The sequence below is a fragment of the Streptomyces sp. NPDC058051 genome, from assembly GCF_042885475.1.
Taxonomy (GTDB): Bacteria; Actinomycetota; Actinomycetes; order Streptomycetales; family Streptomycetaceae; genus Streptomyces.
Genome location: NZ_JBHVRW010000005.1, coordinates 1 through 115,343, shown reverse-complemented (window position 1 = coordinate 115,343; position 115,343 = coordinate 1). Strand labels below are relative to the sequence as shown.

At 70.9% G+C, this 115,343-nt stretch carries 97 protein-coding genes, 4 tRNA genes and 4 pseudogenes (1 of these 105 running past the window's edge); 54 read left to right on the top strand and 51 right to left on the bottom strand.

Annotation, left to right across the window (positions count from 1 at the left end; all coding sequences use genetic code 11):
- A protein-coding gene (locus ACFVUT_RS10600) for a PucR family transcriptional regulator (protein WP_389645109.1) crosses the window boundary here: on the top strand, positions 1–963 show its 3' portion. The gene continues 525 nt to the left of window position 1, outside the view; the window shows 963 of its 1,488 coding nt (coding positions 526–1,488); its start codon lies off the left edge, out of view; its stop codon occupies positions 961–963.
- A gap of 77 nt (positions 964–1,040) precedes the next feature.
- Here ACFVUT_RS10600 and ACFVUT_RS10595 read toward each other — a convergent pair whose 3' ends face one another.
- The 4 genes from ACFVUT_RS10595 to ACFVUT_RS10580 form a co-directional block, all read right to left on the bottom strand.
- On the bottom strand, positions 1,041–2,282 hold the full coding sequence (locus tag ACFVUT_RS10595) for a lanthionine synthetase LanC family protein (protein ID WP_389645106.1): 1,242 nt from the start codon (positions 2,280–2,282) through the stop codon (positions 1,041–1,043).
- An 89-nt stretch (positions 2,283–2,371) separates the two neighbouring features.
- Positions 2,372–2,521: a hypothetical protein gene (locus ACFVUT_RS10590; protein WP_389645104.1), complete on the bottom strand. Its 150-nt coding sequence runs from the start codon at positions 2,519–2,521 to the stop codon at positions 2,372–2,374.
- Positions 2,494–5,430, bottom strand: coding sequence for a lantibiotic dehydratase (locus ACFVUT_RS10585; protein ID WP_389645101.1), 2,937 nt, complete (start codon positions 5,428–5,430; stop codon positions 2,494–2,496). Before ACFVUT_RS10585 ends, ACFVUT_RS10590 begins: the two co-directional genes overlap by 28 nt.
- A 1-nt stretch (position 5,431) precedes the next feature.
- On the bottom strand, positions 5,432–6,265 hold the full coding sequence (locus ACFVUT_RS10580) for a thiopeptide-type bacteriocin biosynthesis protein (protein WP_389645098.1): 834 nt from the start codon (positions 6,263–6,265) through the stop codon (positions 5,432–5,434).
- A gap of 693 nt (positions 6,266–6,958) precedes the next feature.
- Between ACFVUT_RS10580 and ACFVUT_RS10575 the strand changes: the two genes are divergently transcribed.
- The 6 genes from ACFVUT_RS10575 to ACFVUT_RS10550 all read left to right on the top strand — a co-directional run bounded on the left by ACFVUT_RS10575 (position 6,959) and on the right by ACFVUT_RS10550 (position 14,186).
- Positions 6,959–7,408 (top strand): peptidase inhibitor family I36 protein, encoded by a 450-nt coding sequence (locus ACFVUT_RS10575; RefSeq protein WP_389645095.1) that lies wholly within the window; start codon positions 6,959–6,961, stop codon positions 7,406–7,408.
- Positions 7,409–7,780: 372 nt separating this feature from the next.
- The gene (locus ACFVUT_RS10570; RefSeq protein WP_389645093.1) at positions 7,781–8,206 is read left to right on the top strand and encodes a DUF6507 family protein; all 426 of its coding nucleotides are present in this window, start codon (positions 7,781–7,783) and stop codon (positions 8,204–8,206) included.
- Entirely contained in the window at positions 8,203–11,031 is a 2,829-nt protein-coding gene (locus tag ACFVUT_RS10565) for a hypothetical protein (RefSeq protein WP_389645090.1), read from the top strand. Before ACFVUT_RS10570 ends, ACFVUT_RS10565 begins: the two co-directional genes overlap by 4 nt.
- A gap of 11 nt (positions 11,032–11,042) precedes the next feature.
- A complete protein-coding gene (locus ACFVUT_RS10560) occupies positions 11,043–11,900 on the top strand; it encodes an immunity 49 family protein (protein WP_389645087.1) in 858 nt (285 codons plus the stop codon).
- Between the two features lie 233 nt (positions 11,901–12,133).
- Entirely contained in the window at positions 12,134–13,291 is a 1,158-nt protein-coding gene (locus ACFVUT_RS10555) for an acyl-CoA dehydrogenase family protein (RefSeq protein WP_389645084.1), read from the top strand.
- Between the two features lie 19 nt (positions 13,292–13,310).
- The gene (locus tag ACFVUT_RS10550; protein ID WP_389645081.1) at positions 13,311–14,186 is read left to right on the top strand and encodes an acyl-CoA thioesterase; all 876 of its coding nucleotides are present in this window, start codon (positions 13,311–13,313) and stop codon (positions 14,184–14,186) included.
- A 125-nt stretch (positions 14,187–14,311) separates the two neighbouring features.
- Here ACFVUT_RS10550 and ACFVUT_RS10545 read toward each other — a convergent pair whose 3' ends face one another.
- From ACFVUT_RS10545 to ACFVUT_RS10530, 4 genes are all read right to left on the bottom strand, one after another.
- Positions 14,312–15,970 (bottom strand): NACHT domain-containing protein, encoded by a 1,659-nt coding sequence (locus tag ACFVUT_RS10545; RefSeq protein ID WP_389645078.1) that lies wholly within the window; start codon positions 15,968–15,970, stop codon positions 14,312–14,314.
- 118 nt (positions 15,971–16,088) lie between these two features.
- On the bottom strand, positions 16,089–16,868 hold the full coding sequence (locus tag ACFVUT_RS10540) for a phosphatase (protein ID WP_389645075.1): 780 nt from the start codon (positions 16,866–16,868) through the stop codon (positions 16,089–16,091).
- A 194-nt stretch (positions 16,869–17,062) separates the two neighbouring features.
- Positions 17,063–18,751: a DUF6056 family protein gene (locus tag ACFVUT_RS10535; protein ID WP_389645072.1), complete on the bottom strand. Its 1,689-nt coding sequence runs from the start codon at positions 18,749–18,751 to the stop codon at positions 17,063–17,065.
- Positions 18,752–18,813: 62 nt separating this feature from the next.
- A complete protein-coding gene (locus ACFVUT_RS10530) occupies positions 18,814–20,283 on the bottom strand; it encodes a glycosyltransferase (RefSeq protein WP_389645070.1) in 1,470 nt (489 codons plus the stop codon).
- A 329-nt stretch (positions 20,284–20,612) separates the two neighbouring features.
- Between ACFVUT_RS10530 and ACFVUT_RS10525 the strand changes: the two genes are divergently transcribed.
- Positions 20,613–20,795, top strand: a complete 183-nt coding sequence (locus ACFVUT_RS10525) for a hypothetical protein (RefSeq protein WP_389670943.1) — start codon at positions 20,613–20,615, stop codon at positions 20,793–20,795.
- Between the two features lie 169 nt (positions 20,796–20,964).
- Here the strand turns inward: ACFVUT_RS10525 and ACFVUT_RS10520 are convergent, their stop codons facing one another.
- The gene (locus ACFVUT_RS10520; RefSeq protein ID WP_389645064.1) at positions 20,965–21,582 is read right to left on the bottom strand and encodes a TetR/AcrR family transcriptional regulator; all 618 of its coding nucleotides are present in this window, start codon (positions 21,580–21,582) and stop codon (positions 20,965–20,967) included.
- A gap of 97 nt (positions 21,583–21,679) precedes the next feature.
- Between ACFVUT_RS10520 and ACFVUT_RS10515 the strand changes: the two genes are divergently transcribed.
- From ACFVUT_RS10515 to ACFVUT_RS10445, 15 genes are all read left to right on the top strand, one after another.
- A complete protein-coding gene (locus tag ACFVUT_RS10515) occupies positions 21,680–23,287 on the top strand; it encodes a carboxyl transferase domain-containing protein (RefSeq protein ID WP_389645061.1) in 1,608 nt (535 codons plus the stop codon).
- Between the two features lie 7 nt (positions 23,288–23,294).
- Entirely contained in the window at positions 23,295–25,385 is a 2,091-nt protein-coding gene (locus tag ACFVUT_RS10510) for an acetyl/propionyl/methylcrotonyl-CoA carboxylase subunit alpha (RefSeq protein WP_389645059.1), read from the top strand.
- Entirely contained in the window at positions 25,382–26,341 is a 960-nt protein-coding gene (locus ACFVUT_RS10505) for a hydroxymethylglutaryl-CoA lyase (protein ID WP_389645056.1), read from the top strand. Before ACFVUT_RS10510 ends, ACFVUT_RS10505 begins: the two co-directional genes overlap by 4 nt.
- A gap of 8 nt (positions 26,342–26,349) precedes the next feature.
- Positions 26,350–27,516 carry an acyl-CoA dehydrogenase family protein gene (locus ACFVUT_RS10500; protein WP_389645053.1) on the top strand — a complete coding sequence of 389 codons (1,167 nt, stop codon included), beginning with the start codon at positions 26,350–26,352 and terminating at the stop codon, positions 27,514–27,516.
- Positions 27,517–27,862: 346 nt separating this feature from the next.
- Complete coding sequence (locus ACFVUT_RS10495; protein WP_389645049.1) at positions 27,863–28,309, top strand: SRPBCC domain-containing protein; 447 nt, start codon at positions 27,863–27,865, stop codon at positions 28,307–28,309.
- Positions 28,306–28,674 (top strand): ArsR/SmtB family transcription factor, encoded by a 369-nt coding sequence (locus ACFVUT_RS10490; RefSeq protein ID WP_389645046.1) that lies wholly within the window; start codon positions 28,306–28,308, stop codon positions 28,672–28,674. The genes ACFVUT_RS10495 and ACFVUT_RS10490 overlap by 4 nt, the downstream gene beginning before the upstream one ends.
- Positions 28,675–28,686: 12 nt before the next feature.
- Positions 28,687–29,169, top strand: a complete 483-nt coding sequence (locus tag ACFVUT_RS10485; protein WP_389645043.1) for a hypothetical protein — start codon at positions 28,687–28,689, stop codon at positions 29,167–29,169.
- Positions 29,170–29,413: 244 nt separating this feature from the next.
- A complete protein-coding gene (locus ACFVUT_RS10480) occupies positions 29,414–29,683 on the top strand; it encodes a hypothetical protein (RefSeq protein ID WP_389645040.1) in 270 nt (89 codons plus the stop codon).
- Between the two features lie 60 nt (positions 29,684–29,743).
- Positions 29,744–30,385: a GNAT family N-acetyltransferase gene (locus tag ACFVUT_RS10475; RefSeq protein ID WP_389645038.1), complete on the top strand. Its 642-nt coding sequence runs from the start codon at positions 29,744–29,746 to the stop codon at positions 30,383–30,385.
- Complete coding sequence (locus tag ACFVUT_RS10470) at positions 30,382–30,741, top strand: hypothetical protein (RefSeq protein ID WP_389645036.1); 360 nt, start codon at positions 30,382–30,384, stop codon at positions 30,739–30,741. Before ACFVUT_RS10475 ends, ACFVUT_RS10470 begins: the two co-directional genes overlap by 4 nt.
- Before the next feature lie 110 nt (positions 30,742–30,851).
- Positions 30,852–31,706, top strand: a complete 855-nt coding sequence (locus ACFVUT_RS10465; RefSeq protein WP_389645034.1) for a siderophore-interacting protein — start codon at positions 30,852–30,854, stop codon at positions 31,704–31,706.
- 402 nt (positions 31,707–32,108) lie between these two features.
- A complete protein-coding gene (locus ACFVUT_RS10460) occupies positions 32,109–33,557 on the top strand; it encodes a pyridoxal phosphate-dependent decarboxylase family protein (RefSeq protein ID WP_389645031.1) in 1,449 nt (482 codons plus the stop codon).
- On the top strand, positions 33,541–34,818 hold the full coding sequence (locus ACFVUT_RS10455; RefSeq protein ID WP_389645029.1) for a lysine N(6)-hydroxylase/L-ornithine N(5)-oxygenase family protein: 1,278 nt from the start codon (positions 33,541–33,543) through the stop codon (positions 34,816–34,818). The genes ACFVUT_RS10460 and ACFVUT_RS10455 overlap by 17 nt, the downstream gene beginning before the upstream one ends.
- Positions 34,815–35,468 (top strand): GNAT family N-acetyltransferase, encoded by a 654-nt coding sequence (locus ACFVUT_RS10450; protein WP_389645026.1) that lies wholly within the window; start codon positions 34,815–34,817, stop codon positions 35,466–35,468. The genes ACFVUT_RS10455 and ACFVUT_RS10450 overlap by 4 nt, the downstream gene beginning before the upstream one ends.
- The gene (locus ACFVUT_RS10445) at positions 35,465–37,240 is read left to right on the top strand and encodes an IucA/IucC family protein (protein ID WP_389645023.1); all 1,776 of its coding nucleotides are present in this window, start codon (positions 35,465–35,467) and stop codon (positions 37,238–37,240) included. Before ACFVUT_RS10450 ends, ACFVUT_RS10445 begins: the two co-directional genes overlap by 4 nt.
- 254 nt (positions 37,241–37,494) lie before the next feature.
- On the opposite strand, the gene ACFVUT_RS10440 is transcribed toward ACFVUT_RS10445, so the two are convergent.
- Positions 37,495–39,129, bottom strand: a complete 1,635-nt coding sequence (locus ACFVUT_RS10440; protein ID WP_389645020.1) for a beta-N-acetylhexosaminidase — start codon at positions 39,127–39,129, stop codon at positions 37,495–37,497.
- A 382-nt stretch (positions 39,130–39,511) separates the two neighbouring features.
- On the opposite strand from ACFVUT_RS10440, the gene ACFVUT_RS10435 reads away from it, so the two are divergent.
- Together ACFVUT_RS10435 and glmS are read left to right on the top strand one after the other, a co-directional pair.
- Positions 39,512–39,787: a hypothetical protein gene (locus tag ACFVUT_RS10435; protein WP_389645017.1), complete on the top strand. Its 276-nt coding sequence runs from the start codon at positions 39,512–39,514 to the stop codon at positions 39,785–39,787.
- A gap of 43 nt (positions 39,788–39,830) precedes the next feature.
- Entirely contained in the window at positions 39,831–41,660 is a 1,830-nt protein-coding gene (gene glmS / locus ACFVUT_RS10430) for a glutamine--fructose-6-phosphate transaminase (isomerizing) (RefSeq protein ID WP_389645014.1), read from the top strand.
- Between the two features lie 157 nt (positions 41,661–41,817).
- Here the strand turns inward: glmS and ACFVUT_RS10425 are convergent, their stop codons facing one another.
- Positions 41,818–42,138 carry a hypothetical protein gene (locus ACFVUT_RS10425; protein WP_389645012.1) on the bottom strand — a complete coding sequence of 107 codons (321 nt, stop codon included), beginning with the start codon at positions 42,136–42,138 and terminating at the stop codon, positions 41,818–41,820.
- 341 nt (positions 42,139–42,479) lie between these two features.
- On the bottom strand, positions 42,480–43,001 hold the full coding sequence (locus ACFVUT_RS10420) for a universal stress protein (RefSeq protein ID WP_072489220.1): 522 nt from the start codon (positions 42,999–43,001) through the stop codon (positions 42,480–42,482).
- Between the two features lie 937 nt (positions 43,002–43,938).
- On the opposite strand from ACFVUT_RS10420, the pseudogene ACFVUT_RS10415 reads away from it, so the two are divergent.
- The 6 genes and pseudogenes from ACFVUT_RS10415 to ACFVUT_RS10390 all read left to right on the top strand — a co-directional run bounded on the left by ACFVUT_RS10415 (position 43,939) and on the right by ACFVUT_RS10390 (position 48,933).
- Positions 43,939–45,191: pseudogene (locus tag ACFVUT_RS10415) on the top strand (helix-turn-helix domain-containing protein).
- A 10-nt stretch (positions 45,192–45,201) separates the two neighbouring features.
- The gene (orn, locus tag ACFVUT_RS10410; RefSeq protein ID WP_389645009.1) at positions 45,202–45,804 is read left to right on the top strand and encodes an oligoribonuclease; all 603 of its coding nucleotides are present in this window, start codon (positions 45,202–45,204) and stop codon (positions 45,802–45,804) included.
- A 126-nt stretch (positions 45,805–45,930) separates the two neighbouring features.
- Positions 45,931–46,003, top strand: a tRNA-His gene (locus ACFVUT_RS10405).
- Positions 46,004–46,435: 432 nt separating this feature from the next.
- Positions 46,436–47,074 carry an HAD family hydrolase gene (locus tag ACFVUT_RS10400; RefSeq protein ID WP_389645749.1) on the top strand — a complete coding sequence of 213 codons (639 nt, stop codon included), beginning with the start codon at positions 46,436–46,438 and terminating at the stop codon, positions 47,072–47,074.
- Positions 47,075–47,127: 53 nt separating this feature from the next.
- The gene (locus ACFVUT_RS10395) at positions 47,128–48,312 is read left to right on the top strand and encodes a helix-turn-helix domain-containing protein (protein WP_389645007.1); all 1,185 of its coding nucleotides are present in this window, start codon (positions 47,128–47,130) and stop codon (positions 48,310–48,312) included.
- A gap of 471 nt (positions 48,313–48,783) precedes the next feature.
- The gene (locus ACFVUT_RS10390; protein WP_389645004.1) at positions 48,784–48,933 is read left to right on the top strand and encodes a hypothetical protein; all 150 of its coding nucleotides are present in this window, start codon (positions 48,784–48,786) and stop codon (positions 48,931–48,933) included.
- A 582-nt stretch (positions 48,934–49,515) separates the two neighbouring features.
- On the opposite strand, the gene ACFVUT_RS10385 is transcribed toward ACFVUT_RS10390, so the two are convergent.
- From ACFVUT_RS10385 to ACFVUT_RS10350, 8 genes are all read right to left on the bottom strand, one after another.
- Positions 49,516–50,547 carry a LacI family DNA-binding transcriptional regulator gene (locus tag ACFVUT_RS10385; RefSeq protein ID WP_389645001.1) on the bottom strand — a complete coding sequence of 344 codons (1,032 nt, stop codon included), beginning with the start codon at positions 50,545–50,547 and terminating at the stop codon, positions 49,516–49,518.
- Positions 50,548–50,771: 224 nt separating this feature from the next.
- A complete protein-coding gene (locus tag ACFVUT_RS10380; protein ID WP_389644999.1) occupies positions 50,772–52,235 on the bottom strand; it encodes a GH1 family beta-glucosidase in 1,464 nt (487 codons plus the stop codon).
- 122 nt (positions 52,236–52,357) lie between these two features.
- Positions 52,358–53,272, bottom strand: a complete 915-nt coding sequence (locus ACFVUT_RS10375) for a carbohydrate ABC transporter permease (protein ID WP_389644996.1) — start codon at positions 53,270–53,272, stop codon at positions 52,358–52,360.
- A gap of 15 nt (positions 53,273–53,287) precedes the next feature.
- Positions 53,288–54,286, bottom strand: a complete 999-nt coding sequence (locus tag ACFVUT_RS10370; protein WP_389644993.1) for a carbohydrate ABC transporter permease — start codon at positions 54,284–54,286, stop codon at positions 53,288–53,290.
- 222 nt (positions 54,287–54,508) lie between these two features.
- On the bottom strand, positions 54,509–55,837 hold the full coding sequence (locus ACFVUT_RS10365) for an extracellular solute-binding protein (RefSeq protein ID WP_389644990.1): 1,329 nt from the start codon (positions 55,835–55,837) through the stop codon (positions 54,509–54,511).
- A gap of 982 nt (positions 55,838–56,819) precedes the next feature.
- Positions 56,820–58,304, bottom strand: a complete 1,485-nt coding sequence (locus ACFVUT_RS10360) for a cellulose binding domain-containing protein (protein ID WP_389644988.1) — start codon at positions 58,302–58,304, stop codon at positions 56,820–56,822.
- A gap of 146 nt (positions 58,305–58,450) precedes the next feature.
- Positions 58,451–60,019: a sensor histidine kinase gene (locus tag ACFVUT_RS10355; RefSeq protein WP_389644985.1), complete on the bottom strand. Its 1,569-nt coding sequence runs from the start codon at positions 60,017–60,019 to the stop codon at positions 58,451–58,453.
- Entirely contained in the window at positions 60,016–60,735 is a 720-nt protein-coding gene (locus ACFVUT_RS10350; protein ID WP_389644982.1) for a response regulator transcription factor, read from the bottom strand. Before ACFVUT_RS10350 ends, ACFVUT_RS10355 begins: the two co-directional genes overlap by 4 nt.
- 89 nt (positions 60,736–60,824) lie before the next feature.
- Here ACFVUT_RS10350 and ACFVUT_RS10345 point away from each other — a divergent pair, with 89 nt between their 5' ends.
- On the top strand, positions 60,825–61,379 hold the full coding sequence (locus ACFVUT_RS10345; RefSeq protein ID WP_389644979.1) for a hypothetical protein: 555 nt from the start codon (positions 60,825–60,827) through the stop codon (positions 61,377–61,379).
- A gap of 106 nt (positions 61,380–61,485) precedes the next feature.
- Here the strand turns inward: ACFVUT_RS10345 and ACFVUT_RS10340 are convergent, their stop codons facing one another.
- Positions 61,486–62,400 carry a spermidine synthase gene (locus tag ACFVUT_RS10340; protein ID WP_389645746.1) on the bottom strand — a complete coding sequence of 305 codons (915 nt, stop codon included), beginning with the start codon at positions 62,398–62,400 and terminating at the stop codon, positions 61,486–61,488.
- Positions 62,401–62,531: 131 nt separating this feature from the next.
- On the bottom strand, positions 62,532–62,972 hold the full coding sequence (locus ACFVUT_RS10335; RefSeq protein WP_389644977.1) for a hypothetical protein: 441 nt from the start codon (positions 62,970–62,972) through the stop codon (positions 62,532–62,534).
- 239 nt (positions 62,973–63,211) lie between these two features.
- Here ACFVUT_RS10335 and ACFVUT_RS10330 point away from each other — a divergent pair, with 239 nt between their 5' ends.
- Positions 63,212–64,564: a tetratricopeptide repeat protein gene (locus tag ACFVUT_RS10330; RefSeq protein ID WP_389644974.1), complete on the top strand. Its 1,353-nt coding sequence runs from the start codon at positions 63,212–63,214 to the stop codon at positions 64,562–64,564.
- Between the two features lie 93 nt (positions 64,565–64,657).
- Here ACFVUT_RS10330 and ACFVUT_RS10325 read toward each other — a convergent pair whose 3' ends face one another.
- On the bottom strand, positions 64,658–65,254 hold the full coding sequence (locus tag ACFVUT_RS10325) for a histidine phosphatase family protein (RefSeq protein ID WP_389644972.1): 597 nt from the start codon (positions 65,252–65,254) through the stop codon (positions 64,658–64,660).
- Between the two features lie 255 nt (positions 65,255–65,509).
- On the opposite strand from ACFVUT_RS10325, the gene ACFVUT_RS10320 reads away from it, so the two are divergent.
- Genes ACFVUT_RS10320 through ACFVUT_RS10305 form a run of 4 tightly spaced genes read left to right on the top strand, consistent with a single transcriptional unit; the run spans position 65,510 to position 70,509 of the window.
- Entirely contained in the window at positions 65,510–66,502 is a 993-nt protein-coding gene (locus ACFVUT_RS10320; RefSeq protein WP_389644969.1) for a phosphatase PAP2 family protein, read from the top strand.
- A complete protein-coding gene (locus tag ACFVUT_RS10315; protein ID WP_389644966.1) occupies positions 66,387–67,574 on the top strand; it encodes a hypothetical protein in 1,188 nt (395 codons plus the stop codon). The genes ACFVUT_RS10320 and ACFVUT_RS10315 overlap by 116 nt, the downstream gene beginning before the upstream one ends.
- A complete protein-coding gene (locus ACFVUT_RS10310; RefSeq protein WP_389644963.1) occupies positions 67,565–69,178 on the top strand; it encodes a hypothetical protein in 1,614 nt (537 codons plus the stop codon). Before ACFVUT_RS10315 ends, ACFVUT_RS10310 begins: the two co-directional genes overlap by 10 nt.
- Complete coding sequence (locus tag ACFVUT_RS10305; RefSeq protein ID WP_389644960.1) at positions 69,175–70,509, top strand: AAA domain-containing protein; 1,335 nt, start codon at positions 69,175–69,177, stop codon at positions 70,507–70,509. Before ACFVUT_RS10310 ends, ACFVUT_RS10305 begins: the two co-directional genes overlap by 4 nt.
- 106 nt (positions 70,510–70,615) lie before the next feature.
- Here ACFVUT_RS10305 and ACFVUT_RS10300 read toward each other — a convergent pair whose 3' ends face one another.
- The gene (locus ACFVUT_RS10300) at positions 70,616–71,821 is read right to left on the bottom strand and encodes an MFS transporter (protein WP_389644957.1); all 1,206 of its coding nucleotides are present in this window, start codon (positions 71,819–71,821) and stop codon (positions 70,616–70,618) included.
- 343 nt (positions 71,822–72,164) lie between these two features.
- Here ACFVUT_RS10300 and ACFVUT_RS10295 point away from each other — a divergent pair, with 343 nt between their 5' ends.
- From ACFVUT_RS10295 to ACFVUT_RS10285, 3 genes are all read left to right on the top strand, one after another.
- Positions 72,165–72,506: a hypothetical protein gene (locus ACFVUT_RS10295; RefSeq protein ID WP_389644954.1), complete on the top strand. Its 342-nt coding sequence runs from the start codon at positions 72,165–72,167 to the stop codon at positions 72,504–72,506.
- Between the two features lie 208 nt (positions 72,507–72,714).
- Positions 72,715–73,401 carry a hypothetical protein gene (locus ACFVUT_RS10290; protein ID WP_389644951.1) on the top strand — a complete coding sequence of 229 codons (687 nt, stop codon included), beginning with the start codon at positions 72,715–72,717 and terminating at the stop codon, positions 73,399–73,401.
- A gap of 11 nt (positions 73,402–73,412) precedes the next feature.
- A tRNA-Lys gene (locus ACFVUT_RS10285) sits at positions 73,413–73,486 on the top strand.
- Between the two features lie 124 nt (positions 73,487–73,610).
- Here the strand turns inward: ACFVUT_RS10285 and ACFVUT_RS10280 are convergent.
- A complete protein-coding gene (locus tag ACFVUT_RS10280; RefSeq protein ID WP_389644948.1) occupies positions 73,611–74,825 on the bottom strand; it encodes a M6 family metalloprotease domain-containing protein in 1,215 nt (404 codons plus the stop codon).
- Between the two features lie 410 nt (positions 74,826–75,235).
- On the opposite strand from ACFVUT_RS10280, the gene ACFVUT_RS10275 reads away from it, so the two are divergent.
- Positions 75,236–77,107, top strand: coding sequence for a putative bifunctional diguanylate cyclase/phosphodiesterase (locus ACFVUT_RS10275; protein ID WP_389644945.1), 1,872 nt, complete (start codon positions 75,236–75,238; stop codon positions 77,105–77,107).
- Between the two features lie 165 nt (positions 77,108–77,272).
- Here ACFVUT_RS10275 and ACFVUT_RS10270 read toward each other — a convergent pair whose 3' ends face one another.
- Positions 77,273–78,391, bottom strand: a complete 1,119-nt coding sequence (locus tag ACFVUT_RS10270; RefSeq protein WP_389644942.1) for an LLM class flavin-dependent oxidoreductase — start codon at positions 78,389–78,391, stop codon at positions 77,273–77,275.
- Positions 78,392–78,577: 186 nt separating this feature from the next.
- Positions 78,578–79,375: a decarboxylase gene (locus ACFVUT_RS10265; RefSeq protein ID WP_389644939.1), complete on the bottom strand. Its 798-nt coding sequence runs from the start codon at positions 79,373–79,375 to the stop codon at positions 78,578–78,580.
- 319 nt (positions 79,376–79,694) lie between these two features.
- Here ACFVUT_RS10265 and ACFVUT_RS10260 point away from each other — a divergent pair, with 319 nt between their 5' ends.
- The 7 genes from ACFVUT_RS10260 (at position 79,695) to ACFVUT_RS10230 (ending at position 85,187) form a co-directional block, all read left to right on the top strand.
- Positions 79,695–80,654 (top strand): D-2-hydroxyacid dehydrogenase, encoded by a 960-nt coding sequence (locus tag ACFVUT_RS10260; protein ID WP_389644936.1) that lies wholly within the window; start codon positions 79,695–79,697, stop codon positions 80,652–80,654.
- Positions 80,655–80,910: 256 nt separating this feature from the next.
- Positions 80,911–81,813, top strand: a complete 903-nt coding sequence (gene ehuB, locus ACFVUT_RS10255) for an ectoine/hydroxyectoine ABC transporter substrate-binding protein EhuB (protein WP_389644933.1) — start codon at positions 80,911–80,913, stop codon at positions 81,811–81,813.
- Between the two features lie 19 nt (positions 81,814–81,832).
- On the top strand, positions 81,833–82,573 hold the full coding sequence (gene ehuC, locus ACFVUT_RS10250; RefSeq protein ID WP_389644931.1) for an ectoine/hydroxyectoine ABC transporter permease subunit EhuC: 741 nt from the start codon (positions 81,833–81,835) through the stop codon (positions 82,571–82,573).
- Positions 82,570–83,211, top strand: a complete 642-nt coding sequence (gene ehuD, locus ACFVUT_RS10245) for an ectoine/hydroxyectoine ABC transporter permease subunit EhuD (protein ID WP_389644928.1) — start codon at positions 82,570–82,572, stop codon at positions 83,209–83,211. Before ehuC ends, ehuD begins: the two co-directional genes overlap by 4 nt.
- The gene (gene ehuA, locus ACFVUT_RS10240; RefSeq protein WP_389644926.1) at positions 83,201–84,052 is read left to right on the top strand and encodes an ectoine/hydroxyectoine ABC transporter ATP-binding protein EhuA; all 852 of its coding nucleotides are present in this window, start codon (positions 83,201–83,203) and stop codon (positions 84,050–84,052) included. Before ehuD ends, ehuA begins: the two co-directional genes overlap by 11 nt.
- Before the next feature lie 164 nt (positions 84,053–84,216).
- Positions 84,217–84,975 carry an IclR family transcriptional regulator gene (locus ACFVUT_RS10235; RefSeq protein WP_389644923.1) on the top strand — a complete coding sequence of 253 codons (759 nt, stop codon included), beginning with the start codon at positions 84,217–84,219 and terminating at the stop codon, positions 84,973–84,975.
- Between the two features lie 138 nt (positions 84,976–85,113).
- Positions 85,114–85,187 (top strand) — tRNA-Lys (locus ACFVUT_RS10230).
- A 122-nt stretch (positions 85,188–85,309) separates the two neighbouring features.
- Here ACFVUT_RS10230 and ACFVUT_RS10225 read toward each other — a convergent pair.
- The 4 genes from ACFVUT_RS10225 to ACFVUT_RS10210 form a co-directional block, all read right to left on the bottom strand.
- Positions 85,310–86,974: an AMP-binding protein gene (locus ACFVUT_RS10225; RefSeq protein WP_389644920.1), complete on the bottom strand. Its 1,665-nt coding sequence runs from the start codon at positions 86,972–86,974 to the stop codon at positions 85,310–85,312.
- A gap of 26 nt (positions 86,975–87,000) precedes the next feature.
- The gene (locus ACFVUT_RS10220) at positions 87,001–87,591 is read right to left on the bottom strand and encodes a lytic polysaccharide monooxygenase (protein ID WP_389644918.1); all 591 of its coding nucleotides are present in this window, start codon (positions 87,589–87,591) and stop codon (positions 87,001–87,003) included.
- 169 nt (positions 87,592–87,760) lie between these two features.
- Complete coding sequence (locus ACFVUT_RS10215) at positions 87,761–89,458, bottom strand: SPFH domain-containing protein (protein WP_389645743.1); 1,698 nt, start codon at positions 89,456–89,458, stop codon at positions 87,761–87,763.
- A 46-nt stretch (positions 89,459–89,504) separates the two neighbouring features.
- Positions 89,505–90,956 carry a peptidoglycan-binding protein gene (locus ACFVUT_RS10210; RefSeq protein ID WP_389644915.1) on the bottom strand — a complete coding sequence of 484 codons (1,452 nt, stop codon included), beginning with the start codon at positions 90,954–90,956 and terminating at the stop codon, positions 89,505–89,507.
- Positions 90,957–91,140: 184 nt separating this feature from the next.
- On the opposite strand from ACFVUT_RS10210, the gene ACFVUT_RS10205 reads away from it, so the two are divergent.
- Both ACFVUT_RS10205 and ACFVUT_RS10200 read left to right on the top strand, forming a co-directional pair.
- Positions 91,141–91,214, top strand: a tRNA-Lys gene (locus ACFVUT_RS10205).
- A gap of 517 nt (positions 91,215–91,731) precedes the next feature.
- Positions 91,732–92,280: pseudogene (locus ACFVUT_RS10200) on the top strand (hypothetical protein); the annotation flags it as partial.
- A 47-nt stretch (positions 92,281–92,327) separates the two neighbouring features.
- Here ACFVUT_RS10200 and ACFVUT_RS10195 read toward each other — a convergent pair.
- From ACFVUT_RS10195 to ACFVUT_RS10185, 3 genes and pseudogenes are all read right to left on the bottom strand, one after another.
- A pseudogene (locus ACFVUT_RS10195) lies at positions 92,328–92,472 on the bottom strand (endoglucanase); the annotation flags it as partial.
- A gap of 290 nt (positions 92,473–92,762) precedes the next feature.
- Entirely contained in the window at positions 92,763–93,446 is a 684-nt protein-coding gene (locus ACFVUT_RS10190; protein WP_389644913.1) for a class F sortase, read from the bottom strand.
- A 1-nt stretch (position 93,447) separates the two neighbouring features.
- Positions 93,448–94,044 (bottom strand): hypothetical protein, encoded by a 597-nt coding sequence (locus ACFVUT_RS10185; RefSeq protein WP_389644911.1) that lies wholly within the window; start codon positions 94,042–94,044, stop codon positions 93,448–93,450.
- 346 nt (positions 94,045–94,390) lie between these two features.
- Here ACFVUT_RS10185 and ACFVUT_RS10180 point away from each other — a divergent pair, with 346 nt between their 5' ends.
- Entirely contained in the window at positions 94,391–95,170 is a 780-nt protein-coding gene (locus ACFVUT_RS10180; RefSeq protein ID WP_389644908.1) for an HAD-IIA family hydrolase, read from the top strand.
- A gap of 64 nt (positions 95,171–95,234) precedes the next feature.
- On the opposite strand, the gene ACFVUT_RS10175 is transcribed toward ACFVUT_RS10180, so the two are convergent.
- From ACFVUT_RS10175 to ACFVUT_RS10135, 9 genes are all read right to left on the bottom strand, one after another.
- Positions 95,235–96,296 (bottom strand): 2-aminoethylphosphonate ABC transporter substrate-binding protein, encoded by a 1,062-nt coding sequence (locus ACFVUT_RS10175; RefSeq protein WP_389644906.1) that lies wholly within the window; start codon positions 96,294–96,296, stop codon positions 95,235–95,237.
- A gap of 215 nt (positions 96,297–96,511) precedes the next feature.
- Positions 96,512–97,309, bottom strand: a complete 798-nt coding sequence (locus tag ACFVUT_RS10170; RefSeq protein ID WP_389644902.1) for an ABC transporter permease — start codon at positions 97,307–97,309, stop codon at positions 96,512–96,514.
- Positions 97,296–98,249 carry a 2-aminoethylphosphonate ABC transporter permease subunit gene (locus ACFVUT_RS10165; RefSeq protein ID WP_389644899.1) on the bottom strand — a complete coding sequence of 318 codons (954 nt, stop codon included), beginning with the start codon at positions 98,247–98,249 and terminating at the stop codon, positions 97,296–97,298. Before ACFVUT_RS10165 ends, ACFVUT_RS10170 begins: the two co-directional genes overlap by 14 nt.
- Positions 98,242–99,372 carry an ABC transporter ATP-binding protein gene (locus tag ACFVUT_RS10160; protein ID WP_389644896.1) on the bottom strand — a complete coding sequence of 377 codons (1,131 nt, stop codon included), beginning with the start codon at positions 99,370–99,372 and terminating at the stop codon, positions 98,242–98,244. The genes ACFVUT_RS10165 and ACFVUT_RS10160 overlap by 8 nt, the downstream gene beginning before the upstream one ends.
- 26 nt (positions 99,373–99,398) lie before the next feature.
- Positions 99,399–100,106 (bottom strand): phosphonatase-like hydrolase, encoded by a 708-nt coding sequence (locus ACFVUT_RS10155; RefSeq protein ID WP_389644893.1) that lies wholly within the window; start codon positions 100,104–100,106, stop codon positions 99,399–99,401.
- A complete protein-coding gene (locus ACFVUT_RS10150; RefSeq protein ID WP_389644891.1) occupies positions 100,103–101,227 on the bottom strand; it encodes a TIGR03364 family FAD-dependent oxidoreductase in 1,125 nt (374 codons plus the stop codon). Before ACFVUT_RS10150 ends, ACFVUT_RS10155 begins: the two co-directional genes overlap by 4 nt.
- Positions 101,228–101,528: 301 nt before the next feature.
- On the bottom strand, positions 101,529–102,299 hold the full coding sequence (locus ACFVUT_RS10145) for a GntR family transcriptional regulator (RefSeq protein WP_389644889.1): 771 nt from the start codon (positions 102,297–102,299) through the stop codon (positions 101,529–101,531).
- 58 nt (positions 102,300–102,357) lie between these two features.
- Complete coding sequence (locus tag ACFVUT_RS10140; RefSeq protein ID WP_389644887.1) at positions 102,358–103,539, bottom strand: hypothetical protein; 1,182 nt, start codon at positions 103,537–103,539, stop codon at positions 102,358–102,360.
- Between the two features lie 530 nt (positions 103,540–104,069).
- The gene (locus ACFVUT_RS10135; protein ID WP_389644885.1) at positions 104,070–105,218 is read right to left on the bottom strand and encodes an ROK family protein; all 1,149 of its coding nucleotides are present in this window, start codon (positions 105,216–105,218) and stop codon (positions 104,070–104,072) included.
- 56 nt (positions 105,219–105,274) lie between these two features.
- On the opposite strand from ACFVUT_RS10135, the gene ACFVUT_RS10130 reads away from it, so the two are divergent.
- Entirely contained in the window at positions 105,275–106,441 is a 1,167-nt protein-coding gene (locus ACFVUT_RS10130) for a Gfo/Idh/MocA family oxidoreductase (protein ID WP_389644883.1), read from the top strand.
- Positions 106,438–106,917, top strand: a complete 480-nt coding sequence (locus ACFVUT_RS10125; RefSeq protein ID WP_389644882.1) for a heme-degrading domain-containing protein — start codon at positions 106,438–106,440, stop codon at positions 106,915–106,917. Before ACFVUT_RS10130 ends, ACFVUT_RS10125 begins: the two co-directional genes overlap by 4 nt.
- Before the next feature lie 186 nt (positions 106,918–107,103).
- Here the strand turns inward: ACFVUT_RS10125 and ACFVUT_RS10120 are convergent, their stop codons facing one another.
- From ACFVUT_RS10120 to ACFVUT_RS10095, 6 genes are all read right to left on the bottom strand, one after another.
- Entirely contained in the window at positions 107,104–107,964 is an 861-nt protein-coding gene (locus tag ACFVUT_RS10120) for a fumarylacetoacetate hydrolase family protein (RefSeq protein ID WP_389644881.1), read from the bottom strand.
- A 135-nt stretch (positions 107,965–108,099) separates the two neighbouring features.
- Entirely contained in the window at positions 108,100–108,870 is a 771-nt protein-coding gene (locus tag ACFVUT_RS10115) for a YidC/Oxa1 family membrane protein insertase (protein WP_389644879.1), read from the bottom strand.
- Between the two features lie 123 nt (positions 108,871–108,993).
- Positions 108,994–109,326: a DUF6412 domain-containing protein gene (locus tag ACFVUT_RS10110; RefSeq protein WP_389644878.1), complete on the bottom strand. Its 333-nt coding sequence runs from the start codon at positions 109,324–109,326 to the stop codon at positions 108,994–108,996.
- 128 nt (positions 109,327–109,454) lie between these two features.
- Entirely contained in the window at positions 109,455–111,068 is a 1,614-nt protein-coding gene (locus ACFVUT_RS10105) for a sodium:solute symporter (RefSeq protein ID WP_389645740.1), read from the bottom strand.
- Positions 111,065–111,223 carry a DUF3311 domain-containing protein gene (locus ACFVUT_RS10100; protein WP_326770038.1) on the bottom strand — a complete coding sequence of 53 codons (159 nt, stop codon included), beginning with the start codon at positions 111,221–111,223 and terminating at the stop codon, positions 111,065–111,067. The genes ACFVUT_RS10105 and ACFVUT_RS10100 overlap by 4 nt, the downstream gene beginning before the upstream one ends.
- Positions 111,224–111,277: 54 nt before the next feature.
- Positions 111,278–112,078 carry a class E sortase gene (locus ACFVUT_RS10095; protein ID WP_389644876.1) on the bottom strand — a complete coding sequence of 267 codons (801 nt, stop codon included), beginning with the start codon at positions 112,076–112,078 and terminating at the stop codon, positions 111,278–111,280.
- 195 nt (positions 112,079–112,273) lie between these two features.
- On the opposite strand from ACFVUT_RS10095, the gene ACFVUT_RS10090 reads away from it, so the two are divergent.
- On the top strand, positions 112,274–113,275 hold the full coding sequence (locus ACFVUT_RS10090; protein WP_389644873.1) for an SEC-C metal-binding domain-containing protein: 1,002 nt from the start codon (positions 112,274–112,276) through the stop codon (positions 113,273–113,275).
- A 138-nt stretch (positions 113,276–113,413) separates the two neighbouring features.
- Here ACFVUT_RS10090 and ACFVUT_RS10085 read toward each other — a convergent pair whose 3' ends face one another.
- Together ACFVUT_RS10085 and ACFVUT_RS10080 are read right to left on the bottom strand one after the other, a co-directional pair.
- Complete coding sequence (locus tag ACFVUT_RS10085; protein ID WP_389644870.1) at positions 113,414–113,935, bottom strand: hypothetical protein; 522 nt, start codon at positions 113,933–113,935, stop codon at positions 113,414–113,416.
- Positions 113,936–113,943: 8 nt separating this feature from the next.
- Positions 113,944–115,343: pseudogene (locus ACFVUT_RS10080) on the bottom strand (hypothetical protein); the annotation flags it as partial.

Below are 115,343 nucleotides of genomic sequence, written 5' to 3'. Positions count from 1 at the left end.
CACCAGCTGGCGGTGCAGCTGGAGGGCCGGGCGGTGCTGCTCTCCGCGGACGGCGACGAGCTGCACGCGGCGGGCCGCCGCCCGGCCCCGGATGTCGGTGCGGCGCTGGCCCGGCTCACCCGGGTGATCTCCGAGGCGACGCGCCCCGCCCCCGCGTCCGCCACCGACACGCTGCGGGACGCCCACCTGTCCGCGTACGCGCTGGGCGGCGGCCAGGGTCTGGTCCTGGCGCTGGCGACGGGCCGGCGTGAGGCGGGCGACCACACCATCGCCGGGGTCGCGGTCGTCCTGCTCTCCCTGCTGGCCACCCCGCACCAGGGCGCGGACGCGGCGGGCCGGTCGGCCGCCCTCGTGCGGCTGCTGCTGGGGGCCGACCCGCAGGACGTGGCCCCGCTGCTCGGTGGCGCCGAGCGGTGGACGGTGGTGCACGCGCGCCGCAGCGGCGACGGCCCCCTCGACCCGCTGAACGCCGGCGCGCTGGGCGCCGCCCTGGGCTCGGCACTGGTCGACGCGGGCCGGGGCGACATCGTCAGGGTGCTGATCCCCGGGGGTGACCGGATCACCCCGCAGCCCGGCTGGACACTCGGCGCCTCCGCACCCGCCCCGCTCGCGGCCCTGGACCTCGCCGACGGCCAGGCGGCCCGCGCCCTGGGCCGGGCCGTGGCCACCCGCACCCCGCTCGCCCACCACCACACCGGCACCAGCGGCCTGGCCGCTCTGGTCCCGCCCGACCAGGCCGAGGCGCACGCCCGCGCCCTCCTCGCCCCGCTCACCGAGCCCCTGGCCGAGACGCTGCGCTGCTGGCTGAGCCTGCACGGCAGTTGGGACCGCACGGCCACCGCCCTCCAGGTCCACCGCAACACGGTCCGCCAGCGCATCGCCCGCTGCGCGGCCCTGCTGGACGCGGACCTGGACGACATGGACGTACGGACGGAGCTGTGGTTCGCACTACGGCAGCGATGAGGCGGTGCTGCGGCACGACGGGGCGGTGCTACGGCAGCGATGAGGCAGTGCTGCGGCGCGGCTGGACGCTTCCGCCGCTACCGCAGGCCGAGGCACGGCAGCCAGTCGCGCGAGCCGTCGTGGGCGGCGGTGAGGAGAGCACTCAGTGCGCCCGGGGCTCCGTTGAGCAGGGAGTACCGGGCGTTCTGAGCGTTCTGCGATTTCCGGGGGTGCTCGGGCTTCTGCGGGTTCAGCGGTTCGTCGGGAGCGAGCGCCGCCGGCAGCTCCCGGTTCAGGTGGGCGGCCAGACGGGCACGGAGCACCGCGGCGGCCGGCAGGCGCGCCCAGCGGTGGAACGCGTCCGCCACGAGCAGGACGCCCGCGGCACCGTGGCACAGTGCGAGCCGGTCCGTGAGCGGGTCGCCGAAGAGGTGGAAGTCCTCGTCGTACCGCTCCGCGAGCGTGGTGAACGCGCTCGCCGCCCAGTCGGCCGTCGCCCGGTCCCCCAGCGCGTCGGACGCGTCCCACACCGCCCAGGTGACGCCCGGAGTGCCGTAGCACCAAGCCTGGCGGGCCCGGTCCCCGATGGGTGGCGGGCCGTCGAGGCCGGCGCCGTCCCAGCTCCGGATGGAGCGGGCGTCGACGAAGGACTGCCGTACCAGCCAGTGGGTGGCGTTGCGCAGGGCGTCCAGTAGGTGCGGGCGCGGGCCCAGGCGGCGGACCGCGGCGGTCAGCCCGGCCACGACCCCGGCCGCACCATGACCCATCCCGGTGTTCACCCGGCCCTGCAGCCAGTTCAGCCGGGGATGGCCCGCGTACTGGCCGGCCCGCAGCCGACGCAGGTCGCCACTGTCGCAGAGAGTCGCCAAGTGACCGGCGAAAGGGATGAGTTGACGGCGCCATGACTGCCGGGCCCCGGTGCAGAGCGCGAGCAGGGTGCCGGACGGGCCGCTGATGAGGTCGTAGTCGGACAGGGCGACGTCCGCCGTCCGCCAGGAACGCTCCGACGCCTTCTCCAGCAGGTGGTCGCGCAGCCGGTTGGCGGCACGGTGCAGGGGTGGGTGGATGCGGGCGCCCAGTCGCAGGCCGACGAGGGTGCCCGCCAGTCCGCCGTCGTACAGACCGGGATGGGAGGGTCCGTGGCCCACGGTCCCGGCCCAGGCCGCGACCGCGCGGCCGGCGCTCGCCACGGCCACCGGTTCGTACGTCCGGGCCACCACGGAGGCCAGGACCGGAATGCCGGGGTCGGACGTCGGATTCCGGACCTCCGGGAACGCGTCGAGCAACCGGACGGCGATGTCGAGGGCCGCACGGTGCGGGATCTGGCTGCGTGGGGGCATCGGGCCTCCCGGTCGGGGAGCCACCCGGAACCGGTCCGGGTGGCTCCGTTCAACTCATCGGTGAGCGAGTGGTGTCCGGGCAGGTTCCGTCAGCAGATGGCGACGGAACCACAGGCGACCGAGTCGCACACGAGGATCGTGCAGACCTGGCTGTAGCTGTCCTGCACCTCGGGCAGTTCGGTACCGGTGACGCGCTCGTCCAGCTCGTCGATCAGGGTGTCGAGGTCGGTGAGTTCCATGATGGGCATGGTGATTCCTCCTGTTTTCTTGGTGTTTCCTGTTGGGTGGCCGCCCCGGCGACCGCCGCACGGTGTGCGGACGGGCCGGGGACGTCTTGGATGAGCGCGGCGGCGGCATCCGCCGCCAGCTCCTCGGCGGTCCGGTCGAACGGGACTCTGAGCATCACCTCGGCGGCCACGGGCTCGCCCCGGTGCAGCGCGTCGCACAGCGTCGGCCCCTGCGCCCCGGCGACCGGGCCGGGCAGCATCTCCTCGAAGATCAGCTCGTCGCCGGGCAGCGCGGCGCAGCAGCGCTCGATGACGTTCAGCGCGGTCAGCGCGTCGAGATCGACCGGTACGGGCTTCGCCTCGAAGGCGGGCCGCACAAAGGCGAACCGCGGCAGGCCGGCGGCCCGTCCGAGCGACGCCAGTACCCGTACCCGGTCGAGGTCCCCGTCGTCCGGCCGCCACAGGCGGGCGCGCGGCACCCGCCAGGTGGCCGGGGAGACCACCAGTTCGGCGCCGACCGTCACCCTCGGCGTCCAGGTGATGCCGGGGCCGGCGGGGAAGGCCGCGGCGAGACCGTCCAGGCGGAGCATCGTCCTCGCCCAGGGGTGCCCGGCGGAGAGGAGCAGTCTCACCAGCCGGTCGTACGGCGGCATCGGGCTGCGGGTCGCGTGGTGGACGGGCACCACCCGCACGCCGTCCGCCTCGGCGACGATCCGGTCACCCGACCGCCGCAGGGTGATGCGGTCCAGCGGCAGGTAGCGGGGGGCGGGCCCGCCGGGGCCGAAGTACGCGGCGGCGTTGGGGTCTCCGGTCCACCAGCGGGTCGTGACGGGCCGCCGGACAGCGTTGGCGGCGCGCTCCGTCACCGGCGGCACCAGCAGCTCGACGAACCGCACGCCGGCCCGCCGTTCCACGGCGGCCAGGAAGTCGCGGTAGACCTCGACGGTGCCGTAGCCGCCGTACAGGGCCTGGAGTCCTTCGGCGAACCGGGCGTCGAGGATTCCGGCGGGCGAGGCCGTCTCCAGCACCGCGACGGGCCCCGGTCCGGGCAGCGGGCGCAGCAGGCAGTCCAACGGCCAGGGCGGCACGGTGTCCGGGGCCGGCGGCGCCCCGAGTGCGTCCAGGAGGTCGTCGTCCACATCCACCACGTCCGCGCCGACCGCCCCGGCCGCCCCGGCCTTCCGCGTCCGGTCGCGGCAGGAGGCGAGATGGGCGAGGAGCCGCGCGTATCCGGAGTCCGGGCTGTGGGCCGGGTGCCATCCCGGGTAGCGGCGCAGCTCCGGGACCGGAGGCGGTGTCCGGTCCGACGAGAGCAGGGCGGTCAGGATCTCGCCGAGCGGACGCGGACGCCCGTCGAGCCGCTCGGTGCCGGGGGCGTGCGGGGGCGCGTCGGAGACCGCGTCCCGGTCGGCCCGGCGCAGCGCGGCCAGCCGGTGGGCGGTGCGCAGCGCGCGCTGGACGCGGGCGGCGGCGCGGTCGGGCACGCGGGTGTCCAGGCGACGACAGGAGTCGAGGAACCAGCCGCCGGGTTCGCGGTCGCCGGGTTCGGTCTCCGGGCCCGGCAGCGTTCCCGACCTGAGCGACTGGGCGGCCGGCGTCCAGGCACTGTGCCGGCGGCGCGGCGCCACGCAGGGCTGGAGCACGCCCAGGCCGGTCAGGTGGGTGAGGAAGCCGCGCAGTACGGCGGGGTCGGCGGCCGGCAGCGCGCGCTCCAACTCGGCGAGGGTGCGCGGCCCTTCGGCGAACAGGGTGAGCAGCAGGTCCAGTGGCGCGGTGCGCCGGACCGCGACCTGTCGCAGCCGCCCGGGGTCGCCCGGATCGATCGCGAAACAGCGCAGCACCCCGCCCGATCCTCCTTCGCCGCCGCCTCCGTCGGTGAGGTGCAGCGGGGCGGGAGCGAGCAGGGTCGCCGGGTCGGCGGCCCCGAGGTCCGGCGTACCGGCACCGGCCCGGACCGTGTGCACGTTCTCCACGACGGTGGCGGCCAGCGCGTCCAGCGCGGCACCGGGAGCGAGAAGCCTTTCGCCCTCCGCACACGCCGTGCCGTCGCCGGGAGCGAGAAGCCCTTCGCCTCCCGCACACGCCGCGCCCTCGGCGGGAGCGAGAAGCCCTTCGCGCACGGCACCGAGGGCGAGACGCCCTTCGCCTCCGGCGCACGCCGGGTCGTCGGCGGGCGTGCCCGAGGGGCCGGGGCCCGGTTCCTGGGGGCCGACGGGCACGGGGGCGACCTGGCCCACCCAGCCGCGTGGCGTGGTCTTCGCCGCCGCCCGGCCCATGGCCCGCCACAGGTACGCGGAGCGCTTGCGCAACCGTTTCCCGCTCCAGGACTCGCCGTCGGCCAGACGTGCTGTCACTTCCTCGGCCAGGCCGGGCATCGCGGTGTCCAGGAATGCCCGCAGGACAGGGCTCGTGGACACCAGCGTCCAGGCCAGCGCACCCACCCGCTCGCGCTCGTCACCGAGCGCCCGGTCCAGCTCCGCCCGCGTCACGAGGTGTGACGCGCTCGCGCGGCACAGCTCCCCGGCCTCCCGCACGAGTTCCCGGGGCGCGGCGGACAGCCCCTCCAGGAGCGCGCAGTCCGCCGGACGGGGCGCCGCACCCGTGTGCAGTCGCCGTCGCAGAGCCAGCACGGCTCGGCGTTCGGCGTCCGTCAGCCGCGCGTCCGCGACGATGTCACTCAGCGGACCGGCCAGGCGCCGGGCGTGCACGGACTGCCGGTCGAGGGCGTCCGCGTGCTCGACGATCCGGCCGAACAGCCCCGAGCCGCCGGCGGCCGTCCACATCGAGCAGGGGACTCCGGAAGCACGTACCAGGGCGGTGCCGCCCAGGCGCAGGCCGTCGGCATTGGCATTGACATCGGCAGCGGCATCGGCAGGGCTGCCGTGGACGCGGGTGTCGATACTGTTCCGGGTCGCGGCCATGTCAGTCCACCGCCCCGTCGTCGGCCAGGGCTTCGGTGATCAGGCTCTGCCGGGCGTACGAGAGCCGCCCCCGGTTCCAGTGGAAGATCACGGCGTGGGCGGCTGCCCGACGCGGGCCGCGCACCGCCTCACCTGCCTCGAAGTAGCCAGTGCGCCAGCGGTCCGCCGCGCTGCGCACCGCCTCCCCGTGCAGTTCCTGCGTCCTGCGCCAGCTCTCGGGCATGCCGTCGAGCAGCCGCGCGCGGGGCCGTTCCCAGTAGCCGCGGATGCCCTGGGCGGCCTGGAGGAACGCGGCACCCGTGAGACCGCCGGACAGGACGCGTCCGGTGTCCGTGCGCACCGCGTCCCAGACGCCCCGGTGCTCCCACCCGACGATCTGCAGTCCCTCGAACATCTCGCGCAGCAGAGCGAGGGAGAGCCGCCAGCCGGCCGGCGCCTCCCCGTCGCCGACGCCCTTCAGGGTGTGGTGGTCGAGCCAGGCCAGCGAGTCGGCCGTGAACACGTCGTGCACCCACGGCATGGAGGCGGGGCCACCGAAGAGATAGGACTCCGGCTCGTACACCGCGCACACCGGCGGCCCGGCCAGTCCGTCGAACTTCGCTGCCCGGTCCATGAGTTCGGCCCGCAGGGAAGCGGTGCGGTGGGCCGTGGGCGCCTGGAAGCGCACCCGCAGGCCGGGTGGCTTGTGCATGAAGAAGAAGGCGCTCGCGGTGTGCGCGTCGAGGAGGTCGTGCGCGGTGACGGCGAGCCAGTCGTACAGACGCGGCCATGAACGCGGCCGGGGAGCCAGGTTCACCTGTACCCAGCTCGCTTCCGAGTGCTCCACCCCCAGCATGGGACCTCCGTGTGTCGTGTGGTGTCGGGCACGGCAGGGCGTCTCACGGATCGCGGCATGCCGCCGCGGACTCGTTCGCGTGTCGGGAGAAGCCCTTGGTCTGCTCTGCGCCGCCCGCAGATCCGCAGGATGCGGATGCGTGTGCACGGATCCACGGAGATGCGGATGCGTGTGCACGAACCGCAGGATGCGGATGCGTGTGCACGAACCGCAGGATGCGGATGCGTGTGCGCGGACCCGCACGATGCGGATGCCTGTGCGCGGCTTTCGTCGGTCGAACCGGATGCGCCGGACCGGGCGAACCGCCCTTCCCGTGCGTGTCGGGCGCCCCTGGCCCGTCACCAGTCTCATTTCCCGCTATTCCACCAACTGAAAGGGATATTTCAATTAGTCACATTATGAACAGGTGTGCGCGTGGCGTGATCTTCGATCGATGCGCGCAGTCGGCCACGCCGTCGCACGAACCGACGGCCACGATCACCCCCGGGATCCGCGTCGCACGCCACGTCCCCGCGATCCGGGGCAGGTGAGCGACGACCGTGTGCGCGCCGGTGCGCACGGGGGTGCCCCGACCCATGACACACGCTTCGGGCGCCGCTCCTTCCGCCCTGCCCCCTGCGGTAACAGCCGTGCCAGGCTCACGCTCACCAAGCGTGCACGCTTCATCACGCAAAGGAACGAAGGAGCTTCGCCATGAACCGCATCACCGCGCTCGCCGTCACCTCGATCGCCCTGACCCTGGGACTGACAGCCGGCCCCGCCGCAGCCGGCGCCACGGACAACGCCGCCGCCAAGAACGCCACCACCGAGACCGCCACCGCCAAGAACACCGCCGCCAGGAGCGCCGCCGTCGAGAGCGCCAGGGCTTCCTACAACTGCACCCCCGGATACTTCTGCATCTACAGCGACTGGAACGGGGGCGGAACCCGTTGCCAGTGGTCGGACAAGAAGCGGGCGAACACCGCCGACAACTGTTCCTTCATCCAGCGGGGCACGAACGTCCGCTCCGTATGGAACGCGACCGGGCACCGCGTGCAGTACTACACGAACACCAACTACAACTCCCGGGTCGGATCCACCCCGGCCGGACAGGGCGGCAACCTCCAGGGGAACTACCAGATCCGCTCCTTCAAGCCCCAGTGATCCAAGCCCCCGCACAGGGGACACACGCAAGAGCCCTTCCCGACCGGCACCCGGGAAGGGCTTTCGCACATCTACGCTCACCCAGCCACCACACCGGGCCGCGACGCAGCGGACCGCCCGCTGCGCGACCCTGCTGGACGCTGACCTGGATGACATGGATGTACGGACGGACCCGCGGTTCGCGCTGAGGCAGCGAAACTGCAAACGCCTGACAAGGCGCCAGGAGGGCTACACAGCGACACCCCATACCACGTCACAAGCCAGCCAAGACTGGCCGATTGCCGATTTGCTGATTGCACGAGTGATGCCTTGGTTGATAAAGGTGAACGCGCGAACGACTGTTCAATCACTTCAGCGCACGGGGAGCTCTTCATGGTGGCGTGGGACATCAGGCCACAGGGGGTGCAGGGCCAGTTGAAGGTCGTCGGTACGCATGCCGGGGACCTGGAGAAGGCTCTGAACGCGATGGTCGCGAACATGGCGGAGGCAGCTCAAGCGGCTGGTACGGCTGTGCCGGGGCCGCAGGCCGCGACGCCTCTGCAGGGTCCGGTGGCGCCGGGGAAGGCTCCGTTGTCGCGTCAGGCGATGGGGCCGGTTGCCGCGGCGCTGGGTGAGTACCTGGAAGGGCGCCAGAAAGACTTCAAGGCGGCGGCCGAGCGGATCGAGGCGGCCATTCTGGGTGCTGCCGGGGCCACGAATGCGTACGTCGAGGGTGACTTGGAGGCGGCCAAGCACGCCCAGGACGCGGCGAAGTCCGTACGCCTGGACCTCCTCAGGGACACCAAAGGAGACAAGTGAGCGGCACCGATCCGGTCGACCCGGTGGGGGTACCGGTATTCACCGGCGATCTGGCCCTGCTCGACACGAAGGTGACGGAACTGTCGACGCGTGGCGCCGAGATCGCCACGGCCGCCGGAGACGTCCACAGCAGCTTCGGCGGCCTGCACGCCTTCTACAAGGCACCCGAGGCGGAGCAGTTGTTCGCCACCACCAAACCCGTTGCCGATACCGGGCTCTCCCTGAGCTCGGACCTGTGCGTCATCGCCGGCGCGCTGAGCACCTACTCGGATGACGCCTACCCTCTGGTCGAGAAGCTCAAGGAGCTGAAACGGGAGGCAGTCGCCTTCCGCATCAAGGTCGACGGCGACGACAAGTGGCGTGAGGACGGCGATCTGGTCGAGGAGAACAACAGTCGCCGCAACGAGATAGCCGAGGCCTGGGCCGCCTTCCAGGAAGTGGAACGAACCTGCCACGCAGCGATCGTCGCGCTGGTGGACGGCAAAGCGCTCAAGACGAACGACGGCTCCACCAGGAAGGGCATGTACGGCTATGACGCCGAAGCCCTCAAACAAGCGAAAAGCCTCCCCTGGGGAGACGCGGTCGAGGAGTCGACCCCTTGGTGGCACGTCTGGGAGCACGCCTACGACTTCGGCAAGGGCTTCATCGTCGACGGCGTCTGGGGCACCATCAAGGGCCTGGGCACCCTGACCGGCTTTGACGGCTGGGACGCGGCGAAGCAGGCATGGAACGGCCTGGCCAAACTCGCCACCTCAGGGTTGATCACCGTCACCCCTGGCGCGAACGTCGCCTTCTGGCTGCTCCCCGACGACAGCCTCCCCTCCTGGGTAAGGGACTCACGCACCGCGACGAAAGAGACCGCCAAGGCCATGGTGGCCTGGGACCAATGGGGCAACAACCCCTCCCGGGCCGCCGGCACGCTCACCTTCAACGTGCTGACCACCGCCTTCACCGGCGGCACCGGCGGAGCAGTGGCAGGCGGCGGGAAGGCAGGCATCACGGCCAAGGCCCTGTCCGTCGCGAACAAGGCAAGCAAGGCCGTGGACCCTATGACCTACATCTTCAAAGGCGCGGGCGCAGGCCTGACGAAGATCAGCGACGTCATGACCGAACTCAAAGGCATGGGCCGCACCGAAATCCCCCAGATCGACGAGGGTGCGTTCAGTCTGCCCGACGGCGGGCGCACGCTTCCAGACGGAACGATTCAGCTCCCTCCAGGCGCCGTAATACCAGAGGGCGCGATCAGGCTTTCGGAAGGCAACATCAAGCTGCCAGAAGGCACGGTCACCCTGCCCCCAGGCACCGTCAAACTGCCCTTCGCCGAAAGCCCCGCGAAGTACGCTGACGGCGAAGGCAATCTTTACAGAGAAGACGGCACCCTCTTCCAGCACGGCGACGACGCCAGAACTGAGAAAGCTCCGGACACCGCACTGGTCGCGAACACACCCAAGGCCGACGCGTCGGTCAAGGTCCCGGTTCGCGAACTGATCGGCGGCGGTCCTGGCGACGACGCCTTCCGCCTGCGCTCGGATTCCTCCGCCCCGGTGCACGCGGTGGGCAACAGCGCCCACCCTGACACCACCCCCGGCAACCGTGCCGGCGGCAATACGCCCCGCAGCGAGTTGGACAACACCTCAAGCGACGGCTCCATCCACCCTGACGTCGCTCCGCTCACTGCAGGGGGCCGTCCGAATGACCTCGCCATCGGCACAACCCACACCGACGGTCCAACCACGAGCGGCGGCCGCCCGGACGCCCCATCGACGGGAGGCGGCCACGGCCCGTCAGGCGGCTTCACGGCCGACGACGCGATCTCTGGCACCCGAGACCATGCGGGCGAGATGCTCCCAGGCTCGTCGGCGACGGACGGTGCGGCCCGCACAGGCGATGAAGCGCCCCGGGCGCCCCAAGAAGCAGCACACACCGTGGAGTACGAGGCCGCCCGCGAGGTGCCCCCCAATGACCGGACCCCAGAGCAGCGTGCAGCCGTCACACGGGAACACGTCCGGCTGGCGAATGAGGGCGGACCTTGGTTCGAGGAGCACTATGACGGGATCGGCCGTCGTCAGAGCGCCCGCCGGATGGTCGACGGCCAGCTCCTGCCCAAGCTCGCCGAACGGGAGGGCGGTGGCTGGACGGCGGCGGATGACCTGCCCCATGCGAACGGAGAGAAGTTCCGGCTGGAGCCCCTCAACCGGGGCCGTGCCACCGTCGCCCCGGACGACCTCAAGCATCTGGACGATGTGTCCGCCAAGCGCCGAGCCGGCATGGAACTCACTGCTGCGGAGAAGAAGTACGAAGCCGACCCCTCAGTAGGCCACGCCGACGCACTCACCGAGGCACAGACGAAGTTCGACAACAGCGTCGGCCAAGGGGTTTCGAACAACAGCAAACTCGGCGAAGCCCTCGGCGAGGAGGCCTCGCGCCGCCACATTCTGCTTCAGGAGCAGTTCAAAGGTTTCCGAGAAGTCACGGACCTCCCGGAGACGCCCAATGGATCCAGGAGGTTTGATCAGCTCTGGCGGAGCGAGGACGGCAATCTGGTCATCGTCGAAGCCAAGGGCCCCAACGCCACACTGCTCTGGCGCAGAGGTAATGGAGACCTCGACCGCGGCACCATGGTGAAGCAGGGCACCCTGGAATACGTCAGGACCATCCTCGCCGACATGGAGTCGCGAGCGCTGACAACACCACTCGACGGTAAGTACGCCGCGGAGATCCGCGCCGCGCTCAAGAGCAAGACCCTGCAGTACGTTCTCGTCCAGGCCACTGAAAACCCCGGTACGTATGCTGGGGCAACACTTGAGTACTTCAAGATTTTCTGAGGAGAAACGCGTTGGTCGCCATCGTTTCCCGCCACCCCTTTCCCACAGGGAACGCAGCAGCCGGCCTCGCCGTACTCCACGAAGGCGCGGAAGGGCTGGTCGATGGACTGGAATCCGACTCCACCGATCTGGGCGATGCCCTGCGGCTGACACTCACGCTCGCGAAGTCACACTGCCTGCTGGATACCGAGGCGGCACTGCTGCCCACCTGGCAGGCCTGGGTCAACGCCATGCAGGTCGGCTCGGCGGTGTTCGCCGCGGCGCACACCACCGAGGAGAGCGTGCACTGCCGCATCGCAGAGAAGGACCGAACTCTCCGGGCCACCGGCCCGCAGTCGTACACACATGCGGGCGCTTGGCTCACGGCCTTCTACCTCTCGATGGTGTGCAGGGAAAGGGACCGGTTGACGGCCTTGTGCCACGTGCCGATGTCCCTTCTCCGGGAATCCGGTGCGCGCTACGACGAGTTCGAATACGCCTGGGTGGAGACGCTCCAGACCTACTGGCTCGGCGGCCCGGACCTGGGCGCGAAGCTGGTGGCGGCGATGGACGGCACGGACCCCCAGGTAGCCACCATCGGCGACCCGGAGACGGTGGCGAAGCTGATCTACCCTCCGATCGAAATGTTCCACCGCCTGGTCCGTCACGACCACGCAGGCTTCAACAGGGCCCTGACGGAGGCACTGCAGTGGCACAAGGAGTACTGGAGCACCGAGGACAACGCCCTTCAGGCCACGGGCCTGGTCGCTCTCGCGCCCCTCGCTGTCGCCTGCCTCGCCTACGACGCGGGTTTCCCCGTCGAAGTGGAGTCCGAGTACCTGCCCATCGCTCTCCTGGAGCGGTCTTGGGCAGGCGAATTCCCCACCTGAGGCCAAGCGGCCGAGGCATACGGACAGCACGGATCCGGCACTGCGCCGCCTGACGGCTGTGACAGCCCTTCCCGCCCCTGCCCCTGCGGGGCGCTCCGCGCGGGCGTGCCACGCATCACCCTGGACAGCCTCGATGACCGCCGGGTAACTTTTGACCAGGACTGAGCAAGCGCTTAGCCAGCCTGGCCGAAGCTCAACCGATACCCGCCCGATGCTGATCAAGGAGGCACCCCGTGCGCCGTACGGTATTCAACGAGGACCACGAGGCGTTCCGGGAGACCATCCGCGCCTTCATCGAGGCCGAGGTCGTTCCCGTCTACGACGAGTGGTTCGCGGCCGGCCAGGTGCCCCGCGACTTCTACTACAAGCTCGCCGAGCTGGGCATATTCGGCATCGAGGTGCCGGAGGAGTACGGCGGTGCCGGCGTCGAGTCCTTCAAGTTCGAGGCGATCATCTCCGAGGAGTGCGCCCGTGCCGCCGTCAACTTCGGCGGGTCCGGCGTGCACGTCCTGCTCTGCCTGCCGTACATCAAGGCGTACGCCACCGAGGAGCAGAAGAAGCGCTGGCTGCCGGACTTCGTCAGCGGCAAGGCGATGTACGCCATCGCCATGACCGAGCCGGGCACCGGTTCCGACCTGGCCGGCATGAAGACCACCGCCAAGCTCTCCGAGGACGGCACGCACTACGTCCTCAACGGCGCCAAGACGTTCATCACCGGTGGCGTCCACGCCGACCGGGTCATCGTGTGCGCCCGTACGGACGCGCCGAAGCCGGACGACCGGCGGCACGGCATCTCCCTCCTCGTCGTCGACACCAAGTCCGAGGGCTACTCGGTCGGCCGCAAGCTCGACAAGCTGGGCCTGCGCACCTCCGACACCGCCGAGCTGGCGTTCGTCGACGTCAAGGTGCCGGTCGAGGACCTTCTCGGCGAGGAGAACAAGGGCTTCTCCTACCTCGGCCAGAACCTGCCGCAGGAACGTCTCGGTATAGCCGTCGGCGCCTACGCCCAGGCCAAGGCGGCCGTCCGGTTCGCCCAGGGCTACGTGCAGGAGCGCACCGTCTTCGGCAAGACCGTCGCGTCCTTCCAGAACACCAAGTTCGAGCTGGCCGCCTGCCAGGCCGAGGTGGACGCCGCCGAGGCCGTCTGCGACCGCGCCATCGAGGCCCATGACGCCGGTGAGCTGACCGCCGCCGAGGCCGCGTCCGCGAAGCTGTTCTGCACCGAGGTCGCGCACCGCGTGATCGACCGCTGCCTCCAACTGCACGGCGGTTACGGCTACATGAACGAGTACCCGATCGCCCGCCTCTACGCGGACAACCGGGTCAACCGCATCTACGGCGGCACCAGCGAGGTCATGAAGTCGATCATCGCCAAGTCCATGGGCCTGTAGGAACGGCTACGTTCTCTCCATGAGCGCAGCACTTGACTCCCTGCTCGATCTGCTCGACCTGGAGCAGATCGAGCAGGACATCTTCCGGGGCACGAGCCGTTCGGCGGTCGTTCCCCGCGTCTTCGGCGGCCAGGTCGCGGCCCAGGCCCTGGTCGCCGCGGGCCGCACCGTCCCCGCCGAGCGGACCGCCCACTCCCTGCACTCCTACTTCCTGCGGATGGGCGACCCGGGCGCGCCGATCGTCTACAGCGTCGACCGCATCCGTGACGGCCGCTCCTTCACCACGCGCCGGGTCGTCGCAGTCCAGCACGGCCAGCCGATCTTCCATCTCTCGGCGTCGTTCCAGACGTACGAGGAGGGCCTGGAGCACCAGGCGGACATGCCGCCCGCCCCGGACCCGGACACGCTGCCCACGGCCGAGCAGATGCTGCCCCGGTACGCGGACCGCTTCAGTGATCCGGGGGTCGTGGACCGGCTGATCGAGGCGCGGGCCGCCGTCGACCTGCGGTATGCGGACGCCCCGCCCTTCGGCACGGTCGGCGAACCGCGCGAGCCCCGCTCCCAGGTGTGGTTCCGCACCAACGGCAAGCTCGCGGACGATCCGTTGCTGCATGTCTGCATGGCGACGTACGTCTCCGACATGACACTGCTCGACTCGGTGCTCCTCGCCCATGGACGGGGCGGCTGGGCGGTCGGTGACGTCGTCGGCGCGAGCCTGGACCACGCGATGTGGTTCCACCGTCCCTTCCGGGCCGACGAGTGGCTGCTGTACGACCAGGAGTCGCCGTCCGCGTCCGGCGGGCGCGGGCTCGGTCAGGCCCGCATCTACACGCAGGACGGCCGCCTGGCGATCACCGTCATCCAGGAGGGCGTGGTCCGCGTCCCCCGGGGCTGACCCCGGGGCCGCCCCCGGGCCGGCCCACTCGACCCGACGCCGGGACCGGAGCAACGCAGTCAGCACCGGGCCGGCACCAGAAGCGGGCCGACGCCGGAACCGGGCTGGCGCCGGAAGCGCGCGGCTCAGTCCGACCGGGCCAGCGCCCTCAGTTCCCGGGCGGACATGCGTCCGGCCTGGGCCGCCAGGTGGTCCTGGATGGTCTTGTGCAGGAAGGCGTAGCCGTTCCCCGCCCGGCGCAGGATCGCCCGGTCGGTCACGTAGTCCAGGAACCTGCGCGTCATGTACTCCGGAGCCACCACGAACAGGAACGGGACGACATCCAGGACTCCCGACTGGAAGAACCGGAGCAGGAAGACGTAGAACCAGTTCGGCCTGCTGTCGGGGTTTCCCGCCTCGTATCCGCTCATCGCCCGCACCAGCCGGAACGCCAGGTGCATCGAACGCGGCAGCAGTCGCCTGACCACGTCCTCGGGCGCCTGAAGGACGATGTGGGTGGGGTCGTCCGCGTAGTACACCGTCGCATGGACCACGGACAGGATCCGGGCGAAACGGAGGAGACCGGCCCGCACCTCCCCGGCACGCACCTCCCCGGCCCGGACTCCGGGCACGATCCGCCCGGACCGCAGGGTCCGGTCCCGGTGGATCATGCGGTCGATGTAGGCGTCGAAGATGCGGCCCCGGCGCTCCTCCGTGTCTCCGGAGGCCGCCACCTCGTCCTCGTCCACGCCTTCGTACGCGAAGACGGCGACGCCCAGCATCAGCGGTGTCGTGAGGAGCCGGGCCAGCACCGGGTCGGCAGCCGCCGCCGCTGCCAGGCCGCGCAACTGTCCGCCCGCGCCGTTGAGCAGGGCGTGCACGGCCGCGATCTCAAGAGGTTGCACGGAAACGGCGCCGTTGACCGTGAGCAGCTCGTCCAGGGCGTCGTAGTCGGCGGAGCGGCACGACACGGCGAGTGGGCAGTGCGGATGCTGTTCGGCGGAGAGCAGTGCGTTGATGCCGCGGACGCAGCGGGTGCGCAGCTGCGGGGCGACCTCGTCGAGCCCGTCCAGAACGAGGGCGATCTCGTTGTTCCGGAGCAGCGCCAGGCCGGTTTCCCGGGGGACGCGGTAGCGGTTGTGGAGTTCGTCGAGGACCCATCGCTCGAACGGTTCGCCGTGCCAGTTCGTCAGGAGCAGAAAGGCCGGAGCGGGAGCTGTCGCGTCCCGGTCGGCCGCCTCGATCAGCGCCTCGGTCAGTTCGAGCATCCGTGAGGTCTTCCCGGCGCCCGGGGCACCGAGGACGAGGAGCTGCCCGTGGTGGCGGGCGAAGACGTCCACGAGCCGGGTTCCCGCGTCCAGCGGCACTCCGCCCTCCGCCGCGCCGGAGGTGAGGCGGGGCGGCCCCCAGGGGTCGTGCACCGCCGCCCGGTGCTCGGCGAGGCCCAGTTCGACCCGTACCGTCCGCTCCCAGCTCCGGTCGGCCCCCTCCGTCCAGGTCCGGCGCACGGCGTGGAGCAGGGCGGTGCGGGCCCGGACCCGTTCTTCCGCGGTGACCTCTCGCACGTCGTCGTCCGGCACCAGGGTGCGCAGATGGACGATGTAGAGGAGCAGGCCCACCACGGCGAAGGCGATGACCGCTCCGGCGACGAGCGCGCGTCGGCTCTCGCCCGCGAAGCCCTTGTAGATGTCCGGCAACAGCCCGGCGGCCAGCTCCTGGAGGAGGAACAGGGCGAGCAGGATGAGCAGACCGCTGAGCACCCACGCCGGTCCGCGCCTGCGGGTCCGCCGCCCAGGTGTCGGCACACGGCCCCCCATATCGCTCGACGATCGTGGCGCAGCGTAGCAACTACGCGCGCACATCCGGGACTTGCCGCACTCCCGCCCGGGGAGTCGACCGCTTTGCCGATGCGACCCGTTCGGCTCAGATCAGCCCGGCGGCGTCCAGCAGGTAGTCCGTCAGCGGGTCGTAGAACCGCGGGTCCAGCACGTGGTCGTCCAGCGGCACGGCCACCTGGAGCGTGCCCTCCGCCTCGCCGAGGAACAGCGCCGGGTCGTTGCAGTCCGCGTACCCCACCGCGTCCAGCCCGCGCTGCGCCGCGCATCCCGCCCACCCGTGGTCGGCGACCACCAGGTCGGGCAGCGGCCGGCCCTCCCGCTCCAGGCCGTCCAGGATCGCGGCCATCGGAGCGGGCGAGTGCGTGTGCCAGAGCGTCGCGCCCCGTTCCTGCACCGCGACGTCCGCGAACTGGAACACCATGCCCTCGTCGGCCACCAGCCCCGACGGAATCCGTACAATCTCGCATCCGGCCGCCCGCAGCGCCTGAGCGGTCTGCCGGTGCACATCGAGGAGGCCGCCCGGGTGCCCCGTCGCGAACAGCACCCGTTGCGCCCCCGCCGCCGCCTTCCGCAGCCGTGCCGCCATCCGCTCCAGGGCGTCGACCGTCAGCTCCGGGTCGATGGTGTCCTGCCCGAACCGGTGCTCCGGGTCGTCGCTGACGCCGCAGCGCTCGGCCATCACGGCGAGTACGTCCTGCTCGTCGCGCCACCGGTCCCCGAGCTCCAGACCCAGCCAGTAGTGGCGGTCGCCGTTGGCGAGCTTGCGGTAGTGGGAGAGGTTGTTGTCGCGGGGTGTGGCGACGTTTCCGGCGATGCGCGTACGGACGAGGTGTTCGACGAGGGCGGCACGGCTGGGTATCGGCATGAACCCATTGTGCCGTCAGGTGTGCGCAGTGTGCCGGGTGTCTTGCACGACGGACAGGCCGACCGCCGCGGAGAGCGTGCGCGACGGACAGGCCGGCCGCCACGGAGAGCGTGCGCGACGGACAGGCCGGCCGCCGCGGAGAGCGTGCGCGACGGACAGGCCGGCCGCCACGGGGGCTCCGTCGCACCGGTTGCTCAGGGGAGCTGCGTCGAGTACGTGATCTTCTTGAGGTGGTAGTACTGGGCGACGCACTGCCCCGGCCACAGCGTCTTGCCGTGGTTGCCGAACGGCTCCAGCATCGAGCTGACCGAAACGGGTGTGTACGGAAGCACGCGGGCGCCGTGCGCCGCCTGGTCCCTCAGCCACCGGTCCTGGCGGTCCCAGCGCTGGGCACGCGCGTCCATCTGCGGTTCCAGCTGGCGCAGCGGGACCGCGAGACCGACGCAGACCGCGGCGCACACGGCTCCGGCGGCAACGGCCGCCACCGCGGGGATCCTCCGCTCGCGGCCGCGCAGCGCCCGTCCCAGCAGGGCCCCGGCGCCGACCAGGACCATCACGTACAGCAGGAGGAAGTCGCCCCAGATGCGCGACGAGGTCACCACGCTCGCGCCGAAGGCCGGTCGGGTGATGACGACGCAGAGGTATCCGGAGACCAGGAAGGCGAGGAATCCGGCGGCGACCGGGAGGAGGAGCGGCCTGCGCGGCAGGGGCTGCCCCTCCGCTCCCCGCTCACCCCGCACCATGACGCCCAGCAGGACGCCGACGGCGATCGCGCCCAGATACTGCCAGGTCGTGAAGATCGTCCCCAGGATCTCCCCGAACGCCCGCAGCGACGCGGACAGCGCCTCCGGGGTGACCATGGACGAGCTGTCGGCGCCGAACCGTCCACGCCGGGCGCGCGCACCGGGCGACAGGTACAGGATGATCGCCCCGACCGCGACCCCGGCGAAGGCGAGCAGGCACCAGTTCCGCGCAAGGGTCCGGCCGGGACCGGAAAGGACCCAGCGGCTCAGCAGCAGGGCCGTGGTCAGCACGACGAGCGCGACGACGGACGTCTCCTCCGACAGGGTGCCGATGAAGAGCCCGCCCACATAGGCGACGACCAGCGCGAAGCCGCGACCCCGCCCGGTCCGTGCCCGCAGCAGGGGAATCACGGCGGCGCAGGCCAGCACGGGTGCGACGGTGTGCGAGACGGAGGAGGCGGGCCAGTAGAACGTCTTGTACATGTTGGTCGTCGCGAGCAGGAACACCGCTGTCGTCATCGCCGCCACGAGCAGCGCGAGTCCGCGCGGCCCGGTCAGACGGGCCCGCTTGAGCGCGGAAGCGATCAGCGCCCAGAGGATGCCCAGCATGAGGACCCCGCTGACCACGGCGAACCACATGTGGCCGGCGACGCCGAAGGCCGCGTACGCGACGACGAGCAGCGCGTTGGCGACGCGTCCGTTGTCATGGAAGAAGAACTTCCCGATCATCCCGGAGACGCCCTCGTCGCGTACGACCGGGAGGAAGCACCAGTCGTCCGCACCCGGGCGGACCAGACGGCCGATCCAGAAAGCCGCGCCGAGCAGGGCGAGCGGCAGCAGGGTGAGGGCCGCGGTCCAGATCGTCACCCACCGGCCCCCGGGGGCCGGACGGGCCTCCGGCCGGGGGGATTCCTCGCTCTTCTCCCGGGCGTCGGCCCTCTTCTCGGCGTCGGTGTCGGTCTTCTCCTGGGCGTCGGCCTTCTTCTGGGCATCGGTGTCGGTCTTCTCCTGGGCGTCGGCCCTCTTCTCGGCGTCGGTGTCGGTCTTCTCCTGGGCGTCGGCCTTCTTCCGGGCGTCGGCCTTCTTCCGGGCGTCGGCCCTCTTCTGGGCGTCGGCGGATTTCGACGTGTCCGTGGTCATGCGCAGGGGTGCCCTTCGTGCGTTGCTCGCGTCGTACGCGTCGAGTGGTTCAGGCGGTGTGGTCAGGGTGTGGTGTGTCCGGCGCGGCTCTCGGCCGGCCCTGCGCCCCGCCCGGCCGGGGCGGCGCCGGAGTCGATGGCCCAGCGGGCGAGCAGGAACGAGAAGGGGGTGGCGAGGATTCCCGCTGCCACGGCGGCGATGTTCTTGTCCATGCCCAGCCCGCTGACGCCGAGGTAGAGCAGCACGCCGGTGAGCACGAGATTGACAACGCTCGACAGGGGATATCTGACGAGGGCGTGCCAGGTCGGTTTCGTTCGGCAGGTGATGTACGAGTTGAGAAGGAACGATCCCACGACGCTGACCGCATATCCGATGACGTGCGCGGTCAGATAGGGAATCCAGGTGTTCAACGAGACGTATACCGCGAGATATACCGCCGTGTTGATGACTCCGATCAGCGCGAAAGAGATGAACTGGCGCACGGTGCGGAACCTGGATGCCCCGAGTGCGGTCGATCCGGTGCGTCCCGCCGACGGCCTCTTCACCACGGGGGCGGACGGGCCCGAAGGGGGCCCTGCCGGAAGGTCGACCGGGGCGGTCCTCGGCGATTCGCTCGTCTCGCGCACCACGTAGTGCGGGCGGCGCTTCGCCTCGTAGTAGATGCGTCCCACATATTCGCCGATGACGCCGAGCGTGGCGAGCTGGATGCCGCCGAGCGCCACGACGGCGGTCAGCAGGGTGGTGTAACCGGGTACGCCGACCCCGTGCAGCGCGACTTGGGCGATGATCCACAGGGCGTACCCCAGTGCCGCCAGCGCGAGCGCGAGACCGGCGTGGATGGCCAGACGCAGGGGACGGCTGTTGAACGAGATCAGTCCGTCGATCCCGTAGTTGAGCAGGCGTCTGCCGCCCCACTTCGAGCGTCCCGCCGCACGCTCGATGTTCCGGTAGGTGAAGCTGGTGGTGTCGAAGCCGATCCAGGAGAAGATCCCCTTGGAGAACCGATTGGTCTCGGGCAGCGCGAGCACGGCGTCGACGGCGATGCGGGACAACAGCCGGAAGTCGCCCTCGCCGTCGACGACCTCCACGTCGACGCACCGGCCCATGGCCCGGTAGTAGGCGGCGCTGACCAGGGTGCGCAGGGCGCCTTCTCCCGCGCGGTCCCGCCGCGCGACGACCTGGTCGTATCCGCGCTGCCGCAACTCCAGCATGCGGGGCAGCAGTTCGGGCGGATGCTGAAGGTCGGCGTCCATGAGGACGACGGCGTCGCCGCGGGACATCCGCAGCCCCGCGAGCATGGCGGCCTCCTTGCCGAAATTACGGCTGAAGGAGGTGTAACGGACCCGCCGGTCCGCGGTGGCGAGCGAGCCGATCCGGGCCCTGGTCCGATCGCTGCTGCCGTCGTCGACATAACAGATCTCGAATGTCCGCCGAGTCGGTTCGAGCACGGAGATCAACGCACGATGAAATGCCTCGATCACCTCGTCCTCATTGAAACAGGGAACGACGACCGAAACCTGACATGTTTTCATTTAATTCCCCATCAGGCGTGGGCGCGACAGGTCGAACCATATGCCTGGGGGTCACCGCGACACTCCGACCGGAGGAGCCCGCCGGAGAAAACGAGGCGGAATTTGAGAAACCCCTCCCCGCTCGCCTGATTAATATGCTGAAAATTCTGTCAGAAATTGCACGTGCGCTCGGCACCGTCGGCGCGCCGGCGTTGCCGGAGTACGGCGAGCGGGACTGGACGGGACAGGACGGCCCGCACTGCGTCGCGCGCCACATCGCCCTCATGTCACGAACGGGCGGCCTGCTGGCATCCGGTGGTCATCAGCAGCGAGTGGAGAGGGACGGAACGATGAGCGCACAGCAGGAGACCGGCACGACGACCACGCACCGCGTTCTGATTCCGGGAGCGGGTTACGCGGGCCTGGCGGCGGCCGTACAGCTCGCGGCCAGGGTCGGGCGGCGCGAAGACGTGCGGGTGACCGTGCCGGGAGCCGAGGACCACGCGTACACGCTGAGCAGCGCCCAGGACTAGCGCAGACGGTGGAGCGTTCGGAGTCCGCGGTGCGGCAGACCGCGCACCGGGCCCGTGAACATGCGCGGGCCCGGCGACGACGCTCCGGTCCGACGGGCCGGACGTACGCACCCGGGACAACGCGGAGGGACATCGCGGAGGGACATCGCGGAGAACCCGTGCGGCCGGCTCAGGCGCGGGCCGCCGCCTCCAGCGCCCCGCGCGCCAGCCGGTGCAGCAGCGCCGCCGTGTCCGCGCGGTCCGGCTGCGCGCCGGGGCGGCCCAGGTGCGGGGTCGAGTTCAGCAGCCCGAAGACGGCGTGGACGGCCGCGCGGGCCTCGGGCTCGACCAGGTCCGGATACAGCTCGCGGACCACCGCGACCCACACCTCGACGTACTGCCGCTGGAGCTGCCGGACCCGCTTGCGGTCGGCCTCCCGGAGGCGGTCCAGCTCGCGGTCGTGGAGGGTGATCAGGGGGCGGTCGTCGAGGGCGAAGTCGATATGGCCCTCGATGAGCGCGTCGAGCAGGGCCTGCGGGGAGCTGTTCCCGCAGGCCGCGTCCTCCGACACGCGCAGCCGGCCGCCCGCCAGCAGGCGCTCGCTGATGCCGACCAGCAGCTCGGCGAGCATCGCGTCCTTGCCGGGGAAGTGCCGGTAGAGACCGGGACCGCTGATACCGACGGCGGCCCCTATCTCGTCGACACCGACGCCGTGGAAGCCGCGCTCGGCAAAGAGGCGGGCGGCCTCTCTGAGGATCTGCTCGCGGCGGGTGGGGGCCGCGACGCGGGCGGCGGCATGGGGGCTCATGAGGAATCATTCTAGACAGGCGGGTTAGCGGTCGTTAACCTGAAGGAGTTGTTAACGCTTATTAACTACTGCGGTACGGGCAAGGGGGCTCGACACGATGCAGCAGGCACCGGTGCTGGCGAGCGCGGCCGATCCCGCCTCCGAGGCCTGGCAGGCCAACGAGGCGGCGCATCACGCGCTCGCCGACGAGCTGCGCAAGCGGCTCGCCACGGCCAGGCTGGGCGGGGGTGAGAGGGCCCGCGCCCGGCATGTGGCGCGCGGCAAGCTGCTGCCCAGGGACCGGGTCGACACCCTGCTCGACCCCGGCTCCCCCTTTCTGGAGCTGGCCCCGCTGGCGGCCGAGGGGCTGTACGGGGGCGCCGCCCCGGCCGCCGGGGTGATCGCCGGGATCGGCCGGGTCAGCGGCCGGGAGTGCGTGATCGTCGCCAATGACGCGACCGTCAAGGGCGGCACGTACTACCCGATGACCGTGAAGAAACACCTCCGCGCCCAGGAGGTGGCGCTGGAGAACCGGCTTCCCTGCCTGTATCTCGTCGACTCGGGCGGCGCGTTCCTGCCGATGCAGGACGAGGTCTTTCCGGACCGGGAGCACTTCGGGCGGATCTTCTACAACCAGGCCCGGATGTCGGGCGCCGGGATCCCGCAGATCGCGGCGGTGCTGGGCTCGTGCACCGCGGGCGGGGCGTACGTCCCCGCGATGAGCGACGAGGCCGTGATCGTCCGCGGTCAGGGCACGATCTTTCTGGGCGGCCCGCCGCTGGTGAAGGCCGCGACCGGCGAGGTCGTGACGGCCGAGGAACTCGGCGGCGGCGAGGTGCACTCCCGTACGTCCGGGGTGACCGACCATCTCGCGGAGGACGACGCGCACGCGCTGCGGATCGTGCGGAACATCGTCGCCACCCTGCCGGAGCGCGGGCCGCTTCCGTGGTCGGTGCGGCCGGCCGAGGAGCCGAAGGTCGATGCCGCCGGGCTGTACGGGGCCGTCCCGGTGGACTCCCGCACACCGTACGACGTACGGGAGGTCATCGCCCGGGTGGTCGACGGCTCCCGGTTCGCCGAGTTCAAGGCGGAGTACGGCACGACGCTGATCACCGGCTTCGCCCGGATCCACGGCCATCCCGTCGGGATCGTCGCGAACAACGGCATCCTGTTCTCCGAGTCCGCCCAGAAGGGCGCCCACTTCATCGAGCTGTGCGACCAGCGCGGCATCCCGCTCCTCTTCCTGCAGAACATCTCGGGCTTCATGGTGGGGCGGGACTACGAGGCAGGCGGCATCGCCAAGCACGGCGCCAAGATGGTGACGGCGGTCGCCTGCACCCGGGTGCCGAAGCTGACCGTCGTGATCGGCGGGTCGTACGGCGCGGGCAACTACTCCATGTGCGGCCGGGCCTATTCGCCGCGCTTCCTGTGGATGTGGCCCAACGCGAAGATCTCCGTCATGGGCGGCGAGCAGGCCGCGTCCGTCCTCGCGACGGTCAAGCGCGACCAGCTGGGCGACGACTGGAGCGCGGCGGACGAGGAGGCCTTCAAGGCCCCGATCCGCGAGCAGTACGAGACCCAGGGCAACGCCTACTACGCCACGGCCCGCCTCTGGGACGACGGCGTGATCGACCCGATGGAGACCCGGCAGGTGCTGGGGCTCGCCCTGACCGCGTGTGCCAACGCCCCCTTGAGCGACGGCGGCTTCGGCGTCTTCCGGATGTGAGGAACAGATGACGATGTTCGACACCGTTCTCGTCGCCAACCGCGGCGAGATCGCGGTACGTGTCATCCGTACGCTGCGCGAGCTCGGCGTCCGCTCGGTCGCCGTCTTCAGCGACGCGGACGCGGACGCCCGGCACGTACGCGAGGCCGACACGGCGGTACGGATCGGCCCCGCGCCCGCCTCGATGAGCTATCTGAGCGTGCCCGCCCTGCTGGACGCGGCCCGTCGCACCGGCGCGCAGGCCGTCCACCCCGGGTACGGCTTCCTCGCCGAGAACGCGGGCTTCGCGCGGGCGTGCGCCGAGGCGGGGCTGACCTTCATCGGCCCGCCCGCATCGGCCATCGCGTTGATGGGCGACAAGATCCGCGCCAAGGAGACGGTCGCGGCGGCCGGGGTTCCGGTGGTGCCGGGCTCGGCCGGAAGCGGGCTCACCGATGCCCAGCTGGACACCGCGGCCCGCGAGATCGGGACGCCGGTACTGCTGAAGCCGTCGGCGGGAGGCGGCGGCAAGGGCATGCGGCTGGTGCGCGACGCGGCGCTGCTCGCGGACGAGATCGCGGCCGCCCGGCGCGAGGCCCGCGCCTCGTTCGGCGACGACACGCTGCTCGTGGAGCGGTGGATCGACCGCCCCCGTCACATCGAGATCCAGGTGCTGGCCGACACCCACGGCAACGTGATCCACCTCGGTGAGCGCGAGTGCTCGCTCCAGCGCCGCCACCAGAAGATCATCGAGGAGGCGCCGTCCGTCCTGCTCGACGAGGAGACCCGCGCGGCAATGGGCGCGGCGGCCGTCCAGGCGGCCCGCAGCTGCGGTTACGTCGGCGCGGGCACGGTGGAGTTCATCGTCCCGGGCAACGACCCCGCCTCGTACTACTTCATGGAGATGAACACCCGCCTCCAGGTCGAGCACCCGGTGACCGAACTGATCACCGGCCTGGATCTGGTGGAGTGGCAGCTCAGGGTCGCGGTGGGCGAGCGCCTGCCCTACGGGCAGCAGGACATCACGCTCTCCGGCCATGCGATCGAGGCCCGGATCTGCGCGGAGGACCCGTCCCGCGGCTTCCTGCCGGCCGGCGGCAGGGTGCTCGCACTGCACGAGCCGCAGGGCGACGGCGTGCGGACGGACTCCGGGCTCGGCACGGGCGGCGAGGTCGGCAGTCTGTACGACCCGATGCTGTCGAAGGTCATCGCGTACGGCCCCGACCGCGCCTCCGCCCTGCGCAGGCTGCGCGCGGCGCTCGCGGACACGGTGATTCTCGGCGTCCCGACGAACGCCGGTTTCCTGCGCCGGCTGCTCGCCCACCCGGCGGTGGCGGCGGGCGATCTGGACACCGGGCTGGTGGAGCGCGAGGTGGCCGGACTGGTGCCGGAGGGCGTGCCCGAGGAGGTGTACGCGGCGGCGGCGCTGCTGCGGCAGTCCTCGGCGGGCGCCTCCCCCGCGGACGCCGCCGGCTGGGTGGATCCGTTCTCCGTGCCGAGCGGCTGGCGGCTGGGCGGCACCCCGGCCCGTACCGTGCGCGATTTCCGGCTGCCGGGTCGTGACCCGGTGCAGGTCTCGCTGCGGTCCTGCCCGGCGGGCACCGAGCTGACGTTCGGCCACGTCGGGGAGGGCGCGCAGCCGCCGGAGCCCGCGACGGGCGCCTGCGGTCCGCTGGCCCCGATGCCCGGCGGCAGGGAAACGGCCAGGCTGATCGAGCTGTCCCCGCGCCGCCTCGTCCTCGAACTGGCCGGTATCACCCACACGTTCACCCACGCCGCGTCCCCGGAGGGTGTCTGGCTCGGCCGGGACGGCGACACGTGGCACGTCCAGGACCACGACCCGGTCGAGGCGTCGCTGGCCGGCGCCGCCCGCTCCGGGGCGGACACCCTCGCCGCGCCCATGCCCGGGACCGTCACCGTCGTGAAGGTCGCGGTCGGCGACGAGGTCGTGGCCGGTCAGAGTCTGCTCGTCGTGGAGGCGATGAAGATGGAACACGTCATCTCCGCCCCGCACGCCGGAACGGTGACCGAGCTGGATGTCACCGCCGGTGCCACGGTCGCCATGGACCAGATCCTGGCCGTGGTGGCTCCCGCCCCGGCTCCCGGGGAGGGCGCATGACACCCCGCACCCTGCCGATGACCGTGCCCGCCCAGGACCTGCCCCCGCGGGTACGCATCCATGAGGTCGGCGCCCGCGACGGGCTGCAGAACGAGAAGGCCGTCGTACCGACCGCGGTGAAGGCGGAGTTCATCCACCGCCTCGCCGCGTCGGGCCTGACCACCATCGAGGCGACCAGCTTCGTGCACCCGAAGTGGGTGCCCCAACTGGCCGACGCGGAGGACCTGTTCCCCCGCCTCGCCGACATCCGGGGCGTCGATCTGCCCGTGCTCGTACCGAACGAACGCGGCCTGGACCGGGCCCTGGCGCTCGGCGCCCGCCGGATCGCCGTGTTCGGCTCGGCGACGGAGACGTTCGCCGCGCGCAACCTCAACCGCACCGTCGACGAGTCGCTCGCCATGTTCGAGCCCGTCGTCGCCCGGGCCAAGGCCGAGAAGGTGCATGTGCGCGGCTACCTGTCGATGTGCTTCGGCGATCCGTGGGAGGGGCCCGTCGCCGTCCACCGGGTCGTCCGGGTCGCCAAGGCGCTGATGGACCTCGGCTGCGACGAACTCTCCCTCGGCGACACCATCGGCGTCGCCACGCCCGGCCACGTGCAGGACCTGCTCTCCGAGCTGAACGAGGAGGGTGTGCACACCAACACCATCGGTGTGCACTTCCACGACACGTACGGGCAGGCCCTCTCCAACACCCTTGCCGCGCTCCAGCACGGTGTGACCACCGTGGACGCCTCGGCGGGCGGCCTCGGCGGCTGTCCGTACGCGAAGAGCGCGACCGGAAACCTCGCCACCGAAGATCTCGTGTGGATGCTCGAAGGCCTCGGCATCGAGACCGGGGTCGACCTCGACGCGCTCACCGCCACCAGCGTGTGGCTCGCCGAACAGCTGGGCCGACCCAGCCCGTCCCGTACCGTCCGCGCGCTCGCGGTGCGGTCGACACAGTCCCACAAGGAGTGACACCTGCCATGTCCCCCAACCACCGGCTGTCCGCCGAGCACGAGGAACTCCGCCGCACCGTCGAGGAGTTCGCGCACGAGGTGATCGCGCCGAAGATCGGCGACTTCTACGAGCGCCATGAGTTCCCGTACGAGATCGTGCGGGAGATGGGACGGATGGGCCTGTTCGGACTGCCGTTCCCGGAGGAGTACGGCGGCATGGGCGGCGACTACCTCGCCCTCGGCGTCGCCCTGGAGGAGCTGGCCCGGGTCGACTCGTCCGTGGCGATCACCCTGGAGGCCGGGGTCTCGCTCGGCGCGATGCCGGTCTACCACTTCGGCACGCAGGAGCAGAAGGAGCGGTGGCTGCCGAAGCTCTGCTCGGGCGAGGCGCTCGGCGCGTTCGGCCTCACCGAGCCGGACGCCGGCTCGGACGCGGGGGGCACCCGCACGACGGCGGTGCGCGACGAGGCCGCGGGCGAGTGGGTGATCAACGGCTCCAAGTGCTTCATCACCAACTCCGGTACGGACATCACGGAACTGGTCACGGTCACGGCGGTGACCGGCCGCAAGGAGAACGGCAACCCGCTCATCTCCGCGATCATCGTGCCGTCCGGCACCCCCGGTTTCACGGTCGCCGCCCCGTACTCCAAGGTCGGCTGGAACGCCTCGGACACCCGCGAACTGTCCTTCACCGACGTCCGCGTCCCGCTGGAGAACCTGCTGGGCGAGGAGGGCTGCGGCTACGCCCAGTTCCTGCGCATCCTGGACGAGGGGCGGATCGCCATCGCCGCCCTGTCCACGGGCCTGGCGCAGGGCTGTGTGGACGAGTCGGTGAAGTACGCCAAGGAGCGCCACGCCTTCGGCAGGCCGATCGGTGCCAACCAGGCCATCCAGTTCAAGATCGCGGACATGGACATGCGGGCCCACATGGCCCGCATCGGCTGGCGCGACGCGGCATCACGCCTGATCGCGGGCGAGCCGTTCAAGAAGCAGGCGGCGATCGCGAAGCTGTACTCGTCGACGGTCGCGGTGGACAACGCCCGCGAGGCGACCCAGATCCACGGCGGCTACGGCTTCATGAACGAGTACCCGGTGGCCCGGATGTGGCGCGACTCCAAGATCCTGGAGATCGGTGAGGGCACGAGCGAGGTACAACGGATGCTGATCGCGAGGGATTTGGGCCTGCCGGTGTGACAGGAGGCGGGGTGGGCCGGGCGGGCGATCATCTCGTCGCGCCCGGCCCGCCGCCTTCCCCTCTCCGGCACTTCTGACGGGGCAGGGGACAGCCCTTAGTGGTTAGCTGCGGAAGTCCTTCGGGGGTTGACGCGGCGGTTGGTCCCGTGGGCGAGGTACGCAGGCGCGCCGACCGCTGGTGGGACGCGATCATTACGGTATTTGAGCAGCCTTACGGCCCTCACCCAGCCCCTCTCCGTCATCACCAACCAACGATGACCACCCAGGTGCAACCTTTGGGTTGCACCTAGGTGGTCGACGTGCAACTCTGGGGTTGCATCCGATGGTGACGGTGAAGGAGTTCCTCATGAGCGAGGACCGGATCGAACGCGAAACCCTGATCGCAGCACCCCTGGAGGGGGTCTGGTCGCTGGTGGCCCAACCCGGGTTCTGGGTGGCCGACAAGGCGAGCCTGCCCGGCACCGTGGCCAAGGAAGGCGAGTCGATGATGGCGAGGAACGCCGAGCACGGCGACTTTCCGGTGCGCGTGGAGAAGGTCGAGCCGCCCACGTATTTGGCGTATCGCTGGACCAGCGCGTTCCCCGGAGAAGAGCTGCGCGAGGACAACAGCACCCTCGTGGAGTTCACGTTGACCCCGGAAGGCGACCAGACGCGGCTGCGCGTCGTCGAGAGCGGGTTCGCGGCGCTGGCCGGGTCCGAGGAGCTGCGCAGCCAGAACCTGAAGGACCACACCGAAGGCTGGCCCCTGGAGCTCGGCGCGCTCAAGACACGCGCCGAACAGCCCTCCACGTGACGGAAGAACGTCCCGGCGTCGCCGAGGTCGTCGACAGCGTCCTCGGTGCGCTGGCCGACCCGACGCGACGTCAACTGCTTGACCTGCTCGCCGCACAGGGCGAGGCCACTGCCACGACCCTCGCCGAACGGCTTCCCGTCTCGCGGCAGGCGGTGGTCAAGCACCTCGCCGTCCTGGATTCCGCCGGGCTGGTTTCCGGCGGCCGGGTCGGACGCGAGGTGCGGTATGCAGTGCGGCCCGCGGCGCTGGACACGACGGCACGGTGGATGACCTCGCTCACGGCCTACTGGGACCGGAGGTTGGCGAACATCAAACGCGTCGCTGAGGCAGCGGAGCGGGATTCGAGTTCGACACGCCCCGAATGAAGGAGGCACGCTATGGACACGACAGTACTTCGCAGCGCCTACGGCAGGTTGCTCGACGCGGCGGCCATCCCCGACCTCGGCGACGCGGACGATGGAGGATGGAACGCCGACCAGATACTGGCCCATCTCCTCAGCGTCGACGCCTCGATCGCAGCCGTTGCTCTGGACATCGTCGCCGGCTCGCGGCCCACCTTCGACAACCGGATCTCCCTCGACACCTGGAACCTTGACCGGATCATCACCGAGCACTCAGGTCGGGCGGACCTGATTGATCATGTCCGGAGCCAGGCCACCGTCCTGTGCGACATCGCCGATCAGCTCAACGAGGAAGCCGCCTCGGTTCCAGTGCCGTCGCTCCTCCTGTCCAATGACGCACTCGTGCTGGACCAGCCGATTCCGCTGGCAAGCCTCATCGATGGCCTCGCCGAAGACCACGTGCCCGTGCATACGCAACAGCTCCTCGATCTTCGCGTCGCCGCCCCTGGGCACGCCTGAAGGCGGCGCCTGAGTCGAACATCGGGCGCCCGGTCCCCCGGTCTCCCCTCAAGGGCCGACTGCGTGGACCGGGCCGCTCTACCGCACAGCGCTCTGCAGGCACATGTCGACGCATATGCCTCGCAGAAATACGTAGTTCTGCCAGGCCACGCCCAGCGGTCGAGAGGTGTCCGTGCCCGTTGCCACCGCATGCCCGATAGCCCTGGCTGCCACTTCCGGAGCCGACCACTTGGTGTGGCGGCCCATGGGTGCTGCGATTATCACCGTCGTGCTGGCGCTTTCCGGGTATCTCGTGACGTATCTGAACAGTCTGCGGCTCACACCACGCCAGGAGCGCCTGACGCGCGTGAACCGTCAGCTGAGCAAGTTCTACGGCCCCCTCCTTGCGCTGACCGAGATCAACTGCCGGGTGTACAGAGCCTTCTCGGAACGGCATCCCCGACCCGACGACCGGTCGCCCCTTCAGCACGGGCCGGACGACCGCCCTGCTGGGACACCGTCGACGTCGCGGTAACCCATTGGGATGACCACTAAATAGCTCGACGCGCACCGGATGTTCCGCAAGAGTCCGTACATGAAGCCGCAGCACTGGCCCCTGTACGGGCTCCGCCTCCGCACGCCCCGTCTGGAACTGCGGGTTCCGGACCTGGAGTTGCTGGACGATCTCGCGTCGGTCGCCGCCGAGGGGGTGCACGCTCCGGACGCCATGCCGTTCACGGTCCCCTGGACCGACGTGCCGCCCACCGAGCGCGGCAGGGCCGTGTTCCAGCACGTGCTGGCCACCGTCGCCGACTGGTCGGTACAGGACTGGGCGCTGAGCCTCGCCGTGCTGCACGAGGGCAAGGTGGTCGGACGTCAGGACATGACGGCGAAGGACTTCGCCGTGACCCGTGAGGTCAGCAGCGGGTCGTGGCTGGGTCTGGCCCATCAGGGTCGGGGCATCGGCACCGAGATGCGGGCCGCCGCCCTGCATCTCGCCTTCGCGGGGCTCGGGGCCCGGAGCGCGGTCTCGGCCGCCATGATCGACAACCCGCGCTCGCTGAGCGTCTCGCGCCGGCTCGGATATCTGCCGGACGGGCTGGAGGTCGCCGCGGTACGGGGTGCGCCCGTCACTCTGCAGCGGCTGCGGCTGGACCGTGCCCGCTGGAAGGAGTGCCGGGCCGTCGAGGTGAGCATCGAGGGGCTCGACCGCTGCCGCGAGGAGTTCGGGGCGTGACGCTGACGGTGCATACGTTCACGTACGACGAGGACTGTCAGTCACCTCTCCTCGACGACCCCGAGGACGGCGGCAACCTGGCCGGGACCGAGATCTGCCGGACCTCCCTGTGGGGATCGGATGCCGCACGGGCGCTCGGCGCCCGGTTCTTCCCTGAGCCGGCCACCGGCAATCCGCACGTGGAGCCGGAGGACGTCGACGACTTCCTCGACGAGTGCGCGCTGCTGCGCCGGGACGCCGCGGTACTCGCCGGAGGTGGCGGCGACCGGCAGGACCACGTGGTGGCCCGGCTGGCCAACATCACCGCGGCCGCCCTGCGGGCCCGGGCCGTGGGCGGCGGGGTGCTCATCCGGTGAACGGCCCCCCGGGGCCCCTCGATTGAACGATGAGGTTAGGCTAACCTTCCTTCGAACGCACCGGCGGCCGGTCTCCGGCTACGCCTCCGGTTCCCGGGAGGAGCCCCCGCATGACGACATCCGTCGCACCCCCCATCGCCCCCTTCCAGTTCTTCGATCTGGCCGTCCTGCGCACCCGGAGACTCGGGCCCTCCATGCTCCGGGTCACCTTCGGCGGCCCGGGGCTCGACGGCTTCGCCGCCGGGGGGCGCGACCAGAGCCTGTCGCTGTTCCTGCCGCACCCCGGCCAGCCGGAACCAGTCGTTCCGGTCGATGAGGGCGGCAATTGGTTCGCCGCCTGGCGCTCGCTTCCGGACAACGTACGGGCCGTCATGCGCTCGTACACCGTGCGCGCCCAGCGCAGCACCCCCGACGGGGCGACCGAGATCGACATCGACTTCGCCCTGCACGGGGACGGCGGGCCCGCCTGCCGCTGGGCCGCAGCCGCCTCCCCCGGCGATCCGCTGAAGGCGCTGGGCCCGGCCGTCGAGGACAACACGGCCGTCCGCTTCCGCCCTCCCGAGGACACGGACTGGGTGCTGATCTGGGCCGACGAGACCGCACTGCCCGCCGCGTCCGCCGCCCTGGAGTGGCTGCCGGCCGGCACAAAGGCCCGAGTCTGGCTGGAGATCCAGCACATCGAGGACCGCCAGGCCCTCAACACCGCGGCCCAGGCCCGGATCACCTGGCTCGTGAAGGACGAGGGCGCGCCCACCGCAGTGGAGGCCGTCCGGGCGGCACAACTGCCCGAAGGGAGGCCGTACGTCTGGATCGCGGGAGAGTCGTCGCAGGTACGGGCGCTGCGCCACCACCTCGTACAGGAGCGCCGGTTCGACCGCAGACGCGTGACGTTCGTCGGCTACTGGCGCCGAGGCATGAGCGAGGAGCAGGCACGCGAGGCGGCGACGGCGGGCGCACAGGCGTAGCAGGCGGCCAGCCACCGGCACACGGGGCACCGACCAGCCACCGACCCCCGGGTCACCGGCCGGCCACCAGCCACCAGCACGCGGGCCGTCGGGCCGCCGCCGTCACACGGACCACCGTCGTTGCACGGGCCACCGACCCGGCCGCCGGCACAGCCGTCGCCCCCCGGGCATGCGGCGGCCCGTCGCGCCCACCGGGGCGCGGGCCGCTCCCCGGTGGCCCCCGCACGACCCACCGGCCGAAAGCGGCCACACGCACATACGAATCGGACAACCTCCGCGCTCAGGAGTAGGGGAGGCTCGACAGAAAGTTAGGTTAGGCTACCCTAACTTCGACATCGGCTCTCGCCCCTCTTCCTGCCCTGAGGGCCGATGAAGTTTCCCCGCATCCGGGAGGACCCCTTCATGCGTTCGCACCTGCTCAACGACACGACCGCGGAGCATTACCGACGCTCCGTGACCGCAGGAGTCGAACGGGTCGCAGCGAAACTCGCCGCCACGGAACGGCCGTTCACCGGGGTCTCCGTCGACGAGCTGGCTCCTGTCGTGGACGCGATCGATCTGGACCGGCCCCTGGGCGACGCGTCCGCCGCCCTCGACGAGCTCGACCGCGTCTACCTCCGCGACGCCGTCTACTTCCACCACCCCCGCTACCTGGGCCACCTCAACTGCCCGGTCGTCATCCCCGCCGTCCTCGGCGAAGCCGTGCTCTCGGCCGTCAACTCCTCGTTGGACACCTGGGACCAGAGTGTGGGCGGCACTCTCATCGAGCGGCGCCTGATCGACTGGACCGCGGCGCGGATCGGGCTCGGTCCGGCCGCCGACGGCATCTTCACCAGCGGCGGCACCCAGTCCAACCTCCAGGCCCTGCTGCTCGCCCGCGAGGAGTCCAAGACCTCGCCGCGCCACTTCACACGGCTGCGCATCTTCACCTCCGAATGCAGCCACTTCAGCGTGCAGAAGTCGGCGAAACTCCTCGGTCTCGGACCGGACTCGGTCGTCGCCGTCCCCGTCGACCACAACAAGCGCATGCAGACCGTGGCCCTGGCCCGCGCGCTGGAGCAGTGCGTCGCCGAGGGTGCCGTCCCGATGGCGGTCGTCGCCACCGCGGGCACGACCGACTTCGGTTCCATCGACCCGCTGCCCGAGATCGCCGCACTGTGCGAGCAGTTCTCCACCTGGCTGCACGTCGACGCCGCGTACGGCTGCGGGCTGCTGGCCTCCCGCACGCGCCGCCCCCTCCTCGACGGCATCGAGCACGCCGACTCGGTCACCGTGGACTACCACAAGTCCTTCTTCCAGCCGGTGAGTTCATCCGCCGTACTGGTCCGCGACCGGGCAACTCTGCGCCATGCCACGTACCACGCCGAATACCTCAACCCGCAGCGGATGACCGCCGAGCGCATCCCCAACCAGGTGGACAAGTCGCTCCAGACCACCCGCAGATTCGACGCCCTGAAACTGTGGATGACGCTGCGCGTCATGGGCGCGGACGGCATCGGCGAGCTCTTCGACGAGGTCTGCGACCTGGCCGCCGAGGGCTGGCGGCTGCTCGCCACCGATCCGCGTTTCGACGTCGTCGTCGAGCCCCAGCTGTCCACGCTCGTGTTCCGCTACATCCCGACCGGCATCACCGCGCCCGCCGAGACCGACCGGGCCAATCTCCACGCCCGCAAGGCGCTCTTCGCCTCCGGCGAGGCCGTGGTCGCCGGTACGAAGGTCGGCAGCCGCCAGTACCTGAAGTTCACCCTCCTCAACCCCGAAACGACCGCGCAGGACATCTCCGCGGTACTCGACCTGATCGCCGGCCACGCCGAGCAGTACCTGGGAGACTCCCTTGACCGCGCTTCCTGAACCCCATGACTTCATCGGTATCGGGCTCGGCCCCTTCAACCTCGGGCTCGCCTGTCTGACCGAGCCGATCGACGAGCTGAACGGGGTGTTCCTGGAGTCCAAGTCCGACTTCTCATGGCACTCCGGAATGTTCCTCGACGGGGCCCACCTCCAGACGCCCTTCATGTCGGACCTGGTCACGATGGCCGACCCGACCTCGCCGTACTCCTTCCTGAACTACCTGAAGGAACGCGGGCGCCTGTACTCCTTCTACATCCGGGAGAACTTCTACCCGCTGCGGACCGAGTACAACGACTACTGCCGCTGGGCCGCCGCCAAACTCGGCAGCATCCACTTCGACACGGCCGTCGAGTCGGTCACGTACGACGAGGACGCGGCGCTCTACACCGTCAGCACCTCCACCGGCGGCGTCTTCCGGGCCCCCCGGCTCGTCCTCGGCACCGGCACTCCCCCGTACATCCCGGACGCCTGCCAGGACCTGGGCGGCGACTACCTGCACAACTCCCGCTACCTGGAAGGAAAGGCCGCACTCCAGGCGAAGGAGTCCATCACCCTCGTCGGCAGCGGGCAGAGCGCGGCGGAGATCTACTACGACCTGCTCTCCGAGATCGACGTGCACGGCTACCGGCTCAACTGGGTGACGCGCTCGCCGCGGTTCTTCCCGCTGGAGTACACCAAGCTGACGCTGGAGATGACCTCGCCGGAGTACGTCGACTACTTCCACGCCCTGCCCGAGGAGACCCGCTACCGGCTGGAGTCCGGACAGAAGGGCCTCTTCAAGGGCATCGACGGCACGCTGATCGACGCGATCTTCGACCTGCTCTACCAGAAGAACCTGCCCGGCCCCGTCGCGACCCGGCTGCTCACCAACTCCTCGCTCGAAACCGCGCGTTACGAGGAGAGCAGCGGTACGTACACGCTGGGTCTGCGCCAGGAGGAGCAGGGCAAGGACTACACCCTCACCACCGAGGGGCTGATCCTCGCCACCGGCTACCGCTACCGCCCGCCGGCGTTCCTCAAGGGCATCCACGACCGGCTGCGCCGGGACGGCCGCGGCCGCTTCGACGTGGCCCGCAACTACTCCATCGACACCACCGGGCACGGTGTCTTCCTGCAGAACGCGGGCACGCACACCCACTCGGTCACCTCGCCCGACCTGGGCATGGGCGCCTACCGCAACGCGTACATCATCGGCGAACTGCTCGGTCGCGAGTACTACCCCGTCGAGAAGTCCATAGCCTTCCAGGAGTTCGCCGTATGAGCCGCACGAGCCCGCAGGGCCACGCCCAGGACCACGCGCACGACCACGCGCAGGACCAACCGCACCACCCGCAGGACCTGCCGCACGACCACCCGGGGGCCGCCGACGCCGTCCTCGGCACGTTCTCCGTCCGCGCCCTCGACCTCTCCTCCGACGCCGAGCTGGTGCACGGCTGGGTCACCCACCCCAAGGCCGCCTTCTGGCTGATGGGCGACGCCCGGCTGGAGGACGTCGAGCGGGAGTACATGGCGATCGCCGCCCACCCGCACCACGAGGCCTTCATCGGACTGCACGACGGGAGGCCCGCCTTCCTGATGGAGCGGTACGACCCCGCCGAGGTCGAGCTCAAGGGCCTGTACGAGGCCGAGCCCGGCGACATCGGGATGCACTTCCTGGTCGCCCCCACCGACACCCCGCTGCACGGCTTCACGCTCGCCGTGATCACCGCCGTGATGGGAGAGCTGTTCGCCGACCCGTCCGTACGCCGGGTCGTCGTCGAACCCGACGTACGCAACAGCGCGGTGCACGCCCTCAACAAGGCGGTCGGCTTCGAGGTCCTGGGCGAGATCGCCAAGCCCGAGAAGAACGCCCTGCTCAGCGCCTGTACGCGGGAGCAGTTCACCGCGGCGACCGGTGGGGGTGCCCGATGACCTCCCTCCTCGCCGACGTCGCCCATCTCACCCCCGAGCGCTGGGCCACCGCCAACCGGCTACTGATCCGCAAGGCGCTCGCCGAGTTCAGCCACGAGCGCCTGCTGGTCCCGGCGCCGCTCGGCGACGGGCACTACTCGGTCCGCAGCGACGACGCGGCCACCGAGTACCGCTTCACCGCGCGGCTCTTCGCCCTCGACCACTGGCAGGTCGAGGCCGACTCCATCACCCGCCACCGGTACGGGTCAGAACTCCCCCTGGACGCCGGAGAGTTCTTCGTCGAACTGCGCTCCACGCTCGGCCTCTCGGCGGAGATCCTGCCGGTCTACCTGGAGGAGATCACCTCCACACTGGCCGGCACCGCGTACAAGCTGACGAAGCCGCCCACCACCTCCGCGGAGCTGGTCCGTGCCGGGTTCCAGGCGATCGAGACCGGCATGACCGAGGGCCACCCCTGCTTCGTCGCCAACAACGGACGGCTCGGCTTCGGCGTGGACGAATACCGTGCGTACGCCCCCGAGGCGGCGGCCGACATCCGTCTGGTCTGGCTCGCCGCCCGCCGCGACCGCGCCACCTTCACGGCGGGCACCGGGCTCGACTACGCGTCGCTGATCGAGGACGAGCTGGGCGGGGAGACTCTGGGCCGGTTCGCGGCCACCATGACGGGCCTCGGACTCGACCTCGACGACTACCTGCTGATCCCCGTCCACCCCTGGCAGTGGTGGAACAGACTGGCCGTCACCTTCGCCGGGGAACTCGCGCAGCGACACCTCGTCTGCCTGGGCGAGGGCGACGACACCTACCTGGCTCAGCAGTCCATCCGCACCTTCTTCAACACCAGCAACCCGGACCGGCACTACGTCAAAACGGCACTGTCCGTCCTCAACATGGGCTTCATGCGCGGACTCTCCGCCGCGTACATGGAGGCCACACCCGCGATCAACGACTGGCTGGCCGAGCTGATCGGGCGCGACGAGGTGCTGCGCGAGGCCCGCTTCTCGATCATCCGCGAGCGGGCGGCCGTCGGCTACCACCACCGGACGTACGAGGCGGCCACCGCCAAGGGCTCCCCGTACCTGAAAATGCTGGCGGCGCTGTGGCGGGAGAGCCCCGTCCCGGGCCTGGCCCCCGGCGAGCGGGTCGCGACCATGGCCTCGCTGCTCCACACCGACCACGAGGGCGCGTCCGTCGCCGCCGCGCTGATCGCCGAGTCGGGTCTGGCGCCCGCGGTGTGGCTGCGGCATTACCTGGACGCGTACCTGGTGCCGGTGCTGCACAGCTTCTACGCCTACGACCTGGTGTTCATGCCGCACGGCGAGAACGTCATCCTGGTCGTCGAGGACGGGGTCGTACGGCGCACGGTCTTCAAGGACATCGCCGAGGAGATCGCGGTCATGGATCCCGACGCGGTGCTGCCGCCGCAGGTCGAGCGGATCCGGGCCGAGGTCCCCGAGGACATGAAACTGCTCTCGGTCCTCACCGACGTCTTCGACTGCTTCCTGCGCTTCCTGGGGGCGGGGCTGGCGCACGAGGGCGTACTCGACGAGGAGGCGTTCTGGCAGACGGTCGCCGAGTGCGTCACCGGGTACCAGGAGTCGGTGCCGTACCTCGCCGAGAAGTTCAAGCAGTACGACATGTTCGCCGAGGAGTTCGCGCTGTCCTGCCTCAACCGGCTGCAACTGCGGAACAACAAGCAGATGGTCGACCTGACCGACCCCTCGGGCGCACTGCAGCTGGTCGGCACGCTGAAGAACCCGATCGCACGGTTCTAGGCCGCTGTCCCAGCGCCACCAGGCCGCTGCCCCTGCGCCCCGGACGGACCGGCGCCCCGGACGGACCGGGACGCCGGCGCCGCACGGGACGCCGGCGCCGCACGGGACGCCGGCGCCGCACGGGACGCCGGCGCCGCACGGGACGCCGGCGCCGCACGGGACGCCGGCGCCGTGCGGTTCCGGGCAGCCGTCCCGGGGCGCCGGTGCCGTCCGGCGACCGCGAACACCGCGGTCGGCGGGCGGCACCGGTCACCTCACCGCGCGGCCCAGGGAACCTCGGGCGCGCGGTAGTAGTTCACGCCGAGCGCCGAGAGCCTCGGCCCCTGCGCGCCCAGCCGCACCTTGTACGCGTCCCAGTCGTGCGTGGACGCGGGCGACCAACCCAGCTCCGCCACCCCGGGCAGCCTGGGGAAGGCCATCTGTTCGATCGCGTCGCTGTCGGTCAGGGTCTCCGACCAGAGCGGTGCCTCGACGCCGAGGACCGCCTCCTGCGGGGCGCCGTCCAGGTACGTCGCCGGGTTCCAGTCGTACGCGCGCCGGACGGAGACGTAACCGGCCCACGCCAGGCCCAGCTTCGTGTCCTTGTCGTACTTCATGTCGAGGTAGCTCCGGTCCGCCGGGGACAGCACGAGCTTCGTGCCGTTCACGGCAGCGGCCACCACCTGCTCGCGCTCGGCCGCGCCCGTCCGGTCGTAGCCCCAGTACTGGGCGATCGCGCCCTTCACCGGCGTGCCCCCGGTCAGCTGGTGCCAGCCGATCACCGTCTTGCCGTACCTGCCGACGACGGCCTGCGCCTTGTCCATGAAGGCCACGTAGTCGTCGTGGCTGGTGGAGTGCGCCTCGTCGCCGCCGATGTGGAGGTAGCGGCCGGGAGTGAGCGCGGCCAGCTCCCGCACCACGTCGTCCACGAAGTCGTACGTGACGGCCTTCGGGACGCACAGCGAGCTGAAACCGACGCTCGTGCCGGTGTAGAGCGGCGGCGCGACACCGTCGCAGTTCAGCTCCGCGTACGAGGCGAGTGCCGCGTTGGTGTGGCCCGGCAGATCGATCTCCGGGACGACCTCCAGATAGCGGGAGGAGGCGTACCGGACGATCTCCTTGTAGTCGCTCTTCGTGTAGTGGCCGCCCGGTGTGCCGCCGACCTCCGTCTGCCCGCCGTACGTGGCGAGCCGCGGCCAGGAGTCGATGGCGATCCGCCAGCCCTGGTCGTCGGAGAGATGGAGATGCAGCGTGTTCATCTTGTATAGGGCCAGCTGGTCGATGTAGCGCTTGACCTCGGCGACGGAGAAGAAGTGCCGGGAGACGTCCAGCATCGCGCTGCGGTACGCGTAGCGCGGCGCGTCCCTGATCGTGCCTCCCGCGACCTTCCACGGGCCCTTCTGACGGCTGTTCTTCTCCACGTCGGCCGGAAGCAGCTGACGCAGCGTCTGGACGCCGTGGAAGAGCCCTGCCGGGCCGCGTGCGGTGATGGTGACGGAGCCGCGGCCCGACGTCAGGGTGTAGCCCTCGGCGCCCGCCCCGCGGTCGTGTGGATCGAGCCGGAGCCGGATGCCGTCGCCACCGCGGCCGGTGACCGGCAGGGCGTATCCCGTGGACGGGCGCAGCACGCCCGCCAGGTAGTCGCCGATCCTCCGGGCCTCGCGGGAGTCGCCCTCGACACGGATCCGGGTGCGCGCGGTGATGGTGTACGGAGAGCCGCCGGGCTTCGCCTCGGCGGGCGCGGGCAGTATCTGCCCGAGGGGACGGGGTGAGGGGGCGGCGGCCGGGTCGCTGCTCGCCGCCTGCGTCGCCGATGCCGTGCCGACACCGGAGATGCCGGCCGCTGTGACGAGCAGCAGCGAGCCGAGAAGACGGGGAAGGGCGGTGCGCTGTGTCCTGTGCGGTCTCACAAGCCGGTCCCTTTCAACGGGTTCACACCTGCGGATCTCCTGTCCGAACCTCACCATGCGTGTCGACAGACCTACGCACGGTCGAGATGCAGACCACCTCCCCCTTATCCGGCCGGGAAAATCTCCCTCGTGGCGGAAACAACCCGGCGCGACGACACCCGGACCTCCGACGGCCGGGCGCGCGGCACTCCACGCCGCGCCCCGCCCGTACCTCGCCCGTGCCTCGCCTGCTTCCCGCCCGCGCCCCGTCTGCTTCCCGCCCGCTCCCCGGCCTGCCCACGGAACGCGCTCCGGACCCGTCCGAGAGCGCAATCACACCCACTCCTGCCCGATATCGGGCAGAATTGTTGCGTAAGCGCCCCGTCCACCGCAGTATCGACGCGTGCCCGAACGCCGCTCGTCGCATGACGACCTCATCGATCACCTGGTGCGCAGCACCGCGCTCCAGCGCGGCGAAGCCGCCCGGGTGATCCTTGACGTGCTGGCGTACTTCGACGAGACGACCGACGACTTCGTCCGCCGCCGCCACCGTGAACTGCAGTCCGGCGGCCTGGTGAACCCGGAGATCTTCGAGCGGATCGCGGCCGAGCTGCCGCACCGGGCGGTCGCGCCGCCGGAGCTCTCGCTCCGCCAGCTGCGCCGCATCGTCTACGGCTGAACAACGGGCACCACAGGTACGTCGATGGAGGGGCAGAGACTTTATGTGCGGAATCGTCGGATATATCGGTAGGCGTGATGTGGCTCCGCTGCTGCTGGAAGGGCTGCAGCGGCTGGAGTACCGGGGCTATGACTCCGCGGGCATCGTCATCACCGGCAAGGCGTCGGCCGGGAAGCCCGCCGCCCTGAAGACGGTCAAGGCGAAGGGCCGGGTCCGCGAGCTGGAGGCCCGTATTCCCAAGCGCTTCGCCGGCACCACCGGTATCGCCCACACCCGCTGGGCGACCCACGGCGCCCCGAGCGACGAGAACGCGCACCCGCACCTGGACGCCGACCAGAAGGTCGCCGTCGTCCACAACGGCATCATCGACAACGCCTCCGAGCTCCGCGCGAAGCTCGTCGCCGACGGCATCGTCTTCCTCTCGGAGACCGACACCGAGGTGCTGGTCCACCTGATCGCCCGCGCCCAGGCCGAGACCCTGGAGGAGAAGGTCCGCGAGGCGCTGCGCTCGGTCGAGGGCACGTACGGCATCGCCGTCCTGCACGCCGACTTCAACGACCGCATCGTGGTCGCCCGCAACGGCTCCCCGGTCGTGCTCGGCATCGGCGAGAAGGAGATGTTCGTCGCCTCCGACGTCGCCGCGCTGGTCGCCCACACCCGCCAGGTCGTCACGCTCGACGACGGCGAGATGGCCACGCTCAAGGCCGACGACTTCCGCACGTACACGACGGAGGGCTCGTCCACGACGGCCACGCCCACCACCGTGGAGTGGGAGGCCGAGTCGTACGACATGGGCGGCCACGAGACGTACATGCACAAGGAGATCTCCGAGCAGGCGGACGCCGTCGACCGGGTGCTCCGCGGGAGGATCGACGACCGGTTCGCCACCGTGCACCTCGGCGGTCTCAACCTGGACGCCCGCGAGGCGCGCGGAGTCCGCCGGATCAAGATCCTCGGCTGCGGCACCTCGTACCACGCGGGTCAGATCGGCGCACAGCTGATCGAGGAGCTGGCCCGCATCCCGGCGGACGCCGAGCCCGCCTCCGAGTTCCGCTACCGCAACCCGGTCGTCGACCCCGACACCCTGTACGTCGCGGTCTCCCAGTCCGGTGAGACGTACGACGTGCTGGCCGCCGTCCAGGAGCTCAAGCGCAAGGGTGCCCGGGTGCTCGGGGTCGTCAACGTGGTGGGGTCGGCGATCGCCCGGGAGGCCGACGGCGGTACGTACGTGCACGCCGGTCCCGAGGTCTGCGTCGTCTCCACCAAGTGCTTCACGAACACGGTCGTCGCGTTCGCCCTGCTCGCCCTGCACCTGGGCCGGATCCGGGACCTGTCGGTCGCCGACGGCAAGCGGATCATCGAGGGACTGCGCAGGCTGCCCGCCCAGATCAGCGAGATCCTGGCGAACGAGGACGAGATCAAGAAGCTGGCCGCGGAGTACGCGGACGCCAAGTCGATGATGTTCATCGGCCGGGTGCGGGGCTACCCCGTCGCCCGGGAGGCCTCGCTGAAGCTCAAGGAGGTCTCGTACATCCACGCGGAGGCGTACCCCGCCTCCGAGCTGAAGCACGGGCCGCTGGCCCTGATCGAGCCCGCCATGCCGACGGTCGCGATCGTGCCGGACGACGACCTGCTGGAGAAGAACCGCGCCGCGCTGGAGGAGATCAAGGCCCGCGAGGGCCGCATCCTCGCCGTGGCCCACCAGGTGCAGGAGAAGGCCGACCACACCATCGTCGTGCCGAAGAACGAGAACGAGCTGGACCCGATCCTGATGGGCATCCCGCTCCAGCTCTTCGCGTACCACACGGCGCTGGCCATGGGCCGCGACATCGACAAGCCGCGCAACCTGGCGAAGTCCGTCACCGTCGAGTAGGCGTTCTCACGTCTCGTAGGCGTTCTCACGTCTCGCGCGGGCCGTCCCCGGCAGAGCGGCCCCGTACCCACCGCCACCGCGGGTACGGGGCCGCTCCCGTGGGGGCCGGTGCCTCCCCTTGGCGCACCGGCCCGGCCGCTGCCTCAGCCGGTGGCCGTCACTCCTCGGCCGGCAGCGCCGTAAGCCAGTGGGCCGGCGCGGCCGTCGCTCCGTACCGGGCGGCAGGACCGGACACCGTGGCAAGCCGGCCGCCCGCCCACCCCAGGCTCCCGCTGTCGGCGAACTGCCCGACGCCCAGGAGCAGCAGGGCGAGGAACAGCAGCGCGTACGTCCCCTGCGCGAGCGAGACGGCGTCGGCCGCCGTCACACCGTCCACGACCCCGGTGTGACCGATACCGAACGCCAACAGCGTGAGACCCAGGGCGAGATGGCCGAGGGCAGCGGTGCCGGCGCTTCCCGCAGAGACGTCATTGTCCACGGCGGGCTCCCTCCACATGCGGTGATCCCGCTCTCCCAGTGACCCTTATGTACCCTTCACAAGCGCACAATCCACCTCTGCGCATCGAGATTGCCGGTTTCCACAGACGAGTTGACGCCATGTCGGCCACGGAGCGTCGCAACCGACACCAAGAGTGACGGGGGTGCCGGAGATGACGGAGATGGCGGGGGTGACGGCGACGACAGGGATGACCGGAGGCCACGCGGGCGAGGAGAGGGGCGACGCGGGCAACAGGAGTGCGGGGGGCGAAGGGGGCGCGAGGGGTGAGGGGGCGCGGGAAGAAGGGGTGTGACGGCAGGGGCGTTCGGAATGGTGAAAGGTCAGGGAATGACGACGACCGGGCGCTGGGCGCGCCGTGCGAGACGCCCCGCCACCGAGCCGAAGATGCGGCCGACGATGCCGTGTGTGGACCCGACGACGATGGCGTCGGCCGAGTACTCCCGGCCGACCTCCTCCAGCTCGTGGCAGATGTCCCCGCCGCGCTCGACGAGCACCCAGGGAACCTCGGAGAGGTAGTCCGCGCAGGCGAGCTCCAGGCCGAGCACCTCCGTGCGGTGATCGGGCACATCGACGAAGACGGGCGGTTCACAGCCCGCCCAGACCGTGGTCGGCAGCCGATTGGCGACATGGACGATGATCAGGCCGGAACCTGATCTTCGGGCCATGCCGATGGCGTATGCGAGGGCGCGCTCACTGGAGGTCGAGCCGTCGAAGCCGACCACGACCCCGTGCCGGAACGCGGGATCGCAGGAATGACGTGTTTCTTCGACCGCCTGCGGGTCCGACATGGGGTCGGCTACCTGCTTGCGGTCGGCGGGTTCGGGGATTTCGTGACCGGCCATCGGTGTCTCGGCGAAGAGAGTCCTCGTGAGGAGAGCGACGTGGGGAAGGTGTGTCTACGGGCGGTGTTGCGGTGTCCGGGAATCATCTTCCCAACCCCTTACCCCCAAGGGTACGGCGCCACTCCTCCACTGCCCAGACCCACGCAAAGCGCGTGCGACGTTTCACGGAGCATGCCCGAGGCGGACCCGTATGGCAATGCCGGTTGCGCCGTACATCGACGCAGAGGGGGCCTGACGGCCCCGCTGGGCGACCGGAAGGGGCCGCATCCGCCCTCCGCTCCGCCACGCCCCGGGGCCCCGCACCCCGGGGCGGGTCACCGCCGCGCCGTCGACCGCCGGACCGATGACCGACCCCCAGGAGTCACGCCGCGCCCGCCGCGGCCCGCCCGCCCCGCCCGGAACCGTCCGCCCGGCCGCGGAGCGACACCGGCCCGCCGGACGACGCCCCGGCACCCGCCGGCGCCGCCGCGGCCTTCCACGCGATCGGCCGCTCAACCTGCCGAGGGGCGCAAAGAAGCAGCCGCACATCGGGGTTGTGCGCCGGTCGAATGACCAAATCACGTATGCACAACCGTCTATTTTCAGCCAACTTCACCCCCCTGTCACCTCCTTACCGAATTGGCCGATCAACCCCCTTGCCACCAGGCAGGAAGAGACCGCACGGTACGCTTCCACCCGACGGGGACGGGCCATCAAGGCGAGGCGCACTTCCCTGCACGGCCGACGAGTGAAACCCTTCGTGATCGAACGCTTCCCGCCAAGTTGCCTTGTCGACATAACGCCGGTTGGTGAACTTGTCACGCCGGCACCACGGGACGCAGTAGATTCGATCTTGGGTATCGAAGACGGGGACTCATGCAGGACCGAGGGGAAAAGTGCAGGAGCGACAGGCCCGTAAGGACCAGGGAGACGCGAACACCGAGGGGGGCTTAGCGTCATGAGCCAGGACTCCGCCGCCGCAACGGAGGCTGTACGGAAGCTCAGTGGACGACGACGACGGGAAATCGTCGCCGTACTGCTGTTCAGCGGCGGCCCCATCTTCGAGAGCTCGATCCCGCTCTCCGTCTTCGGAATCGACCGCCAGGACGCGGGAGTTCCGCGCTACCGACTCCTCGTCTGCGGCGGGGAAGAGGGGCCGCTGCGGACCACCGGGGGACTCGAACTGACCGCGCCCTACGGGCTGGATGCGATCAGCAGGGCAGGCACCGTCGTGGTGCCCGCGTGGCGTTCGATCACCTCGCCGCCGCCCGCCGAGGCACTGGAAGCGCTGCGCCGCGCCCACGAAGAAGGGGCCCGCATCGTCGGGCTGTGCACGGGCGCGTTCGTGCTCGCCGCCGCCGGGCTGCTGGACGGCCGCCCGGCGACCACACACTGGATGTACGCACCGACGCTGGCCAAGCGCTATCCGTCGGTGCACGTCGACCCGCGCGAGCTCTTCGTCGACGACGGTGACGTGCTCACCTCCGCCGGCACGGCGGCCGGGATCGATCTCTGCCTGCACATAGTCCGCACGGACCACGGCACGGAGGCCGCCGGAGCACTGGCCCGTCGGCTCGTCGTGCCGCCGCGGCGCAGTGGCGGCCAGGAGCGCTACCTCGACAGGTCTTTACCGGAAGAGATCGGCGCCGACCCGCTCGCCGAGGTCGTGGCCTGGGCACTGGAGCATCTCCACGAGCAGTTCGACGTGGAGACGCTGGCCGCGCGCGCGCCTACATGAGCAGGCGGACCTTCGACCGCAGGTTCCGCTCGCTCACCGGCAGCGCACCACTCCAGTGGCTGATCACCCAGCGGGTGCTGCAGGCGCAGCGGCTGCTGGAGACGTCCGAGTACTCGGTCGACGAGGTCGCGGGCCGCTGCGGCTTCCGCTCGCCGGTCGCGCTGCGCGGACACTTCCGACGCCAGCTGGGCTCCTCCCCCGCCGCGTACCGGGCCGCCTACCGGGCCCGCCGTCCGCAGGCGGGCGGGGGCGGTGTCGGTGGTGCGGAGGCCATCGCTCCGGCGATCGAGTCGGCCGTGCCGTCGCAGAGCACCTCGGGAAGCCGGCGTGCCGCGGCCACGGCCACTCCGCCGGGGCCGCAGGTCGTCACGTCGGCGGCGCTCGGGGCGGGGCCGCCGGAGTACGGCAGGACGGGCTCCGACGCGTACACCACCGGGCGCCCGACCCTGCCGGGTCAACGGAGCGCCCCGTAGGCTGGGGCCCATGAACGACCGCATGGTGTGGATCGACTGCGAGATGACCGGGCTCTCGTTGACGGAAGACGCACTCATCGAGGTGGCCGCACTGGTCACCGACTCGGAGTTGAACGTGCTCGGCGACGGGGTGGACATCGTGATCCGCCCGCCGGACGCGGCCCTGGAGACGATGCCCGAGGTGGTGCGCCAGATGCACACCGCCTCGGGCCTCCTCGACGAGCTGGCCGAGGGCACCACCCTGGCCGACGCCGAGGCCCAGGTGCTGGCCTACGTCCGCGAGCATGTCAAGGAGCCCGGCAAGGCCCCGCTCTGCGGAAACTCGGTCTCCACCGACCGCGGTTTCCTGGCGCGGGACATGTCGGCCCTGGAGAGCTATCTCCACTACCGGATCGTCGATGTGTCCTCGGTCAAGGAACTGGCGCGCCGCTGGTACCCGAGGGCGTACTTCAACAGTCCGGACAAAAACGGCAACCATCGGGCACTCGCCGATATCCGTGACTCCATCACGGAGCTGCGCTACTACCGCGAGGCGGTCTTCGTGCCGCAGCCCGGCCCGGACTCGGAGCGCGCCAAGGCCATCGCGGCACGCGTCGCGCCGCCCAAGCCGTAGGACGTCGCGAAGCCGCTGGTCATAGGCCTTTCGGGGGGCGCGATCAGCGGCTGGACAATGGGGGCGCGAGCACCCTCCAGGACCCTGTACACTTTTTCTCGGCCGGTCAGAAAAAGACCGGGCATGGTGGGTATAGCTCAGATGGTAGAGCACCTGGTTGTGGTCCAGGATGTCGCGGGTTCGAGTCCCGTTACTCACCCTGAATGATGAAGGGCTGACCTGTTCTCACAGGTCAGCCCTTCATCATGTCCGGGACCTTGGGAACACGGCGGGACCAGGGGCGCCCGCCCCGCTGCCGCGGCTGGACTTTCTCCAGAACGCCGACACTGCCGACCCCTGTCCGGTAATGTCCGATTCGGTGACGGTCAGGGGCTTCCGCGCATGTGACCGACATCACCGCAGACCAATCAGCCCGCTCCCCGTGGGTGCGGGGATTGCTCTTCCGCCTTCGGCAGACCCCAGAGCACTTTCATGCGTGCGAGGTCAGTCGTCGGCCTCGAACGAATACCAAGCGGCGCGCTTTCCTCGCACTCGATCTCGTACCGGGACCGCCCGATCGGCTCGGCGTGTGTGCTGATCTGTGATCACCGATGTCGAGACCACGCCTGTCCGCTCATAGGGTCGGAGTGTGATTAAAACGATCGTGCTCGACATCGGTGAGACCCTTGTGCGTGACGACCGCTACTGGGCCTCCTGGGCCGACTGGTTGGACGTCCCCAGACACACCCTGTCCGCGCTCGTCGGCGCTGTGACCGCGCAGGGTCTCGACAATGCCGAAGCCCTCCGCCTTCTGAAGCCGGACATCGACATCGCGGCCGAGTACGCCGCCCGGGAAGCCGCCGGTCTCGGTGAAGCCCTCGACGAGACCGACCTGTACGAGGACGTGCGACCCGCGCTCGGCACACTGCGGAGGCTCGGGGTACGGGTCGTCGTCGCGGGCAACCAGACCGTCAAGGCTGGGCAGTTGCTCCGGGCTCTGGATCTGCCGGCGGACTTCGTCGCCACCTCCGGAGAATGGGGGTGCGCCAAGCCGGCGCCCGACTTCTTCGCGCGGGTCCTCAACGCGTCACAGGCGCCGGCGCAGGACACCGTCTATGTCGGTGACCACCCGATGAACGACACCTTCCCGGCCGCGCGGGCCGGGCTTCGTGCGGCGCACCTCCGCCGCGGACCGTGGGGGCATTTGTGGGCAGACGACCCGCAGGTACGGGAGAGAGCGGACTGGGTGGTCGATTCGCTCATGGACCTGACCCACCTCATCGACGGATAGCCGCTGATCCCGAATCCGTACCCGCATCGTCACCGTGCGAGTACGGTGCGGTTATGTCCGCCGACTCCCCACACGAGGTCGGTGAGCGAATCGCTGCCCGCCGCCGCGCGCGCCGCCTCACCCAAACCGGTCTCGCCGCTGCGTCCCACGTCTCCTACGCGACTATCCGCTCCGTCGAGCGTGGCGCGAGGCGGCCGAGCGACGACGTACTCGAAGCGATCGCCGCCGCGTTGGAGGTCGATGCAACTCAGCTGCGCGCTGGGTACGTCGGCACTGAGCGACGTGTCCACCGCGCTCTCCCCGCCTTGTCGCGGGCGATCGCCGGATACGACATTCCGCAGGGCCTTCCGGCCCGTACGCCTGACGAGCTGGCCGACGTGATCGGTACAGCGGTGGCCTGGAGGCTCGGCGCCCAGTACGGCCGGATCGCGGCGGAGATTCCCGGAATTCTCCGAGACGCTATCCGTCACGTCCACACCGCGCGCGGCACGGAGCACCAGAGAGCCGCCCGGATGCTGGCTGCCGCTGCCCGCACCGCTGATGCCATCGCCTTCAAGTACGGCGAACGCGACCTGTCCGCCCGGCTGATCGGCTTGATGCGCTGGGCCGCAGACCGAGCCGCAGACCCTCTTGTCCAGGCAGCCACGGCATACGTGCGCACCGAGGTGTTTTTCGCGGCCCGTGCCCACGCTGTCGGCCTCGCTGCTTTGGAGCAGGCGATCGAAGCAGCCCCCGCGCCGTCGTCCCGCACGGCGACCGCTGCTCGTGGCGCCCTTCACATGCGAGCCGCCGTCATCGCAGGGCGCGACGCGAACGTCGGCTCCGCCGATGCCCACCTCAAGCTCGCCCGCAAACTCGGCGACCAAGTCGCCCGCGAAGGAATCTACTTGGGCACCGCGTTCGGCCCGGAATCCGTCCGCATCCACGAGGTCTCCGTCGCCGTCAGCCTCGGCCCGGACCACGTGGACCGTGCGCTCCGTGTCGCCACCGAGTGGAATCCGCCTGCCGATCTGCCAGCCGAACGTCGCAGCGGTTTCTACATCGAATTGGCCCGCGCGCAGGACTGGGCCGGGCTCCGGGCGGACGCGTTCAAGAGCCTCAAAGTGGCCCGTGCTGCGGCGCCGCAGCACACCCGCGAGCATCCGTGGGCACGGGAAGTCGCCGCAAGCCTGCGGCGCTTCCACCGTTGCGATGCCGAAGCCTTGTCGCACTTCGCTCACTGGGTCGGCGCCGTCTGACGGACTGCTACCGGTTGTAGCAGTTGCGCCCCTTCTCAGCCTGCACGATGTACCTGTCCACATCACACAGGCAGAGGAGGGGCCCATGACCACCCCGGTGCTCGTCGAGGGACAGGTAAGCATTGCTCGCCTCCACGGCGAGGCCTGCTGGCACTGCGGTGCCATGACTCGCAGTCTCGTCCCGGCCGGAGTCATCACCCTGCCGGGGCAGAGCCGGGTATGGACGATCGTCTCCTGTGGTTGCACGCCTGTCACCAGCCCGAAGTCGACCGCGCCTCTCGCTGTTGAGAAACCCGTGCCTGATCTGGCGCTGCTGTCCGATGCCCAGCAGCGCGGCGCCCGTTGTGTCTGGTGTAACGCACCCTTGTCGAACACGGCGGCCCACAACCTCGGCCCACGGCCCATCCACGCGTTCAGCGCGTCGCCCCGGTGGTTCCCTCGCTGCTGTTTCCGCTGCTGGAAGGACCATGCATGATCAAGCTGTCAAAGAAACCGCCCGCGACCGAATCCGCCTACCGCACCTGGCTCGGACACACCCTCGTCTGTGCCGACTGCCGGTTGGGGGCCTCATGTCCGACCGCCGTCCGACTCGGCCGCGCCTGGCGGAAGGGCCGTCAATGACCCGGGCCCCGCACTGCATCACGTGCGGCACAGAACGCGACCTTGAGCCCGTTGGTGCGACCTACGGTTGTCCGGCTCATATCCGTGGACTGCAAGGCAGGATCGACGACATCCTCGCCGATTTGGTGTGGTTACAGGAGACCAGGGCCGACCGAATGCGTGCACGTGCTGCTTGCCAGCCCCCGCAGGCTGAGGAGACAGCATGAGCTGCCTACTCAGGCGCTTGGTTGCCATCCGAGAACTGGGCCGCACGGGACGCCGTACCCGACCGCGGCTGAACTTTCTCCGAACGCCGACGCCACAGACTCCTGTCCGGTAATGTCCGATTCGGTGAAAGTCATGGGTTTCCGAGCACGTGGCCTGTATCACCGCAGGTGAATCAGCCTGCTCCCCGTACGCGCGGGGATGGTCCCCACCTGCGAAATTTCGGGGGTGCTTGGGCCAACTACCCCCGCACCCGCACGGGAGGCCCCACCTCTGTAGAAGTGATCCTCCCGGCCCGTGCCCATGCTGCCGACCTCGCCGGATTGGAGCGGGCGGTCGTAGGGGCCTCCGTCCCGTCGTCCCGCGCGGAGGCTGTCGTCACGAGGAGTCGCGGACGATCAGTTCCGTGGGGAGCACGATCTGCGGGCGCTCCTCGTTCTCTTCGGCGATCTCCTGGAGCAGGACGCGGGCCATCATGCGGCCCATTTCCTCGATCGGCTGGCGCACGCTGGTGAGCGCCGGGTCCATGTGGCGGGCGACGACCGAGTCGTCGAAGCCGATGAGGGCCACGTCGTCCGGGATGCGCCGGCCGGCCTCGCGGAGTACCTGACGGGCTCCCACGGCCATGACGTCGGACGCGGCGAAGACCGCGTCGATGTCGGGGCGGCGGGCGAGCAGTTCACGCATGGCGCGGGCGCCGCCCTCCTCGGTGAAGTCGCCGGAGGCGATCAGGCGCTCGTCCGGTTCGAGACCGGCCGCGAGGACTCCCTTGCGGTAGCCGTCGAGGCGACGCTGCGCCCCGTAGACGTCGAGGCGCCCGGTTATCGTGGCGATGGCGCGGCGGCCCCGGGAGACCAGGTGTCCGACGGCTGCGCGGGCGCCCTCGAAGTTGTCCGAGTCGACCGAGGCGAGCGGTTCGGAGACGGATCTGCGGCCGCTCATCACGGCCGGCATGCCGAGTTGCTCCAGCAGGTCCGGCAGCGGGTCGTCGGCATGGACGGAGACCAGCAGTACGCCGTCGACGCGGTGCGCGGTCAAATACTGGGCCAGCCTGCGGCGTTCGCGGTCGTTGCCGACGAGGGTCAGCAGCAGTTGCATGTCGGTGTCGGCGAGCGCCGCGCCGACACCGCGGACGATGTCGGAGAAGTACGGCTCGGCGAAGAAGCGGGTCTCCGGCTCGGGCACGACGAGGGCGATGGCGTCCGTGCGGTTGCCGGCGAGCGCGCGGGCCGCCCGGTTCGGTACGTATCCCAGTTCGGCGACGGCCGCCTCCACCGCCTCGCGCGTGTGCGCGCTGACCCGGGGAGAGCCGTTGATGACGCGCGAAGCCGTGCCCCGTCCCACCCCCGCCCGTGCCGCGACTTCTTCGAGCGTGGGCCGCCCGCCGCTCCGTACTCGCGCTGCCGCCATGACTGCCTCCCGTTTGCGGTCAATTTCTCACAGTCGGATAACCGAACCAAGTCCTGGCGCTGGATCCCTTGACACCGTCCGGCCCCGGCGGTCACTCCCCACCACCAAAAATGGGAGCGCTCCCATCCTATGACGATGTTGATCGGGGCTCCGCGGCCCCCGGTGCGGGGCGGAAATGACGGAGACCCGGCACGGGAGGCCGGGTCTCGGGAGGGTGTCCGGGGTCAGCCGAGGTCGGTGACCGGGGGCAGTGCGTGACGGCGGATGACGTCGGCGTACCAGTGCGCGCTCGCCTTGGGGATGCGGGCCTGGGTGGCGTAGTCGACGTACACGGCACCGAAGCGCTTGGAGTATCCGTACGCCCACTCGAAGTTGTCCATCAGGGACCAGAGGAAGTAGCCGCGTACGTCCGCCCCGTCGGCCACGGCCCGCTGCACGGCGCCGAGGTGGCCTCGCAGGTAGGCGATCCGCTCGGGGTCCTCGACCCGGCCCTCGGGCGAGACGTAGTCGTCGAAGGCCGCACCGTTCTCGGTGACCATCAGCGGCATGCCGGGGTTGTCCCGGGCGACGTCCATGAGCAGGTTGTACAGCCCGTTGGGGTCGATCGCCCAGTTCATCGCCGTGCGCGGCTTGCCCTCGGCGAGGTGGAAGGCAACGTTCTCGGAGCCGGGCCACGGGGAGTAGTCGCTGTTGCCGTGGCCGTCGTCGCGCGCGGCGGTGGAGTCGCCGGTGGGCGCGGAGACCAGCGTCGGCGTGTAGTAGTTGATGCCCAGGACGTCGACCGGTCGGGAGATGGCGGCCAGGTCGCCGTCGTGGACGAGCTTCGACCAGTCGACCAGGTGCCCGGTGTCGGCGATCAGGTCCTCGGGGTACGCGCCGTGCAGCATCGGGCCGGTGAAGACCCGGTTGCCCACCGCGTCGATCCGGCGTGCGGCGTCCGCGTCGGCGTCGCTGTCGGTCAGCGGGCGGACCTGGTGGAGGTTGAGCGTGACCGAGGTCTGCGCGGTGGCGGGGATGCGGTCGCGCAGGACCTCCAGCGCGCGGCCGTGGGCAAGGTTGAGGTGGTGGGCCGCACGCAGGGCGGACGCCGGTTCGGTACGGCCGGGGGCGTGCACGCCGGAGCCGTAACCGAGGAAGGCGGAGCACCACGGCTCGTTGAACGTGGTCCAGGTGTCGACGCGGTCGCCGAGGGCACCGGCCATGATGGCGGCGTAATCGGCGAAACGGTCGGTGGTCTCCCGCTGGGGCCAGCCGCCGGCGTCCTCCAGCTCCTGGGGCAGGTCCCAGTGGTAGAGGGTCGCGACGGGCGCGATACCCGCTTCGAGGAGTTCGTCGACGAGCTTGCGGTAGAAGTCCAGTCCGCGTTCGACGGCCGGGCCGCGGCCGGTGGGCTGCACCCGGGACCAGGAGATGGAGAAGCGGTAGGCCTTCAGGCCGAGCTCCTTCATCAGCGCCACGTCGTCGCGGTAGCGGTGGTAATGGTCGGCGGCGATGTCTCCGGTGTCACCGTTGCGGACCTTGCCCGGAGTGCGGCTGAAGGTGTCCCAGATGGAAGGGGTGCGGCCGTCCTCGGCGGCGGCGCCCTCGACCTGGTAGGCGGCGGTCGCCGCCCCCCAGACGAATCCGGTCGGAAAGTCCGCTGCCTCGGGCGCCTGCTTCGGGGCGATGTCGGGTCGTACGGCAGTCATGCGGGAGCGCTCCCAGGGGTGGACGAACAGGGACGGATAAAGGTGGAACTCCGGGGCCCGTACGGCCTGCGGTCAGGGAAGCAGGCCGTACGGGACATCCGGAGGGGGCGGGTGACTCGGTGTCACCCCTTGACGGCGCCGGACATGATCCCTCCGACGATCTGCTTGCCGAAGATCACGAAGACCACGAGCAGCGGCAGTGTGCTGATCAGCGCACCGGCCATCACGATGCTCTGGTCGGGGGTGTAGGAGGCACTCAGCTGGCCGAGGGCCACCTGGATCGTGGGGTTCTGCTGGTTGAGGGCGAGGTAGGGCCAGAAGAAGTCGTTCCACGCCTGCACGAAGGTGAGCATCCCGAGCACCATCATCGCGGGGCGGGCCACGGGGAGCACCACGCTCCGCACGATGCGGAAGTTGCTCGCGCCGTCGACCTTGGCGGCCTCGACGAGTTCGTAGGGCAGCGCCTCGCTCAGGTACTGCCGCATGAAGAACACCCCGAAGGCGCTCACCAGGGTCGGGAAGATCACCGACTCCAGCTTTCCGCCCCAGCCGATGTCGGACATCAGCATGAACAGCGGGACGACGCTGAGCTGCGGCGGGATCGTCAGGGTGGCGATGACTCCGGTCATCAGGGCGCCGCGGCCCCGGAAGCGCATCTTGGCGAAGGCGTAGCCGGCCAGGGTGCAGAAGAAGAGCGTCGCCGCCGTGATGCAGGTGGAGACGATGAAGCTGTTGAGGATCGCCTTGCCGAGGTGAGCCTGGTTCCAGGCGGCGTCGAGGTTGTCCAGCAGCCGGCCGCCGGGCAGGAACGGCGGTGTGGTGGCGAGCACTTCGTCCTGGGTGTGGGACGCGGCCACCAGGGTCCAGTAGAGCGGCAGGAGCGAGCCGATACCGACGACGGTCAGGGCGATGTAGGCGAACGGGCCGCCCTGCAACTGCTTGCCCGCGCCCGGCCTGAAGCGGGACGGGCGCCGCGGCGCCCGGTGGGCCGGCTGCGGGACGAGGGCCGGGGCTTGGGTGGGGCTGGTCATGGTCATGGAAATCGCTCCCGGTCAGACCGCGGATTTGCGTACGAAGCGGCCGATGAGCCAGTTGACCGCGGCGATGAGCAGCAGGAGGGCGAGCATCGCCCAGGCCACTGCGGCGGCCGGACCGAGGTGCCCGAGATTCCAGCCGTAGTTGTAGAGGTAGACGCTGAGCGTCTCGTACTGATTCTCGTTGCCGCCGGTGGCGCCGAGCGTGCCGCCCTCCAGCAGCAGGGGCTCACCGAACAGCTGCATGGAGCCGATGGTCGAGATGACGATCGTGAAGAGGATCGTGGGCCGCAGCGAGGGGATGGTCACCTTGCGGAACTGCTGCCAGCGCGAGGCGCCGTCGAGCGATGCCGCCTCGTACAGATCGGACGGTACCGCCTGCATGGCGGCCAGGTAGATCAGGGTGTTGTAGCCGGTCCAGCGCCAGATCACGATGACGGAGATCGCGATCTTCGACGTCCAGTGGCCGTTGGCCCAGTTGGTGTCGCCGAGGCCGATGAAGTCCAGCGCCCAGTTGAGCAGGCCGCCGTCGGCCCGGAAGACCAGGGCGAAGACGAGGGCCGCGGATGCCACGGAGGTGGCGTACGGGGTGAGGATCACCGTCCGCCAGAAGGTGCTGGCCCGCAGCTTGTAGTTCAGCAGGTGGGCCAGGCCGAGGGCGACCAGCAGCTGCGGGACCGTCGACATGACCCCGATGAGGAAGGTGTTCCCGACGGCCGTCCAGAACTCGGAGTCGTGCAGGATCCTGTCGAAGTTGTCCCAGCCGACCCACTCCATCTGGTTCAGGCCGGTCATCTCCACCCGGTGCAGGGCGATCCATCCGGTGTAGATCAGCGGATAGAGGCCGAAGGCGCCGAAGACGAGGAAGAACGGGGCTATGTAGGCGTACGGCGAAGCCTTGTCGTCGAACCGCCACAGCCGGCTCCGCCATGTTCTGCGGTGGGAGCCCGCCGATGTCTTCGGGGAGCCGCCGGGTGGCGGGGCGTATGCGTCCCGGGTGGGAGTCGAGGTGGCCACGGGCGGGAGTCCTTCCCTGCGTTGCTGGGTTGCCGGGTACTTCGATCGATCGCCCGGGTAAGGGGCTGGGGTCGCCCGGGGCGTGGGTGGCTGGTGTGGGTGCCTGATGTGCGTGGGTGGTGTGCGTGGGTGGCTTCCACGAAACAGCCGGGGCGGGCCCGGGTGCGGGCCCGCGAGCGTGCCGGTGCGGGCGGCTCCGGGAGCCGCCCGCACCGGCGACGGTCAGCCGATCGCCTTGTCGATCGCGTTGGTCGCCGCCTTCCACGCGTCATCCGGGCTGGTGCCGCGCTGCTCCATGTTGTTGATCTGGGTGGAGATGGTGTCCTTGATCACGCCGTCCTTCGGGCCGAGGACGGTCTCGGGGATCGACTTGGCCTCGTCGGCGTAGATCTGGCCGATCGGCGCGTCGTTGAAGTACTCCAGCTTCGCGTCCTTCACGTCGGGCAGGTCGTACGCGCCCTTGTTGGACGGGAAGCTGCCGATCGCCTTGAAGACGGCGGCCTGCTGCTCGGGCGCGGTCAGCCACTTGACGAGCTTGGTGGCCTCGTCGACGTGCTTGCCGGACTTGGGCACGGCGAGGAACGAGCCACCCCAGTTGGCTGCGGTCGCACCGGGAGCGGTGGTGATGTTCCACTTGCCCTTGTTGGCGTCACCGGCGTTGACCGAGATCTGACCGGCCATCCACGCGGGGCAGGCCACGGTGGCGGCCGTGCCCTTGCGCAGGGCGGCCTTCCACGGGTCGCTGAACTGGGCCAGGCCCTGGGTCAGCTTCTTGTCCGCGGCCTCGGCGGCCAGGTCCCAGCCCTGCTTGACGCTGGAGCTGTCCTTGTAGATCGGCTTGCCGCTCTCGTCGTAGTACTGCTTCGCGTTCGAGCTCACCACGGCGTTGAACATCGCGCTCGCGGAGTCCATGAAGTACGTCCCCTTCGGGGCCTTCTTCTTGTACTCCTCACCGAGCTTGAGGTAGTCCTCCCAGCCCCCGGCGATCTTCTTGGCGACCTCTTCGCGGTCGGTCGGCAGGCCGGCCTTCTCGAAGAGTTCGGTGTTGTAGCAGAGGGACATCGGGCCGATGTCGGTACCCGCGCCGATCACCGCGCCGCTGGACGTGGTGGCCTGCTTCTCCTTCCAGGAGACCCACTCGTTGACGTCGATCACCTTGCTGAGGTCGGCGAAGGAGTCCGCCTTGGTGTCGACGATCTCCTTGATCCGGCCGACCTCAAGACCCTGGACGTCGGCGAGACCGCTGCCGGAGTTCAGCTGCTGGAGCAGCTTGGGGTAGTAGACCTTCTCGTCGGCGGTGGTGTCTTCCTTGACCGTGATGTTCGGGTTCAGCTCGTGGTACTTCTCGAAGAGACCGGCTTCCTTGTAGCCGAACTGCCCGAAGTCGGCGACGGTCAGCGTTATCTTCCCGTTCGCATCGGAACTCGTGTCGTCCGACGAATCCGAATCGCTGCTGCAGCCGGTCAGCAACAGAGCTGCGGCTGACAGGCCCGTGGTGGCCAGAACCGCGGCTCTGCGGCTCCGTCCGGCGACGGTGCGGGTGATACGCATTCCACTACTCCTTGTTCCAGGGTGGGACTGGCGTTCTGACGGTGCGGCATACGCGCTGGTGAGTGCGGGTGCCCATGGGTTCTGGGGGGAGAACACGGGTAGTGCCGTTCGAACGAGGAAAATCCCGCCCGATGTGGGAGCGCTCCCATGCGTCGATGTCGGAAGGTTGCTGCCTTGAGGGGGCGGGTGTCAAGAGTTGAAGACGCTTCCGTTGCCCGAGTGTGTCCTGCAAGTCACGAGACCGTGTCCCGCACAGGTCTTGCCATATCCTGCGGACCTCACCCGAGGGTGCACGCCGTTCCGTAAAAGCCCAGCTCAGGGCGTTGTTGACAAACAGTCGCCCCGTCGGCCTCACCGATCCGCCACCCCCGGGCCAGATTTCTGTCCGGCCCCGGGAGCGATCTTGGTCATCCCCGATTCACTCCGGACGGCCCGCCGGAAGGTGAACGGGGCATCGCGCGACGGGGGCGGTCGGGGCCGCATCCGCCTTCTTTCTCCGAAGCCGTCACCGCCGCCAGGGGGCGGCGGGGGTGACTGGATGGGGGTACCGAGGGGCCGGATGACGGGCGGGGCCGGATGACGGGCGGGGCGGGATGACGGGCGGGGCGGCACTGGGGGCGGCACTGGGGGGCGGGGTGGCACTGGGGGCGGCACTGGGGGGCGGGCCAGGACACGTCGGTCCTCACGGCCTCGATCCCGGCCGTGCTCCCGGCGGTGAACCGGGCGGGGTAGGGGGCCCGTTCAGACGCGCACGAGGGGACGTCCGCACGGGCACATGGGGGCGCGCATCCCGGCCGGGGTGGGTGCGTGGGGGCCGGCCGGGATGCGCGGGGGGCGGTTGGTCCGTGGTGGTCCGCAGTGGGGGCGGGCGGGATCCGTGGGGTGGGCAGGATCCGTGGGGTGGGCAGGATCCGTGGGGTGGGCGGGATCCGTGGGGTGGATGGGATGCGCGGGGTGGGCCGGATACGCGGTGGGCGGGTGGTTACTCGTACGCGCCGAACGCCTTCGTGAACGCGAGCGGTTCCTGAGCGATGGAGCTGCACGAGGCGTCGGCGCTCGGCTTCGGACCGCCCGCGCACTCCTTGTCGCGGGTGCCCGACCACATCGCCAGCCGACCGAGCCCCTTCTGCCGGGCGAACTCCACCAGTTGGCCGGCGTCCTCGACCGTGAAGACCTCGGTGCTGACGTCGTTGACACCGATCATCGGCGTGACGGCGACGGCCTTCCACGCTGCGGCGTCCGCGAGCCCGAGCACGCCCTTGACCTGGGCCTGTGTGGCGGTGGCCGCCTGGATAGCGTACGTTCCCATGTCGCCGCCGTACGAGGAGCCGTAGTCCATCGCCATGATGTTGACCGCGCCGACCTCGACGCCGTTCTTGGCGGCGTCGGCGATCAGGTCGACGCCCGGCTGGGTCAGCCCCTCGGGCATGACCGGCAGGGTGAAGGAGACATCGAGGCCGGGGTGGGACTTCTGGAGCTGTGCGATGGCCTGGGAGCGGCGTGAGTTGGCCGCCGTGTCAGGCAGTGCGCCGCCTTCGATGTCGAAGTCGACCTTGGTGAGCTTGTACGTGTCGATGACCTTGCCGTACGCCGCGGCGAGGTCGGACGCGGAGGAGCACCGCAGGGCCAGTTCGGCCCCGGCCGCCCCGCCGAAGGAGACCCGGACGTCGCCGCCCTCGGCGCGCAGCGTGCCGATCTGGGAGGCGACGTGGTCGTCGCCGAGTGCGGTGACGCCGCCCCAGAGCGGGGTGCAGCCGGTGCCGGCGGTGATGAAGGCGAGGTTGAACTCCTTCACACCGGTCCTGGTGGCGGTGTCGAGGAGGTCGTAGGCCGGGTACAGCGAGGTGTCGACGTACGGGGCGAAGCCCGCACCGCTCGCCGCGCCGCCGTCACCGGTCCCTGTGTGCGTGGGGGTGGGGGTGGCCGTGGCGGTCCCGGTCGGCTGCGGCGTCGAGGAGGCGGTCGGGGTGGGGGTCGGGGTGGGGGGCGCCGTCTCGGTGGGGCGGCCGGTCGGTTCCGGTGTGGCGCCGGTGTCCGCGGAGCACGCGGCGTCGTTGATGAGGCATCCGGTCGGGTCGGCGGCCGTGCCGTCCGAGGTCGTGACGAAGCCGACGGTGACCGACGCGCCGGGCGCCAGCTCCTTGTTCCAGCTCGCGGGCTTCACGACGACATGGCCGCCGCTGACGGCGTGCTCACCGTTCCAGAGGGAGCTGAGTTCCGTACCCGCGGGCAGGTCGAACGCGAGTGTCCAGTCCGTCTGCACCTGGTCGGTGTCGTTGGTGATGACGTACTGCCCGGTGTAACCACCGGTCCAGCCGCTGGTCCTGGTGTACGCGGCGCCCACCGAGGCGGCCTGGGCCGTCCCGGTGAGGGCGAAGACCGCCCCGCCGATGACGGCCGCGGCGACGACCGCGCCGATCGCCTTGGTCCTGGTGCTCGCCGTGCGCCGGTGCGTGCTGGTGCCCATCGCGTGCCTGCCTCTGTCCTGCGGGAGTGGGGATGCGGAGATGCGGAGATGCGGGAGCACGCTAGCGGCAGACAATCCGGCAAATGACCTTATTCGGACCTGGGTTGACGTCCTTAGGACTGCCTTAAGGGGCGCATCGGCGCTGGTTAAAGGTGCGGGCGCGACCCTGACCGGAATCGGAGCGCTACGTTCCGACGGATCGCCCCACGTCGCCGCCGCCCCACCCGGTGACCACCCCGACCCCGCTCCTGCCGCCGGCCGCCGAGGCCGATCCAGACGCGTATCTCCGCGCCTCCGAGCACCGAGCGTCCGATCCGCACATCGCCGCCGGTGGACTCCGCGACCCGGCGGACGATGTCGAGGCCGAGCCCGGTGGATCCCACCGCCGCCTTCGCACCTCCCGCCACCTTCGTTCCCCCCGCCGTCTCCGCACCCCCCGTACCGTTCGCGCCTCCCACCCCCTTCGCGTCTACCGCCCTCTTGGTGTCTCCCGCACCCTTGGCGCCTCCCGCACCGCTCCGGCCGCTGCCGCCGCGGGCCAGGGCCGCCTCCGGGTCGGCGATGCCGCCACCCGCGTCCGAGACCAGCACGATCACGGCGTCACCGCTGTGGTGCACATCGACGGCGAAGGCAGTCCCCTCCGGGGTGTGCCGGAAGACGTTGCCGAGCAACGCGTCCAGAGCCGCGGCCAGTTCGGGCCGCGCGACCGGGACGCGTACCGTACGCTCCACTCCCGCGAGGCGCGCCTCGCGACCCTCGTCCTCGGCGAGCGCCGACCAGAAGTCCATCCGCTCCCGGATCACTTCGGAGACGTCGCAGCCGGCGCCGGGCCCACCGCCGACGCCCTGGGACTGCGGGCGCTGTTCGCGCGCGGTCCTGATGATGATGTCGACCTCCTGCTCCAACTGCTCCACCGCGGCCCGGGTCTGCTCGGCGGCGGGGCCCTCGCCGAGCGACGCGGCGTTGAGCCGGAGCACGGTGAGCGGGGTGCGCAGCCGGTGCGAGAGGTCGGCAGCCAACTCCCGCTCACTGGCGAGGAGTTGCACGACCTGGTCGGCCATGGAGTTGAACGCGGTGGCGGCCGACCGCAGTTCGGCCGGCCCCTCCTCCGGCACCCTGGTCCCCAGTCGCCCCTCGCCCAGGTCGTGGGCGGCGTCCGCGAGCCGTCTGGCGGGCTGCACCATCCGCACGCCGAGCCGGTCGGCGACCGCGACGGACCCGACGATCAGCGCGATGCCGACGCCCGCCAGCACCAGCCAGGCGGTGGCGACCCCGTGTGAGACCTCGTCCTCGGGCACGAACACCTCGACGACGGCGATGCCCCCGGAGCCGAGCGCGGTCGGCTGGAGCAGCGCGGAGCCGCCCGCCACCTCGCTGATCGAGGCGCGTCCCGACCTCCGCACGGTCTCCAGGTCCGCGCGGGTGGCGCGCCGGGTACCGATCTCCAGCGGGCGGCTGTCCGGCTCCTCGGCGGCGGGGACGTGCACGGCCATCCGGCCCGCGCCGCCCGGTTCGGTGGTGAGCACGGCCGTTTCGAGTTCGGTGCGGTCAGTGGTGATCGAGAGGGTCGGGCCGATGGTGGCGGCCTGCCGCTCGGCGTCGGAGAAGGCCCGGTCGCGGGCCATCTCCTCGACGACGAGACCGAGCGGAACGGCGAAGGCGACCACGACCATCGCGGTCACGGCCAGACAGACCTTGACCAGCGCCCATCTCATGCGGGCCGCTCCGGATCGGGCGATCGCGCCTCGGGCGGCTGGAGTTTCACGCCCACGCCGCGCAACGTGTGCAGATAGCGCGGCCTGGCGGCCGTCTCGCCCAGCTTTCTGCGCAGCCAGGAGAGATGGACGTCGATGGTCTGGTCGTCGCCGTAGGACTGCTGCCAGACCTGGGCCAGGAGCTCCTTGCGCGGGACGACGACTCCGGGCCGCCCGGCGAGGAAGGTCAACAGGTCGAACTCGCGTCGGGTGAGGTCGAGTTCGGTACCGTCCAGCTCGGCCCGGCGACGCAGCGGATCGATGGAGAGCCCGCCGACCCGGATGGCGCGCGGCGGCCCGGCCTCGCTCCCGGCCGCGCGCGAGCGGCGCAGCACGGCGGCCATCCGCGCGGACAGGTGCGCCACCGAGAACGGCTTGGTCAGGTAGTCGTCGGCACCGTCGTTGAGCAGCCGGACGATCTCGCTCTCGTCGTCCCGGGCCGTCGCGACGATCACGGGTACGTCGGTGACGCCGCGCAGCATCTTCAGCGCCTCGCCGCCGTCGAGATCGGGCAGGCCGAGATCGAGGATGACCACGTCGAAGCGGAAGTGGGCGACTTCGCGCAGCGCTTCGAGCGCGGTGCCGACACTCCGTACCGTGTGGGAGGCCTCGGTCAGGTGCCGGATGAGGGCGGAACGCACGAACTGGTCGTCCTCGACCACGAGCACACTGGGCATGGGCGGCACCGTACGCCATCCGGAGGCCCGCAGTCCTGTCTCCGGGGGTACGAGGACGGCACCGGGTCCGGTGGTGCAGGATGTGCCGGATGCGACGAGGACTCGTACACGTGCTCGCGTGGACGCTCGCCACCGGGGCGGCGGCCACGCTGTCGTGGTGGGGCGTGCACACGGTCCTGGCGGGCACCGCGTACGTGCCGCCGCGCGCCGTGCCGATCTCGGCGGGCGTACGGGGTGACCGGATGCCCGTCGACGGGCTGTCGTCCTCGACCCGGCGCCCCGAACCACCGCCGTCGCCGTCACCCACGGACGCCGACGACGCCCCGCGTGACACCCCGGAACCGTCCGCGCCCCCGTCCTCCCGGCAGCCGTCCGGCACCCCGGCGGTCGGCAGCCCTTCACCGGCCCCCTCCGCCTCGCGCCGGGGCACGGTGCGGAGTTACGGAACGGACGGCGGCCGGGTCGTCTTCGAGTTGGGCGACGACCGGGCGAAGCTGGTCTCGGCGACACCGGCGCCCGACTGGTCGATGCAGGTGTGGACGAACTCGACCTGGATCCGGGTGAACTTCAGTCAGGACGACGGCACCACCGTGTCGGTCTTCTGCACCTGGAACGACCATCCACCCCAGGTCGACATCGTCTGATCGGGGCCTGGGGCTTGGGCCCGGGGCTTGTGGCTTGGGGCCTGCGACTTGAGGTCTGCGGCTTGGGGGCTTGAGGTCTGCGGCCTGGGGCCTGGGACCTGGGGCCTCAGCCGAACGCCGAGGGCGGTGGTGCCGGTGACGGTCGCGCGTCGGCGTCGCGCACCGCAGCCGCGCCGCCGGTGAAGTCGGCGAGCGCCCGCCCGTGTTCGACGCGTCCGGGGTGCGGGTCCGTCGCGACCCGGCGGGTCAGCTCGGCGACCTTCAGCGGCGCGTCCGAGGCGAGCAGCACCGCGTTGCCGAAGCGGCGTCCGCGCCACACGGTCGGGTCGGCGGCGAGCGCCAGTTCCGGGAAGACCGTGGCCGCGGTCGCGATCTGGCCGCGCAGATGGGTCAGCGGCGGACCGTCCGCGAGGTTGGCCACGTAGCTCCCGCCGGGCTTCAGGACCCGGCGGACCTCGGCAAGGAACTCGGTGCTGGTGAGGTGTGCGGGGGTACGGGCCCCGCTGAAGACATCGGCGATGACGAGATCCGCCCAGCCGTCCTGCGTCTTCCCGAGGCCGGCGCGGGCGTCCGTGGCACGGACCCGGATCCTGGCCTGCGGGTCCAGCGGCAGCTCCCGGCGGACCAACTGGACGAGCGCGGCGTCTATTTCGACGATCTGCTGCGTGGAGCGGGGCCGGGTCGCGGCGATGTAGCGGGCGAGCGTGAAGGCGCCGCCGCCCAGGTGCACGACGTGCAGGGGCTGACCGGGGGGCGCGACGAGATCGGCGATGTGGCCGATCCTGCGCTGGTACTCGAACGACAGATGAGTGGGGTCGTCCAGGTCCACATGGGACTGCGGGGCGCCGTCGAGCGTCAGCGTCCAGGCACGTGGGCGCTCCCGGTCCGGCACCAACTCGGCGAGAGAGCCGTCCACCTGTTCGACAAGGGACTCGGCCCCGCGTCCGGCGCCGCGTTCAGCCCTGCCGCCGGACCGCTTACGGTCGCCCGCACCCTTGCTCGACGCTCCTCGACGTGCCACTGCTGCTCGCGCCTGCTCACTGCTCATCGCTCCGGACCGGTACGGAACCGGCCGTGCCGGAGGATTCCGGCCACCAGCCCATTATGGGCGCGCCGGCTGGGTGCGGCGGGGGCGCGCGGCGGCGCTCGTGGTCAGCGGCAGCTGTCGGCCGCCTCGATCAGCCGGGCCGCCTGGTCGAGGGCGGCCCGCAGCACGGCCGGGTCGGTGACCGGGGCGTCCTCCTCGGGCGGCAGCAGCCAGCCGCTGCCGGTGACGGGCGGCTCGGCGGGGATGCGCAGCCCGCGGCCGTCGGTCTGGGTACAGGCGCTGCCCGGTACGTCCCACGCCGCGGCGGTCCCCGGAGGCACCAGGAAGCCGAGGGTGTCGCAGGCGCCGTCGTGCAGGACGGGCCCGACGGCCTCCTGGTCGGCGCCCCGGCGCAGGATGTCCACGGCTTCCAGCCCCTGGCGGGCCGGGACGGTCACCAGGTCGCAGGGTACGGCGCCGTGGCCTTCCGCGGGCGCCGTGCCCCCCGTCGCGGCCGGGGTGGTCGCAGTCGTCCGCGAGTCGGCCTCCGTGCCGAGGTGCAACAAGGGACCTCTCCTCTCATCGCCGGGCGGAGCCGGATTCCGCCTCCACAGGGACCAACGCGCCGAGGGCGTCAAGGGCTACGGTGCCACGCCGCCGCAAAGGGTGGCAGTTCATGGCGGATCGCGGGCGAGATATCCCCTTTGTTGGCAAACGCCGCATGTGCGATGCGCCACACCCGGTACGTTCTTGCTCGCCGGGACACCGGAAGCAGGAGCCCGGCTGCACCAGAGAGGGCTCAGCCATGGTGTCGTCAGGGGCAGTTCCCAACCTCGCCTTCCGGCGGCTGCGCGGACCGCGCTCCGCCGGGGAGTTCGCTGCCGCGGTACGCAGGTCCGCCCGTGAGATCGGCGAGCAGGTCGCGTGCGACGCCCGGTACATCGGACGCGTGGAGTCCGGCGAGATCCGCTGCCCCAACTACGCGTACGAGCGGGTCTTCCTGCACATGTTCCCCGGCACCACCCTGGCGGGCCTGGGCTTCTCACCGCGCGAAACGGTACGCGGGCGGGGGCCACGGACCGCCGCCGAAGCCCCACCGCCCCCACCGCCCCCTACGCTCCAGAGCGACACCGACGAGGAGAGCGACGTGCTGCGTCGCGTATTCATGACGAGCGGCACCACCACGATGGCCGCCGCAACCCTGGGTCTCGGCCTCGGCGGCACCGCCGCCGCCGTCCCGCCCGCCCGGCACCAGGTCGGCGATGCCGAGGTGAACGCCGTCGAGAAGGCGGTGCGGCAGATCCGGCTGCTCGACGACCGGCACGGCGGTGACAGCCTGTACCGCCGGGCGTCCCAACCGCTGCGGGCGGCGTACACGCTGCTGGACTCCGGGGCCGTGGCCAAGCGCTCCACTTCCGACCGGTTGCACGCCGGGGCGGGCGAACTGGCCATCTCGGTGGGCTGGCTGGCCCATGACTCGGGCCGGTTCGAGGACGCCCGCTCGCACTATGCGGAGGCCCTGGCCACGGCCCGGCTGGCGGGTGACGGGGCTCTGGAGGCGCACGCGTTCTGCAACACGTCGTTCCTGGCCAGGGACACGGGGCGGCCCCGCGAGTCCGTACGCGCGGCGGAGGCAGGGCAGCGGGCGGCGCGGCCGCTGGGCTCGCCGCGGCTGCTGGCCCTGCTCGCCCTGCGGGAGGCCGGGGGCCGGGCGGGACTCGGGGACCGTACGGGCTGTGAACGGGCGCTCGGCCGGGCGCACACCGCGTTCGGGCGCGGCCCGTCGGACGCCGATCCGGAGTGGATGACCTTCTTCCGGGAGGCGGAGCTGGAGATGCTGGAGGCGCAGTGCTGGTCGGCGCTGGGCGACTGGTCCCGGGCGGCCCGCCACGCACTGCGGGCGACGCGGCTCCAGGACCCGCACTTCACCCGGAACCTCGCGCTGTACCGGGCCGAGCTGACCTGGGACCTCGCCCGGGCGGGCCGGTCCGCGGAGGCGGCGACGGCGGGCCACCAGGTGCTGGACCTGCTGGACCGGGTCCGGTCGACGCGCATCCGGGCCATGCTGGCGGAGGCGGCGGACGTACTGGCACCGCGACGGGGCACGGAAGAGGTGCGGGAATTCCTGGAGCGGTACGCGGAGTCCTCTCAGGCATAGCCCCCACGGGGCCGACCGAGTCCCGCGCACCGGCGGACCGACGGACCGGCCGCGGCTGCCAGGGGCCCCCAGGGCCGCCAGCCGCCGCCCGGTCTACTGCTCCAGGTGCCCCGTGTCGTTCCAGCGTTCCACCGCGGGCGCACCGTAGGCCCAGCCCAGCACCGACAGCGACGTCGGTTCGAGTCGGATGCGCGCCGCGAACGACACGTCCTCGCCGAGCCACCGCGCGCCCAGCGCCCGCAGGATGTGGCCGTGGGCGAAGACCAGGACGTCGCGGTCGGCCGAGCGGGCCCAGGCGACGACCTCGTCGGCGCGGGCGGACAGCTCGGCCAGGGTCTCCCCCTCGGGCACCCCGTCACGCCAGATGAACCAGTCGGGACGGTCCGCCTTGATCTGCGCCGGGGTCATCCCCTCGTACGCCCCGTAGTCCCACTCCAGCAGCGCGTCCCACGGCTCGGCCCGGTCCGCGAAGCCCGCGATGTCGCAGGTCTCCTTGGCCCGCAGCAGCGGACTGGTGCGGACCTCCAGGCCCGGCAGGTCCGCCCACGGCTTGCGATGCAGCCGCTCACCGAGGAGCTTGGCGCCCGCACGGCCGGTGTCGAGCAGCGGAATGTCCGTCCTGCCGGTGTGATTGCCCCGGACGGACCACTCCGTCTGGCCGTGCCGGGCGAGCAGGATACGCGGTGCCATGACGGCTCTCCCTGAGACTGAACTGAGATGTGAGGCCGACGATCGAAACAGGAAACAGATCGTCCGCTTTTCCCATCATCGCGCACGTCTTCCGAAGGCAACCCCCGGGGCCGATCCGGCGTCCCTCACTGCGCGGAGAATTCCGTACACACACGGGGTATCCGACAGGCACCCCCGGGGGAATCACGACCGACCCGCACCGTACGGTTGAACGCCCGCCGTCGGTCGCATGAACACATGATGGAGAGCTTCCGGATGCAGCTTGCCAGCACCGCGCACGTGCCGCGCCTGCGGCCCCGTTGGTGGACCGAGCTGCCCTTGCTGGCTCTCGTGTACGCAGCCTACTCGGCGGGCCGGCTGGTGGTGCGCGGGGATGTGTCCACGGCCGTCGACCACGGCCTGCGCATCCTGCACCTGGAGAAGACGCTCCACATCAACTTCGAGCACCCGCTCAACCGGCTGCTGACCGCCCACTCCTCCATAGGCATACCCGCCGACTTCGCGTACGCGTCCCTGCACTACGTGGTCACCCCGGTCGTGCTGATCTGGCTGTTCCGCCGCCGCGAGGCGGTGTACCGCAGGGCCCGCACCTGGCTGATGACCTCGACACTGCTCGGCCTGATCGGCTTCACCATGCTGCCGACCTGCCCGCCCCGGCTGCTCGACGCCGCCCACGGCTTCGTCGACACGATGGCGCAGTACAGCTCCTACGGCTGGTGGGGCACCGAGGCGAGTGCTCCGCGCGGCATGGGCGGACTGACGAACCAGTACGCGGCGATGCCGAGCCTGCACGTCGGCTGGGCGCTCTGGTGCGGAATCCTGATCTGGCGCCACGCCCGGCACCCGCTCGTCCGGGCCCTGGGCATCGCCTATCCCCTGATCACCACGCTCGTGGTGATGGGCACGGCCAACCACTACTTCCTCGACGCGGTCGCGGGCGCTGCCGTGATGGGCGCCGGAGCCCTGCTGGCCGGACCGGTGATGCGCGTCGCCGACCGGGTCAGGAACCGGATCGCGGCCCGCTTCCCGCGGTTCGCCGGGGTCACGGAGTCCCCGGTTGTCAGTACCGGATGCGAGACTTCGGCGGGTGAGCGAATCCCTGGCCAGCGGACCACCTCCGCAGATTCCATCGATGCCGCGGCATCGGCCGACGCAGACGTCCCGGCCGGCCGCGCGCCCCGGGCCGGCGCCACTGCCCGCGCAGGGGCAGGAGCAGCGGGGGACGACACTCCGGCAGCGGCTCGCTGAGCTGCGCGGCCCGGCCGTCGCGCCGCGTCCGCTGGATGCCCGCGCGCTGGCCGCCCTCGCCGCCAACCCGGGCTGCCGCCGCCGCGCCCTGCTGGACGGCGCCGGGGTGGACAAGGGCGCGCTGGCCGCCGCGCTCGGTTCACCGGCCCCTTTCGGCCAGTCGCAGTTCGCTCTCGTCCGGGGCAACGCCTTCGAGGCCAGGGTGAAGGCCGACGGCGGTACGGAACTGTTGCGGCTGCTGTCCGAGCACTTCGGCGGCGATGCCGGGGCTCCGGGCGAGGTCCTGGTGCCCGATCTGACCGCGGCCGGTCCCGAGGGCCGTGCGGCCCGTACGGCGCTGGCTCTGCGGGAGGCGACCGAGGCGGGTGGCTGGGCGCTGCTGGACCACCCGATGCTGGCCCTGGAGGTGGCGGGCTCCCCCACCTATCTGGAGCCGGATGCGGTGGTGGTGCATCCCGACGGCACCTGGACGGTCATCGAGATCAAGTCCTTCCCCATGGTCGACGGTTCCGCCGACGCGGCGAAGGTCGGTGCGGCGGCCCGGCAGTCGGCCGTCTACGTCCTGGCGCTGGAGCGGGTCGCGGAGCGGACCGAGGGCGCGCGGGTCGGCCACCGCGTGCTGCTGGTCTGCCCGAAGGACTTCTCCAATCTGCCCACCGCCTCGGTCGTCGACGTGCGCAAGCAGCGTGCGGTCACCCGGCGCCAGCTGACCAGGCTGACCCTCTTCGAGGACATCGTGGCGTCCCTGCCCGAGGGCACCACCTTTGATCCGGAGTGCTCCCCGCAGCAGTTGGACGCGGCGGTCGGGTCGGTCGACGCGGCGTACGCCCCGGAGTGCCTGGCCGCCTGCGAGCTGGCCTTCCACTGCCGGGCGAAGGCCCGCACGGCGGGCGCGGTGGAGACGCTGGGGCGGAGCGTGCGGGGCGAGCTCGGCGGACTGACGACGGTGGGTGCGGTGCTGGCCGCCGCCACGGGCAAGGAGGGCGACCCGGCCGATCCCACGGTCGCGGCCCTGCGGCGCGCGGCGTCGCTGCGCGCCGAGGCGCTGGAGGGCGGCGCGGCATGTCACTGATCAGCACCCTGGCCCGGCTGGAGGCCGTGGAGAGCGGCCGGGCCCAGCCGATGGCGACGGTCAGGCACCGCCATCTCACCGACCGGCCCCTCGTCCTGGTGCCGCTGACCACCGCCGGTGAGGCGGGCGCTCCCCTGGGCGCGCTCGTCGGAACCGACCGGGACGCGCCCCGTCTGCTGGCCGTTCCGCAGCCGCGCGACCGGGACCTGCGGTTCACGTTCCTCGCCGAGCTGGCCGAGGCGGTGCTGCCGCACATCGAGGCGTACGAGGATGTCGTCGAGCCCGCCGAGCGGAGCGAGACCGATCCGCAGACCGGGAAGAAGGTCAAGGTCGACGTCGAGCTGTGCGCGGACGCACCGCAGTTGATCGTGCCGAGCCGGGCGGGCATCGATTTCGTGCGGCTGCTCGGCCGTTCCATGCGGTTCAGGCGCACGGCCGAGGACGATCCCGACACCCCGTATCCCGCCCCGCCCCGCGTCCCGCTGCTGGGCCGCTGGCTGACGCACTACGGGGAGCGGGCCAGGGTGCCGGGCTCCGCACTCCTGCTGGCCGCGACGGATCTGCTGAACCGGCACTGGGCGACCGGGCAGAGCAGCCTGGAGGATCAGCATCTGGGCGCGCTGCTGGCCTGGGTGGACTCCCCGGCGGGCGGGTCCGGGGCGCGGGCCGCACTCCGGGCGGAGCTGGAGAGGGACGGCGAGGGGCAGTTGCTCTGCCCTCCTGCCGGCCCGGCCACGGACCCGGCGTTCGACAACCGGCTGCTGGCGCCCGCCATCGAGAAGTACGACCGGGCGCGCAGCTCGCTCGCGGCGGCCGAGGACGGTCTGGCGGCCGATGCCCGGCTCGCGGAGCTGACCGCCGCGGAGCGGGAGATCAGGGCACTGCTGGCCCGGGTGATGCGGCCGACCTGGGACGCGGTGTGGCGGGGGCTCGATGTGCTGCGGGAGCTGCCCGAGGGTGCCCGGACCGAGGACCGCTGGACCAGGGACCGCTGGTCGTTCACCGGTCACCGCGACCGGGTGCGCTCCGGCGAGCCGCCGCAGCCGCGCCGGGACGACGCGGTGACGGCGGCGCAGAAGCTGGCCTCGCGCGAGACCGCACAGGCGCAGCTGGACGCGCAGGAGGCGCTGGACGATCCGCTGGTGCTGGCCGGGCGGCGGCTGGCCGGTGAGGCGTTCGTCGCGGAGGTGACGGAGGTGGAGATGGCGTACAGCGAGTCGAAGCGCCCGTCCCCCCGCCCGCTGGTCACGGTCCGCACGGACGAGCGCCCGCAGCTCGGCGAGCGCACCAAGGTGTACCGCTCGCTGGACGGCAAGCCGCAGACCGCCGAGTTCGTGGCGTACGCGGCGGAGCCGGACGACGGGGACGCGATCTCGCTGGTGCTGCGGATCACCGACCGGATGGGCCGGGGCAAGGAGCCGGCCCCGGGTTCGGTGCCCGAGCCGGGCGACCGGTTCGCCTGGACGCTCTTCGAGCACGTGCAGCGCGGGGGCCCGAAGCTGCCGGACCCCGAGGAGACGCCCTGGACGCACGGCGGGCCGCCGGGCACCGCCGCCGCACGGGCCGAGAGCCCCGATCCCCTGACTCCGGAGGACCTTCTGTGACGGCCGTATCCGACCCGGGCGCCCTGGCCGCGCGGGCGACCGACGCGATCCTCGCCGACACCCTGGGCGGTACGTCACGCGGCATCGTGGTGGACTCCCCGCCGGGCGCCGGCAAGTCGACGCTCGTGGTGCGCGCCGCACGCGAACTCGCGGCGGCCGGACACCCGTTGATGGTGGTCGCGCAGACCAACGCACAGGTCGACGACCTGGTGATGCGGCTGGCCGAGAAGGACCCCGAGCTGCCGGTCGGCCGGTTGCACAGCAGCGACTCCGACCCGTACGACCCGGTGCTGGACGGCCTGGCCAACGTGCGGAAGTCGGCCAAGGTCTCGGATCTCGCCGGGCTCGACGTCGTCATCTCGACGGCCGCCAAGTGGGCGCACGTGCAGAACGTCGAGCCGTGGGGTCACGCGATCGTCGACGAGGCGTACCAGATGCGTTCGGACGCACTGCTGGCCGTCGCCGGTCTCTTCGAACGGGCTCTGTTCGTCGGCGACCCGGGCCAGTTGGACCCGTTCTCGATCGTGGGTGCGGACCAGTGGGCGGGGCTGAGTTACGACCCGTCGGCGAGCGCCGTCTCCACCCTGCTCGCCCACAATCCCGGGCTGCCGCAGCACCGGCTGCCGGTGTCGTGGCGGCTGCCCGCCTCCGCCGCGCCGCTCGTCTCGGACGCGTTCTACCCGTACACCCCCTTCCGCAGCGGTACGGACCACGGGGACCGGCGGCTGTCGTTCGGTGTCGCGTCCGACGGCTCGGCTCCGGACAGGGTGCTGGACGAGGCCGCGGAGTCCGGCTGGGGTCTGCTCGAACTCCCGGCCCGGCACACCCCGCGCACCGATCCGGAGGCGGTGCGGGCGGTGGCCCTGGTGGTCCGCCGGCTCCTGGACCGGGGCGGCGTGGCGACGAGCGAGCGCTCCCCCGGTCCGGTTCCGGTGACGGCGGACCGGATCGCGGTCGGCACCGCCCACCGCGACCAGGCGGCGGCGGTACGGGCGGCGCTCGCGGAGCTGGGTGTGACGGGCGTGGCGGTGGACACGGCGAACCGGCTCCAGGGCCGCGAGTTCGATGTGACGGTGGTTCTGCACCCGCTGTCCGGCCGCCCGGACGCCACGGCGTTCCATCTGGAGACGGGCCGGCTGTGCGTCCTGGCCTCGCGTCACCGGCACGCCTGCATCATGGTGTGCCGGGCGGGTGTCGCGGAGCTGCTGGACGAACACCCGTCGACGGAACCGGTGCAACTGGGGGTCACGGTGAAGTTCCCGGACGGCTGGGACGCCATGTTCACCACGTGGGACCACTTGCAGGCCCACCGCGTGTCCTGGCGTCCCTGACGCCCCATCGGGCCCGGGGTCCGGGGCGGCCCGGTCGTGCACGGAGCGCGTGCCCGGTCCGCTGTCCGCGCTCTCGACCGGCATCGGCGTGCTGACCGGCATTCGTTCACATGGAGTGGCCGGTCTGCCGCGCGGGCGACTTGGCTCGGTGTGCGGCAACGGCCATGACGACGACGGACGTCAGGGCGATGCCGGCGCCGACGTAGAGCGGGGCGGTGTAGCCGAGGCCCGCGGTGATGGCCAGGCCCCCGAGCCAGGCGCCGAGGGCGTTGCCGACATTGGACGCGGACACGTTGGCGCTGGCGGCCAGTGCCGCCCCGTGGGCGAAGTCCGTGACGCGGGTGATCATGCCGGGCACACTGGCGAACCCGGACAGCCCCATCAGGAACACCAGTATCACCGACGCGATGGCGCTGCCCGCCAGCAGACCGAACACGGCCAGGGTGACGGTGAGTCCGAGCAGAGCGAGGACCAGGGCGCGGTCACGGTCGCGGTCGGCCGCCCGCCCGCCGATCAGATTCCCGGCGACCAGACCGACGCCGTACACCATCAGCAACCAGACGACATCCGCCGAGGAGAAGCCGCCGACCTCGGTGAACGTGTAGGCGATATAGCTGAACGCACCGAACATCCCGCCATAGCTGAGCGCGGTGGCCACCAGGGTCAGCCAGACCTGCCACGACCGGAACGCGCGAAACTGCGCCCGCAGACCGCTGGGCGGTACCGGTCCGGAGGAACCCGTCACGGCCGACGGACGTGTCTCGCCCGCCCGGCCCGGGACGAGAGCGATGATTCCCGCCAGCGCGAGCACGCCGATTCCGGTGACGGCCCAGAAGGACGCTCTCCAGCCCCAGCGTTCACCGACCAGCGCGCCGAACGGCACGCCCAGCACGTTCGCCACCGTCAGCCCGGCGAACATGACCGCCACCGCGCGGGACTTCCTCTCCGGCGCGACCAGACCGCGGGCGACGAGCGAGCCGATACCGAAGAACGAACCGTGGCACAGCGCCGCGACGATCCGTCCGAGCAGCATCACCGAATAGTTCGGCGCGGTCGCGGACAACAGGTTGCCGATGACGAACAACGCCACCAGGCCGACCAGGATCCCTTTGCGGGGCAGCCGGGCCGTCGCCGCGGTCAGCACGATCGCGCCGATCGCGACACTCAACGCGTACCCGGAGATCAGCCAGCCCGCTGCCGCCTCGGACACCGCGAAACTCGACGCCACCTGCGGCAGCAGCCCGGCGATCAGGAACTCGGTCAGGCCGATACCGAAGCCGCCGAGAGCCAGCGCGATGAGTCCACTCGGCATCCGTCGCTCTCCGATCGCGCGCCCAATGAGTCACGGGGTACGGCACTACCGGCCACGGCGTACGGCGTGCGGATGTGGATCGCCCGGCTCTCGAACCTGTGCGGCCCGGTGCCGGACCGCGCGGCAGCGAGGCCCCACTATGCCACCGCAGGTGCGAGGAGTCCCTTCGATGGTCCGTCGCCCTGTGCTGCCCGCGCGCTGCCCCTCGTGTGCGAGGTGCGCGAGGTGTGCGGGCGGGCGCAACCGGCCGGTGCACCACGTTCCGTGGCATCCACGCGACGCACTTGCGCGGCGTTGGAGAATGGAGGGTGGCTGGAAGGCCCGCCGAAGGAGGAAACACCACATGGCACAACCCGAGCGGAACGAGCAGCAGCGGCTGCGCCCCGCACCTCTGCTCGTCGAGCCGTCGGCGGCGGTCGCCGATCCCGAGCACTTCTTCGACCTGGAGTCGATGGAGGATCCGGGAGAGCTGCTGGCCCGCGCCACCGAGCTGACCCTGGCGTTCCGTGCCGCGACCGATCGCGCGGTGGAGTTCCAGGCGATGGCCGCCGCCCAGCTCGCCGATCCGCGCCGGTTCGACCGGCTGACGACCGCGGACATCGCACAGCGTGCGGAGTGGACCGAGGACTATGCCAAGAAGATGGTCGAGTTCGGCCGCGGTCTGCTGGGCGGCTCCACACCCTGACCGCGGCACCGGCACCGGCCCCGTCCCGCACACCGCACCGGTCCCGTCCCCCACGCCGCACCGGCCCCACGGCGAATACGGACGTACAGACAGCGGGTACCACCGTTGGCATATGCCGGGGGCGCAAGATACGCCTCCCGGCCCCGCCCTGTCCCGATTTCCCGCAACTCTCGGAATCCGGTCGCTCACACCCGGTAGATGTGTGCACATGAGCGCACGGCTGCCAGACAGAGCACACCCGCATCATGGGGTCGGCCCCCACCACGGCGCCGGCGTCTTCGCCCTCCTGTGGGACCGGGCCGGGAACCGGGCGGACCGGGTCACGGCGGCCGGTGCCGCCTGGCTCGCGGGCGCCGCGGCCTATCCGCGCAGCACGCTGGCCCAGTGGGAGGCCCACCCCTCCTCTCCGGGGGTACTGCCGTGCGGTTCCGCCTTCGACGTGGTGAACGTGCCGACCCTCTTCGGGCGCCGGATGCTGGAACACCTGTGGACGGACGGCCCCGGATCCGGCCCCGTCGCCACCCACCGCGGGCGGATGCTGCTCTTCGCCTCACCCGGCACGGCCCAGCGGCTGCCGTCACTGCTCGACTGGGAGGAGTGGGGCGGCGGCCTCGAACCACGGGCCGGCGCAGACCCGTTGGAGCGGGACCGCGGCGACGGCAAGGTTCCGCCCCTGCTCTGCCACGGCACCGGGGACGCGGTGACCGTACCGGCACTGACCTGCACCCCTTCGGCCCCCGGCCCGCGCTGGGTGGTCGCGCCGGACACCCGCACCCCCTGGCTGCCGGGCCCGGACGTGCTGCTCTGGGCCTGTGTACGGGTCACCAGGCCGTCACCCTCGTCGGCGGCCCGGAATCCGATTTTTCCTCCCGCCGATCAGGGTGCTAATGTCTAGGACGTCAGCAGGCGCCGCTAGCTCAGTTGGTTAGAGCAGCTGACTCTTAATCAGCGGGTCCGGGGTTCGAGTCCCTGGCGGCGCACAGACGGAAGAAGCCCCCTCACCCAGGTGAGGGGGCTTCTTCGTGGTTCCTTCGTACGGGCGGAGGGCCCGCGCCTGCCGAGAGCCTTCGCGCCTTCCCGTGTGCGTGGGGCGAGGTGCCCGGCCTACGTTCCGGTGGTGATCCGGACCGTCCAGGCACCCGACGGTGTCCGGCCGGCGACCTCGATCCTGGCGTGCGCGCCGGGGATGCTGTACGTCTCGCCGACCCGCAGCGGGGCGTCCGCGAGCGGGGCGTAGACGGACCGGTCCCAGCAGGCGTCGGTGCGGGGGTGGGTGTCGATGACCTCGACCGGGCCGCCGCCGGACGGGACTTCGCTGCGCACCCGGTAGAGCAGGATGCCTTCGGTGCAGGTCGTCCGGTCGTTGCCGGTCGCACTGCGGGCCTCGATGGCCACGGCGCTGTCCTCGCCGGTCCTGATCACCGCGAGCCTGGTGCCGATGGAGGCCCCGTGCGCGGGTACGGCGGCCATCGGCTCCAGGGTGACGTCCCGGCTGCGCTGGACGCACACCACCTGCTTGAGGTCCAGCCAGCCCAGCTTCCATTTGTGCCAGCCGAAGAGGTCCGGCGCGAGGCCGAACTGGCTGCCCATGACGTCCCAGTCGCCGACGTAGGTGTCCCAGTCACCCTTGCCGTCGGACGGCCGGTGATAGAGGTCCGGCAGGTCGAAGACGTGCCCGGTCTCATGGGCCAGCACGTTGTGGTCCGGCGGGTGCTGCTCGAAGACGGTGACGACGCGCCGGATGTCCGTACCGTCGGCGCGCAGCGGCTGATCGAAGTTGACGACCTTGGTGGCGTCGGAGTCGACGCCCGGGGCGTCCGGGTCGGCGACCAGGTAGACGATGCCGAAGCGGGAGAAGTCGACCTTCGGATCGGCCACGGCGATGGCGTCGCGCAGATACGCGCTGCGCCGCTCGTTGTTCCAGTCGCGCTGTATGCCGTACCAGGCGGACGCCTTCGGCATCTGGATCCACTGCTGCAACGGGTGCGGGCGCAGGGTGAACTTCCCGTACGAGGCGCGCTGGAAGAACTGGGTGGTGGTGGGGAAGTAGTCGGCGGCGAGTTCTCCGGGGGGAACAGTGGGGCGGTGGTCCGGGAAGGACACGAAGATCATGACCGCGTCGAGGGAGTGGTCCGGGCGGGGATATGCCTCGTTCCAGTCCTCCACGCCGAGCGAGTGGTGCGCCTCGGTCCGCGGCAGTGCGCACGGACCCGCGTCACCGGTGGCCGCCACGGCGGGCCCGGCGACCAGGGAGGTGGCGGCGAGTGCCAGCAGGGAGGTCACGGCGGCGGCCATGCCGCGCAGGCTCGGCCTCTCCACTCCCCCGGTTCCGTGCTGGCGCGGCACATCTACCTCCGGGTGCGAGACGCGGTCACCTCACCCACCCTGTGGCGCTTCACGTCTTTCGTCCTGCTGAGCTGCCCCAGTCGAGTCAGCGGGTCGCCGAGACATTCACCCTCACGGACAGTCACAATCAATCACCAGGGAATCGTGAGGGAACTGAATCACTCAGAAACGATCAGTCACGGGCAATTCAGATCGCCATGACACTGACCCAAGTGGGGCGAACGCGGGGCGCGGAAGGCTCCGGCGCTGGAACGGCCGACGCCCCAGCCTCTATGCTTCACCAGGCTTTCCCGCGTGGTTACCGCCTCCGACGACGGCACCCCGCGCGGCGGGCCAGTCCGGCCACACCTGTTCAGGACAGAACTGCACGGCGGGAGCGAGCGGTGAGCGGTACCTCCGAAGGGCCGGGGCGCGCGGCGGGCACAGCCGCTCATTCCACCAGACCGTCAATCACGGAGCGTCACCATCCGTGGCCCCCGGTCGGAACCGAGGGATCCGGCTCGCACGGCTACCGGGCCGCCTTCCGCGCCGCCACGCTCCCGATGGCCGTCGTCGACCACGAGGGCCTGGTCGTCGCCGCCAACGACGCCCTCGGCAGCCTCCTCGGCTTCTCCGCCGCGGCGCTGGTCACCCAGTCGGCAGCCGATCTGCTCGACCTCGTGGCGGACGGCCGCACCTGGCGCGCGTACCGCGAGGTGCTGCACCGACGCCGTTCACGCTTCCGGTGCACCCGCAAGCTCAAGCACCCCGAGGGGCGCTCGCTGTGGGCCGAGATCACCGTCGTACCGATGCCCGAAACGGAGGCGGGACGGGCCGACGGCCCCGGGCCCGGCCGGGTGCTGCTCTCCGTCGCGGACGTCAGCGACCGGCGTGAGCTGCAGAAGCGGCTGCGCCACCTCCAGATGCACGACCCGGTGACCCGGCTGCCCAACCGGACGCTGTTCTTCGAACGGCTCTCGGCCATCCTGGAGAACCCGCCGCACCATGACGAGGGCGTCCCCCGGCACGGCCGGATCGGGCTCTGCTATCTCGATCTCGACGGCTTCAAGGCCGTCAACGACACGATGGGCCACCCGACCGGCGACCGGCTGCTCGCCGCCGTCGGCGCACGGCTCGTCGAGTGTGTGGCGCAGGACGGCCCGCACCGCTCCGGTTCTCCTCTCGTGGCGCGCCTGGGCGGCGACGAGTTCGCGATCCTGATCGAGGACTCCCCCGGTACCCAAGCGGTCACCGACCTGGCCCGCTCGGTCCTCACCGCGCTGCAGAAACCCTTCGACCTGGGCGGGCAGCGGCTCTCCGTCTCGGCCTCGATCGGGGTCGTGGAGCGGCCGGTGGACGGCACGTCGGCGACCGGTCTGATGCAGGCCGCCGACACCACGCTGTACTGGGCGAAGGCCGACGGCAAGGGCCGCTGGACGGTCTTCGACCCGGAGCGCAACGCCCACCGGATGACCCGGCAGACACTCTCGTCGAATCTGCGGCCCGCCGTCGAGCGCGGCGAGTTCACCATCGAGTACCAGCCGCTGGTCGGCATGGCCGACGGTGTCGTACGCGGAGTGGAGGCGCTGGTCCGCTGGAACCACCCGCAGTTCGGCATGCTCTCGCCCAATCGGTTCGTCGCGATCGCCGAGGAGGACGGATCGATCGTCCAGCTCGGCCGGTGGGTGCTGCGGTCCGCCTGCCGTCAGGCCCGGCGCTGGCAGCTCGACCACCCGGCCGAACCGCCGCTGTTCATCAGCGTCAATGTCGCCGTACGGCAGGTCTGGGACTCCGACCTGGTCACCGATGTCGCGGAGATCCTCGCCGAGACGGGCCTGGCTCCCGGGCTGCTGCAACTGGAGTTGACCGAGTCCGCCGTGATGGGCTCGGCGGGCCGTCCGCTCCAGGCGCTTCGGGCCCTCAGCGACATGGGCGTGCGGATCGCCATCGACGACTTCGGGACCGGTTACTCGAACCTCGCGTATCTGAGCCGGCTGCCGGTCTCCGTGCTGAAGCTGGACGGCTCGTTCGTCCGCGGCTTCCGGTACGACGACGGCGAGCGGCCGAGCCCCGCGGACGAGACGATCGTCGAGGCGATGGTGGAACTGGCGCACCGCCTGGGCCTGACCGTGACCGCGGAGTGCGTGGAGACGGCCGGGCAGGCGGAGAGGCTGCGCAGGATCGGCTGCGACACCGGTCAGGGCTGGCTGTACTCACGGGCGGTGGCCCCGGAGCGGATCGCCGAGCTGATCGGCGGCGGCAGCCTGAAGGTCTGAGACCCCGGCGGACGCGGCCACGGACGGGCCGGCGGACGCGCACGGACAACGTCGACGGACGTGACAAACGGACGTGACGTGTCGGCGGACGTGTCCGCGACGCGCGGGCAGCCGCGCCTGCGGACACGCCGACCGACACGCCGGCCGACGCGCCGACGGCCGGTCTCAGGCCGTCGGCATCCCGTACGCGTCCGCGATCAGTTCGTAGCTGCGCTGCCGGGCCTCGCCGCCGTGGGCGTTGGCGGTGATCATCAGTTCGTCGGCGCCGGTGCGCTTGGCCAGGTCGTCGAGGCCCGCACGGACCTCGTCCGCCGTGCCGTGGATGATGTTGACCAGCCAGCTGTCGACGAACTCCCGCTCCATGGGGCTGAAGGAGTACGCCTCCGCCTCCTCGGGTGTGGGAACGAGGCCGGGACGCCCGGTGCGCAGGCGGACCATGGACAGGGCTCCGGAGAGCACCTGGCGGCGGGCCTCGTCTGCGTCGTCGGCGGCCAGGGCCGAGGCACCGATCATGGCGTACGGGGCGTCGAGCACCGCGGACGGCCGGAAGGACTCCCGGTACAGATCGAGAGCCGGCACCGTGTTCTGGGCCGAGAAGTGGTGGGCGAAGGCGAACGGCAGGCCCAGCACACCGGCCAGCCGGGCGCTGAAGCCGGAGGAGCCGAGGAGCCAGATCGGCGGGCGGGCCGGGGACTGGACCCCTCCTTCGGCGGTGGCCTGGACCGGGCCGGGAACCGCGTGGATGCGGGCGTAGGGGTGGCCGTCGGGGAAGTCGTCGTCCAGGAACCGGGTCAGCTCGGCGAGCTGCTGCGGGAAATCGTCGGCGCCCTCGCCCAGCCGGTCCGTCCGCCGCAGGGCGGCTGCCGTCGCGCCGTCGGTGCCGGGGGCGCGCCCGAGGCCGAGGTCGATGCGGCCGGGGGCCATGGCCTGGAGGGTGCCGAACTGTTCGGCGATGACGAGCGGCGCGTGATTGGGCAACATCACGCCGCCGGAGCCGAGCCTGACGCGCGTGGTGTGCGCGGCGAGGTGGGCGAGGATCACGGCGGGCGAGGAGGAGGCGACGCCGGGCATCGAGTGGTGTTCGGCGACCCAGTAGCGGTGGAATCCGCGGCGCTCGGCAAGCCGCGCGATGTCCACGCTGGTGCGCAGGGCCTGTGTGGCGGTGCGCCCCTGGCCCACGGTCACCAGATCCAGCACGGAGAGCGGAACGGGAGCCGCTCCCTCCGCCCTGCCACGGATCTCGTCCGTCCCGCCATGGATCTCGTCGCCTCGAATCTCGTCCACGTCCTGGCCTCTCCGGTGATGCGCGTACGTCCGGCTCATGGTTCCAGGGGCAGAACAGGAGGTGGTCTCCGCTTATTCCCCGCTGTCCCCGCCCGCGGTTCGCCTTATTCCCCGCTGCCCCCGCCCGCCCGCGGTTCGCCGCCGAACCCCCGGCCGCCCGGTTCACGGGCGGCGGCCGGAACGGATCTACCTGCCGGGCCGCCCCCTCTTGCCGCTGTGCGCGTACGCGCGGCCCTCGCCCCACCTGGCCACCGGGGCCGGGGGCGCCTCGCGCTCGGCGAAGATCCTGCCGAGCCTCGGGGACCAGGCCCGGCGGTCCGCCAGTCGCAGGCCCTCCCGGACCGTGACCTGGTTCCCGGTGAGGACCGGCTTGCCGAGAAGCCTCTCCAGTTCCGTCACGAGCGAGACGGTGTGCAGGGCGGTGTCGGGCAGCAGCATCACGTCGGCCTCCGGCCGGTCCGCGGCCGTGACCAGCTCCTTCACCTCGTCCGGGCCCCAGGCGGCCGCCTCGGCGGCGGAGGCGAGACCGGCGGCGCGGGTGGCGGCCACCTCGATGCCCGCGGACCGGAGAAAGGCGGTGAACGCGGTGGCGATGCGCTCGGGATAGGTCGTGGCGACGGCGGCACGGACGGCTCCCAGCTCCTGGACCGCGTGCACGAAGCCGAAGGACGTACTGGAGGCGGGCACGCCCGCCGCCCGCGCCAGGGCGGCGATCTGTTCCTGGGCGCCCTCCCAGCCGTACAGGAAGCTGCCGCCGCTGCTCGCCCAGACGACGGACTCCACACCGGCGCGCTGCAGCTCCGCCACCCCGGCGGCCAGACGTTCGGACGCGCCGGCCCGGACCAGGGCGTCGGCCTCGTAGACGTCCTCGTCGACTTCGGTGTGGTTCACGACCAGTCTGACGGCGTCGAGCAGGATCTCCATCCTCGGGAAGTCGTCCTCCGCGAAGTGGTGACCCGGGTAGAGAAAGCCGAGGGTCGTCATGTCCACCCTTCCTGTGTCCGCGGGTGTCCCGTTCTGTGCCTGCGGGTCTCCGGTCCTGTGTCTGCGGGTCTCCGGTCCTGTGTCTGCGGGTGTCCGGTCGGGCACCCGGGAAACCGGACGGCCCCAGGAGGCCCCGCACGCGTCGGACGTCCGGGAGCCGGGTGGCCCCGGAAGGCACCGCACCCTGGCCGATTTCGCCCGTCTCTTCCAGTATTCCCCCATCCGCCGCCACCTCACCGCGACGTGTTGACGAAGGCCGGGGCGGGTGCGAGCGTGGTCACGCCGCACCTCCCCAGACGCAGCGGAGCGACCGCCCCTCATGCCAGAGCCCACCCTGCTCGTCCTGGACACCGACCCGTCGCCGCGTCTCGGCCGGCTGACCGGCCGGGCCCGTGTCCGGTACACGGACGGGGCCGGACTCGCGGCGCAGCTCCCGGACGCCGACGTACTGCTGGTGTGGGACTTCAGCTCGGACGCGGTGCGGGCCGCCTGGCCCGGTGACGGACCGCGTCCGTCATGGGTGCACACGGCGAGCGCGGGCGTGGACCGGCTGCTCTGCCCGGAGCTGTCGGCCTCCGACACGGTGGTGACCAACGCGCGGGGCATCTTCGAGCGGCCGATCGCCGAGTACGTGGCGGGCCTGGTGCTGGCGTTCGCCAAGGACCTCCCGGGCACGCTGGAGCTCCAGCACCGGCGGCAGTGGCGCCACCGGGAGAGCACGCAGGTCGCGGGCAGTCGGGCGGTGGTCGTCGGCGCGGGCCCGATCGGACGGGAGATCACCCGGCTGCTGATCGGCCTCGGGGTACAGGTGGCACTGGTGGGACGCCGGGCGCGGCGCACCATCCACGGTGTGGCGGACCTGGACCGGCTGGCCTCCATGGCCGACTGGGTGATCTGCGCGACGCCGCTGACGGAGTCCACCCGCGGCATGTTCGACGCGCGTTTCTTCGGGCTGATGCAGCCGTCGGCCCGCTTCATCAATGTGGGGCGTGGCCCGGTGGTCGTCGAGCCCGATCTGGTCGCCGCGCTGCGCGGGCGCTGGATCGCGGGCGCGGCGCTCGACGTCTTCGAGCAGGAGCCGCTGGGGCCGTCGAGCCCGCTCTGGGGCGTACCGGACCTGATCGTGTCGCCGCACATGAGCGGCGACACGGCGGGCTGGCGGGACCGGCTGGGCGAGCAGTTCGTGGAGATGTACGAACTCTGGGTGGCTGGGGAGCCGTTGCCGAACGTGGTGGACATGCGGCGTGGGTACGTCCCCGTCCGGGACCGGGACGAGTGACACCGACAGACCGGTACGGATGGCCACTTCATCAGGCAATGCAGGACATGTTGGACTGATGACTCGTCACCACCCGTTCTCACCAGGGTTGTTCGCCCCGCGTTCCGGCCGCCGCACCCCGACCGCGACCGGACACGGGAACATCACGCTCCCATCACCCTTTGGTCACAGAAGGCCATTTCCTGCATAGGTGTGCGGGATCGGGCAGGCGCCTCCCCTGTCCGGACTGTTCGACCCCTCCAGGAGATTGCGAACCATGGCTGACTTCCCGAACCTGTCCCGCCGCGGCTTTCTGAACCGATCGGCGGCCGTGGGTGGCCTGCTGGTCGTGCCCGGACTGCTCTCCGCCTGCAGCAAGACCGACGCCGGTTCGACGGACGGGGCGGGAGCCCTCGACAAGCTTCGCAAGCAGGGCTTCGTCCGGGTCGCGTACGCCAACGAGGCCCCGTACGGCTATCTGGAGGGCAAGCAGCTCAAGGGCGAGGCACCCACCTTGCACCGGGAGATCTTCAAGGCGCTCGGCATCGACGAGCTGAAGCCCACCCTCTCCGAGTGGGACGGTCTGATCCCCGGGCTTCAGGCGGGCAAGTACGACGTGGTCAGCGCCGGCATGGCGATCACGCCGGAGCGCTGCGCCAACGCCATCTTCTCCGAGCCCGAGTTCATCTCGCCGACCGCGCTGATGGTGAAGAAGGGCAACCCGAAGAAGGTCACCGATCTGGCATCGGCGAAGGCAGCCGGGATCACCCTCGGCGTGATGTCGGGTGCCGTCGAGGGCTCGTACGCCGAGGGCGCCGGCATCGCCGCGGACCGGATCAAGTCGCTGCAGAAGCCGCAGGACGGTGCCGACGCGGTCAAGGGCGGCCGGATCGACGCGTTCCTGCTCACCGGGATCTCGCTGCGCTGGCTGGCGAAGACGAACCCCGGGACCGAGGTCACCGAGGCCTTCCTGCCGGAGATCGACGGCACGAAGCAGTACAGCCCCGGCGGCGCCGTCTTCCGCAAGGGCAACGAGGATCTGCGGGACGCCTTCAACCGCGAGCTGAAGAAGATCGTCTCGGACAGCTCGCGCTATGTGAGTCTGCTCCAGGAGTACGGCTTCGGGGCCACCGAGCTTCCCCCGGCCACTCTGAAGACGGCCGATCTGTGCAAGGGCTGACAGGGACGGAACGCACCGCATGAGTGATTTCTTCTCCGCCTTCTTCGACGATCTGCCGCAACTGCGCTCCGGCCTGTGGGTGACCCTCCAGGCCACCGCCCTCGGCGCGCTGTTCGCCCTGTTCCTGTCGTTCGTCCTCGGTCTGATGTCGATCAGCCGACTGCTGGTGCTGCGCGGTGTGTCACGCGTCGTCGTGGAGTTCTTCCGCGGCACCTCTCTCTACATCCAGCTCTTCTGGTTCTACTACGCGATGCCACCGCTGACGGGGTACGAACTGACGCCGCTGCTCTGCGGCGTCGTCGCCTTCGGCCTCAACTACGGTGCGTACGGCGCCGAAGTGGTGCGCGGAGCGATCAACTCCGTGCCGCGCGCCCAGTACGAGGCCGCCGTCGCGCTCAACATGTCGCCGCTGCACCGGATGCGGAAGGTGATCCTTCCCCAGGCCTGGGTGCAGATGATCCCGTCCTTCACCAATCTGCTGATCCAGCTGCTGAAGTGCACGCCGCTGCTGTGGCTGATCTCCGCGGCCGATCTGATGACCGTGATCCAGCAGCTGCGTGACCGCACCGGTGAGACGCTCACCGCGTACGTGACCCTGCTGGTCGCCTACTTCGTCCTGTCCTACGCGCTGACCCTGCTGATGAACCTGCTGGAGCGGAGCGCCAAGCGGCGGCTCGGACTGCGGACGGGCGGGGGATCCCTGCTGCGCAGCCGCAGCGCCGCGGAAGCCGTCACCCGGACTGCCGGAGGTGCCCGGTGAACGGCTTCGACTGGAACGCCGCCGGTGACGCCCTGCCCCTGCTCCTGCGCGGTTTCGAGGTCACGTTGCTCGCGACCGTGCTCGGCACGCTCGTCGCCGCCGTCCTCGGGCTCGCCGTCGCCGTCGCGGGACGGGCCCCGAGCAGATACGTCACGGTGCCGGTGCGGCTCGTGACGGAGTTCGTACGGTCCACCCCGCTGCTCGTCCAACTGGTCGGCGCGGCAGCCCTGTTCACTTCGGTGGAGCCGCTGACGATCGGCATCGTGGTGTTGGGCATCCACTATGCCGCCTACACCTCCGAGGTGTACCGCGCCGGGATCGACGGGGTGCCGAAGGGCCAGTGGGAGGCCTGCCGGGCGCTCTCGCTCTCGCCACGGCGGACCTGGCAGGCCGTGATCCTTCCGCAGGCGGTGCGCAATGTGCTGCCCGCCCTCGGCAACTACGCGATCTTGATGTTCAAGGAGACCCCGTTCCTCGCCGTGATCACGGTGCAGGAGATGGTCTTCGAAGCCCGTAAGTACGGTGCCGACCACTTCGCGTACACCGAGGCATTCACGCTCGCCGGGCTGGTCTTCCTGGTCGCGAGCTACCCCACGTCGCTGCTGATGAGAAAGCTGGAGAAGCGCCTTGGCCACTGAACCCCTCCCCCTGAGCAAGCCGGCGGCAGCGGCCTCCGAGGACGTCGTTCCCGTCCGCACCGCCCCGGAGGCCGGCCCTCCGCTGGTCCGCTTCGACCAGGTCGTGAAGCGGTACGGCGACCATGTCGTCCTCGACGGGCTGGACTTCTCGGTGCGGCGCGGCGAGCACGTCACCCTGATCGGGCCCAGCGGCTCGGGCAAGACCACCATCCTGCGGCTGCTGATGACGCTGGAGAAGGTCAGCGACGGGGTCATCTGGGTGGACGGCTCCCCGCTGTCCCACATCAAGGCGCCCGACGGCTCGCTGCGGCCCGCGACCGAGAAGCATCTGCGCGAGGCCCGGAAGAAGATCGGCATGGTCTTCCAGCAGTTCAACCTCTTCCCCAACATGAAGGTGCTGCAGAACATCACCGAGGCCCCGGTGAACGTGCTGGGCATGGACCGCGACGAGGCGGAGTCCCGCGCCCGCGAACTGCTCGACCTGGTGGGGCTCTCGGGGAAGGTCGACGCCCACCCCTCCCAGCTCTCCGGCGGCCAGCAGCAGCGGGTGGCGATCGCCCGCGCGCTGGCGATGCGGCCGGAGATCCTGTTGCTGGACGAGGTGACGTCCGCGCTCGATCCGGAACTGGTGGCGGGCGTACTGGAACTGCTGAGCGACATCGCCAGGAACACCGACATCACCATGCTCTGCGTGACCCACGAGATGAACTTCGCCCGGGACGTCTCGGAGACGGTACTGATGTTCGATGCTGGACGTGTGGTCGAGTCGGGCCCGCCGGAAAAAATCTTCTCCGATCCCGCGCACGAACGTACGCGCGAGTTCCTCACCGCGGTGCTGTGACCTCGCCCTTCTTCGGTCACCCATGACGCTGGCATATGCCACACGGGTGCGCCCCTGCTGACGACGCCGGGGCGCCCCCTCGCGTCGCCGACAGCAGCCCCGTACGGGGCCCTTGACAGCTATCGTGGTGCCAGAGCTCGCGGTCACAACCTGGTGGGGGAAGCGTGACACTGAAGCCCGAACCGACCGCACCATTCCAGTCGGTGCAGCACGCCCTTCGCGTTCTCGAAACGGTCTCCACGCACGGCGACGGCGTGACGGACACCCAGATCTCCCGGGAGACGGGAGTGCCTCTCGGGCAGCTCACCTCCTTGCTGCTGACCCTGCGCCGCGAGGGATACGTCGAGCAGGTCACCGACGGCGCGTACGTCATCGGCTCCTGCTTGCTGCTCCTCGGCTCCGGCGCGGCCCGCCGACAGGCCCTGGAGACCAGGCTCCAGCAGGTGCTGGCGCAGCTGCGCGATTCGGTCGGCGCGGCGGTCTACATCAGCAGCTACGTCGACGGCGAGGTCAGCGTCACCCAGTACGCCGACGGCCCCCGCACTCCCGCGGTCAACGAGTGGGTGGACTTCCGTTCGTCCGCGCACGCCTCGGCGGTCGGCAAGTGCCTGCTGGCCCAGCTCGACCGGAACGGCCGGCGCGACCACCTCTCGCGCCACAAGACGGCCCGGCTCACGTCCCGGACGATCACCAGCGAGAAGGTGCTCTTCTCGAAGCTGGACAGCCAGCCGGCGACGGTCCCGATGCTCGACCTCCAGGAGTACGCGGTGGGCACGGTGTGCGCGGCGGTCCCCCTCACCGCCGGGGCGTCGGCGGGTTGCCTGGCGCTCTCCCTGCCGGTGGAGGACGCGCACCGCCTGCGCGAGGCGGCGGCCACGCTGAACCGGCGTGCGGCGCCCGTGCTTCTGTCGCTCGCTCTCTAGTACGGGTCCAGCACTCCTCCCGACACCGACACCCCGGCCGGGGCATATGTGCCGGTTTGCCGCCCATCGTCGGACCGGCGCCATTTGTCCGGCGGTATCAGCACCCCTCCGGAGCAGGTATTATTTTCGAGTCAGCACGCGCCGCTAGCTCAGTTGGTTAGAGCAGCTGACTCTTAATCAGCGGGTCCGGGGTTCGAGTCCCTGGCGGCGCACAGACAACGCACTGGGCGGTTCACGTACACACGTGAACCGCCCAGTGCGTTGTCACGGTGCGGCACGGCGTGGCACGGTGCGGCGCAGACGCCGAGCCGGCCCGCCGAGCGGAACACGCTCGTCACCGCGAGGGCACCATGCCTTCTCGCCCGTGTGCCGCGTACTCGCCCAGCAGGGCCGTCAGCCGCTCGTCCGCGAGCGGACCGTAGGCCCCGTCCCCGCCCCGCCACCACACGGGACCGCCGCACCAGAAGCCCTCGCTGCGCAGCCGCACCCGGTGCACCTTGTTCGTCGCCGTCACCGGCATCGCCGCAACGATCCGCACGAAGCGGGGCGCCATCTTCGTGCCCAGGTCCGGCTGCGCCGCGAGGAACGCGGCGAAGGACACCGGATCGAAGGCGGCGCCCTCCCGCATCGCGAGTGCCGCCATCACCTGGTCCCCGGCGACGGGATCCGGCACGGCGTACACCGCCACGGCCGCCGCGTCCGCCCAGCGGGCCAGGATGCTCTCGATCACGGCTGCCGCCAGGTTCTCGCTGTCCACGCGCAGCCGGTCGTCCGTACGGCCGGCGAAGTAGAGGTAGCCATCGGCGTCACGGAAGAACAGGTCCCCGGTCCAGTACCAGCCGCCGCGCAGCCGGTCCTCGTCCGCCGCCTCGTTGCGCCAGTACCCCTCGAAGGGTGTGCGGCCCCGGTTGACCAGTTCCCCTATGGCTTCGGCGCCGTTGACCAGTCTTCCGGACCCGTCGAAGACCGCGGCGGCCCGCTCCTGGCCCGTCCGCGGGTCGACGACCGCGAGGTCGTCGCGCGCCGCCGCCCTCCCGATCGCGCGCTCCGGGGTGCCCGGGGTCCGCTGGATCGCCGCGCCGCCCTCGGAGGAGCCGTAGCCCTCGACCAGCCGCACGCCGAACCGCTCCTGGAAGCGCGCCGCGTCCACCGCGCCGGCCTCCGTACCGAATCCGAGCCGCAGCGGGTGCGCGCGGTCGTCGGGGCGCTCGGGGGTGGCGAGCAGGTACTGCACGGCGCGGCCGACGTAGGTGAAGTACGTCGCCCCGTGCGCCCGTACGTCGTCGAGGAACCCGGAGGCCGAGAAGCGGCGGCGCAGCGCGACCGCGGCCCCGCCGGCGAGCGCGGGGGCCCAGTCGGCGAGCACCGCGTTGCCGTGGAACATCGGCATGCAGATGTAGTGGACGTCCTCGCGCCGGACGTCGAAGTGGTCGACGAGGGACCGTCCGGCCGCGGCCAGCCGCCCCTGGGTGCAGATCGCGGCCTTGGGCGCGCCGGTCGAACCCGAGGTGAAGTAGAGCAGCATCCGGGTCGCGGGGCCGATCTCGGCCAGGACCGTGTCGCCCGGTTCCGCTCCGGCGTACGGGGCGAGCAGTCCGGCGTAGGCGTCGGTGCCGGTGACCAGCACCCGCACACCCGGGAGGTCCAGTCCGTCGAGCAGCGGCAGATGGGTGTGCTCGGTGACCAGGACGCGGCAGTCGGTGTGCTGGATGTCGCGGGCCAGTTCGGCGCCGCGCCGGGTGGGGTTGATCCCGGCGACGGCGGCCCCGGCCAGGGCCGCCGCGCTCAACCAGAGAGGAAATTCAGGGGTGTTGTCCAGCAGCACCCCGACATGCGGCTCGCTGCCGGCCGGCAGCAGATCCGCCAGGAGCGCGGCCCGCGCGGCTGCGCCCGAGGCGACCTGGTGATGAGTGAGGACGGTGTCCTCATGTCTCAGCCCGGGCCGATGGTCGCCCCATTGGCGCTGTACGAGCTCCGCGACGGTGCCTGCGCTCCTCATGGCGCCGCACGGTAACTGACTACACGTCAGAACTGAACATCGGAGCACGCGTAGAACGCGTTCGCCGTGTCCGCGATGGTCCAGACGCTCAGGATGATGTGCTTCCCGGTCTTCTGGGTGGGGATGGTGCCCTGCTGGGTCAGGGTCGCCGGGGGCTGCTGGCCGCCGTACGGCACCGTCATGAAGGGCTGCGATTCCAGGTCGGCCCTGGTGAGCGGCTTGGTGGGATCCCAGCCGTTCTTGGTGATGTAGTAGCGGAAGTCCGTCGTGGCGTGCCGTGCCGTGAACTGCCAGCGGAAGCTGAAGCTCTGGCCCCCGGTGACCTGGGTCGCGGGCCAGCTGCCGCCGCGCGGGTCATCGAGCTGGCCGAACTCGGAGTGCCCGCCGGAGCAGATCGCACCGTCCGCCGGACCCGCCGCCGGGAAGCCCTTCGGGCCCTCGACGCTCTGCGGCTCCCACTGGATGTTGCCGCAGTTCGTCACCGTGCCGTTGGCACAGAGCTTCTGGCGGCTGATGGGGTTGTCGGTGTAGCCGTGGCTGCCGGCCGTACTCGTCGCGAGCATCGAGACGCCCGCTACCGCCAGGCCGACTACGGCCGCGCTTGCCCTTTTACGCATTGCTGTCGCTCCTCAAGAACGTGGGGGAGGTTCCATGAGCCCTGCTGCGCGCGCATGCTGCGGTCTAGACCAAGCCATAGGTTATTGACGCGGCATGAACATGTCCAGACCAATGGGAGTGGCATTCCGCTTCGCCGCGCGAGCGCCCCCTGAGAGCCCCGACAGGCACTCAGGCGCCCTCCCCGCCGTTGCGTCCGGTGTAGAAGGCCACCGTCAAGTCCTTGACCAGCGACTTCCGTTCGTAGTCGTCCAGCTCCACGATCCCCCGCGCGGTCAGCCGGTTGACCGTGTCGTCGACCGCGTCGACCACCGAGGTCAGCACACTGTCGCGGTGCTTGGCGTCGATGGCGGCGATCCGGCGGCGCTGCATGGCCGCGGCGACCTCCGGCGCGTACTCGATTCCGGTCGGCTGCGCCGAGTACACCTCGATGCCGACGGGTTCGCAGTCCGCCTTCAGCATCCGGGTCAGCGCGTCGCCGACCGCCTCCGCGTTGCGCAGGGTGTGCGCGTCCTCGTGGAAGGCGTCGGCGGGCAGTTGCGACAGGACCCTGGCCATCGCCGCCTCGACCTGCTCGCGCAGATATGCCTCGTGGTCCTCGACCCCGAGCGTCGCGCGCGCGGTGTCCTTGATCCGCCAGACGACGAGGACGACGACACGCAGCGCCGTGCCGTTGGCGTCCACGGCGGGGAGCGGCTCGCTGCGCCAGTGCCGCAGGCGTACGTCGACCCGGCGGCGCAGCAGCAGGGGGCTGATCCACATGAGCCCGGTCCGCCGCACACTTCCCCGGTACTCACCGAAGAGCGTCAGCACCCAGGCGCACCCGACCCGCCCGCGGCTCAGGCCGCCCAGTGCGAAGAGCACCACCGTCACCAGCGCGGCGAGCGCGGCCCAGGCGCCGAGACCGATTCCGTCGTACGGGCGCGAGCCGATCCCGAGCCGGGCGAGCGCGGCGGTGGGCAGCGCGCCGACCCACCAGAGGACAGCACCACCGGCGGCGGTCCCCGCCAGCGCGGTGAGCAGTGCCGCCCAGCCGGGCAGCGCGGGCCCCCGGCGCTCGGCGAGCAGGGGATCGCCCAGCGGTGCCGGTCGCGTCGACGGCCGCACCTGCCGCACCCGCGGCACGGGAGACCGCCGCCCGCCCGCCGCCGGCCAGGCGCCCGCGGTCCCCCGCGGCACCACGACGGCGGGAAGGGCTGCCGCGTCGGTGCCTTCGGAGTCCTCGCGGAAGAGCAGGTGGACGGGGATGGACGCGGTGCGCCCATGGGCGGTGGCCGCGTGCTGCCGCCCGGCCTCCCACGGGGCGTCGCCGGACCGCTCGGCCCCGGCGCCCCCGGCGACCGGGAGGGAGTCGAAGACCGCGCCGGGCACGGAGCCGGAGCGTCGGCCGGGCGGGACGGCCGCGGCGTCCACCACGGGTGCGGCAGCCGCGGTGTCCACTACAGGTGCGACGGTCGCGGTGTCCGGAACGGGTGCGCCGTCCGGGTCGCGGGCGGCGGGTGCGGCCGGGAGGGACACCGAGGCCGAGGTCGCGCCGAGGGTCGCACGGTGCGCGTCCTCCCGCGGGACCAGGTCCAGCACGAGGTCGACGACCGAGTCCGGACCCGCGTCCGGCACCGCGCCCGAGGAGGCCCGGGGGTTGGAGGATGCCCCCGGATTGGAGGATGCCCCGGGGTTCGACGATGCCCCCGGGTTGGAGGATGCCCCCGGGTTGGAGGATGCCCCGGGGTTCGCGCCGTTTCCCGGCCCCGGGGCGGTCTCCCCTTCCGTTCTCCCCGCGGCGTCGCGTGCCGTTGCCCGCTGCCGCGTCCTCTCCCCTGCGCTCCCGTGTTCCGGGGTTCCGGAGCTGTCCGACACCGTGGATCCCATTCCTGCCTCCGTCATGTCCGTTCTGTCACGCGAAGAGCCGTCTCTGTCACGCGAAGAGCCGCCGCCAGGTCTCCGGCCCGGGGTAGCCGTCGGCCGCTCCGCCCCGCCAGCCCTGCGCCCGTTGGAAGGCCTCGACGTTGCGCCGGTCCGCCTCGGTCCACCGGGGCCCCGGTCCCGACCGGTAGTACGTGCCGAATCCCTTCTTCACCAACTGCTTGCCGAGCTCGGCGACATGGCTGTTTGACTGACCGGGCCGAAAATAACCCCGCCCGGGGAACTTCGAATCAGCGTGCGAACCGCTTGGGCCTCCGCTTCCGGCGGCGGGGATGTCGCGGCCGGTCCCGCCGGTCAGCAGGCGCCAGGTGTCGGGGCCGGGGATGCCGTCCGCCTCCTTGCCCTTCCAGCCCTGGGCCTTCTGGAACGCCTGGGTGGCACGCCGGTCGGCGTCGCCCCAGCCCGGCCCGGGGCCGACCTTGTAGAAGCGCTTGCCACCCCGGTCCACGAGCATCTTCCCGAGCTGGGTCACGTACGCGTTGCCTGCGCCGGGCCCGAATTTCGCGGCTCCCGGGAACGGCGTCGCCGCCAGGCCGCCGCCGTTTCCGCTGTTGAGGCCCTTGTAGCGGTACGCGACGTAGTCGCCGGAGTGGGTCCAGTACGCCATGGGCGTCGTCTGCTTGCGGGTGAAGGGCTTGGTCTGCTCGTACGCCGTGTAGTGGGTGTGCGTGCCGTCGGTCCAGCCGCCGAAGATCGTGACGTGCGAGCCCTTCGTGGGGTCGGCGGGGTTGTGGAAGAGCAGGATGTCGCCGGGCTCCAGATCCTTGCGCGCGATCCGCGTCCCGTACCCGGCGAGGCTGCCGGTCCACTCGTTGCCGCGCAGGTTCCAGGCCATCGACACGAAGCCGGAGCAGTCCTGCCGGTACCCGTCGGACCAGTACGCGCTCATGCTGTACGGAACCTTCGCGGACACCCACCGCTTCGCGCGGTCGATGATCGCGGCCCGGGTGGTGCCACGCAGCTCGGACCCGGTCGTGGACGAGGGCGGGCCCGAGGCGCCCGTACCGCGCAGCGGCCCCGGCCGGCCTTGCGGGCTGCCCGGTTCCGGATCGGCCCAGGCGAGCGGGTCACCCTCGTCGTCCTCGTCGCCCTCGCCGGCCTGGGCATCCGGTCCGCTCGCGGCGACCGGATCCACCGCGCCCACCGGGTCCACCGGGTCCACCGGGTCCACCGGGTCCACCGGCACCGTCGTCTCGTCCGCACGGGCGGCCCCGGCCGCATCCGCCGCCCGGTCGCCCGGCCCGGTCGCCGCATCCGCCACCCCCGTGCCCAGCACCACTCCGGCCGCGGTGACCAGCACCAGTGCGCGGCGCGCGCCATGCGCGGCCGGATGGCCTCCGTATCGCACGGGCAAGGCACCGGCTGCGGCGCGCCGCTGCGCGGCGCACCCCGCACAGACGCAGTCGCTGGCGGGTACGTACTCCTCGAAAGCCGGCAAAGTCATGCGCTTCCCCTCCGCATTCGTCAAGATCTTCCGGCGCATCTGCACGGGCGCCAGTGTCTCAACTCTCCTGACATATCGCATTTTGACGGACAGAAATGAAAAAACGACCATCCGACAGGCCGTGACGGACCGGAAATGGTCAGGAGCACGCCCCGGCTTCGGGTACAGTTCTCCAGGTCAGCAGGCGCCGCTAGCTCAGTTGGTTAGAGCAGCTGACTCTTAATCAGCGGGTCCGGGGTTCGAGTCCCTGGCGGCGCACGCAGAGTCAAGACCCCCTCACCACAGGTGAGGGGGTCTTGCTCGTTCATGAATCGGGCAGCCGCACCACCCCCTTCAGGGGCTCCACAGGTGACGCACAGCCGACCCACAGCCACCGTTTCACCCTCGGCGCCGCGGAGGGCCCTCCCATACAGCTGCGCACACCGCTCTCGCAAGGGTTCTGAAAATCGCACTTTTGATGGGCAATCCACCCGTTTAACCCTTGTGGCCGGGGCCTGCGTCGGACAACCTGTCTAAGGGTCATCAGCCCAACCAGGCTGGTGAGCCGTGCAGTTGGGGGATGCAGAGGGGGAAGTTCCGATTGTCCGCTACGCGGGGTGGGGGCCCCGCCCGGGGACAGATGCCCGGGCGGCATCAGACAGCCGGAAGGGCACCGTTCCGTGTCTGAGCGGACGGCCGCCCGCCATCGATGTCGTCCGCGGCGACCGACGGGGAATCGCCGCGGCGGAGACGACCGACCAGTCACGTACTGACCATGCGTGCAGGGGGATGACCCATGAGGTCGACGCCGACGGGCGCCCGGCAGCAGAACGACGCCCCTCCCCGGACCGCTCGGCTCCGGATACCCGTCCAGCCGACGACCGGGGAACGGGGCACCGTCCGGAGCGGGCGCTGCCCCGATACGACTACGAGCACCACAGCCGGCTCGCCGGGCCACTGACCCGGCCCGCTCCCAGTGCCGATCGGCCTGATCGAGCTCTTCCGCACCGTGAACGTCCTGTCGAACGCACACACGACGCCGGTCGCCCGGGATCCCGTCCCGGGCGTCCCCGAGACCGGCGCCCGGGTCGCCTTCCTCACCTCGTTCGTCCCGGGCGAGGAGCCCCTGGAGAGGGTGACGAGGGCCCTCGAAGCCGCGGTCCGCGTCCGGCACCGCGGGACGCTGCACGTCTGGCTGCTCGACGAGGGCGACGACCCGGCGGTGAAGGAGGTCTGCACCCGGCTCGGGGTGCACCACTTCTCCCGCAAGGGCGTCGCGCACGGGAACCGGGCCGAGGGCGCACACCGCGCGAGGACCAAGCACGGCAACTACGACACGTTCGTCACCGGACTACAAAGTCACGAACGGCCACGGGGACTTCCTGGACGTCCCTCTTCGCAGAACTCCTGCGGCGTGCACCCGTCGACGATGTGCAAGCAGCGCGTCCGGTTCCAGGATCACCGTGGCGCGCCGGTCGCCGATGCCCTCGGCGACGCCGTCCGGCCAGGTCCGGTACGCCCGGCCGCCGGCGGCGCCACACCCGGCTATCGACGGTACGTCAGAAATGCTCTGGGCCAGGGCAGTTCACCGGCCTACAGTGTCGGGAAGGGATCGCTCCCTGGCCTCCCGTGTCGGCGCCGGCTACTCCCGCAGCCCGCCCACCGCGGTCGAGGGCCGGCCCGGTCGGCGCCCCCGAGTGACGAGGGCTGCCGACCGGGCCGGATGCCCCCTCGCAGATGCCGCCGCTTCCCCCGGACCGCTCGCCGGACTCCTCCTGGACTGCCCACCGGACAACTCGCCGGACACCCAGAGGACTTCTCCCCGGGCTACTCGCCGGACTTCTCGCCGGACTTCTCGCCGGTCAGGTAGGCCGAGACCACCACATTCGCGTCGTACGAGCGCGAGGACCGGTCGTAGGTGCCGCCGCAGGTGATCAGCCGGAGTTCCGCGCGACCCTTCTGGCGGGGCCCGTACGCCTTGTCCGCGTTGAAGCGTTCCCGGGTGAGGACCTGGACGTCGTCGATGACGAATTCGGCGACCGTGCCGTCCGCGCGGGTCACCTCGACCTCGGCGCCGGGGCGGACCGCGCTCAGCCCGTAGAAGACGGCGGGTGCGGTCTCGGTGTCGACGTGGCCGACGAAGAGAGCGGGGCCCTCCGCGCCGGGCTCGGCGCCGTTGCCGTACCAGCCGATGGTCTGGGGCATGTCGAACGAGGGCGGTTCGATGGCCCCGTCCGTGTCCAGGCCGCGGGCGACCACGGGCGCCGCAATGCTGATCGACGGGATCTCGACCCGTTCCGGCGCGGAGCCCTCGATCGGGTCGTGCGGCGGGGGGAGCGGGACACCGAGCGGGCGCCCGACGGCCGCGATGTCGCCGGTGGTCGGCGCGGAACCGGCACCGGAACCGTCAGCGATGTCGCGGCCCCAGAGCCACAGCCCCGTCAGCAGGACGGCCCAGGCGACTCCGGTGAGCAGCCGGCCGTGGCCTTCGGGGCGGTCGGGGTCGGACACGTCAGTCTCCGACCGGGCGGCGACGGCGCGCGGTGCGGAACGCGACGGAGACGGCCGCGACGGCGGCCAGGGCCAGACCGATCACCGCGTGCACGGCACCGGGGCCCTCCTGACGGGCTTCCCGCTCGTTGACGACGGCGGTGGCGCCGCCTCCGGCGCGGACCGGGGCGAGTGGCGTGGCCTGGTCGCGGGCGGCCACAGTGACCGTGCCGGACACCTTGGTGCCCTTGTCGTCCGCGCAGACGATCCGGACGTCGTAGTCGCCGGGGGTGGTGTCCGAGCCGATCCGGGCGTTCGCGACGAGACCCCCGTCCGTGGCGGCCGTGAAGCGCGCCTCGGAGACGAAGGCGTCGGAGGTGCCCGTCGCCTCCTTGCCCCCACAGGCGTCCAGCCGCAGGGCCACGTCGCCGCCCGGGGCGGCGGAGGGCGGGGTCACCGAGAGTGTGGTGCGGGAGCCCGAGCCCGTCCGGTCGGACTCGGATGTGGTGCCGGAGCCTGTACCGGTGCCGGAGCCGGTGTCGGCCGGTGCGGCGGGAGCCGGCACCAGAACCGCCGCGACGACCGCGGCGGCACAGAACGTGAGCGATATGGAACGCATCGTAAACCTCCTGAGGGAAGGTTCACGCCTGCCCGGGCATTCCGCATCCGCAGCAGCGCAGGGGGCAAGCCGTCCGGGACCGCCCGGAACCCTCCCCCGGACGGCCCGAAGGGGGATCTGCCGGTGTCGGCCATCGTGGTGAGCCCGGCGGAGGATCAGAACCGTCCGCACCCCCACCTCCTGGACCGGCCGGCCCCCGCCTCCGGACCGGCCGTACCCCCGCCTCCGGACCGCCCGGCCCACCCCTGTCCGTGGGAGGGGGGCCATTCCTGGTGGGCCGGAGGGCCTTCTGCCGCCTATGGGATGATCGCAGCGTCGATACCGCGCACCCGCAGGAGACTGTCCCATGACCCAGCGCAAGCCCATCGAATCCTGGCTCACGGACATGGACGGCGTCCTGATGCACGAGGGGATCCCGGTGCCCGGAGCCGACGCCTTCATCAAGCGCCTGCGGGAGTCGGGGCGGCCGTTCCTGGTCCTCACGAACAACTCGATCTACACACCTCGGGACCTGTCGGCCCGGCTGGGCCGCATCGGCTTGGACGTGCCCGCCGAGAACATCTGGACTTCGGCGCTGGCAACGGCCACGTTCCTGGAGAACCAGCACCCCGGAGGCACGGCCTACGTGATCGGAGAGGCCGGGCTGACCACGGCCCTGCACGACGCCGGGTACATCCTCACGGACATCGACCCCGACTTCGTGATCCTGGGCGAAACCCGAACCTATTCGTTCGAGGCGCTGACGAAGGCCATTCGGCTGATCAACAAGGGGGCGCGCTTCATCGCCACCAACCCGGACAGCACCGGTCCCTCGCCCGAGGGAGATCTGCCTGCCACCGGTTCCGTGGCTGCTCTGATCACGAAGGCCACGGGCAAGGACCCGTACTTCGTGGGCAAGCCGAATCCGCTCATGATGCGCACGGGGCTGAACAACATCGGCGCGCATTCGGAGTCCTCGGCCATGATCGGGGACCGGATGGACACGGATGTCCTGGCGGGCCTTGAGGCGGGGATGGAAACGTTCCTGGTGCTGACCGGGCTGACCCGGCCGGGCGACGTCGAGCGGTACCCGTTCCGGCCCACCCGGATCGTGGACTCCATCGCTGATCTCGTGGAGCTGGTCTGACCCGCACGCGCTCCGCGCGCACTGCGCGCGGCCCCCGCCCCGCGGCGGTGTCTCCTGTCGGCGGTCAGCTGCCGGTGGCCGACTTCCAGGCGTCGACGTACGTGTTCAGGTGGGTGCCGATGTCCGACCAGTCGGGCTCGAAGACCTCCACGCCGTCCATCAGCCGGGCGAGCTCGGTGGCGTTGGCGTCGGTGGCCTCGACGTCCTTGCGGGCCGCGAAGCCGCCGCCGACCGCGCTGACGTCCTTCTGGGCCTGCTCGGACAGCATGAAGTCGAGCAGCTTCTTGCCGTTGGCGCTGTGCGGGGCCTTGTCGACCAGGCCGGCCGCGTACGGCAGGGCAAAGGTGGTGGGCTTGCCGCCCTCCTTCGCGGGGAACCAGATGCCGAGGTTCGGCATGTCCTTGGACTGTGCGTAGTTCATCTGGACGTCGCCGTTGGCGGCGAGCAGTTCGCCCTTGTCGACCTTGGGCGCGAGCTTGCCGGTGGAGGCGGACGGCCCGACGTTGTTGGCCTGGAGCTTCTTCAGGTACTCCATCGCCGGTTCCTTGCCGCCGAAGTCGTGCATGGCCTTGATCAGTACGGCCGTGCCGTCACCGGCGACCCCGGGGGTGGAGTACTGGATCTTGTTCTTGAACTTTCCGTCGAGCAGCTCCTCCCAGGTGGTGGGCGCCGGCTTCAGCTCCTTCTTGTTGTGGATGAAGCCGAAGTAGTTGTTGACGACGGAGGTCCACGTGGAGTCGGACGCCTTGTCCGCGCTGTCGACCTTGTCGGAGCCGGCCGGCGCGTACGCCGCCAGGAGACCCTTGCTGCCTGCCTGCTGGATGAAGGGCGGCAGGGTGACCAGCACGTCGGCCTGGGTGTTGGACTTCTCGCGGACGGCGCGCTGCACCATCTCACCGGAGCCGCCCTCCACGTACTTCACCTTGATACCGGTCTGCTTCTCGAAGTCCTTGAAGACCTTGTCGTACCAGCCTTCGCCGTTCTCGCCCTTGAGCCCGTCGGCGCTGTAGACGGTGACGACCTTCTCGTCGGAGGCGGCCGAGGAGCCGCCGCAGGCGGCGAGGGCGGCGGCGAGGGCGAGGCAGCCGGTGGCCGCGGCTGCGGTCCTGAGGTGGTTCTTGCGCATGGCAGTCGTCTCTCCTGGATGTCGGCCGGAAGCCGGCCGGAGTCAGTACGGGGCGGGTATCGGCCGATCCACGGATCGATGGATCCATGAATCGACGAGGTCGGTGGTGTCGACGAGGTCGGTGGTGTCGATGGGGGCGACGGGTCGATGGGGTCAGTGGGGTCGACGAGGTCAGTGGGGTCGACTAGGTCAGTGGGGTCGACTAGGTCGAGGGCTCAGCGGTACGAGGCCCTGGTGCGGATACGGGAGACGCCGAGCAGCACGAGCAGCGTCGTTCCCATCAGGACCACGGCGACGGCCGCTCCGGTGAACAGTGAGCCGCGGTCGGTGGCCGCGAAGATCTGCACCGGGAGCGGTGTCCAGTCCGGCGGGTAGAGCATCATCGTGGCGCTCAACTCGCCCATGGACAGGGCGAAGCAGAGCCCCGCGGCCGCGGTGAGGGACGGCAGCAGGAGCGGCAGCTTGACGCGCCACAGGACGTAACCGGGCCGGGCCCCGAGGCTGGCCGCCGCCTGCTCGTACATCGGGTCGAGACGTACTGCCGCCGCCGAAACCGACGAGTAGGCGAACGCGGTGACAAGAATCGTGTGCGCCAGGATCACGATCCAGCGCGTCCCGTTGAGCAGCATCGGCGGCTTGCTGAAGGCGACGAGCACGGCGAGTCCGACGACGACGGACGGCACGGCGACCGGCAGCATGAACAGCGCGTCGAGGAATCTCCTGCCGCGCCTGCGCAGCGAGGCGGCGGCGAGCGCGGCCCAGGAGCCGATGGTGAGGGCGAGCAGACTGGCGGTCACCGCGGTGATCAGGCTGGTGGTCAGGGCCTGGAGAAAGTCACCGCCGGTCGCGGCTGCGTAGTGCTCGGTGGTCGGCCCGGAGGGGAAGGCCCCGGACCAGTGGGTGGCGAAGGACGCGGCGAGGATGACCAGCAGCGGCACCGCGAACAGCGGGACGAAGAGCACGAAGAACACGGCCCAGGTGGCCCACTTCCCCGTACGGCTATGCACCAACACGGCGGCTCACCATCCGATACAGGCTGTAGAGACCCACGGAGATCGCGATGTTGACCACGGCGACGACGCAGGCGGCCGGGTAGTCGGACTCCAGGATCGCCTTGCTGTAGACGAGCATCGGCAGGGTCGTGACCCCTTTCGCACCGGTGAACAGCACGATGCCGAACTCGTTGAGACACATCACGAGGACGAGGCTGCCGCCGGTGGCGAGCGCGGGCAGCGCCTCGGGAAGGATCACCTGCCGCACGATCCGGGCCGGTTTCGCGCCCAGTGAGGACGCCACCTCCAGCTGCGCGGTGTCGAGCTGCGAGAACGCGGCGAGCAGTGGCCGCATCACGAACGGGGTGAAGTACGTGATCTCGGCGAGCAGTACACCCCATGGCGTGGTGAGGAAGTGGAAGGGCCCGCTCGACGCCCCGGTGACGTCCGTCCACAGGCCGTTGGCCATGCCGGCGTTGCCGTAGATGAACAGCAGGGCGAGCGTGATCAGGAACGACGGGAAGGAGAGGAAGACGTCGATGAACCCGGCGACCGCCCTGCCTCCGGGGAACGGCACGAACGCGATGATCAGGGCGAGCACGAAGCCCAGCACCAGGCATCCGACCGTCGCACCGACCGCCAGCCAGACGGTGGTCGTCAACGCGGACCGGAACGACTCGGAGGCGAACACGTCACCGTAGGGGGCGAGCGAGGTACCGCCCTCCTCCGGCCGGAAGGACTGCTGGACGACGAGGGCCAGCGGGTAGAGGAAGACGAGTGCGAGTACGGCGACGGGCGGCAGCGCCCAGACGAAGCGGGGAACACGGGCCGTGCCGGGCGGGCGTTTCGCCGGGGCGGGCGGGGTCTCCCCCGTACGGACGGGGTCGAGGGCTCGGGGCCGGGTGGGCGCGACGCCCGCTGCGGGGCCGCCCGACGCGACCTGCGCGCCGGTGCTAACCATCGGACACCCCCGCGGTCAGGAGTACCGCGTCCTGCGCCGCGAAGTGCACCGTCACCGCGTCACCGAGCGCCGGTGCCTCCCGCAGTTCGCGCAGGTCGGCCTTGACCCGGTGTCCGTCGACATCGACGTACAGCCGGTGCGTGGAGCCCCGCCACTGCACCTCGGCGACCGTGCCGCTCAGTGCGTTGGGCCCGTCGCCGAGCCCGACCAGATGGGGCCGGACGCACAGGGTGGCGGTGGCTCCGCGGGCCGCTTCGCCGGTCGGTACGCCGAGTGCGCGCCCCGCGAAGTCGACGGTGTCGGGGCCGTCGGCGACCGTGACCGGCAGCAGATTCGCGTTGCCGACGAACGACGCGGTGAACTCCGTGCGCGGACGTCGGTACAGCTCCTGCGGGGTGCCGCAGTCCTGCAGCCGCGCCTTGTCCATGACCGCGATCCGGTCGGCGAGGGTGAGCGCCTCGACTTGGTCGTGGGTGACGTACAGGATGGAGACGTCCGGCAACTCCCTGTGCAGCCTGGCCAGTTCGGCGAGCATTCCGGAGCGCAGCTGGGCGTCGAGCGCGGAGAGGGGTTCGTCGAGCAGGAGCACGCCGGGGCGGATCGCGAGCGCGCGGGCGATGGCGACGCGCTGCTGCTGGCCGCCGGAGAGTTCGCGGGGGAAGCGCTTGGCGTAGGCGGCCATGCCGACGAGTTCGAGGGCTTCGGCGACCCGCTCGGGGATCTGCGCCTTCGCCGCCTTCCGGGCCCTGAGTCCGAAGGCGACGTTGTCCTGGACCCGCATGTGCGGGAAGAGGGCGTACTGCTGGACGACCATGCCGATGCCGCGTTTGTGCGGCGGCAGCCCGGTGACGTCGCGGTCACCGAGATACACCCGGCCCGAGACGGGCTGGACGAATCCGGCGACGGCGCGCAGGGCGGTGGTCTTGCCGGACCCGGAGGGCCCGAGCAACGCCATGACCTCGCCGGGTCCGACGGTCAGATCGAGCCGGTCGAGGACGGTGTTCCCGCCGTACGCGACGCTCACCCCGTCGAAGCGGATCCCGCCGGTGGCCCCGCCCGTCGCGCCTGCGCTTGTCTTGCTTCCGCCTGTCGCGCTTCCGCCTGTCGCGCCTGCGCCCGTCATGCTTCCGCCCGTCGTGCCTGCGCCCGTCATGCTTCCGCCCGGGCGACGAGGTCCGGAAGTTCGGCGACCGAGGGCAGGATGTGGGTGGCCCCGCTGCTGGTCAGCCGGTCCGCGTCGTGTGCGCCGGTCAGCACGCCCGCGACGATCCCGGCCCCGGAGCGTACGCCGCTGAGCATGTCGTACGAGGTGTCCCCGGCGACCACGGTCTGCCGGACCCCGTCCACCACTCCGGTCCGCAGGAAAGCGGCGAGGACCATGTCCGGGTAGGGGCGCCCGCGCCCGCCCGCGTCGGCGGGGCACAGGGTCAGGTCGGCCAGGTCCTGCCAGCCGAGTGCGGCGAGGATCGCGTCCTGGGTGACGCGCGCGAAGCCGGTGGTGAGGACCACGGTGCGGCCGGCCGCCGTCAGCTCCTCGATCGCCTCACGGGCACCGGGGACCGGGGCGACACGGCCGCCGTCGACCAGTTCGCCGTACGCCTTCTCGAAGGCGGTGTTGGCCCGCTGCGCCCGGTCCTCGTCACCGAAGAGGTGGCGGAAGACGGAGATCTTGGACTCGCCCATGGTGGCGCGTACGTAGTCGAGCTTCTCCGCATGGTCGGCGGATCCGGGCGCCACGCCGAGCAGTTCGGCCGCGGCGGAGAAGGCCTGCTCCACGAGGCCGCCGTCGGCGACGGTGGTGCCGGCCATGTCGAGCACGATCAGGTTCAGGGGGTTGCGCGTGGTCACCTTCGTCACCAGTCCAGTTCGTCGGCGGTCGTTTCGGCAATGGCGGGCGAGCAGGTCATGCCGCGTCCGCCCGGTCCGGTGACCAGCCAGACGCCGTCGCGCACCTGCTGGCGGTGGACGACCCGGCTGGTGTCGGTGCACTGGGCGTAGACCCCGGCCCAGCGGTGGCGGATCCTCGGCAGCGGGCGGCCGAGGAAGGACTCGACGACCCCGGTGAGGTGTTCGTACGGCTCCTCGACGGTGTCGAAGGCGAAGGGGTGCTCGTACGCGTGGGTGTCGCCGATGGTCAGTCCGCCGTCGCGGCGCTGCACCATCAGGAGCTGCATCCCGTGCTCGGCCGCGGTGGGCGCCTGCGCCTGCCGGGCGTTGAGGGCGTCCAGCGCCTCACTCCGGTACGCCGGGTAGTAACGGAAGCTGTCGGCATCGGCGACGGAGGTGGTGAGCGGCTCACCCAGCGGGTCGGTCTGCATCATCTGGAGGCGTACGCGGCGCACCGGAAGATCGGGGCCGGCCAGCTCGCGCACGAGTCCGCCGAGCCAGGCGCCGGTGGCCAGGATCACGGCGTCACCGGTGTGCACCTCGCCGTGGTCGTCGCGGACGGAAGCGCTGCCCACCACCTCGCGCACCTCACGCCCGCCGAGGTACGTGTACCTTCCGGACTTCAACAGCTCCTGCTTCAGAAGGAGCTGGGCGGTGCGCGGCTCGACCGCCGCATCCCGTTCGCACCACAGGGCGGCGGTGAAGTCGCCGCGCAGCGCGGGGTTGACCGCACGGGCCTCGTCGGCGGTGAGCAGCTTGTAGCCGCGCGCCGCCGCGTCGGGGCGGGCGACGGCCGCCTCCGCGACGGCGGTCTCCAGCTCGGTGCGGAGCGGGGTGAGCGAGCCGCAGGGCCGGAACCCGAGGCCGGGAACCCGGGCCCCGATGTGCTCCCACAGCTCACGGGCGCGCAGCGCGGTCTCCAGCTCCTCACCACCGGCCCGGCCGCTGACCCAAATCTGTCCGAAATTGCGGAGCGATGCCCCGCGCGCCTCGCTCTCGCGCTCGATCTGTACGACCTCGTGGCCGCGGTCCACTGCGTGCCAGGCGTGCATGGTTCCCACCACGCCGGCTCCTACGACGATGACTCTCACGACGGCAACGCTCCTCGGGGCCGGTGACCCGTACCGATCGGGACGGCAACGGGAGGGTGAACTGGACCCCAAGCTTGGACTAGACCCGTTACCTTCTCGTGATCACAATGAGTCGATCGGCGGCTGCGGGCGCGGTGTGCGGTGTGCGGGCGTGACCTGCGGTGTGCGGGCGCCGTCGCGGTCTGCGGTGTGCGGGCTCGGTCTGCGGTGTGCGGGCTCGGTCGCGGTCTGCGGTCTGCGGTCTGCGGCGTATCGGTCCGTTCAGGACACGCTGGGGCCGTTCAGAACCCGCCCCGTCCGTTCAGGCACCGCTCCGGGTGCCCAGGTGCGCCGTGAAGGAGAACCTGTCCCCTCGGAAGAGGGTGCGTACACGCTCCAGCGGCTCCCCGCCCGTGTCGCGCGAGATCCGGTGGATCAGCAGCATGGGCAGTGCGGGCGGGGTACCGATGAGCAGGGCCTCGCGCGGCGTCGCGAGCACGGTCTCGATCCGCTCGTCCGCATCGCCGAAGGAGATCCCGAGCCGCTCGCGGAGATAGGCGTAGAAGGACGAGTCGGGATCGAAGTCCCTGTCCAGATCCGGTACGCGGGCGACGGAGACGTACGTGCTCTCCAGGCCGACCCGGTCGTCGTCGGCGAGCAGCACCCGCTCCAGGTGCCAGACCGGTGCGCCGCGCCCCACCCCGATGTCGGCGGCCAGCGCCTCGGGGCAGGGGAACCGCTCCAGGCCGATGAGGTGACGGCCCGGGGTCCGGCCCTGTCGGCGTACGCCCTCCGTATAGCTCGCCAGCGACAGCGGCTGCTCCAGCTTGGGGCCCGCGACGACGGTGCCGCGCCCCTGGCGGGCGAGCCGCCCCTCCAGCAGGAGTTCGCGCAGTGCCTGGCGGACCGTCTCGCGCGAGACCTCGTAGCGCTCGGCGAGATCGCGTTCGGTGGGCAGCATGCCGCCCTCGCCCAACTCGTCTATGAGGACGGACACATGAGCCTTGACGGCGTAGTACTTGGGGATACGGCCGTGCTCCGGAATGCCGGAACGGATGGGTGCGCCAGGTGTCTGGTCGTGCGGGTAGTCCACGGCCCGATGGTGGCAGACGGAGATGAACACGCGTGGACGAGCGGTTCGGACGAGCGGTTCAGTCGCGGTGGCTACGCGGACGACGCGACCGGACCACCAGGGCACCCCCACCGATCAGGAGCCCGGCGACGGTGACGCCGAGGGCGGCCTGACCGGGAGCCGAGCCGGTCGCGGCCAGCTCGGGAAGGCCGGGGCGGGCATTCCGCGGCGGGGTGCGGTCGGGCGGCCCGACCGGTCGCGAGGCGTCACCCGTGCGAGCGGGGGCAGTGGCAGGGGCGGTGGCGCTCGGCCGGGCACCGTCGGGCCGGGCGACGCCGGGCGACGCCTCGCGGCGGGGGGCGTCGGCCTTTCCGGTCGCCTCGCCGGTCGCGTTGCCGGGAGCCTTTCCGGTCGCCTCGCCGGTTTCCTTGACCCTGTCGGCGTCCGGCGCGTCCTTCCTCGCGTGGGCGTCCGGGGCGTCTTTCGTCCTGTCGGCGTCCGGCGCGTCCTTCCTCGTGTCGGCGTCCGGGGCGTCTTTCGTCCCGTCGGCGTCTGCGGTCACGTCGGTGTCCGCGGTGTCCGCCGCCTCATCGCTCTCGTAACCCTCGTTGCTTTCGTAACTCTCGTAGCTCTCGTCGTTCCGGTCATCCTCGACGACCGCGAAGAGGTAGTGGCCGGACTCGCCGACCCAGGCACCGTCGTCCCCACCGGCCCCGCCGCCCGCCGCGTGCTGCCGCTGGACGATCGCGGCACCGACGGTGATCCGGCCCGGTCCGGTGTCCGAGGTGAAGGCCATGCGGACCTGGACGGTGACGGTACGGCCTGCGGGAACGGTGAAGCCCTCGAAGGTGTCCTCGGCACCGTCGCCACCGAAGACACCGATGTGTTCGTCCTGATCCGTGGTCTCCCAGGTGACACGGTGCACCTCGTCGGGACGGGCCGGATCGGAGAACTCCAGCTGGATCTGGTCGGAGGTCAGCTTCCGGTCCTCGTCGGTGAGGACCAGCACCGGGTGGATGGCCCGGCACGGCTCGGTGGTGGTGTTCGTGAGGTCCAGGTACCAGATTCCGTAACCGCCACCGGATGCGTAGGTGTCCGGTCCGCCGTGCATACGGGTGTTGATCGGGAACGCGCTCGCTTCCGGGTCACCGCAGGTGGGCTGCTGGTCGGCGGCGCTGGAGTCCGACTTCGAAACCGGAGTGGCCGACGGTGCGGCCGCCACCGGTGCGGCGGATGCGCCGCCGAGGACGACGGGTACCACGCTCGCCGCCGCCAGCCGGAGCGCGAGACCGTGCCGCGTCCGCCCGGGAAGCGAGTGCGGGGCCGGCGCGGGAGGGCGCGCGTGAGCAGTGGATACGGGGATGGAGGCGGCGGAGGACAGCGGGACGGAGGTGGGGTCCGCCGTCGGGATGGAAGCGGCGGGACCAGCCACGGGGGTGGAAGGGGATGGGGAAGAGGAAGGGGACGGCCTGCCGGACGGGGACGGGGTGGGGGGCATGTGGGGACACCCTTCACTGTTCGCGGAACGGCCGGTTCTCCCCGTGCGCCGGAGTCCACCGGGTTCTGGCACCGTGACGCTGCCACGCGCGCGCGAGGCGTCCGGCACCGACATGCCGCAGAGCCGCCCGCCCGGCGGACACGACCCCCTCGACCGGCCCCCTCGACCGGCCCCGTCCGTGTCCGCGTTCCCGCTCCTGACCGACGTGCTCCCGCACCTCACGCACCCCCACGTCCGACAACCGCACCTCACGCACCCCCACGTCCGGCATCCGCGCCTCACACACCCACGCGTCAGGCACCCCCACCTTCGGCATCCGTGCCGCCGACCCGCCCGAACAGCGGCGCCAGGACCAGTTGCGCGGCGCCCTCCGCGACCGGCCGGTCCCCTCCCCCTGCGGCGGTGACCGGCACGGGCGCGTCGGTACCGCCCAGCCGGGCGCGCTCCTCGATCACGGCGCGGACGCCTCGTACGTACGCGTCGGGGTCGGCGGCGACGGTACGGCCGCCCAGCATCACCCGGTCGATGTCGAGCAGCGCGACGAGGTTGGCGGCACCGGCCCCCAGGACGCGTGCCGCCTCCGCGACATCGCCCCGGGCGACCGCAGCGAGGCAGAGCGCCTCGATGCAGCCGCGTCCCCCGCAGCCGCACACCGGCCCGTCGAGCTGGACGGTCTGGTGCCCGAACTCACCGGCCCCGGTGCGGGCCCCGCGATGCAGCCGCCCGCCGAGCACCAGCCCGGCACCGAGTCCGGTCCCGAGGTGCAGGTACGCGAAGTCGTCCGCACCCCCCGCGCGCAGGGCGAACCCCAGGGCGGCGGCATTGGTGTCCTTGTCGACGACGACGGGCAGCCCCGTCCTCGCGGCGAGCACGTCCCGCAACGGATAGCCGTCCCACTGCGGAAACCCGGTGACGCGGTGCAGCACCCCGCCCTGGTGGTCGAGCGGCCCCGGCACCGCCACCCCGACACCGAGCACCGGCAGATCCCCGGGCCGCCCGCCCTCGTCCCGCACCCGGGCGTCCTCACCCCGGACCGCCGCGACCGCGTGCGCCGCCGCCGCGATCACCTCGTCCGCCGGGGCGCCGAAGTCCAGCGGCTCGACGCGGTCGGCGACGACCTCGCCGGCCAGATCGACGAGGACCACCGTCAGCTCGTCGCGGTCCAGGTGCATACCGACCGCGTGCCCGGCGTCCGGCACCAGCCGCAGGACGGTGCGCGGCTTGCCTCCGGTGGAGGCGAGCCGGCCCGCCTCGGTCGCCAGGCCCTCGGCCCGCAGCCGTGCGGTGATCTTGCTGACGGCCTGCGGCGTGAGCCCCGTGCGCTCGGCGAGTTCGAGTCTGCTGATGCCGCGCTCGCCCGCCGCCCTGAGCAGATCCAGCACCAGCGCTGCGTTGTGGCTGCGCAGCGTCGGCAGGTTCGCGCCGCTGTTACTCCTGTTCACACTCCCATTGTCCCTGTCGCTTGCGCTTTGGCAACAGCGTTGCTTAAGTGGCGCACATGACTGGCAACGTGACTCACGAGACGCCGGGGCTGCCCGGAAATCCCCTGCGCGTCGGACTCGTCGGCTACGGCCTGGCGGGTTCCGTCTTCCACGCCCCGCTGATCGCCGCGACCGCGGGCCTCGTCCTCGACACGATCGTCACCTCGGACGAGGAGCGGCGGGCTCAGGCGCGCGCCGAGTTCCCCGACGTGCGGTTCGCCGCGTCGCCGCAGGAGCTCTGGGGGCGCGCGGACGAGCTCGACCTGATCGTGATCGCGTCGCCGAACAAGACCCATGTCCCGATCGCGACCGCCGCACTGGAGGCCGGCCTGCCGGTCGTCGTGGACAAGCCGATCGCCGGGACGGCCGCCGAGGCACGGCAGCTCGCCGCTCTCGCCGAGGAGCGCGGGCTGCTGCTCTCGGTCTTCCAGAACCGCCGCTGGGACAACGACTTCCTCACTCTCTCCCGCCTGGTCGCGGACGGTGAGCTCGGCCATGTGCAGCGCTTCGAGTCCCGCTTCGAGCGGTGGCGCCCGCAGCCGAAGGGCGGCTGGCGCGAGTCGGGCGACCCGCAGGAGATCGGCGGGCTGCTGTACGACCTGGGCAGTCATGTCGTCGACCAGGCGCTCGTCCTGTTCGGGCCGGCGGCGCAGGTGTACGCGGAGTCCGACGTACGCCGCCCCGGCGCCGCCGCGGACGACGACACGTTCCTCGCGATCACCCACGCGAACGGGGTCCGTTCGCATCTGCACGTCAGCGCCACCACGGCCCAGCTCGGCCCGCGGTTCCGGCTGCTCGGCTCGATCGCCGGCTATGTGAAGTACGGCCTCGACCCGCAGGAGGCCGACCTGCGCGCGGGCGCTCGTCCGACGGCGGACCGGCCGTGGGGCGAGGAGCCCACGGAGCTGTGGGGGCGGATCGGCTCGGGCGAGTCCCCGCTGACGGGCGGCGGCACCCCGGTCCGCACACTGCCGGGCGACTATCCCGCCTACTACGCGGCGGTCACCGAAGCCCTGCGCGGAAAGGGCGACAATCCAGTGACCGCCCTTCAGGCCGCCGCGACCCTGGACGTGCTGGAGGCCGCGCGCCGCTCGGCCCGTGAGGGCGTCGTCGTGCCCCTGCCCGCCGCGGCCCCGTCCGCCTCCACCTCCCCCACTACCGACACCGAGGAGCAGACCGCATGAATCCCACCGCTCCGACCATCTCCGAACTCATCGCTCAGGAACGCCGGCTGACGCTGCCGCATTTCGGCTACGACGACGCGTACGCGCTCGGCGGCCTCCTCGTCGCGATGGCCCGGGAACGGCACGCCCCCGTCGCGATCGACATCCGCCGCGGCGCGCAGCAGCTGTTCCACGCCGCGCTGCCGGGATCGAGCGCGGACAACGACGCCTGGATCAACCGCAAGCGCAAGGTCGTGGAACGGTTCGGCGAGAGCTCGTACCTGGTCGGATCCCGCTTCCGGGCCAAGGGGACGACGTTCGACGACTCCTCGCGCCTGGACCCGGACACCTACGCCGCACACGGCGGTTCGTTCCCGATCGCCGTCGAGGGCGCGGGCGTCATCGGCTCGGTGACGGTCTCGGGCCTGCCCCAGGCGGAGGACCACGCCCTGGTGGTCGAGGCGCTGGAACAGTTCGCGACGACGATCGGCGCATGACACGAGGGATGGGGGATGGGGGATGCGGGATGCGGGAGGCATGAGGGACGCGGAAGGGGTGAGGAACGCAAGAGGGGTGAGGAACGCAAGAGGGGCGAGGCGCCACAGCACCCCACCCCCTCCACCTCACCCCTCCGACCTCTGCGGACGGCCGGATCAGGTCCGCCGACGGGGTGGCTCCGCCTGCTACGCGCCCTTCAGCTCCTGCCGCTGCCGCCCCAGCCCCTCGATCTCCAGCTCCACGACGTCTCCGGCCCTCAGATACGGCTTGGGCTCGGGCTGTCCCAGGGCGACCCCGGCCGGCGTCCCGGTGTTGATCACATCGCCCGGGTACAGCGTCATGAAGTGGCTGAGGTAGCGGACCACCTCACCCACCGGGAAGATCTGGTCGGCGGTCGTACCGTCCTGCTTCAGCTCACCGTTGACCCAGAGCTTCATCGGCAGCGCCTGGGGATCGGCGATCTCGTCCGCCGTCACCAGCCACGGCCCCAGCGGGTTGAACGTCTCGCAGTTCTTGCCCTTGTCCCAGGTGCCGCCGCGCTCGATCTGGAACGCGCGCTCGGAGACGTCGTGCGCCGTCGCGTACCCGGCGACGTGCGCGAGCCCCTCCTCGGCCGAGTCCAGGTAACGGGCGGTGCGCCCGATGACGACCGCGAGCTCGACCTCCCAGTCGGTCTTGACGCTGCCGCGCGGCACCAGCACCGTGTCATCGGGCCCGACGACGGTGTCCGGCGCCTTGAAGAACAGGATCGGCTCGGCGGGAATCTCCGCACCGGTCTCGGTGGCGTGGTCGTGGTAGTTCAGCCCGATGCACACGATCTTGCCGATCCGGGCGAGCGGCGGCCCGACCCGCAGCGCCTCGGCGTCGAGCTCCGGCAGCTCACCCGGCGCGGCCGCGGCGGCCCGCAGCCGGGCGAGCGCGGACTCGTCGGCGAGCAGCGCGCTGTCGATGTCGGTGACGACACCCGACAGGTCACGCAGCGTTCCGTCCTCGTCCAGCAGCGCGGGTCGTTCCGCGCCGGCCGTACCCACACGAAGCAGCTTCAACGGTCTTTCTCCCCTTGGTCGAGATCTGGCCCGTCGGATGGGTGGCAGCCATCGCAGGCTCACCTGATCGTCCAAGACATCCGATGAATCTGCAAGACCCTGTTCACGCACTGGACCCTGCGCCCACCGCCGCGCTCACGCGGTGGTGGCCATGGCGGCACCTGCGGCCGGCAGGTCGCGGTAGAGGACGGCGCGCTCGATCGCGGTCCAGGTGGTGCTCGTGACGACGTAGAGCGCGGCGGCGAGCGGTACGACGGCCACGGTGAAGAGGGTCGCGAAGGACATCAGGGGCATCAGCTTCGTCATCGCGCCCATGCCCGGGACCGGCTGCCCGTCCGGGCCGGTGGTCGGCGCGACGGGCTGGGCGGCCATCTGCCGCTTCGTACGCCGGAAGTTGAAGGTGGCGACGGCGGCGACGATCGCGAACAGGGCGAGGTAGACCATGCCGTGCGCCCCGAACGGACCGCCGTGCGCGAGAGCGTCGTGCCAGCGCTCGCCGAGCGGGGCGTCGAAGAGCTGGTGGCCGAGCAGCTCGTTGGGGTCGCCGCCGATCTGCCGACTGGAGAAGAGGTGGTAGAGGAGGAAGAAGGCGGGCATCTGGAGCAGGCTGGGCAGGCAGCCCGAGAGCGGTGAGACCTTCTCTTCCTTGTGCAGTTCCATGAGCGCCTTCTGCATGCGCTCGGGGTTCTTGGCGTGCTTCTTGCGCAGTTCGGCGATCTGTGGCTGGAGTCGGGTGCGGGCCTTCTGCCCGCGCGCCGCGGCCCGCGACAGGGGGTGGACGGCGAGCCGCACGAGCGCCGTGAAGAGCACGATCGCGGCGGCGGCGGACGCGGTCTGGAAGAGCGGGTGCAACGCATCGGCCAGGGCGCCGACCAAGCCGGCGAATGCGGACATGAAGACGGACATGGGTGAGCCCTCCGGGGGTCTCGTCGTGCCGGGAAGAAGTACGGACTCGGCATGACGAACCACGAGGGGAGGTGCAGGGGAGGTGCAGGAGTTGTCTCCTGCCGCTCCTGCGCGAGTGCGCCCCTACGCGGCCGTCGGAAGGACGCGGCCGGGGGCTCGGGGGCGTCTGCGCCCCTTGGCGTCCGGATCCCGCTGCGGCAGGAACGCGGTGCGTTTCTCCCGGTCGCGCATGGCCGTACGGACCCGGGTGCGGGGCACGGGAGAGGCGCAGCGGGCGCTGATGAGCGAGGCGGCGGCGAGCGCGGAGCCGACGGCCGCCGTGGCGGCGAGCGCGACGGCGGCGGAGAGACTGCCGCCGTCGGCGAGGAGCACTTCGGTGACGAGGAAGAGCAGCAGCCCAGCGGGGCGGAGCAACCGGGCGAGACCACCGCGCAGACGGTTCGCGTCGCTGCTCATCGGGCCCCTCCCTTCTTCCCCGTCACAGCCTGTCGGCTGGTTTCGCACACCCACGCCGTGCGCGCAGGTGTGCGATCGGCTCTTCAGCCGTTATACACGATGGGTCCGACACACCTGTTCGCTCGCGCTCAGGACCGGTCAGCGGCAGCGTCGTCATACGGAGTCCCGTTCGCAGGTCCGGTCGCAGGCCCGGTCGAAGGCCCGGTCGAAGGCCCGGTCAAAGGCCCGGTCAAAGGCTCGATCGCAGACCCGATCGCAGGCTCGATCTCGTCGCGGGCGAGCACCTCGCTGTCCGGCCGGTCGTCGCGCTCGCGCGGAAGCGCGTACGTCACGGCAAGCGCGACGACGAGGTTGGCGCCGAGGGCCACGATGCCCGCGTTCATCCCCCACACCGGATCGTTCTCCGTGAACACGAACCCGCACACCGCACCCACCCCGACGACCAGCCCGCTCATCGCCCCGAGCAGGGTCAGCCGCCGCCACACCAGACCCAGCAGAACCATGGGGAGCAGCTGCGCCATCCCCTCGTACGAGATGAGGGAGAGCCGTACGAGCGTGTTCGGCGCGGTGTACGTGAGCACCAGCGCGATCACTCCCGCGGCCACCACGACGGTCTGCGCGGCGCCCTTCTGCCGCCGCTCCCACCGCGGCACGAGCGACAGCACGCTGCGCCCCCACATCGTGCCGATGACCAGCATGAAGACGGCCATCGGCACGATCGACGACAGCGCCGCCGCCACACCGATGACACCGACCGCCCAGGCCGGCAGGGAGTCGACGACGAGGGTGAAGAGGGCCAGGTTGGACTCGGCGCCGACGAGCCCCGGCACGACGAAGAGGGCCGCCATGCCGAGGAGCATCGGCACGAAGAGCAGCACGTTGTAGGCGGGCAGCCACATGGCGTTGCGGCGCAGTACGTCGGCGTTCTTGGCGCCGAGGTAGCCGGCGACAGTCGTCGGGAAGATCACCACGGTGAGGGAGTTGAGGAACGAGGTGGTGATGAACCACGCCTGCCCGAGGCCGCTGTCCCCGTGCCCGGGGAAGGTCAGCCACTCCCTCTTCTCGGTGGCGAGCCGGTCGAGGAAGGGCCCGTATCCGTCGAAGTAGTGGAACGGTACGTAGAGGGCGAGAAAGCCGAGCGTGGCGATCACGAGGATGTCCTTGAGCACGGACACCCACGCGCTGCCGCGCAGCCCGCTCACCACGACGAAGCCGGTGGTGACGGCGAAGGCCATGAAGTAGGCCCAGTTCAGGCTGATCGTGCCGTAGGAGATGGTCGACACGACCACCCCCATGCCGGTGATCTGGAGCTGGATGTACGGCAGCAGGAAGACGGTCGCCAGTACGGCGACGAGCGCGCCGAGCCAGGGCCGTCCGTACCGGTGCGCCACTATGTCGGTGATCCCGACGAGCCCGTGCCGGCGCGCGTACGCCCAGAGCATCGGCCCGACGACGTAGCCGAGGGCGTAGCCGCAGGACATGTACGCCACCACGTAGAGCACGGGCGCCCCGTAGTTGTAGCCCCATCCCGCGGCCCCCAGATAGCTGAAGCTGGTGTAGCCCTCGCCCGCCATCAGCACCCAGATGAACACGGTCCCGAGACTGCGCCCGCCCACCGACCACTCCGCGAGCCCGCCGCCCTCGCCGCGGCCTCTGCGCCGCCCGCGCGTCGCGAACAGGCCGAGGGCGACGGTGACGACCATGAAGGCCCCGAAGACGGAGGTCGCGACCGCGGCGTTCACCGCCGGTCCCCGCGCCGGGTCAGCCATACGGCGACGGGAGTCAGCAGGGTCGCCCCGAGCAGCCACACGAAGAGGAACGGCAGCCCGAGAATCACGGGATCGACCCGGTTCACGAGCGGCAGCACCCCCAGGTAGAGCACGTAGGGGACCAGCAACCACAACAACTGCGGACGTCGTCTGAACACGACAGGGAACCTTAGTGCGGACCGCTACCGGGCCCGGACACCCGTCAGCTTCCCCCACACGACAAGCCGGTAACGGGAGGTGAATTCGGGCGTGCACGTAGTGAGCGTCACATAGGACCCGGCGTCGCTGTATCCCGTGTACGGCTTCACATTGCTGCGCGGGACGGCCGCGATGACACCGCTGTCGTCGGCGCCGGTCTGCCCGAGCATCCGGTCCACGGTGTACGTGTACACGGCGTCGCGGGTATCGACAGCGATCCGGTCCCCGCGCCGCAGCCGGTTGATGTACCGGAAGGGCTCTCCGTGCGTGTTGCGGTGCCCGGCGAGCGCGAAGTTCCCCACCTGGCCGGGCTGCGCGGTGCGCGGGTAGTGCCCGACGTACCCCTTGTCGAGGACGCCACGCTTGCTGATGCCCTGGGCGACGGGGGCGGTGAGCCCGAGCCGGGGGATGCGGAGGACGGCGTACGCCTGGTCCCAGCGGGGCGCCGGGGACGCGGTACGGCTCCCGTCCGTCCCGGACGTCCCGGCCGTCCCGGACGGACGCCCGCCGGAAGCCGCCTGGCCGGACCCGCCGCCGTCCTCCGGCCCCGGTGACTCCTCCGGCTGCTGCCCCTGCGGCTCACCCCACTCGCGCTGAAGGGCCCGCACCTGGTGCTCGGCCGTGGCCCGGGCCTGCCGGTTGGTCCACCACAGCTGATGAACAACGAGCAACAACAGGACGACGCCGAGGGTCACCACCGCCTCGGCCCCCGTCCACAACCCGCGCGCGGCGAACCGCCGCCTTCGCACGTTCCGCTGCCCCACGACCGGTATCCGCTCCCGCACGGCCCGCACGATAGGGCCATGTCCCGTAACTCTCCAGGGCCCGGGCACCCCCGCACGCTCCGGGCCGGAGCAACCCCCGGCGCTCCCCGGGCCCCGAGCAACCCACCACACACTCCGGGGCGGGAGCAGCCCCCCGCACGCTCCGGGCTGAAGCAACACCCCGCCCAGGTGCCGTACAGCAGTACGGTGTGGTCCATGCGTCCCGACACGCCCGCTGACCACACCACCGAAGCCGAGCGCCTGCTGCGCACCGCGGCGCAGTACCCCGAGGACCGTGAGCCGCTGCTCCTCCGGGCCGCGGCCCATCTGGAGCTCGCCGGGGACCGCGCCCGCGCCACCACGCTCTACGACGACCTGCTCGGCTCCCCCGGCCTCGACCACCCGCACCTGGTCAAGGCCCTCAACGCGGCCAACCTGTGGGAGTACGGCCACGAGGCCGAGGCCCGCGCGATCATCGACGGCATCCGCGCCGCGGGCCCGCTCGACCCGGCGCCCTGGGAGATCGCGGCCGAGACCCTCGAATCGCACGACGAGCTGGACGCGGCCCACGACTGCTTCACGGCCGCGCTGACGCTCTTCCTGACGCCGGGCGAGGAGATCCCGTACGCCACGCACTCGTTGCTGATCGGCCGCCACCGTGTGCGCAGGCTGCTCGGGGCCGAGCACGACGTCTGGGACGGGCTGGCCGACGCCGTCCACACGGCGGCCGTCCCGCTGGACGAGTTGCACGACCCGAAACGCCTGTGGGCGCTGGGCTCCTCGGACCCGGGCGAACTCCAGGCCGAGATCACCCGCCTCCGCGCCGAACTGGGCACCTACCGCACCGCGCTGTCCCGCCCGTTCCCGGTGGCGGTGCTGCACTGGCCGGCCACCGAATTCGACGAACTCCTCGCCGCGTACCCGGCCCTGCGCAGCGAGTACCCCTCCCACGCCGACCACCTGGCCCGCTTGGAGGCGGCACTCCGCGACCTCCATCAGGCCGGCACGCCGAACCTCGGCATCGTGACGGGCACGGTCCCGTCGTACGAGGCCTTCGCCGCCTCGGAGGCCGCGTCCCCGGCCGACCCGGACCTCCTCCCCCAGTACGCCACCACCCTCGCCGCCCGCGGCCGGGCCACCCCCTGGCCCCCGGCCCGCAGCGCACCCTGCTGGTGCGGCTCGGGACGGGCCTATCGGGAGTGCCACGGGGCGGAGTGACCGGCGGGGTGCGGAGGGACGGCCCCGACCGGGGCGGGGCGGGCCCTCCGCACCTCCGTGAAGACGTACGGGGCACACACGGGTGACCGTTCGCACCGTCAGACGAGATTCCTGATCAGCAGCATCGAACAACCACCCTCAGCCGGCCTTCCCCGGGGCTGTCCACCACCAATGCGTCAGCGAGATGTCAGGGATGGCAGAGGGAGGGAGTTGTTCTGCATCTGATGCGGCTTCGCGAAACTCATCGTCACATTCGTCGACGAAGTCGCGGTTGAGAATCGCATGATCGACATCCTGATCGATTTCATCGATGAACACCTGGATCGCGCTGCGGCGAATGCATGCCTGATACCAATCATCCTGCGTCGCCCCCCAAAGCAGGGGCTCGATACTGATCAGATACTTGTACAGCAATGTCTTGCGGTGAGTAAAGATGGCGCGCACCCCCTGCCTGAGCCTGGGCATTTCTTCAGCGACCCACACCGCATCCGGCTCTCTGTTCAAGCAAATCGCCAGACCAGTGAGAAGTTTCATCGATTCAAAAAGAACCCCCTCCGCCTCCTTGTCATCGAGCGAATCGCCACCAATTCTTTCAAGCGCACTCAGGAAGGATTCCACATATTCTGATCCGCCACGTTCGCCAAGGTTGATCCATGCCATCAGATTAATTACCTTTTCAAGAATGAGCCGAAGGTAGCCATAACTACTTTTCCATCATGGCGAGCAAAGACCATGGCGGTAAGCGTAATACTGTCCCCAGCCGAATCGACGACATCTTGATTGAATAACACCTGCCGCGTTCCCCCTCCTACGGCATTCACTTCCGGATTCGCATCCTGAGAAATCACCTGCCGAGCGGCATGATGATACCAAGCCACAACAGACTGTCGTCCGCCGCGCTCACTCAGAGGCACCTCAGCACCATGCTTTCGCGCATGATAGGCAGCGGCAGTCGGGGTTGAGAAGGTAACCAGGTGAGCCTTTGCTTGAATGCGGGCCACCAGCTTTTCGTCCGAAAGCTTGGCGCCGGCCGTAACCCCTCCGCCCCCTTGGGCGCGAACCTGGGCACGCTCACGGTACAGACGGCTGGTCACGGCACTGGTGTCACCACCGAGAGCGGCGGCGGCCGCAAGCGCCGCCTCCTTCTTATTGGGCTGCTTGCGAACCCCCTCGTCTATCTCGCGCTGCTGCTTGAGGCGCTCCGCTTCATACATTTCCTTGAAGTGTGACTCGAAGTATTCAAGATGGTTCGTAAATTCAGTAGGCGATCCCTTTATCCCGTTCCGTTTGAGCGCATACGCGAGCGCCGCCCGCCGCATATCATCTTTCACGTTATTCGGATATTGACCACCATCCCTGACCGCCTTTACCGCCCGTTTCCTCATGTCCCGGATGAAGTCGTCCAGTTGCGCAGCACCGGCCGCATTCCTCCCCTCCGTCTTCAGATCACAGACCTTCCTGGCCCTTCCCTCATTACCGCCGTAGGTGACGACCAGGCCGATGAATTCTTGCTGCAGCGCAGACAGTTCATCCAGCTTTGCCGGATCCAACCCGGCAAGTGAGCGGATCGGGGTGCGCGCGGTTTGTACGTGAACTTGATCACCTTGAGGCTGATGGCTGTCGACAACGAGCCTCAGAGGTGTTGCATATCTGCGCCCTATGGCGGCAATTTTTCGATTTGCTGACTCACGTGTGGGATGTTGAGTAAGAACTCGATCGGCATCCGCTATCGCTTTTTCGGATTTCCCTCTTCCAGGTTTCGAGTCACCGTCCTTCCCCTTGCCTTTGAGTTTGTTCCAGAGGGCTTTGCCTTTTTTGGTGATGAAGGTGACGATTTTGTCGATGGCGCGGTTGACGGGTTTGGCGACGGCGTGGAAGACGGATTTGACTTTGTTGGCGAGGGAGCCGATGCCGAGGAGGGAGGCGAGGAAGCCGATCAGCAGCGGGACGCTGGCGGCGAGGGCGGTCTCGACCATTTTGGGGACGCTTGCGGAGCCGCCGTTGGCGATGGCGATGACGGCGTCGAGGACGGCGTTGACGAACTCCACGATTTGGGCGCCCTGGTTCA

Coding starts and splice junctions, on each gene's coding strand:
- ACFVUT_RS10225 (WP_389644920.1), bottom strand. CDS start 86,974: ATGAGGAGCGCAGGCACCGTCGCGGAGCTCGTACAGCGCCAATGGGGC.
- ACFVUT_RS10320 (WP_389644969.1), top strand. CDS start 65,510: ATGCAGCTTGCCAGCACCGCGCACGTGCCGCGCCTGCGGCCCCGTTGG.
- ACFVUT_RS10295 (WP_389644954.1), top strand. CDS start 72,165: ATGGCACAACCCGAGCGGAACGAGCAGCAGCGGCTGCGCCCCGCACCT.
- ACFVUT_RS10110 (WP_389644878.1), bottom strand. CDS start 109,326: ATGAGCAGCGACGCGAACCGTCTGCGCGGTGGTCTCGCCCGGTTGCTC.
- ACFVUT_RS10160 (WP_389644896.1), bottom strand. CDS start 99,372: ATGACGGGCGCAGGCGCGACAGGCGGAAGCGCGACAGGCGGAAGCAAG.
- ACFVUT_RS10165 (WP_389644899.1), bottom strand. CDS start 98,249: ATGGTTAGCACCGGCGCGCAGGTCGCGTCGGGCGGCCCCGCAGCGGGC.
- ACFVUT_RS10130 (WP_389644883.1), top strand. CDS start 105,275: ATGACTGGCAACGTGACTCACGAGACGCCGGGGCTGCCCGGAAATCCC.
- ACFVUT_RS10125 (WP_389644882.1), top strand. CDS start 106,438: ATGAATCCCACCGCTCCGACCATCTCCGAACTCATCGCTCAGGAACGC.
- ACFVUT_RS10115 (WP_389644879.1), bottom strand. CDS start 108,870: ATGTCCGTCTTCATGTCCGCATTCGCCGGCTTGGTCGGCGCCCTGGCC.
- ACFVUT_RS10260 (WP_389644936.1), top strand. CDS start 79,695: ATGCCAGAGCCCACCCTGCTCGTCCTGGACACCGACCCGTCGCCGCGT.
- ACFVUT_RS10365 (WP_389644990.1), bottom strand. CDS start 55,837: ATGCGTATCACCCGCACCGTCGCCGGACGGAGCCGCAGAGCCGCGGTT.
- ACFVUT_RS10375 (WP_389644996.1), bottom strand. CDS start 53,272: ATGACCATGACCAGCCCCACCCAAGCCCCGGCCCTCGTCCCGCAGCCG.
- ACFVUT_RS10355 (WP_389644985.1), bottom strand. CDS start 60,019: ATGAGATGGGCGCTGGTCAAGGTCTGTCTGGCCGTGACCGCGATGGTC.
- ehuB (WP_389644933.1), top strand. CDS start 80,911: ATGGCTGACTTCCCGAACCTGTCCCGCCGCGGCTTTCTGAACCGATCG.
- ACFVUT_RS10535 (WP_389645072.1), bottom strand. CDS start 18,751: ATGACCACGGACACGTCGAAATCCGCCGACGCCCAGAAGAGGGCCGAC.
- ACFVUT_RS10450 (WP_389645026.1), top strand. CDS start 34,815: ATGAGCCGCACGAGCCCGCAGGGCCACGCCCAGGACCACGCGCACGAC.
- ACFVUT_RS10220 (WP_389644918.1), bottom strand. CDS start 87,591: ATGCGTAAAAGGGCAAGCGCGGCCGTAGTCGGCCTGGCGGTAGCGGGC.
- ACFVUT_RS10475 (WP_389645038.1), top strand. CDS start 29,744: ATGAAGCCGCAGCACTGGCCCCTGTACGGGCTCCGCCTCCGCACGCCC.
- ACFVUT_RS10570 (WP_389645093.1), top strand. CDS start 7,781: ATGGTGGCGTGGGACATCAGGCCACAGGGGGTGCAGGGCCAGTTGAAG.
- ACFVUT_RS10460 (WP_389645031.1), top strand. CDS start 32,109: ATGCGTTCGCACCTGCTCAACGACACGACCGCGGAGCATTACCGACGC.
- ACFVUT_RS10505 (WP_389645056.1), top strand. CDS start 25,382: ATGACACCCCGCACCCTGCCGATGACCGTGCCCGCCCAGGACCTGCCC.
- ACFVUT_RS10395 (WP_389645007.1), top strand. CDS start 47,128: ATGTCCGCCGACTCCCCACACGAGGTCGGTGAGCGAATCGCTGCCCGC.
- ACFVUT_RS10420 (WP_072489220.1), bottom strand. CDS start 43,001: ATGGCCGGTCACGAAATCCCCGAACCCGCCGACCGCAAGCAGGTAGCC.
- ACFVUT_RS10520 (WP_389645064.1), bottom strand. CDS start 21,582: ATGAGCCCCCATGCCGCCGCCCGCGTCGCGGCCCCCACCCGCCGCGAG.
- ACFVUT_RS10530 (WP_389645070.1), bottom strand. CDS start 20,283: ATGAAAACATGTCAGGTTTCGGTCGTCGTTCCCTGTTTCAATGAGGAC.
- ACFVUT_RS10480 (WP_389645040.1), top strand. CDS start 29,414: ATGGGTGCTGCGATTATCACCGTCGTGCTGGCGCTTTCCGGGTATCTC.
- ACFVUT_RS10350 (WP_389644982.1), bottom strand. CDS start 60,735: ATGCCCAGTGTGCTCGTGGTCGAGGACGACCAGTTCGTGCGTTCCGCC.
- ACFVUT_RS10390 (WP_389645004.1), top strand. CDS start 48,784: ATGATCAAGCTGTCAAAGAAACCGCCCGCGACCGAATCCGCCTACCGC.
- ACFVUT_RS10345 (WP_389644979.1), top strand. CDS start 60,825: ATGCGACGAGGACTCGTACACGTGCTCGCGTGGACGCTCGCCACCGGG.
- ACFVUT_RS10290 (WP_389644951.1), top strand. CDS start 72,715: ATGAGCGCACGGCTGCCAGACAGAGCACACCCGCATCATGGGGTCGGC.
- ehuC (WP_389644931.1), top strand. CDS start 81,833: ATGAGTGATTTCTTCTCCGCCTTCTTCGACGATCTGCCGCAACTGCGC.
- ACFVUT_RS10465 (WP_389645034.1), top strand. CDS start 30,852: ATGACGACATCCGTCGCACCCCCCATCGCCCCCTTCCAGTTCTTCGAT.
- ACFVUT_RS10300 (WP_389644957.1), bottom strand. CDS start 71,821: ATGCCGAGTGGACTCATCGCGCTGGCTCTCGGCGGCTTCGGTATCGGC.
- ACFVUT_RS10315 (WP_389644966.1), top strand. CDS start 66,387: ATGCCGCGGCATCGGCCGACGCAGACGTCCCGGCCGGCCGCGCGCCCC.
- ACFVUT_RS10085 (WP_389644870.1), bottom strand. CDS start 113,935: ATGGCATGGATCAACCTTGGCGAACGTGGCGGATCAGAATATGTGGAA.
- ACFVUT_RS10175 (WP_389644906.1), bottom strand. CDS start 96,296: ATGCGCAAGAACCACCTCAGGACCGCAGCCGCGGCCACCGGCTGCCTC.
- ACFVUT_RS10495 (WP_389645049.1), top strand. CDS start 27,863: ATGAGCGAGGACCGGATCGAACGCGAAACCCTGATCGCAGCACCCCTG.
- ACFVUT_RS10380 (WP_389644999.1), bottom strand. CDS start 52,235: ATGACTGCCGTACGACCCGACATCGCCCCGAAGCAGGCGCCCGAGGCA.
- ACFVUT_RS10360 (WP_389644988.1), bottom strand. CDS start 58,304: ATGGGCACCAGCACGCACCGGCGCACGGCGAGCACCAGGACCAAGGCG.
- ACFVUT_RS10185 (WP_389644911.1), bottom strand. CDS start 94,044: ATGCGTTCCATATCGCTCACGTTCTGTGCCGCCGCGGTCGTCGCGGCG.
- ACFVUT_RS10385 (WP_389645001.1), bottom strand. CDS start 50,547: ATGGCGGCAGCGCGAGTACGGAGCGGCGGGCGGCCCACGCTCGAAGAA.
- ACFVUT_RS10540 (WP_389645075.1), bottom strand. CDS start 16,868: ATGCCGATACCCAGCCGTGCCGCCCTCGTCGAACACCTCGTCCGTACG.
- ACFVUT_RS10580 (WP_389645098.1), bottom strand. CDS start 6,265: ATGCTGGGGGTGGAGCACTCGGAAGCGAGCTGGGTACAGGTGAACCTG.
- ACFVUT_RS10595 (WP_389645106.1), bottom strand. CDS start 2,282: ATGCCCCCACGCAGCCAGATCCCGCACCGTGCGGCCCTCGACATCGCC.
- ACFVUT_RS10445 (WP_389645023.1), top strand. CDS start 35,465: ATGACCTCCCTCCTCGCCGACGTCGCCCATCTCACCCCCGAGCGCTGG.
- glmS (WP_389645014.1), top strand. CDS start 39,831: ATGTGCGGAATCGTCGGATATATCGGTAGGCGTGATGTGGCTCCGCTG.
- ACFVUT_RS10550 (WP_389645081.1), top strand. CDS start 13,311: ATGAGCGCAGCACTTGACTCCCTGCTCGATCTGCTCGACCTGGAGCAG.
- ACFVUT_RS10330 (WP_389644974.1), top strand. CDS start 63,212: ATGGTGTCGTCAGGGGCAGTTCCCAACCTCGCCTTCCGGCGGCTGCGC.
- ACFVUT_RS10590 (WP_389645104.1), bottom strand. CDS start 2,521: ATGGAACTCACCGACCTCGACACCCTGATCGACGAGCTGGACGAGCGC.
- ACFVUT_RS10310 (WP_389644963.1), top strand. CDS start 67,565: ATGTCACTGATCAGCACCCTGGCCCGGCTGGAGGCCGTGGAGAGCGGC.
- ACFVUT_RS10265 (WP_389644939.1), bottom strand. CDS start 79,375: ATGACGACCCTCGGCTTTCTCTACCCGGGTCACCACTTCGCGGAGGAC.
- ACFVUT_RS10515 (WP_389645061.1), top strand. CDS start 21,680: ATGCAGCAGGCACCGGTGCTGGCGAGCGCGGCCGATCCCGCCTCCGAG.
- ACFVUT_RS10510 (WP_389645059.1), top strand. CDS start 23,295: ATGACGATGTTCGACACCGTTCTCGTCGCCAACCGCGGCGAGATCGCG.
- ACFVUT_RS10210 (WP_389644915.1), bottom strand. CDS start 90,956: ATGACTTTGCCGGCTTTCGAGGAGTACGTACCCGCCAGCGACTGCGTC.
- ACFVUT_RS10485 (WP_389645043.1), top strand. CDS start 28,687: ATGGACACGACAGTACTTCGCAGCGCCTACGGCAGGTTGCTCGACGCG.
- ACFVUT_RS10525 (WP_389670943.1), top strand. CDS start 20,613: ATGAGCGCACAGCAGGAGACCGGCACGACGACCACGCACCGCGTTCTG.
- orn (WP_389645009.1), top strand. CDS start 45,202: ATGAACGACCGCATGGTGTGGATCGACTGCGAGATGACCGGGCTCTCG.
- ACFVUT_RS10500 (WP_389645053.1), top strand. CDS start 26,350: ATGTCCCCCAACCACCGGCTGTCCGCCGAGCACGAGGAACTCCGCCGC.
- ACFVUT_RS10180 (WP_389644908.1), top strand. CDS start 94,391: ATGACCCAGCGCAAGCCCATCGAATCCTGGCTCACGGACATGGACGGC.
- ACFVUT_RS10215 (WP_389645743.1), bottom strand. CDS start 89,458: ATGGGATCCACGGTGTCGGACAGCTCCGGAACCCCGGAACACGGGAGC.
- ACFVUT_RS10090 (WP_389644873.1), top strand. CDS start 112,274: ATGCGTCCCGACACGCCCGCTGACCACACCACCGAAGCCGAGCGCCTG.
- ACFVUT_RS10575 (WP_389645095.1), top strand. CDS start 6,959: ATGAACCGCATCACCGCGCTCGCCGTCACCTCGATCGCCCTGACCCTG.
- ACFVUT_RS10585 (WP_389645101.1), bottom strand. CDS start 5,430: ATGGCCGCGACCCGGAACAGTATCGACACCCGCGTCCACGGCAGCCCT.
- ACFVUT_RS10325 (WP_389644972.1), bottom strand. CDS start 65,254: ATGGCACCGCGTATCCTGCTCGCCCGGCACGGCCAGACGGAGTGGTCC.